Here is a 111,942-nt window from a genome sequence, read left to right as displayed (position 1 = left end):
GGTTGCGCCCCCCGCTTCGGCATGGCTGAACCCACCGGTAACATAAGCCCTGCCATTGGCGGCAACCTTCGTCCCCAAACGACCGGACAGCGCCCAGACATACTCGCCCCCTCGGGACGTAGCCTTATCGACGGAACCTTCCACACCGACAAACTGATTGGCGCCAATTTGCCAGTTATGGCCCACGGCAGTACCGATGCTCGCAGAATTAAAGCGATCCTGCCACACGTATCCGCCGCGAACTTCTGCATAGCTTTCACCAGCATGGGCCGACGCAGAATATACCATTGCAATAACTATAAGTGACAATGACAATAATTTATTGTGCATTTAATATAATCTCCACAAATTAAATCGAATTATAAATTCAAATTCTACCAAATAATAATTCTTTTGGTAAAAAACAATCCGTTTAAATGTTAATTATTTCGCAATTGTGCGGTCCACCGACCCCCCCCCCCATCGCGGCCCGTCATTGCACACGCTGGACATGGTTCGCGCCCTCTGCCAAGCGCCAAACCAATCATGAGCACGATCGCAAACTCGTTTCGCACCCAGCCCGACGATAGCGGGCACTTTGGCCAGTTCGGCGGCCGCTATGTCGCCGAAACGCTGATGCCGTTGATCCTCGATCTGGAAAAGCACTACCGCGCGGCAAAGGCCGATCCGGCGTTTCAGGCCGAATTCGACGACTTGCTGGAACACTACGTCGGTCGCCCTAGCCCGCTCTATTTCGCGGAACGGCTGACCGAGGCGCTGGGCGGCGGGCAGATCTGGTTCAAGCGCGAGGAACTGAATCACACCGGCGCGCACAAAATCAACAATTGCATCGGGCAAATCCTGCTCGCGATCCGCATGGGTAAAACCAGGATCATCGCGGAAACAGGCGCGGGCCAGCATGGGGTCGCCACCGCCACCGTCTGTGCCCGGTTCGGGTTGCCGTGCACCATTTTCATGGGCGCCACCGATGTCGCCCGGCAACAGCCGAATGTGTTCCGCATGAAGCTGCTGGGCGCGGAAGTGGTGCCGGTGGAAAGCGGGGCGGCCACGCTCAAGGATGCGATGAACGAAGCGCTGCGCCACTGGGTCGCCCATGTGGACGATACGTTTTACATTATCGGCACCGCTGCAGGACCGCACCCCTACCCCGAACTGGTCCGCGATTTTCAGAGCGTGATCGGCAAGGAAGCCCGCGCGCAATTGCTCTCCCGCACTGGCAAATTGCCGGACCTGTTGCTCGCCGCGGTCGGTGGCGGATCGAACGCAATCGGGCTGTTCCATCCGTTTCTGGACGATCCCGATGTAAAAATGATCGGAATCGAAGCGGCCGGACACGGTATCGAAAGCGGGCAGCACGCCGCCAGCCTGACGGGCGGCTCGCCCGGCGTGCTCCACGGTAACAAGACTTATCTGCTGCAGGACGCGGATGGCCAGATCACCGAAGCACACTCGATCAGCGCCGGTCTCGATTATCCCGGTATCGGGCCGGAGCATTCATGGCTGCACGAAAGCGGGCGGGTCGAATATCTGCCGGTCACCGACGACGAAGCGCTGGATGCCTTCCAGACATGTTGCCGTCTCGAAGGCATCATCCCTGCTCTGGAAAGCGCCCACGCACTCGCAGCTCTGCCCAAAGTGGCGAAAGACTTTCGCGAGGATCAGATCATCCTCGTCAACGTGTCGGGGCGTGGAGACAAGGATATCTTCACGGTGGCCGACGCGCTGGGAGTGAAGATTTGAAGCGCGGAGCGATCATCGCCACTGCCCAGCTGATGGTCGTGGTTCGCAAACGCCATTTTGGAATGCCACTATGAATCGCATCGCCGCCACTTTTGCCAAACCGCGCCCTGCGCTCGTCTGCTTCCTGACTGCGGGCGACGGGGACACCGCCGCCAATCTCGACGCGCTGGTCGCAGGCGGGGCCGATGTGGTCGAGCTGGGAATGCCGTTCACCGACCCTATGGCCGATGGCCCGGCGATTCAGAAAGCTAACCTCCGCAGCCTGGGTGCAGGGACAACAACGGCAGACGTACTTGCCAGTGCCAGCGCCTTTCGCCAGCGGCACCCGCATATACCACTGGTACTGATGGGTTACGCCAATCCGATGGTCCGGCGTGGGCCCGAATGGTTCGCCAGCGCCGCGAAGGAAGCAGGCGTCGATGGCGTGATCTGCGTCGATATTCCACCTGAAGAGGATGCCGCGCTCGGTCCAGCATTGCGCGAATCTGGCATTTCACCAATCCGTCTGGCCACGCCGACCACCGATGCCGCACGATTGCCAGCCGTTCTCGATGGGTCGAGCGGGTTTCTCTATTACGTCGCCGTTGCCGGTATCACCGGGATGCAGCAAGCCGCCATCGAATCGATCGAAGCCAATGTGACCCGCATCAAGCAATCGACTGATATCCCCATTGCGGTGGGTTTCGGCGTGAGAACGCCTGAGCAAGCTGCAGAGATCGCGAATGTTGCCGATGGCGTCGTGGTCGGTTCCGCACTGGTCGAACTGGTTGAAAAATATGGTGCAAACGCGCCGGAACACATCAGAACACTCACTGCATCGCTGGCCGATGCGATTCATGGCGCGCGGTAATCCGTCTTTCGGCGGAGCAAGTGTTGCGCTAGGTCCGCGATGACGAGAAATCAAAAAGGTCGAATGAAATGAGCTGGCTCACCCGCGTCCGCAACTCGCTGCCGTTCGTTGCCAAGCGCGAGACGCCTGACAATCTGTGGATCAAGTGCCCCAGTTGCCAGGAAATGCTTTTCGTCAAAGAATACGAAGAGAACCTGTCGGTATGCCCGCGTTGTGGCCATCATGGCCGGATCAATGCCGATACGCGGCTGGCGCAGCTGCTCGACGAAGGGTTCGAACTGCTCCCCCAGCCCGAAGTGCATGAAGATCCGCTCAAGTTCCGCGATACCAAGAAATATGCCGACCGCATCAAACAGGCACGCGCCAAGAATCCGCACCGCGATGCGTTCAGCGTCGGTTCGGGCTCCATCGATGGGCGCCCTGCCGTTGTCGGGGTTCAGGATTTCAGCTTCATGGGCGGCAGCATGGGCATGGCTGTAGGCGCTGCATTCTGCGCCGGTGCGGAGCAGGCGCTGGCTCGCGGTTGCGGCTATATCGTCTGCACCGCAGCTGGCGGCGCGCGGATGCAGGAAGGTATCCTGAGCCTGATGCAGATGCCCAAGGCGACGGTTATGACGCGTCGGCTGAGGGAAGCGGGCCTGCCCTATATCGTCGTGCTGACCGATCCCACTACCGGCGGCGTTACAGCCAGTTACGCCATGCTGGGCGACATTCATGTGGCCGAACCGGGCGCATTGATCGGGTTTGCCGGGCAACGCGTGATTCAGGACACCATTCGCGAGCAACTGCCCGAAGGGTTCCAGCGCGCCGAATATCTGCACAAACACGGGATGGTCGATATGGTCGTGCCGCGTGCTGAACTGAAAGAACGGCTGGCGACACTGCTCGATTACCTCCAGCCCGCGAAGGCCGCGTGACCCAGCCCCCTCTCCAGATCGGGAGGGGCTTGCGATGAAAGATTTTGCACGATCGGACGATCCGGCAGTTCGGGACCAACTGGACCGGCTGGCGAAACTATCGCTGCCACAGGGGCGACTGGGGCTGGAAACGATCCGCGCATTGCTGGCGCGGCTGGACAACCCGCAGGATCGCTTGCCGCCCGTGTTCCATGTGTCGGGCACCAATGGCAAAGGGTCCACCTGCACTTACTTGCGCTATATCCTCGAAGCAGAGGGATTGACGGTACATACCGCGACCAAACCGCATCTGGTGCGTTATAACGAACGCATCCGCATCGCAGGCAAGTTGATTTCCAATGCCGAACTGGCGGGATTATTGCGCGAAGTGCTGGATGCAGGTGAAGACCTCTCTCCCAGTTTTTTCGAAGTCACCACCGCTGCAACCTTCCTCGCCTTCGCCCGGCATCCTGCCGATGCCTGTATTGTTGAGGTGGGTCTGGGCGGGCGGTTCGATGCCACGAACGTGATCGAACATCCGGCTGTGTGCGGGATCGCAAGCCTCGGCCTCGACCATGAGGCGTTTCTGCTCTCCCCGGAAGAAGGCACTCCAACCGAACCTCTCGCACGAATCGCGTTCGAGAAAGCGGGTATTGCCCGCCCAGGAACGCCTCTGGTCACGCAGAGATACCCGGCCGCCGCCGCGCTTGCCGTGACGCAAACTGCCACCCGTGTGGGTGCGAGACTGAAAATGCGCGGGTACGAATGGGATGCCCGCACGAGCGAGGATGGGCTCGAATATTCTGACAAGGCGGGCGCCCTTTCCCTCCCCCTGCCCGCTCTTCCCGGCGCGCATCAGGCCGATAATGCTGCGCTCGCCATCGCTATGTTGCGCCATCAGGATAGCTTGGTTGTGAGCCATGCGGCAATGAAACAGGGGTTGCGCGCCGCAAAATGGCCCGCGCGCCTGCAGCGCCTGTCGCACGGCCCGCTCGCCGCGCTGGTGCCGGGGCACGACCTGTGGCTAGACGGGGGCCATAATCCCGATGCCGGCGCCGCTATCGCCCGCCATTTTCCCGGCCCGGTTCATCTGGTCATCGGGATGCTGGTGAACAAAGATCCAGAAGCAATCGTCAACCCGCTGGCAGACAGACTGGCCAGCCTGACCGTTGTGCCCATTCCTGGCAGCGAGGCGCATGATGCGACTGCCTTTGGTGCGGACGCCGTTGCGGCAGAGTCGGTTTCGGATGCGCTCACCGCAATCGGTTCGGACGGTGCGCCAGTTCTTATCGCCGGGTCACTCTACCTCGCGGGCGAAGTGCTCAGACTGAACGGAGAGCTGCCGGACTGATCGGGGTAATCGGCGCGACCGAAAGGCTGCGCCGACCGGGTCACCCCTACACCGCCGGATCGTTCCGCGCGTCGCCTTCCCCCACTTCTCCGGCGGTGCCCATCGCGGCATCGACCAGTCCGGTTCGCATCATCCACCAGAACAGCACGATCCCCGGCAGCGCCAAAACCGTGGTCAGCAGGTAGAAATCGACATAACCGAACGCCTCGATCAGCGATCCTGCGGTCGTGCCTGTCAGGAACCGCCCCACCGCGCTCGCCGCCGCGCTGATCAGCGCATACTGCGCCGCGGTAAAGCGAAGATCACACAGCGCCGAGAAATAGGCGACAACCACGACACCGCCATAGCCGCTGGCGAAGTTTTCAAATCCGATCGCCCCAGCCATGCCGATATTCGAATGCCCCGCAGCCGCGAGCAAAGCGAAGCTGAGGTTCGACACCGCCATCAGGATCAGTGCGATCAGCACGGACCGCTTGAGACCCAGTTTGGCGTAGATAATCCCGCCCACAAACACGCCGATGATCAGCGCCCAGAAGCCCACGCCGACATCGTACAGCGCGATTTCATCATTGCTGAACCCCAGATCGTCGAACAACAGGCGGAACGTCAGGTTCGCCAAGGTGTCGCCGATTTTGTGAACAAGGATAAATGCCAGCACCAGCCACGCGCCACTGCGCCGGAAAAATTCCGCAAACGGACCGGCGATCGACTGCCAGATTTCGTCTATCGATCGTTTCTGGGCCACGACTTTGCGCCGCTCCGGTTCGCCCAGAACCAGCGCAGTGATCATGGCAGGCAGCGCGAACACAGCGCACACCATATACGCTGCGCTCCACCCCATGCGGCTCGCCACAACCAGCGCGAGCGCGCCGGCCGCCGCGGCCCCGATACGCCAACCATATTGGCTCATCCCCGAACCCGTGCCGAGTTGATACGGTTTGAGCGTTTCGATGCGATATGCATCGATCACGATATCGAAGCTCGCCCCGGCGAGGCCCAGCAGAACCGCGCTGGTCGCTGTCCAGTATATGTCCCCTTGCGGATCGGACAGAGCGAGATTGATCACCGCCGCGATCACCAGCACCCCCGTGACACACATCCATGACACGCGCTGCCCCATTGCGCCGATGACCGGCAAACGGACGCCGTCTATAATCCACGCCCACAGCGGTTTGAGGTTATAAACGAAGAATGCCAGCGTGAACGCCGTGATGGTCGATTTCTCGATGCCATCCTGCGCCAGTCGCGTAGTCAGCGTGGAGGCCAGCAGCGCAAACGGAAAACCGGACGACACGCCCAGAAAGAACGCCGCCAGCGACTCTTTCTCCAGATATGGCCGCACCGAATCCCACAGGCTGCGCCGTTCGTCGGATATCGTTTCGGCCATTCCCTAGCGTCCTTCACGTTTAACAGGTTTCGTGCGACACTTAGACCAACGAGAGAGGATTAAGGAAGCGTCGCAATGGCACAGACCATCACCGCTCCGGGGAAAAAACCCACAGCTGGCCAGCTTGCATTGGCTCAGGCCGTCGCGCGTGGGGAACAGCGCAGTGAAATCGGCATCACTACGGTTCCGGCAGATGTTTACACCGACCCCGCGCATTTCGCGCGCGAGAAGGCAGCTTTGTTCGACCGACTACCACAGGTTATCGCACCGAGCGCTCTGCTGCCCGAATCGGGTATGGTCGTGCCGCACGATGCCACCGGCCGGCAACTGCTGCTCACGCGGGACAAAGCGGGGCAGATACATGTGTTCCACAATGTCTGTCGACACCGCGGAACCCGGCTGGTCGAAGGAACCGAGGCGCAGTGTGCCGCGCGGTTGGTGTGCCCATATCATGCGTGGACATATCGCCTCGATGGCGGGTTGATCGCCCTGCCCCGGCCGGAAACCTTTCCCGGCATGGACAAAAGCGAGTTCTCCCTCGTCGAACTACCCAGTTGCGAAACCGGTGGACTGATCTGGTTTTCGCCATTCGACAGCGCCGATTTCACCCATGCTCAGCAAGTGGGCGAAGACATGGCCGCGTTCGGGGCTCAGGATCATTTCCTGTTCCGCCGGAAAACGCATACCGTGCGCGGCAACTGGAAGCTCATCATGGATGCCTTCCTCGAAAGTTACCATGTGCTGCGTCTGCACGCGAAAACGATTGCGCCGTTTTTCAAAGATGGCGTGACCAGCGGCGATATGATCGGTCCCCATGCCCGCTCTGCTGTTGGCCGCGCGGAGGAACTGGATGGCGTGGATCTGACCGATATGGCGGCGGTGCGCCGGTTCGTGACGTTTGCGTACCAGCTATTGCCCGCCACCGTTATCATTCCAAGCCCCGACTATATCAATGTAATGGTCCTGATGCCGCAGTCACACGACTGCACGTTGGTGGAAGACTTCATGTTGATCCCCGAAGCGCCCGCGTCCGACAAGGCACGTGAGCATTGGGAACGCAGCTGGGCTTTGCTCGACGGAGGGGTATTTGCCAGCGAAGATTTTCGCGCAGCCGAGCTGGGGCAACAGGGGCTGGAGACCGGAGTGGTCAGTGAAATAACCCTCGGCACACTGGAAACCGGCATCCACCGCTTCCACCAGACGGTGAGCGAGGCGTTGCGCGCAGCCAATTGAAGGCCTAACGCGCGCGCCATGTCACAGTCGGACCGGCCTCAGGGCGAACGCATCGCAAAACTCCTCGCCCGCGCGGGTATCGCCAGTCGACGCGAGGTCGAACGTATGATCGATGCCGGTCGCGTCGCCATCGACGGTAAAGTGCTGGAAACCCCGGCCACGATCATTCCCAACCTCAAAGGGGTGACGGTCGATGGCAAGCCGGTGGGCCGCGCCGAACCGACCCGCGTATTCGCCTTTCACAAGCCCACCGGGCTGATTACCGCCGAATACGACCCAAAGGGCCGCCCCACTATCTACACCGCTTTGCGCAATGCTTTGCCGAAGGGTACACCGCGGCTGATGCCGATTGGGCGGCTCGACATGAATACCGAAGGTCTGCTGCTGCTGACCAACGACGGCGAACTGAAGCGCGCGCTGGAACTGCCGTCATCGAATGTACCGCGCACATATCGCGCCCGCGCTTTCGGTGATGTGACACAGGATCAACTGGAAGCGCTGATCGAAGGCGTCACTATCGACGGGATGCATTATGGCCGGATCGATGCCGATATGGAGCGGCGCACCGGCCGCAACCAGTGGATCGTGATGAGCATTACCGAAGGCAAAAACCGCGAGGTGCGCCGCGTGCTCGAACATCTCGGGCTGGAAGTGAACCGCCTGATCCGCGTCGGATATGGCCCCTTCGAACTGGGCGATATGCCACGCGGTACTGCGATGGAAATTCCGCAGCTTCAGGTCGAACGGTTACGCAAACAGTTGGGCCGCGAAAACAAATGAGGATCATTGCTGGCGAATGGCGCGGTCGCAAACTTGTCGCGCCCAAAGGGGAAGCGACACGGCCCACCGCCGATCGGACACGCGAAACACTGTTCAACATGCTCACCAGTCGGGTTGGCGATTTCGAAGGGTTGGCGGTGGCCGACCTTTTCGCTGGTTCCGGCGCGCTGGGGTTCGAAGCTCTTTCGCGCGGGGCCGCCTCGTGCCTGTTCGTCGAACAGGACGATGCCGCACTGAAAGCAATCCGTGCGAATATCGCATCGCTCGACGCCCGCCCCCGGTGTGAAGTGCGCGCCGGTTCGGTCATGGCGCTTGGCCCGGCCAAAAAGACATACGATCTTATCCTGCTCGACCCGCCCTATGATACCGGCGCGGGCGCAGTGGCGCTCGACCGGCTGCACCGGCTGGGCTGGATAGGCGAAGCGACATGGGTCGCTCTGGAAACCGGCGCGAAGGAAGACCCGGCGGTGAAATCTCTGGCGCTGAGCACGACCCGCAAAGTCGGGCGCGCCGCGCTGCATCTGCTGCACGGCGCGCCCTGAGCGATCAAGCGAGGTTAGTTGGCGTCAGGCGTTTCGCCGCTGTCGCTGGGCGATGCATCGAGCGCTTCCGCACGGGATTCGAACTGCTGCCAGGCAGCTTCCCGCTGGCTTTCGGGCACGGACATCAGCGCCGAACGACTATCGGGCGCAAGTCGCAGGAAAGCTTCCTTGCGATTATCGGCCAGAGTCCAGAAATAGGTCTGCTCATCCGCGCCAAGGCTGTCGTAAGCTGCGCGACCCTGAGGCGTCCACGCATCGTATGCAGCCTTCTGCTCGGCGGTCATCCCGCTGGCGTCGGCAGGCGCTTCGGCTGCGGGGGCATCCGCAGCGGCATCGACATCCTGCGCCAGAGCGGAGGCACTCGGAAGGGCAATAGCGGCGACCATCAGTGTTTTGACTATATTACGCATTATTAACTCCTAATCCTGCGTAACGAACACTCAGTCTTCACCCCACCCGTGAAGACCCATTCTGTTTGGCGTTTGATGGCAGAAACCTCAATCCGTAGGCTGATCGCCCCACCGCAGCCCTCAGTCGACCAGCCGGTTACCGTGGCATTTATGCGGTCAAACGAAAACGGCGCCTCCCTTATTGGGAAGCGCCGCCCTCTCCATCAGTCTCAAGCGACTGAAATGGATTCTACTTTTTCATTTCGCTAGCGGGTTTGCCCGGCCAGTGGTCGAGCGGCTTGGTCACACCCTTACCTCGTTTACCGGCTTCCCAGGCATTGATGCAGTTGTCCTGCTGGTTTTTGGAACAGACGGGCAAATCGCCACTGGGCGGACTGGCATCGGCGGGCGTGGCCTGCACCACTTCGCCGCTCACGAAACGCGGCGCGGCGGTGCTGGCCGTGGCAGCGGCGGTCGTGGCGGCAGCTGCGGTGCCGGATGCGACCGGCGGCGGGGCACCGTTCATCTGTGCGGTGATCGAAGTCCATGCGGCGGTCTGTTGCTCGGGCGTCATAACCAGAACTTTGCCGCGCTGATCGGGTGTCAGCACCCACCAACCATCTTGCTGTGTGGGGGTGAGCGTCCAGTAATAGACCTTATAGTTGTCCGGCCAGCTATCGTAATCTGTCTGCCGCTCGGCGGGCCAGCCATCGTAGGCCGCCTGCTGCGTGTCGGTCATAACAAAGACATCGCCGCTGGCGTCGGTGGCGACAACAGTTTCGTCCTGAGCAAAAGCTGCCGATGCGGGCATCGCCAGAGCAAGTGCTGCGGCGGTTGCAATCAATGTGCTCTTCATAGGTCAATTCTCCGCTTATTGCATTGCCCCCACTACGTTTTGCTGCATAAGCGGTTCCACAGCCCCCGGCTTGCGCCCGCCCGCGATGTTCCCTAGTTGTTCGCCGATTGATGACTGAGATAACCCCCCTCCCCAATGACGGCGAGATCACGCCGATTCCCTCCTATGCAGCGCGCCTGAACCCGCCCCAGAGGGAAGCCGTATTGACCACCGAAGGGCCGGTGCTGATGCTGGCCGGAGCGGGCACTGGCAAGACTGCGGCGCTCACCGCACGTCTTGCACACCTCGTCGCAACACGCCGGGCGTGGCCGAGCGAGATCCTGTGCGTCACCTTCACCAACAAGGCCGCGCGGGAGATGCGCGAACGTGTCGCAGGCCATATCGGCGAGGCGGTGGAGGGAATGCCCTGGCTCGGTACCTTCCATTCGATCGGCGCCAAGATGCTGCGCCGCCATGCCGAACTGGTCGGCCTGCAATCGAACTATACCATCATCGACACCGACGATCAGTTGCGCTTGCTGAAGGCGATGATCGTCGAACAGGGGCTGGATGAAAAGCGCTGGCCTGCCCGACAGTTCGCCGGGCTGCTCGACCGATGGAAGAATCGCGGGCTCAATCCAGACGATCTCGATGCGGTCGAAAACGAAGCCTATGCCAACGGACGTGGCCAGCATTTCTATCGTCTGTATCAGGATCGGCTGAAGGCTCTGAATGCGTGCGATTTTGGCGATCTGCTGCTGCACATGCTGAATATCCTGCGGCGGGAGCCGGAGGTGCTGGCCCATTATCAGCAGCGCTTCAAATATATCATGGTGGACGAATATCAGGACACCAATCAGGTTCAGTATCTGTGGCTGCGCCTGCTGGCCCAGCAGCGCAAGAATATCTGCGTGGTGGGGGATGACGATCAGTCGATCTATTCCTGGCGCGGTGCGGAAGTCGCCAATATCCTGCGATTTGAGAAGGATTTTCCGGGGGCGAAAGTCATCAAGCTGGAGCAGAACTATCGCTCCACCCCGCATATTCTCGCTGCGGCATCGGGGCTGATCCGTGAGAACAGCGAACGGCTCGGCAAAACATTGTGGACGGAAGTCGAGGCGGGAGAGAAAGTCCGTGTCGTCGGCGTCTGGGACGGCCCGGAAGAAGCCCGCCGCGTCGGTGAAGAGATCGAGCGTCTGGAGCGCGAAGGTCTGCCGCTGGATCGCGTGGCCATTCTGGTGCGCGCCCAGTACCAGACGCGCGAATTCGAAGACCGGTTCATACAAATCGGCCTTAACTATCGGATTGTCGGGGGTTTTCGTTTTTACGAACGCGCCGAAATTCGCGATGCGCTGGCCTATTTGCGCGTCATCGCTCAACCGCAGGACGATCTGGCATTCGAGCGAATCTATAACCAACCCAAGCGCGGGCTTGGTGCAAAGACGCTGGAACTGATGCATCGCCATGCGCGCAACACCGGCCTGCCGCTGGCCGCTGCGTCGCTGCAGTTGGCTGATAGCGACGAACTGCCCAAACGGGCCTCGGCCACCATTGCCGCGCTGATGGGGCAGTTCCTCCATTGGCGCGAATTGGCAGAGACTGTCACTCCATCCGAACTCCTACGCACCGTACTGGACGAAAGCGGGTACGACGCGATGCTGCAGGCAGACAAGACAGCAGAAAGCGCCGGAAGGGCAGAAAACCTCTCCGAACTGGCGCGCGCAATGGAAGAGTACGACACGCTGGGCGATTTTCTGGAACACGTCGCTCTGGTGATGGACAACGACCGCGCCGATGATGGCGAAAAGGTCACCATCATGACGATGCACGCTGCCAAAGGGCTGGAATTCGATCATGTATTCCTGCCCGGCTGGGAAGAAGGCGTTTTTCCCAGCCAGCGCTCGCTCGACGAAGGCGGTCTTGCCAGTCTGGAGGAAGAGCGCCGACTGGCATATGTCGCGATCACCCGCGCGCGGCGGCGCTGCACGATCTTTCACGCGGCCAACCGGCGCATTTATGGCCAGTGGACCAGCTCCATACCCAGCCGTTTCGTTGGGGAGCTGCCTGCCGACCATATAACCGAGGAATCGACGCTAACGGGCGGTGCCTCGCTGTGGCGCGCCGGGCTGAGCGAACATGACGATCCCTTTGCCCATGTTTCCAGCAACCGCCCGGATCGCTCGCACGCACGTGGCCCCGGCTGGCAACGGGCGCTGACCACCGGATACGATGCCGCGCCAAAGCGGGTGAAGGAAACCACCCGTTCGGTCGCCAGTTTCGCCGCCAAACCCCGCACCGATATCGCTGTCGGTCAGCGGGTGTTCCATGACAAGTTCGGATATGGGATTGTGACCGATCAGGATGGCAACAAGCTCGAAATCGAATTCGAGCAGGCCGGATCAAAGCGGGTGATCGACAGTTTTGTATCGCTTGCCTGAGGCACTTCTTCCTATGCCGACAGACACAACTGAGCCTACGTCAGATTAGCCCAGATCAGCACCGCCCCGCACCAGCCTCTGCGGGTTCGGAGTGCACAGACGGTTTCCTACATCGCACATATGCGCCATTGCAGGATGGAGTTCGGCTTTGTCACTGAATTCACAAGATTTTTTCACCGAATCCGCAAAGGGTTTTTCTGGTTCTGGGCAGTGTAACATGTGGTCCATGTCTCCGCCCAATGGACGGCAACATATGAGACGTGGCTATACGGGCGATTGCCGATTGGGAGTGCGGCCCTAGATAACGCGCAGGCGCTATCCCGACCTATGAGGTAAGGTCCACTCACCGCACCAACAGGGCATAGCCAACCCCCTCGACAGGGGCGCAACAGTGGTAACTCAGGTCGTTGCGCTCACGTCGAGAAAGCTTGGTCGCGGCCCATTCCATTCGCCAGCGGGGATCGGCGCATCGTCGTAATCGTCGCGCCCGCGCGAGCGACGTGGTTCGTTCCGCTCTCCGCGCGGTGAACGCTCCTGACGCGGCCGCTCCTGACGTTCATCCGCATCCTTTCGGCGGCTGCGCGTGCGGCGAGGCTGATCCTCAGCCGCATCATCGCTTTCAACCTCAGGCTCTTCCGTCTTCGCGGGTGCCGTCAGTTCGACGCGAACATCCTTCTTGCCGAAGATTGGAATCTTCGTGCCGGTCAGCTTCTCGACATTGTCGATCGCTTCACCGTCTTCTTCCGCCACGAAAGTGAATGCCCGCCCCTTCGCCCCGGCACGGCCAGTGCGACCGATACGGTGGACGTAATCGTCGGGGTGCCAGGGCGTGTCGTAATTGAACACATGGCTCACCCCTTTGATGTCGAGCCCGCGCGCCGCGACATCGCTGGCGACCAGAATATTGACCTCGCCCGCCTTAAACCGGGCGAGCTCTTTTTGGCGGCTGTTCTGATCGATATCGCCGTGGATTTCACCGCTGGCAAAACCTTCGCGCTGCAACGCCTTGTTCAGTTCGCGCACGGTCGTTTTGCGATTGGCGAAGATAATCGCGGTTTCCACCAGATCGTTACGCAGAAGCCAGGTCAGTGTTTCCCGCTTCTGCCGCGATTTCAGCGGGATCTTGAACGCGGTAATATCCTTGTTCGTCGTCGCCGCACGACTCACTTCGATCCGCTTGGGATTGTTGAGAAACGTCTTGGCCAGCTTCTCGATCGGCGGCGGCATCGTGGCGCTGAACAGCATCGTTTGCCGGGTTTCAGGCAACTTGGAGCAAATGAACTCGATATCGGGGATAAATCCCATATCGAGCATCCGGTCCGCTTCATCGATCACCAGAAGTTCGCAGCCGTTGAGCAAAATCTTGCCGCGCTCGAACAAGTCCATCAGGCGGCCCGGCGTGGCGATCAGCACATCGACACCTTCGTCAAGCGCCTTCAATTGATCGCCCATCTGAACCCCGCCAATCAGCAGGACCAGCTTGAGATCATGGTTCTTGCCATACTTCTCAAAATTTTCCGCAACCTGCGCGGCCAATTCTCGCGTTGGTGCCAGAATCAGCGAGCGCGGCATCAACGCGCGACGTCGCCCGTTTGCGAGGATGTCGATCATCGGCAGCACGAAACTGGCCGTTTTGCCGGTGCCGGTCTGCGCGATGCCGATGAGATCCTTCATCATCAGAACCGGCGGAATCGCTTGCGCCTGAATAGGGGTCGGCTCGGTATAACCGGCGTCTTCCACCGCTTTAAGCAATTCGGGCGAGAGGCCGAGGTCGGCAAACGTCATATGGTCAGTGTGTTTCCGGGTTGGCGGGCCTTGAGTGGCCCGGGGATGGAACTGCGACAGTCGCTATCCGTAAATCTCTGCGCCCTTGCGCATGCAAGGGCGGGAAAGTCAAGAAATTGTGGCGATGGTGTGGCGGATCAATTGCCCACTTCGACCAATCGACGCAGGCTGCTGATCGAACAATTGCTGCCTGCGCGGGAATGAATTTTGTCGCGGTTGACGCACATTTGCCCGTCCCGCGTCCGCTCCAGATAGAATCCGGCGTAGTAATCGCGCGCACTACAATTGCGTGCCAGTTGTGCGGTCACCAACGTCCGATCGCTCAGGAATAGTAACAGACGATCATCGCCACGCGGTTCGACTCCGACGATTCTGTTCACCGGAATGCAATTGCCCATCTTGCGTTCGACTAACCGCGGCGGCGGTGGCGGAATATCCATCCCATTAAAAGCGCTGGGCCGCACGGAATTTCCGCGCGGCGATATGCGGATGATAACCCGCTGTTCAATCCGCACCTGATCGAATGCAGGCGTTTGCGTGGGCGGCGCGAGCGGAAGCCATTCGCTCACTTCCGAACCGGCGGGCGGGCGATCTTCCGGCGGCGTCAGGTGCGAACGTTCCATCGATCCCTCAGGGAGAGTACTCGGGAATAGCAACGCAAGTGGCGCGACAAGGGCGAGCATGAGGTTCATGGCGAAGAGCGGGCAATGGCCCGAAAATGGACTCCCTGTGTCAATATGCCAACCGCTCTTACGGCCTTTGCTTGAATATCGGCTTAATTCCATTGTTGAAGAGCGCAAGTTCTGGCTCTTTACCGACCGCCTGTGCAATAGCACCAACAATGACTGAAACGACATTCTTCGAAGAAGCATCCGCCCTGCTCGGCCCGCGAGGCCTTACCCGCGACCCGGAACTGGTCGATGCTTGGCTGACCGATTGGCGTGGCCGCTTTAAAGGTAAGGCATGTGCTCTGGCCTCGCCAGCATCCGCCGAAGAAGTATCTGCATTGGTCAAATTATGTGCAAAGCACGATGTGCCAATTGTGCCACAAGGTGGAAACAGCGGGATGTGTGGCGGAGCTACGCCAGATGAAAGCGGCACTGCCGTGCTACTTTCGCTTCGGCGCATGGATGCCATTCGTGCAATCGATGCAGACGCCGGGCAAGCAGTATGTGAAGCCGGAGTTATCCTGCAAAAATTGCATGAGGCGGTGGAAGCCGGAGGGATGCGCTTTCCCCTCACCCTAGGAGGAAAAGGGTCGGCAACGATTGGCGGTCTAATTTCCACTAATGCCGGCGGTACTCAAGTTTTGCAGCACGGGTCGATGCGCGCGCAAGTCCTCGGTCTGGAAGCGGTTCTGGCCGATGGGCAGATATTCAATGCGATGACAGCATTGAAGAAAGACAACCGCGGGTTCGACCTGAAGCAGTTGCTCATCGGATCGGAGGGGACGCTTGGCATCGTTACCGCAGCAACTCTTCGCATCGTGCCTGCGATTGGCGAAAGACGTGTGATTTGGGCGGGGATGGATTCGCTGGAAACGGCAAGAGCGCTGCTATTGAAATGCCAGCATGGGGCAGGCCATGCACTCGAAGGATTCGAAGTGCTCGCTCAGTCGACCCTCGAAGATGTTCTCCGTCACCTCCCTGGATCGCGCGGACCGTTAGCTGGCAAACATGCATGGCATGCTCTCATCGAATTGGTGGCAGAACCTGGCGAAGCCGGGAAGATCGATCAACTGGCTGAAGGCATGATGGTCAGCTCATTCGAAAGCGGGCTGATAGAAGACGCGACCATCGCCGCCAACGAATCGCAGGCTGAAGCGTTCTGGTTGCTGCGCGATTCCATAGCGCCGGCGGAACGGGAAAAAGGCCCTGCCGTGCAACATGATATTTCCGTCCCGGTTGAGCGCATGCCAGCATTTGTAGCCGCGGCAGTGCCGCGAATTGAACAGGAATGGCCCGGCACAGAAGCGATTGCATTCGGGCATCTGGGCGACGGTAATGTTCATTTCCACGTTATCGCGCCTCACGGTATCGATCCGTCAGGATGGTACAAGACCGACGGCAAAGCGATCAGCGCGCAGGTCTATGAGATGGTCACCCAGTGGGATGGATCAATCAGTGCGGAGCATGGAATCGGGCAACTCAAGCGCGACGAACTTGGCCGCCTTGGCAACCCCGTTGCGCTGGATATCATGCGGAAGGTCAAGCAGGCGCTCGATCCCCAAGGGCTGCTCAACCCCGGCAAGCTCGTGCCGCTTGCACAGGGCGGTGCCACTCCCTAAAGCGACCGTCCACAGTGCCGCCTGGATGAATGGTCCGGCGCGGCCAACTTATTCCGATCCCCTTCTTTGGAGATGTCCGATGGCCACTGCGCCCGAAACCAACCTGCCTTTGTTTTACAATGACCTGATGCCGCTGAACAGCCGCGACCACGCCAAGTGGCGCGCCAAACAGATCGAATCGCTCAAGTGGCTTTCCGGTCAGCACGCCATCCCGCTGACGGTGGATGAGTTCGTGCAGACCCAGCGCGACTACCCCATCGTTTTCAGCTCGGGCGAAAACCCTGTTCCGCTTGCGCTGATGGGCCTCAACGAAGGTGTAAACGTATTTGTCGACGAAAACGGCAAAGTCACCGACCCCGTTTATATTCCGGCTTATGTCCGCCGTTACCCCTTTATGCTCGCCCGCCTTACCCCCGATGCAGAAGAACTCTCGCTTTGCTTCGATCCGACCGCAGGCGTCATCGGCGACTTCAAGGAAGGCGAAATTCTGTTCGACGATCAGGGTAAACCGGCCCCCACTGTGGAAGGTATCCTCAACTTCTGCGAACAGTTTGAACAGGCTGGCGCGCGCACTCAGGCTTTCATCGAAGAAATCAAGAAGCACGATCTGCTGATGGAAGGTGAAATTGCCATCACCGACAACTCCAAACCCGATCAGCCTTTTGTCTATCGCGGTTTCCAGATGATCAATGAGGAAAAGCTGCGCGAACTGAGTGGGGATGTTCTCAGCGAATGGACCAAGAACGGCCTCCTTCCGCTTCTGCATGCCCACCTGTTCTCGCTCGACCTTATGCGCGTGATCTTCGGCATGCAGATGGGCCAGGGCAAAGTGCCGCAGCCAACTGCGCTCAACCCGGCTGATACGCCAGCATCCTGATTTTCCTGTTTCCATTGCGCGGGCGCGGCCAAACGCCCTGCCCGCGCGATTGGATGAGGGTTGAACTGGCCCCGATCAGAGCCTATCTTCCCAATACCGGATCGCGCTTCCCTCATGGCCGGTCCGGCAGGTGCATCATGATGCACCTCCTCCCTGAACCTTGGCCACCTCGTGCATTAGCACGAGGTGGTTTTTTTATAAGCTGATGGCTTTATTCGGCGGCAAGCGGGATCGCAGAACCGCGCCCCACTTCGGCGATTTGCCCCGCCAGTTGACTCACCAGCCCCGCCACAAGTCGCGCGACCCCGTTCATACGAACGGACGGCTCGTTGAGATGCGAATCAAGGTAGCTGGAGCGGCAAATCTCGATCTGAATTGCGTGTATTCCCCGCGCTGGCAGAGCGTGACGATCAAGCACATAACCACCAGCATAGGGCCGGTTGTGTGCAACCAAACGGCCATGCTGGCCAAAATAGTCGAGCGCAGTCGCAACGATTTCAGGATCGCAACTTGCTCCAAACCTGTCGCCAACGACAAACTCGGCCGTCCGCTCACCGGGGTGGCGCGGTCGCAATGGCGGCATTGAATGGAGATCGATCAGCAGAGCCGCTCCCCAACGATCGCGAATCAAATCCAGCGAACGCCCGAGTGTCGCATGATAGGGTTGGTGGATATCAGCGATCCGCGAATCCAGTTCGGCGCGCTCAATCGGTCCGCTCCAGATTTCACCAATTCCGGCCAACCGACGTGGTACCAGCCCCAATCCGCTTCGCGAACGACGATTGGCAAGCGAATGCCGTGCCTCCTCTCTGGCTCCACCAGACACCATGCTCCAATCCATATCGTCTGTTGCCCGATTGAGATCGATCATCGCCCGTGGTGCGTGTGCCACTAGCAAAGCCGCTCCCGTCTGCTGCGCCACAGTCCGGCCAATGAGATCGACATAGCGATCTTCGAGACGCAGCGGCACCTGATCTCTGTGGCGCATTTTTGCCAGCAATTGCTCAGGATAATCGCGCCCGGCATGCGGCACCGCTATCAATACAGGCAAAGGGGTTTGCGCCATGTCCGTGAGCACGAATGCCGACTGTCCATCGCTTCCCGAAATATTACCCCCCGATTCGCCCGGGTGATCATGTTTGTCGCTCATTGACCACAGAATGCTCCGCGGCAGCGGGGATGTCAAAACTGGCCAGACCGCGACAAACGCATAAGATTTCTTAAGTGCTCTCCGCTATACGGACCGCATGACCGAACTGCGGAAAATCAAGATTCTCCTGGCTGAAGACGACGATGCGATGCGTACCTATCTGGTGCGCGCGCTGGAGAAAGCCGATTATGAAGTTCTCGCTGTGGACCGGGGAACGGCGGCGATACCCCACCTTCAAAATGGCGATTTCGACCTTCTTCTGTCTGACATTGTGATGCCGGAAATGGACGGGATCGAGCTTGCCCAGCGGTGCAATGAGATCGCCCCGCGGACAAAGGTGATGTTCATTACCGGATTTGCAGCAGTCACCTTGCGCGCGAGTCGCGAACAGCCGCAAGCAAAAGTGCTATCTAAACCGTTTCATCTCCGCGACCTTGTGATGGAAGTGGACCGCGTTTTCGCCGGGGAAGCGCAAGCGAGTCTTTGACCACTTGCACAGGCGCGCCGCACTCGCTACATGGCCGCCTCGCCGCGCAAGCGGTTGTCCGATAGTGCGGGCGTATAGCTCAGTGGTAGAGCACTATGTTGACATCGTAGGGGTCGCAAGTTCAATCCTTGCTACGCCCACCATCGGACCTTTCGCAAAAGGCGTCGCGCAAGCGGCGCCTTTCGTGTTTCCAGCCCCTGCCTTGCACCTGCGCGTCTAGCTGCTAAAGCGCGGCAAACTCTCATACGAACAGGATGAACATGGCCAAGATCAAGGTGAAGAACCCGGTCGTCGAAATCGACGGCGACGAGATGACCCGCATTATCTGGCAGTGGATTCGCGAACGGCTGATTCAGCCCTATCTCGATATCGACCTCCGGTATTACGATCTCTCGATCGAAAAGCGCGACGAAACCGACGATCAGATCACCGTCGACGCTGCCAATGCGATCAAGGAACATGGCGTCGGCGTGAAATGCGCCACCATCACCCCAGACGAAGCGCGCGTCGAAGAATTCAGCCTCAAGAAAATGTGGAAGAGCCCCAACGGCACGATCCGCAACATTCTGGGCGGCGTCGTCTTCCGCGAACCCATCGTGATCGACAATGTTCCGCGGCTGGTGCCGGGATGGACCGATCCGATCGTCGTGGGCCGCCACGCATTCGGCGATCAGTACAAGGCGACCGACACACTGATTCCCGGCAAGGGAAAGCTGCGCCTCGTTTTCGAAGGCGAAGATGGCAAGAACATCGATCTCGATGTGTTCGACTTCCCATCAAGCGGCGTCGCCATGGCGATGTACAACCTCGACGATTCGATCCGCGATTTCGCTCGCGCCAGCTTCAACTACGGCCTCGACCGTGGATGGCCTGTGTATCTTTCGACCAAGAACACGATCCTCAAGGCCTACGATGGCCGCTTCAAGGATCTGTTCCAGGATGTATTCGACACTGAATTTAAGCCTCAGTTCGAAAAGAAAGGCCTGACCTACGAGCACCGCCTGATCGACGACATGGTTGCGTCAGCACTGAAGTGGAACGGCAAGTTTATCTGGGCATGCAAGAACTACGATGGCGACGTGCAGTCGGACATCGTCGCTCAGGGCTTCGGCTCGCTCGGCCTGATGACTTCGGTTCTGATGGCACCCGACGGCAAAACCGTGGAAGCAGAAGCCGCCCACGGCACCGTCACCCGCCACTATCGCCAGCACCAGCAGGGCAAGGCGACCAGCACCAACCCGATCGCCAGCATTTTCGCCTGGACTCGCGGGTTGATGTATCGTGGCAAGTTCGACGACACCCCCGAAGTGGTGAAGTTCGCCGAAACGCTGGAGCAGGTCTGCATCAAGACAGTTGAGAGCGGTCAGATGACCAAAGACCTCGCGCTGCTGATCGGGCCGGGCCAGTCGTGGCTGACCACCGAACAATTCTTCGAAGCGATTGTGAATAACCTCGAAAAGGAAATGGCCAACTGGGCCTGATCTTTTTCTCCAATCGTCAACGCAATAGAAGGCCCCCGGATATCCGGGGGCCTTTTTCGTATCTGTGCAAGAAGAGTCTCACCGCGCTCCGGTCCGTGACAATCGATGCTTACGCCGATAGGTGAACCGAATGTCCGCCGAACTAAACACCCCCATGCTGTCCGACGCGCTGGTGATTCTCGGCGCGGCGGGAATCGTTATCCCCGTCTTCCATCGTTTTCGCATTACACCAGTGATCGGGTTCATTTTGATCGGCATTGCGGTCGGCCCGTTCGGGTTGGGCAAGCTGGTGTATGAATATTCCTGGCTGAACCATTTCACGATAACCGACCCCAAGGGCCTGGAGCCATTCGCAGAATTCGGCATCATCCTGCTACTGTTCACAATCGGGCTGGAACTGTCGTTCAAGCGGCTATGGACCATGCGGAAACTCGTTTTCGGTCTCGGTGCGCTGGAGCTGACGATAACGGGCAGCCTGCTGGCTATCTTCCTGATGATGCTCGGGCAATTTTGGACCGGCGCACTCGGCCTCGGGCTGGCTCTGGCGCTCAGTTCGACGGCAATCGTTCTCCCCATTTCCGGCACAACCAGCCCGGTGGGGCGCGCAGCGCTGTCGATGTTGCTGTTCGAAGATATTGCGATTGTGCCCATCATTTTCATGCTCGGCGCAATGGCACCCTATGCAGGGGAAGCGGGCTGGAGCGGCCTTCTGGGAACACTATGGAAAGGCGGCCTTGTCGTGGTGGCCCTCCTCGTCCTCGGCCGGATCGCCCTGCCCCGACTATTCGCTCAGGCGGCTCGCACCAAAAGCCCCGAACTGTTTCTGGCCGCCAGTTTGCTGGTGGTTATCGGCGCCAGCCTCGCCACCGCCGTTACCGGGCTTTCTCCGATCGTGGGGGCGCTAATCGCCGGCCTGCTCATCGCGGAAACTGAATACAGCAGCGAAGTCGAAGAAATAATGGAGCCGTTCAAAGGGCTCGCGCTCGGGATATTCCTCATCACCGTTGGGATGAGCATCGACCTGACCACCATCTGGAACAACTTGTGGACGTTGGCGCTGGCTGTCGTTGGCGTGCTCACGTTCAAGGCCTGCGTCACCGGAGTTCTGCTACGTGTGATGGGTGCCCGGCGCAGTACTGCTGCCGAAACCGGCGTTTTGATGGCGAGCCCCAGCGAAACCACGCTGATCGTGCTCAGCGCAGCCAGTGCCGCTCTGCTGATTCAGCCCGGAACTGCACAATTCTGGCAAATCGTCACTGCCATAGGCCTCACCATTACGCCCCTTTTGGCCCGTTTGGGTCGCATCATTGGGAGGCAAGTCGATCCTGTGCCGGAAATGGCGGTCAAGGATCGCGGCGTTCCGCGGGTGATTATTGTCGGCATCGGCCGTGTGGGACGCCTCGTCGCGGACATGCTCGACATGCACGGCAAACCCTATGTAGCGATCGATTCCGATGCCGATCTGATCGCACGGGCGAAACGGAAGGGTTACCACGCGACGTTCGGCGATGCATCGCATGGCCATGCTCTGGAACGGCTCGGCATCGATCACGCGCTGGCCATCATTCTGACAATGGATGAGCCTGTGCTGGCCCATCGCCTGACTGCGAAGCTGCGTAAATCGCACCCGGACTTGACCATTATATCGCGCGCACGCGATCTGACACACGCCACAGATCTTTATCGGGCAGGTGCGACCCATGCGGTGCCGGAAACACTGGAAAGTTCGCTTCAACTGTCGGAGGCTTTGCTAGTCGATCTGGGTGTTGCGATGGGGCCCGTGATTGCCTCGATTCACGAAAAGCGCGACGAATTCCGCAGCCAGATTCAGCGCGAGGCTCAGTTGGAGCACAAGCCTAAACTGCGAACTTCGGTAGCAGAATCGGGATAGATCGCGCCACTCGCTCGTTATTCCCTTGAACCGAAAGGAGATAACGATGAGCGACGCCAAGCAGAACCCAAAGGCAGCCCCCAACCAAAAGCCGCAAAATCAGGTTGACGAGAACCACGGCGCCATCAATGGCCCGCAACGCACAGGTCACAACACCCGTACTACCGACACGCCGCGAGGCAGCGAAGTGGAAACCCGCAATTCAAGCAATCGACGCGGCTGACTTCCGCTCATTGTCGAGAAGCGCTGGATTCATCAGTCCGCTCACGCCGGGGAGGTTTCCCCGGCCAATATGCGGCGCACGGCAGTCAGCGCTTCTTCTGCTTTGCTGGCATCCGGGCCGCCGCCCTGGGCCATATCAGGACGGCCTCCGCCACCTTTGCCGCCAAGCGCTTCCACACCGGCGCGCACCAGATCGACGGCACTGAAGCGATCGGTCAGGTCATCGGTAACGGCCACTGCAAAAGCAGCCTTTCCGTCGTTAATCGCGCAAATCGCTGCCACGCCTGAGCCCATGCGTTTCTTCGCTTCGTCGAGCAGGCCACGCAGCTCTTTGGCCTCCAGTCCATCGATCGCCTGACCGCTGAATTTCACCCCACCTACATCTTCGTCGATCGGGCCAGAACTGGTGCCCCCGCCGCCAAGGGCCAGCGCCTTTTTGGCATCGGCAAGTTCCCGTTCGAGCTGTTTCCGCTCAGAAACCAACGCAGCAACGCGATCAACCACTTCATCTACGGATGTTTTGAGCGCCCCGGCAACCGACTTCAAGGCATCCTCGCGCCCGACCAGCCATTGCCGCGCAGCTTCGCCTGTCAACGCTTCTATCCGGCGCACACCGGAACTGACCGCCGTTTCGGAAACAATGCGAAACAGACCGATATCGCCGGTGGCGCGAACATGTGTGCCACCGCAAAGCTCGACCGAGTAATTGCGCCCTTCGGAATCGTTGCGCCCCATCGAAAGCACGCGCACCTCGTCGCCGTACTTCTCTCCGAACAGAGCCATTGCCCCGGCGGCGATTGCGTCATCCGGCGTCATCAATCGGGTAACCACCGGATCGTTTGCCCGAATTTCAGCGTTCACCTCGGCCTCAATGGCGGCGATATCTTCATCGCTGAGCGCCTTGGGATGCGAAAAATCGAACCGCAGCCGGTCTTCTGCCACCAGCGATCCCTTCTGGGTCACATGATCGCCAAGCCGATTGCGGAGCGCCGCATGGACCAGATGGGTCGCTGAATGATTGGCACGGATGCGATCCCGCCGTTCGACATCGACCGACAATCGCACCGTATCACCGACCTTAATCGAACCGGCTTCCACCTTGCCTTCATGCGCATGAAGGCGGCCAAGCGGCTTGGCCGTATCGGTTACCGCAATCATCAGCCCTTCCGGCGTGGAAATCGACCCGGCATCGCCGGCCTGACCACCGCTCTCCCCGTAAAACGGCGTCTGATTGACCAGCACGATTACCGAATCGCCTGCGTCGGCACTTGGGACTTCCGCACCGTCTTTCACCAGCGCGACAACGCATCCTTCGCCTTCGGTAGAGGAATACCCGGTGAATTCCGTGCTGCCTTCACGATCGGCGATATCGAACCAGACCTCACTATCGGCAGCCTGCCCGCTACCCTTCCATGCCGCACGCGCGGCAGCCTTCTGCCGGGCCATCGCGGCATCGAACCCTTCGCGATCAACCGCAATCCCACGACTGCGGAGCGCATCTTCGGTCAGGTCGTAAGGGAAACCATAAGTATCGTAGAGCTTGAATGCGGTTTCACCGTCAAGGCTATCCCCTTCACCCATCGCACCGGTCGCTTCATCCAGCAGACCGAGTCCCTTTTCCAAAGTGCGGCGGAACTGGGCTTCTTCGCGCTCCAGCGTTTCTTCGATCAATGGCTGAGCACGTCCAAGTTCTGGATATGCCTGCCCCATCTCAGTGATCAGGGCGGGAACGAGGCGATGCATCAACGGCTCTTTCGCACCGAGCAGGTGGGCATGGCGCATCGCCCGGCGCATGATCCGCCGCAGCACATATCCGCGCCCTTCGTTCGATGGCAGAACCCCATCAGCCAATAGGAAACTGGTTGACCGCAAGTGATCGGCAATAACGCGGTGGCTAGCGGTGTGATCGCCTTCCGCTTTCACACCGGTCAGGCTCTCGCTCGCACCGATCAGTTCCTTGAACGTATCGGTATCGTAATTGTCGTGAACGCCCTGCAAAACCGCAGCGATCCGCTCCAGCCCCATACCGGTGTCGATGCTGGGCTTAGGCAGATCAGCGACGATTTCGCCTCCCGCCTGCTCATATTGCATGAACACCAAATTCCAGATTTCCACGAAGCGATCACCATCTTCATCGGGGCTGCCCGGAGGGCCACCGAAGATGTGATCGCCGTGATCGTAGAACACCTCGGAACAGGGGCCACATGGGCCATCGTCGCCCATTGCCCAGAAATTGTCTTTCGTGGGAATGCGGATAATCCGCTCTTCCGGAAGGCCGCTGATCTTCCGCCACAGGTCGAACGCCTCGTCATCGGTGTGATAGACCGTGGCGGTCAGCTTTTCGGCCGGAATACCCCATTCTTTGGTCAACAAAGTCCAGGCATGCGTAATCGCCTGTTCCTTGAAATAGTCGCCAAAACTGAAATTGCCGAGCATTTCAAAGAACGTGTGATGGCGGGCGGTATAGCCCACGTTATCCAGATCGTTGTGTTTCCCACCGGCGCGCACGCACTTCTGGCTGCTGGTCGCAGTCGGTTCAGGCGGCGTTTCCAGCCCGGTGAACACGTTTTTAAACGGTACCATCCCGGCGTTGACGAACATCAGCGTCGGATCGTTATAAGGCACCAGCGGTGCGCTCGGCACTTCGCGGTGCCCGGCACCGGTAAAATAATCGAGGAAGCTGCGGCGGATTTCGTTGGTCGACGTCATGACATGGGCAGTTAGTTGCTGCGCGCGCAAGCGACAAGCGTATTCGCGTGTCTTTTGTGAACGACAGCAGCGATCAGTGCATGGCCGAAACAATCCACGCGGCACCGGGGAATGCCACAACCTTGCCCGACCGATGGTCGTGCAGATAACCGCGGAGTCGATCGATGAATGCCGCCTTTTCTGTTTCGCCGAGTTCCGCCATGACCCGCGCCGCCGGGCCGATGGTTGACAGATACTCCAGTGCATCCTCCACCGGATCATCGCCGTACCCAGCGATATAGGCATAATCGAACGGTTCGAATTCGATTTCGCGCCACCCTGCCGCATTCAGGATCGCATGGACATGATCCTTATCGGCAAAAGCGAATGGACCCGGTCCGCCGGGCGGTGGCGGCTGCTTGCCACCCGGTTGCAACGAAGCAATTCCGTTCGCCCACGGATTTTCGGCGGGCGAACGGAAGCAGGAGAAAAACAGCCCGGCATTATCTGCCGATATCGCATGAAGATGAGTGAAAGCAGCCACCGGATCCGGGAAAAACATTACCCCGTGGCGGGATATGAGGCGATCGGGCCGGAAGCTGTCTTTGCACCACACCGCGGCATCGCCGTGCTCGAAGGTGACATTGCCCAGATGCGCGCCGCGTACGCGGGCAACCGACAGCAAATCTTCGCTGATATCGATCCCGATCACCTGCGACTGCGGATGCCCACGCGCAATGGCGAGGGAAAGTTCGCCCGCACCACATCCGATATCGAGCACATGGAACAATCCATTGCCGCTTGCCCGACCCAGAAGGCGTTCGGTCAAACCGGAAAAACTGCGATCAGTACGTCGCCATTCATTGGCCCATTTGCGACCAACTCCACCCTTCCATTCGGACGCATCTGTCATTGCCTGGCTCCAAATAACAGGTTCGGTTCCGCAGATGGTTCGGTAAACCAACACGGGCCTTTCTCCGTCATATAAAAACAATCTTCCTGTCGCACACCGAATCTGCCGGGATAATAAATGCCAGGCTCGTTCGAAAAGCACATACCGATGTCGAGCTTCGTAGCTTCACCGTGAACGAGATTGACCGGTTCGTGGCCATCCATCCCGATTCCGTGCCCCGTTCGATGCGACAGGCCCGGCAATCGATAGCGCGGCCCCAGCCCCTTGCTTTCATAGAGCGCCCGCACCGCATCATCGACCGATCCGGCTGACTGCCCGAGTTGGGCAGCAGCGAATGCTGTGTTTTGCCCTTCACGGACGAGATGCCAGGTTGCCATAGCGGCCGGGTCCGGTTCACCGGAAAAAACCGTGCGGGAAATATCCGACTGATAATCTTCGACCGAACAACCACAGTCGAAGAGCACTGTCGATCCGGGGCGAACGATTTGCGGCTTGCCGGTCCCGTGAGGATAGGCAGATGCCTCGTCGATCAAAACCATCGAAAATTCAGGCGTCCCGCCCAGCGCACGGGTAGCGGCATCCATCAGAGCGGAAATCTCCCGATTGGTCATGCCCTCCCGGATTTGCGGTACTGTCCACTCATAGGCCGCTTTGGTCACCTCGGACGCGACGTGCATCAACGCGATTTCGGGGGCTGTTTTCCGCATCCGGCATCCGCGAACCACGGCATCGGCTGACACGATCCGCGCATCCGGCATAGCATGGGCCAACCCGTCGCTGGCGAAGAAGCGGACAGTTTCCTCGATCCCGATCCGTGATTGGCGCAACCCTCTCGCCGCCAGCTCGCGGGCAAACAATGCGGTTGGACTCTCGTCTTCTTGCCAGACATGGATATCCGCATCGATTTCCAGCGATTCCGCAACCGAAGGTCGTTCGAAAAACGGGGTAATCATAAACGGCATACCAGTTGCCGGGATCACGGCGGCCGTCAGGCGTTCAGACCGCCCCCAGCGGACACCGGTGAAATAGACCATGCTCGATCCGGGTTCGAGAACGATTGCGGCGATATCATTTGCCGCCATTAACCCACGCGCCCGATCGAGCCTTGCGGCCCGCTCGTCACGCCCGATAGCTACGGCATTTCCGGTGATCGAAGTAAGCGCCGATGTATCGATTTGTGCTGCGCGAGCAATGGCGGGAAGCCTAAGGCCCGCTGCGCCAACGAGGAACGCGCTTGTCCCCAAGACTTTGCGCCGACTGATCTGCATATTTGCCCCTCGCTACCAAAGCTCACAATGCCTGCCACGACACATGCACATTTGCAGGCGCGGACGGAAGGGTTGCTGTCTGGCAGGAGCGAATTTTCAGCCAAGCCTCAACCAGGCCATTGCAGAATAGTATAACGAGTATTTCCAACGAAAAACCGGTGCAGGTTCCTCCGGCGAAGGAGGAAACGCTCGCACCGGTTTCCCGGGTATGTCGGGCGCGCGACGGGGGGATATGGCGCGCCCGATTGAGGATCAGTCTTCGTCGTCCGCGTCCGGACCCGTCATCATCTCCTCGGCGACAGCGTCGGTCCGGCCGCGGATCGCGGCTTCCAACTTGTCGCAAACTTCCGGATTCTCTTTCAGATACTTCTTTGCGTTTTCACGGCCTTGTCCAATGCGGATCGAGTCATAGCTGAACCAGGAGCCCGATTTTTCGACCAGACCGGCCTTCACGCCCAGATCGAGAATTTCACCGATTTTCGAAATACCTTCGCCATACATGATGTCGAATTCGACCTGTTTGAACGGCGGCGCCACCTTGTTCTTGACCACCTTCACGCGGGTCGCATTGCCGATGATATCGTCCCGATCCTTGATCTGGCCGGTACGGCGAATATCAAGGCGCACAGAGGCGTAGAACTTCAGCGCATTACCGCCCGTGGTTGTTTCCGGGTTACCGTACATCACACCGATCTTCATGCGGAGCTGGTTGATGAAGATCACCATGCATTTCGAACGGTTGATGGAACCGGTCAGTTTACGCAGGCTCTGGCTCATCAAGCGAGCCTGAAGGCCGACGTGGCTATCCCCCATCTCCCCTTCGATTTCAGCCCGCGGGACCAGCGCGGCGACCGAATCGACCACCAGCACATCGATCGCGTTGGAGCGTACCAGCGTATCGGTGATTTCGAGCGCCTGCTCCCCGGTATCGGGCTGCGAGACGATCAGTTCATCGATATCGACACCCAGTTTCCTGGCATATACGGGGTCGAGAGCATGTTCGGCATCGACGAACGCAGCCGTTCCACCCGCCTTCTGCGCTTCTGCAATCACGTGCAGCGCCAGCGTGGTCTTGCCCGAACTTTCAGGGCCATAGACTTCGATCACGCGGCCTTTCGGCAGGCCGCCGACGCCCAGTGCAATATCAAGTCCCAGCGAGCCGGTCGAAATCGTTTCGACCTGCATCGCTTCCTTCTGCCCGAGCTTCATCGCCGAGCCTTTACCGAACGCGCGATCAATCTGCGCGAGGGCGGCATCGAGTGCCTTTTGACGGTCCGTATCCACGCCTTTGCCTTCCACAAGTTTCAGGTTCGCTGCCGCCATGACACATGCCTCCGTCGTTTGCCTAGGGCCGTGGCCCGCTCATCAACTGTAGGATTATGTATCTGGTTTGTTCCATAAGAACAAGAGCGGAACAAATTTTTTGTTAGAAATAAATTATTCCATTATATTCATGTACTTGCACTCAATTTCGAGCGCGAACCGTCCACTTTCGTTCAACCTGCCCTCCGCCCGGAACAGCAAATTCGTAGATCTGCCGCCCGTCCTTCACCCGCACTTTCGCACCACGAACAACCGTCCACTCGCCCGCCCCGCCCAGGTCGAGCCGCACTTTCACAGCATCGCGATTGGCATTGGTGAACACGGCAAGCATCTGACTGGTCTCGCCTTTATTGTCGGCCTTCGATTTGCTGACTGCACATTGCATCCGAATCTGGCCGCTCTCTCCAAGAGAGAAAGCGACTTCCTCCCCCTTCGCATAGTCGCGCAAGCTGTCTTCCCCGAGAAGCAGAGTGCCCTCCCCCGTAGGTTCGAACACGGTAATCCCGCCCATCGGCATCGGCACGCCAAGTCCGTTCTTCTCTTCGTTGTCTGCTTCAACCCGCATTTCCAGCTGCACAGAATCGCCAGTGGTATCGTCGGGCGTGCAATCCCCGTGATAGATCACATCGGCTTTCACCGAATCCCGCTGCAGGAAAGCAATCTGTTTCATACCCTTGGCGGAAACAGTCACCGGTTCGGGCACACGATAAAGTTTTAGATCGCCCAGCTCTTCCTGTTGAGCGACCATCGCCGCACCGGAAGCCAGCTCGGCCTTGGCCCGGCGCATACCTGTCACCATGATCGTGTCCGCTGCCATTGCCATCGGCGCTGGCGGTGGTGGAGGGGGCGGCGGTGGAGCAAGGTAATCTACAGGCGTCCCTTCCGCGGTGCTGCCGAGTGGATAGCACATGAGCTGGAGAGGCTTACCCCGCGGCGGATCGGCTAGCCGGCGATAATCGCTCTTCACACTGAGCGTACCGGCTACCGCCATCAACTCGGCATCGGGGAAAGACTGGCCATTGTCATTGAGCAAAGTGAGCCAACTGGTCAGCGCCAGCGTGGCTTTCCCTCCCGCCGCATTGTCGCGCAACGTGGCAACATAGTGCGCCTGCCAGTCGAAACCCCAAGCAAGATAGGTCAGCGTAACGGTATATGTTCCACCCTGCGGCGAGTGCGTATCGATGCTGAACACCGGATTGGGCGAAAGACCCGTGGGCACTTTATCGAACGTCAGCTTCTCCGGCAGGCCGGAACAGCGCACCGCTTCGTATCCAGTGGCGGTTTGCAGCACCAGTCCGCCATCGGCACGGGTGCGGACCACCGCATCCTGCGATACTTCCTTGCCCGTGGCGGGATTGGTGCGGGTGATCGTCACCCGGTTGCCCAGCGAACCATCCACCAGCGCGGCGGGGCTAAGCAGGTCTGCGTTGCGGTTTTTCTCTATCGTCCCGCCGGGCAGGCCGGTGACGATGGCGCTGACAGCAACCATCCCTTCGGCCACGCCATCGAAGCGCACCGTCGATTCGCCCGCTGGAAGAGTAACGGTGCGCGTCTCGCTCACCATCGCAAAGCCCCGCGGCCAGTTGCGGTTCATCGCCTGATCCGCCCCGCGCTGCGGATCGCGATAGACAGTCACCGCCAGATGCTGCGGCGAAGAAGCTTCCACCGCCGGGCGCGCGGGTTGCGCCACGGCTGGCGATGCCGCCAACGCCAGCGCCAGTGCCGAAGGTATCAGGAAGCGCATAGCCGCCCGCCCGCTTAGTATCGCGCCTCATACGTCACGCGCACCACGCGTTTGCCATTGGCGGGCACCGTTACATGATATGTGCGGCGGTCGGCGTTGACCTGTTCGCCCGCGACATCTTCGCTCACCACGCGATAGTCGCGGCTCCACCACCCGCGATCCAGCCCCGCCTGCGTCAGATCGACATCGACCGGCACCGATTTGGCGTTGGTGAAGGTGTAGCGCATGGTCGTGCGCCAGTAATCGACTGCCCGTTGGCTTTCGACCTCCGTCACAATCTGCCCATCCTTGATCACGCGATAGCGGCTGGACTTTTCCCATTCGGCGGCGGGAATTTTCTCGCGCTTCTCCACTTCGGCCTGCACCAGCACGTCGAACGCATCGCCGGTCTTCAGCGTCAGGTCGCTGCCCATCGGCGTGTGGCCAATCGTGTTTTCACCGATGAATTGCGGCGTCCCCTGCCGGTCGCGCTGGTAAAACCGCACCGTCCCGGCGGGCAGAGCGTCGCCCAGCCCCTGATCGCGAGATGACGAGAACGCGATAGCGCTATCGACGTTTACTGCGGAATCCTCGTTACTCAGCCAACCGATTGTGCGGGCATATACCTTGCGCGCAGCAACACCCTGCACATCGAGGAAGCTGACCTGTTTGGTCTGGGCATTGGCAATCGTGGTGCGCGCCGGCAGCGGATAGAGATAGAAATCGCCAAGCTGTTCGCGGTCGGCGGTTTCGGTGCCGGGGCTCATGCGAGTGGTTGCGGTGCGCACGGGGCGCCGCTGATAGGATGGTTGTCCCGAACCCGGCGAACCGGCAACCAGCACGGTATCTGCATTGTGGAACGTGGTCCCGGTCTGGTTGGTCAGCGTGACCCAACCCTGCATATCGATAGTGCCTTTGCCTTCGTCATACAGCGCGACGTAGTCCGCCGACCAGCCAAGGCCGCCAGTGAGATAGCGGATCGATGCCGGACGACGTCCACTGCGATTGCTGTCCACTGTAACCGAGAGGGTCGGGCGTGCGCGCAAGTTTGGTGGCACCCGGTCGAACACGGCGCGTACAGGCAGGCCATCGTCACGCAGTACCTCGATCCGGTCCCCGATCTGCACCACCACGCCGCCCGCCGTGCTCAGCACTTTGGCCCGCTCGCGGGTTTCAGCGCCAGTCGCCGGATTGGTACGGATCAGGGTAATGGTCTGCCCGATAGCCTTTTCCATCATCTTGCCAGGGGTGAGCAGGTCGAAATCGAAGTTCTGTTCAATAATCCCCGCGCCGTCAGCTGCGAAGCTGAGCGTTTCCGGGCGAATACGGGCGGAAACGTCGGGAAATTCGATCCGGCTGCGCCCTCTGGCGATTTCGAGCTGGCGCACATCCTGCACCAGCGCCTGATCGTTGTTATAAATCGTCACCGCCAGATCGCCTTGCGCGCTGGGGGCATCGGGCGTGTCCTGCGCCAGCGCGGCCGTAGCCAGCGCGCCGAACGCTGGGGCCGCAAGAATAGTGGAATAGCGCATGAGTCTTCCCCCAAGACTGGTGAATGAGCGACATCGTTGCCGCAGCGACATTGCGGCACGGTGAATGTCGAGGTCAACCCGCTTCGGGAATGGCGGCCAGTTTGGAAAACGACCGCAAAGCGCGCCTCACTTCGCCGCGTATTTCGCCAGCAGGCCTGCCACAGTGTCCGAAATCTGCTGCACACTGAATGGTTTGGGCATGAAATGCATCGCTTCGATATCGATTTCGCTGCGAAGCTGCTCTTCGGCATAGCCTGACATGAACAGGATCGGCAGCCGGGGTTTCACCTTGCGGACCTGCCGTGCCATCGCCGGACCATCCATTCCCGGCATGACCACGTCGGACACGATCAGATCGAATTCGCCTCCGTTGGCGACAGCGGCCAGCCCTTCTTCGCCATCGGCGCAAGGGGTGACTGTGTAGCCCGCCCGCGACAACGCGCGTTCGGCCACGGCGCGGACCATGTCTTCATCCTCGACCAGCAGGATACGCCCCCCGCCCGACCAGTTCGCCGCCGGTTCGGCCGGTTTCGATTTCTCGGTCGCGGGTGCTTCGCCCCGGTGGACCGGGAAATAGATGCTGAACCGCGCGCCTTCGGGATGGCCGATCGCCGGAAAATTATCGGCAAAAATGAAACCACCCGATTGCTTCACAATGCCATAGACAGTGGACAGGCCCAGCCCGGTGCCCTTGCCCAGCTCCTTAGTCGTGAAGAACGGTTCGAATATCTTGGTGAGGTTTTCGGGCGGAATGCCGCCGCCGGTATCCTGCACCACCAGTACGGTATAGTCGGCCTCCGGCAATATCTCGCTGGCTACCTTGCGGACATCCTGCGCGGTGACACGGCGAGTGGAAATCGACACTTTGCCGCTGTCACCATGCGCCAGCATCGCATCGCGCGCATTGACCACGAGGTTGACGATCACCTGCTCCAGCTGCTGCGGGTCGGCGCGCACCGGGCCAAGATCGCGGTCGTGATGAACCGACAGCTCGATCTTTTCGCCCAGCAACCGCTTCAGCAACATGCCCACTTCGCTGATGACATCGGGCAGTTGCAGAACTTCGGGCCGCAAAGTCTGCTGGCGGCTGAATGCCAGCAATTGCCGGGTCAGCGCAGCCGCACGGTTGGAGTTGGCGCGGATCTGCTGGATATCGTCATAGTCGCTGTCACCGGGCGTATGGCGCAGCAGCATCAGGTCGCAAGTGCCGATAACAGCGGTCAGCACGTTGTTGAAATCGTGCGCGACCCCGCCCGCGAGCTGACCAACGGCCTGCATCTTGGTAGCCTGCGCCACTTGTCGTTTGAGCCGGTTTTCCTCCGTCGAATCGACCAGGCTGAGCAGAACCGCCACTTCGCCCAGCCCGCGTACACCGGCAATGCCGAGCGACACCGGATCGTCGGGCATATCGCGCAGGCGGATCGCCATATCGCCGCTGGTCGCAGGCCCTTTGCCAAAACGGCGGACGGCATCCGACAGCGCCGTCTTGTCTTCGCGCACGACAAGGTCGGAAGGGTATTGCGGCAAGCTGCCTTCCTCGATCCCACCTGCCCGGCGAAATGCGCGGTTGGCGAACAGAAAGCGTCCATCGCGGTCTGTCACCGCCAGCCCCAGCGGCAATGCGCCAAGCAGCGATTCGAGCTGCGGGGTCGCCTGCTGCGCGCTGGCATCGCCGCTTCCCATGCCCACTGTACTGTCGATCAGCAGCATCAGCGACGCGCACTCGTCCGGCCCCGGAGCGCGGGCCGATTGCGGATCACCCAGCGGCACATGGATCAGCGTCTGCGGATTACCCCGCCGCCCTTCGCGCGCGAAGAAAATGTGGTCCTGATCGTCGGTTCGCAGCAGACGCGCGAAATCCTGCCCGGCCAGCGTTGCGGTGGCATCGCCGGTCGCCCGCTCCGCAAAGCCGGGGGCACAGGCGCTGACCGTGCCATCGGTCGCGACCAGCGCGGCTTCGATTCCGGCGCGCGACAGCAAGCGGCCAAGTTGCCCGGTAATCCGCGCGGCCATCTCGCCGGTCGGATCTTCTTCGGTGATCGCCACAAAGCGCCAGACGAGGTAATCCTCCCCCCGCCCGGCCCGTTCGGCCCAAATATTCCACGCGTGGCTGCCGTCATCCGACACGATACCGCGCGCCGTGCTCTTCCCGTCGCGCCATGCCTCGCGCGCGGTACGGGTGAGCGCCTCCAGACCTTTGCGATCGAGCGGCAACCCCGGCGGTGCACTCTGATTGCCGAACCAGCTTTCATATGTCGCGTTGGCGCAGACCAATCGGTTGGCCCGGTCGGCAATCGCAACAGCCGCTCCGTCGCGCTCCAGCGCAGCCACTGTCACCGACCAGTCGGGCGGCTCCAACTCGCTTCTTTCCGCAGAGGGGCGCATCCGATCCAGCACGATCGCCACCCCAAGCAAAGCCGCAACTCCGCCAAAGAACGCGAGAGCAACAACGCCCTGCCCCGTTATCAGCCACAGCAATAGCGCGCTGAGCACCAGAGCACCTGCGATCCCGCCGAGCAGGACCGGCGGACGCATATCCGCGCTTGCGCCTCGCGGCAGAGTAAAGCGTGGCCCGCCGTTCATTTGCCCGCTTTCAGCCTTTCATCCAGCCGCGCTTCCATTTTCCGCAGCCGCGCCTTGCGGCGATTGGCGACGATGAAGCGCCAGACGAAGTTCGTCACGAAATAGCCGACCGATGAGAACACCACCGCCATCACGATAAAACCGACCGCCGCCGCCCCGGCCAGTTCGAAAAACCCGGTGAACCATGCCCACGGCCCACTGGCCATCGTCGATTGCGAAGCGTTAACCGTGACCGCATCGATTTTAAGCATGAAACGCCCGACCTTGGTGGCCAGCACGGCCCAGAACGGGAAAGTCAGCGGGTTGGTTATAAAAGTGACCAACGCCGCCAGCGGCACATTGGCCCGCGTCGGCAAAGCCAGAAACGCCGCCAGAAATATTTGCCCGACTGGCACAATAAAGCCGGCAAAAAGCCCCAGCGCCACCCCACGCGGCACCGATCGGCGGGTGAAGCGCCACAATTCGGGGCTCAGGAAACGATGCGCGATCGGGGCGAGATACTTGTTCTTCGCCATGCCTTCGCGTGTCGGCATGTTCCTGCTGGCCCAGCGGGAGAAGGGATTGGACATTGCTGGTGCAGATACACCTTTTGCAGGTCGGTTAAAGAGGTTGCCCGACGAACCTTTGCAATTGTCGGCTCAATCGCGGCTTCGGAGGAAGGTTCCAGCGGGGATAGGCCGCAATTCCATCTCCCCTTCGGTGTCAGCCACGATCGCGCAACAGACGGGCCTTGTCGCGTTTCCAGTCACGCTCCTTGATCGTCTGTCGTTTGTCCTGCGCCTGCTTGCCCTTGGCCAGCGCCAGTTCGACTTTCGCCCGGCCTTTACTGTTGAAATAGATGCTCAGCGGGACCAGCGTCATCCCCTTGCGCTCCACCGCGCCGGTCATCTTAGCGATTTCGCGTTCGTGCAGCAGCAGTTTACGCGGGCGCTTGGGCTCGTGGTTGAAGCGGTTGCCGTGGCTGAATTCGGGCACGTTGGCGTTAACCAGCCATACCTCGCCCCCACGAATTTCGGCATAGCTTTCGGCAATCGTCGCTTCGCCTGCGCGCAGGCTCTTCACTTCGGTGCCGGTCAGCATCAGCCCCGCTTCGAAAGTGTCTTCGATAAAGTAATCGAACCGCGCGCGCCGGTTTTCAGCGACGGTTTTGGTTTTATCGAACGGAGTAGGTTTAGGACGGGCCATGAGGGGAGCGCATCTAGGCGTTCCCCTGCATAATGCCAAGTCACCCCAGTCGCGATGCCGCCGATCAGGCCGCTTCGACCAGCCCCGCATGTACCAGTGCGGCATCGACCGCCGCCCTGGCCGCATCGTTGCATTCCACCATCGGCAGGCGAATATCGGGCAGCAGCCAGCTATGCACCCGGCTGAGGGCGTATTTCACCGGGCCGGGGCTGGCATCTTCGAACATGGCATAATGCAACGGATAGAGCCGGTCGTTCAGCTCGCGCGCCTTCACCAGATCGTTGTCCGCGCAGGCCTGCTGGAATTCGGCACACAGCGCGGGCGCGACATTGGCGGTGACAGAAATACAGCCAACCGAACCAGCGGCATTGGCGGGCAATGCCAGTTCGTCATCCCCCGATAACTGACAGAAATGCTTGCCAATTCCCATCCGATGATCGGTCACCCGCGACAGGTCGCCGCTGGCATCCTTGATACCGATGATTCGTTCGGGATAGCGCTTGGCCAGTTCGCACACCGTTTCCGGCATGATATCGGTCACCGTGCGCCCCGGAACATTGTAAAGAATGATCGGCAAATCGTTGTTTTCCGCCAGATAGCTGAAATGGGCGATAATTCCCTGCTGACTGGGGCGGTTGTAATATGGGGCCACACAAAGCGCTGCGGAAGCCCCCGCCTTCTTGGAAAAGCTCATATGCAGCAACGCGTTCTGCGTGTCGTTGCTGCCGCACCCGGCGATTACCGGCACCCGGCCCGCTGCCTGTTCGACGCAGACTTCGATCACGCGATGATGTTCGGCGTTCGACAGGGTCGATGCCTCGCCCGTGGTGCCGCACGGGACCAGCGCACTGCTGCCGGATTCGATTTGCCAGTCCACGAGTTTGCGAAAAGCCGCCTCGTCGAACGATCCGTCGCGAAAAGGAGTCACAAGGGCGGGTATCGATCCGGAAAACATTGCGGTTGAGCCTTTAGTCTGTTCATATCGGGCGCTGTGCAGGCCGGAAACGGCTGGCACATTCCCACGGGGGGAAATTCATTCAGCGCCTGATAAGGAGCCGTTGGCCATAATGTCCAGCATGGTCGCTATTCGAACGATTGTTTTAAGTTCCGTCGCCACTGTCGCGCTCACCGCGTCGGCACCGTTGGCGGCGCAGGTTACACCGGTGCAGGCCGGGCGTACGCAACTGGTTGCCATGCAACCCACGCAGGCCTCTGCTGCCGTCGCACGTTGGCAGCAGCTGATGAGCAACGACCGGCTCGCATTCGCCGACTATGCCGGGTTCCTGCTCGCCTACCCCGATTACCCGCGCAGTCATATTATCCGCGGGCAAGCTGAAGATGCGCTGGACCGCGATCCTTCCACTCCGGCACAGATCGTGGCGTTTTTCGACCGTTTCCCTCCGCTCAGCAATCCGGCCCGCGCGCGATATGCGCTGGCGCTGGCAGCGGTGAACCGACCCGAAGCGGCGGAGGCGGCACGGCTGGCATGGCGCGGCGGCACGATGAGTTCGCCATCTGAGGCATACCTTGTCGGCATGTTCGGCAGCCGCTTTACGCAGGACGATCAGGATGCGCGGATGGATGCTCTGCTGTGGCAGGGCGATACCACTGCCGCCGCGCGACAGATCGCGCTGGTCAGCCCGGCAAACCGAGCGTTGTTCATGGCGCGCCTATCGCTGGTGCAAGGTGTCGATCCATCAGCAAATGGCCTGCCCGTTCCTGCCGACGCGACGAGCGATGCAGGCTATGTGTATAACCTTGCACGCTTCTACCGAAAGACGAGCCAGGGATATGCCGAGCAACAGATGCTCGCCAACCGGCCCGCCTCCACGCGCCCGGCGTTCGACCCGGAAGATATGATCGGCGAAATGCTGATCTCTGCGCGGGGGGCGGATTCACGCACTGCCGCGCAGATCGCCAGCAAGACCGACGATCTGTTCGAACCCAACGCCGATATTTCGTCGATGAGCTATCGCCTGCGCGATGACTACACCTCGCTGATGTGGCTTGGCGGGACAAAAGCGCTGTGGTCGCTGGGCGACGGGCGCCTGGCCGCGCCGATGTTCTATCGCTATGGCAATTCGGCGCGCACCCCGCAGACCCGGTCCAAGGGGTTCTTCTGGGCGGGTAATGCGCTGGCCAAGGCAGGCGACAGGGCCGGGGCGGAACGTTATTTCGAAATGGCGGCCGAATATCCGGAATATTTCTATGGCCAGCTGGCTCTGGGCCATCTGAATCGCCCGCTGCCCGATTTTGCAGCGAACACTCCGCCACCGGTCACCCCCGCACAGCGCGCCGTTTTCGCGCAGGAACCGCTGGCGCAGGCGATCGCCCATACCGCCCGCAATGGCATCGACTGGCGCACCGAGCGCTATTTCTTCATCGCGATTGCAGAGAAAGCCGAGACGCCGGAGCAGATGGCGCTGGTGGCCGATTTCGCGCAGCAGATCCGCTTGCCCGAACTGTCGGTCGTGGTCGGTCGCGTCGCACCGGAAAAAGGGCTGACTCAGTTCACCGGCGCCGGGTTCCCCACCGTATCCAACCCGCCGGGCACCGACTTCACGATGGTGCACGCCATCGCCCGGCAGGAAAGCGAATTCGATGAAACCCGCACCAGCCACGCGGGCGCGCGTGGGCTGATGCAGTTGATGCCGGGCACCGCGCGCGAACAGGCGGGTAAGCTGGGCATGGCCTATATGAGCGCCAACCTCACCGGCGATCCGCAATACAACATCCAGCTGGGCGATGGCTATTTCGCCCGGATGATGGACTATTACGGCGGCAGCTATCCACTGGCAGTCGCTGCCTACAACGCCGGTCCGGGCAATGTGAACAAATGGCTGCGGGCCAATGGCGATCCGCGCAACGGCAATATCGACTGGCTGCAATGGATCGAAAGTATCCCGATTTTCGAAACCAAGAACTATGTCCAGCGCGTGCTGGAAAACGCCGTGGTGTACGAAGCGATGCATCCTGATCGGATCCGCTATGGCCAGCCCAAGTCGATCTATCGCTTCATCGGCGCCCGTCGTCCCTGATCGGGCACGAGGGGGCAACACGATATGGCGGGGCAGCAGCGACCAACCAATCCGATCAGTCCGGCGGGCTATGCCGCGATGAAGGCGCGGTACGACCACCTGCTGGGCACCGAACGTCCGCAGATCGTGGAGATCGTCAGCTGGGCGGCGGGCAACGGTGATCGTTCGGAAAACGGCGACTATATCTATGGCCGCAAGCGGATGCGCGAAATCGACCGCGAGCTGGCTCACCTCGCCCGGCGGATGAAATCGGCCCGCGTGATCGATCCCGCTCAGCAACCGGATCAGAGCCGGGTGTTCTTCGGTGCAACGGTCGAGATCGCTGACGAAGACGATGCGCGAATGGAACTGACGCTGGTCGGAGATGACGAGCAGGATGCCGGCGCGGGGCGGATCGGCTGGTCCAGCCCGCTGGCACGCGCTCTTCGGGGTGCGGCGATTGGCGATCTGCGGACCGTGCGCCTGCCCGGCGGGGTGAAGGAATGGGAAGTCGTGGCGATCCGCTATGCATAAGGTCGCCACCTCCATCCTCGCTATCGCAGCCACCGTTGCACTGGCCAGCCCGCTGGCGGCGCGCGACAGTCTGGGGATGTTCGGCGGCTGGGGCGCGTTCCGCGATCCCGCCGCTCCGCGTTGCTATGCCATTGCGAAGGCCCGCGACAGTACCAGCCAGCGCGATTACCAGCCTTATGCGACAGTCGCCACCTGGCCCAAACGCGGTATTCGCGGACAGGTCCACTTTCGCCTGTCGCGCAAGCTGGCCGCCGAACCGCAACTGGCGCTGCGCGTTGGCAGCAAACGCTTCGCCCTGACCGGCGGCGGCGCGGCGGCTTGGGCGACGGATAAAGCAGGCGATGCCGCTATCGTGGCTGCCATGCGATCCGCCACCACGATGACGATAGCCGCCCGCGATGCCCGCGGCCGCCGCTTCGCCAACACCTATGATCTCGATGGCGCGGCCACCGCGATGGATTCCGCCACAGTCGGTTGCGCCAAGCTCGGTCGATAGACCAGCTCGGCAGCCATCCTCATTATGCTCCGTTCACTAAAAAGGGCGGAGCCTTTCGGCCCCGCCCTGAGTTGTTTCGCTGTACTAAAGCTTAGAAGCGATAGCCCATCGTTGCCATGACCTGATGACGGTCGGTATCGATGTCGAAACGGCTGGAATCCGGCGTATCGCCATTGAAGTCCAGTTCGCCCTTGCTGTAGTTCGAGTAACGGTATTCCGCACCGATATAGGCGTTCGGGCTCAGCGCGTATTCAACACCCGCACCCAGACGATAGCCGTCGGTGTCGAGACGCTGGTTCAGGCTGGTCGTGCCATCAGTCCCTTCGATACCGAAGCGGGCGTTGGTGTAGCCACCCTTCACGTAGATCATAGTGTTGGGCGACGTGACGTAGCCGAGACGCGCACCGACGTAGATGTCGCGGTCCGCGCTCACACGGCCCAGATTGAAGGTGTTGGGAACGCCGTTGTTGTTGTCCCACTTGGCCGAGCTGTCACCGATCGATGCTTCGGCACCCAGACGCAGATCGCCGCCAACATCGGCATCGTAGCCGACAACAGCGCCATAGGCGACACCGTCGATCGACTGCTTGAGATCGCGGGTGTCGTCGACATCTTCGGTGCTGCCCGAGCGGACGTGGTCGTAACCCACCTCGCCACCGACCCGCAGGCCGGTGAACGGCGCGGCGTCCTGCGCCAAAGCCGGGGTGGCAACTGCCACCAGCGATCCGGTGGCGACGATAGCAAGAATCTTACGCATAAATACTCCATTCTCTTCATCCGGGCCGAGCGAGATGCCCTGCACCCTGGACCTGCCTAACGGAGCAGATTGCGGTCTGGTTTCATGAACCTAATACAACAAGATTTTTGTTGTTTTTCAGCAACATTGACCTCGACGAACCGACGAAATCGAACGACGAATGTCGGGAACCAAGCGCCCAAATCGGTGTTCGCGCGTTGCGCGTGCGTAACAGATAATGTCAAAATACCGATATATTCGTACCAGTTAGCGGGAAGCTTTGCGTTGCCGCTCACCCGGCCCTATATCCGCCACGCAATGTCCCACACTCCGCTCATGACCATTCCCGGGCAATCCGATCCGGTTCCCGTTGCCCGCGACATTACTCCGCGGGCCGATGGCCGTATCGACCTGATCGGTTTGCCCAAGAAACGCATCGCGGAACTGTTCGCAGATGCCGGACTGGATTCGAAGCAGGCGAAGCTGCGTGCCAAGCAGGTGTTCCACTGGCTCTACCACCGCGGTGTGACCGATTTTGCCGCGATGACCGATATCGCCAAAACGATGCGCCCCTGGCTGGCCGAACGGTTCGTGATCGGGCGGCCCGAAGTGGTGGAGGCGCAGCATTCGACCGATGGCACCCGCAAATGGTTGCTGCAAACCGCCGACGGGCACGAATTCGAAATGGTCTTCATCCCCGATGCGGATCGCGGCACGTTGTGCGTGTCGAGCCAGGTGGGCTGCACGCTCAACTGCCGGTTCTGCCACACCGGCACGATGAAACTGGTCCGCAACCTGACACCGGGCGAAATCGTGGGGCAAGTCATGCTCGCCCGCGATGCACTGGGTGAATGGCCCAAGGGGGCGATGGATTTCGCGGAGGAAGAGAGCGAGGCCGAATACCGCGCCGACGGTCGCCTGCTCACCAACATCGTGATGATGGGCATGGGCGAGCCGCTGTATAATTTCGACAATGTGCGCGACGCGCTGCGGCTGGTGATGGATGGCGAAGGGCTGGCGCTGTCGAAACGGCGCATCACGCTGTCGACCAGCGGGGTCGTGCCGATGATGGACCGGTGCGGCGAAGAAATCGGCGTCAATCTGGCGGTCAGCCTGCATGCGGTGACCAAGGACATCCGCGACGAAATCGTGCCGATCAACAAGAAATACGGGCTGGAGGAACTGCTTTCCGCCTGCGCCGCCTATCCCGGCGCCAGCAACGCCCGGCGGATCACGTTCGAATATGTCATGCTGAAGGACAAGAACGACAGCGACGACGACGCGCGCGAACTCGTCCGCCTGATCAAGCAGTACAATCTTCCGGCGAAGGTCAACCTGATCCCGTTCAACCCGTGGCCCGGTGCGCCGTATGAATGCTCCACCCCCGAACGGGTGCGGGCGTTTTCCAACATCGTGTTCGAAGCGGGCATCAGCGCCCCCGTCCGCACTCCGCGCGGCCGGGATATTGACGCCGCCTGCGGCCAGCTCAAAACCGCTGCCCAGAAAAAGAGCCGCGCCGAACGCGACCGCGAGGCGGCTGCGGCGGCTGCGGCAACAGCGGAAGAAACCGCCGGGTAATGATCGCCACCCGCGTTGACGCCCTCTGCATCGGGCAGCCGGTGCCGTTTCGCGGGGAAGAACGCAGCGCCATCGGTAAAGCGCCAGTGAGTGGGCCGGTCCATGTCGGGCGCGAAGGGCTGGCGGGTGATGCACAGGCTGATCGGCGCCATCATGGCGGACCGGACATGGCGCTGCACCATTTCCCGCTCGATCATCATGCCTTCTGGCGTGAGGAAATCGGGGATCACCCATTGCTCGATCTGCCCGGCGCTTTCGGCACCAATATCGCCACCCACGGCCTGACCGAAGAGGCGGTCAATCTGGGTGCGCGTTATCGACTGGGCAGCGCGCTGATCGAGGTGTCACGCCCGCGCCAGCCCTGTTGGAAGATCGAACACCGTTTCGGCCATAAGAAAATGCTCAGGCACATCCTCAATACACGGCGGTGTGGCTGGTATTACCGGGTAATCGAAGAAGGCACCGTCCAAGCGGGCGACATGCTGGAGCAGGTCACTCACGGGCGCGAGGAATGGCCGGTGGACCGCGTGTTCGAAGCGATCTGGGGCATCAGCGAGCCGATGGATCGGGCGCAGCTTCATACGCTGACACAGGTGCAGGAACTGGCACCGGCGCTGCGCGATTCCATTCGCCGCAAACTGGAAAACGCCCCTCCCCGTTAGCCGGCATTTTACCGCACGACAAACACAGCTCGTCGGCAAATCATCCAGAAAACAAAACGTTCATGTGACGTTGTGGACCCAATCGGCAGGTTGAGCGTCGATCCGATGAACACCATTCAGGGAAAGGAAGCATCCCATGAAAAAGACCCTTCTCGTTATCGCCGCTGCGGGCCTGACCATTCCTATGGCAACCCCGGCCGTCGCCGATCCGCCGTCGTGGGCCCCCGCGCATGGCTATCGCGAAAAGCAGCGTGACCGCTACGAACGCCGCGAAGCGCGCAAGTACTATCGCACCGACAACGGCATCCGTTACTGGCGCGGGGATGATGGCCGGTATTACTGCAAGAGGTCCAACGGCACGACCGGGCTGATCGTCGGCGCAGCGGTCGGCGCGCTGGCTGGCCGCGCGGTCGATACCCGTGGCGATCGCACCACCGGCACAGTCGTCGGCGCAGCGGTTGGTGCGCTCCTGGGCAAGGAAATCGATAGCGGGAAGGCTCGCTGCCGCTGATTGCAGCTGAGCCCTCTCCATCGGGGGCGCGTCGGGAGTAATCCCGGCGCGCCTTTTTTGTGAAACATTGAACGGCGCGACCCCAATGGCGGAGTGTCCATGATACAAGCTGGCCCGATACAGACCGGATTGGGATTTCCTAACGCACTCCGGTTGTGCTCTATACTGAGCCGCCATGAATAATCCGAACACCCTCCCGCTCACCGCTATCGCACACGGCGTTTTCAGGATGGTTGCGGGGGTGGGTTTTTCTTCTTCAGGACAGTGTAACATGCGGTCCATGTCTTCAGCTTCGGGGCGCGAAGTCTGAACATGCGGACGGTTGTCATCACCGGCGGGGCGAAGCGAATCGGGGCCGAACTGGCTCGGCGGTTCGGGGCCGATGGCTGGCATGTCGTGATTCATTATGGCCAGTCGCGCGATGCGGCGGAGGCATTGGCCGCCAGCCTGCCCTCGGCGGAAACCGTCTCATGCGACCTGCGCGATGGCGATGCCTCGGTGGCGATGGTGGAACAGCTCGCCGCGCGGCTCAACGACTGGCGGGTGCTGGTCAATTCTGCGGCGGTGTTCGATCCCGATGCCGTGCGGCAGCTCGACCCGCAGGTCGCTGAAGAAACGATGCACGTCAACGCGCTGACCCCAGCGCGGATGGCGCAGGCGTTCCTCAGCCATGCACGGGCCAGCGGCGGACGGCGGGTGATCCAGTTCACCGATCAGAAGCTGGCCAATATCAACCCCGACTTCTTCAGCTATACGATGAGCAAAGCCGCCGTTGCCGCCGCCGTCAGGATGCTGGCGATGGGTGCGGGCACTGCGGAAGATCGCATCTATGCCCTCGCCCCCGGCGCGATCCTCGCCAGTCACGACCAGACCGAGGAAGAGATCGAGGTATCGCACCGGCTCAATCTGCTGAAACGCAAGACCGGGGCGGACGAGATCGCTGACGCCTGCCTGTGGCTGGCCGAAGGCTGGCTGGCGAGCGGAGAGACGCTCTACGTCGACAGCGGGCAACACCTGCTGCGCCAGCAGCGCGACGTGATCTACCTCGCCCGCGAAGGGGTGCGGCCCTGATGCCCCCCACTGCCCGCCACACTCGGCGCCACGCAGTATCGACACGGCTGTGGCACTGGCTCAACGTGGTCTGCGTGGTGATCCTGTTTATGAGCGGGCTGAACATCTCCAATGCCCACCCCCGCCTCTATTGGGGGCAAGCCGGGTTCACCGCGCGCGAGGCGTGGCTGCACTTGCCGACATTCCCCGGCTGGGCGACGATCCCCGGCTACTACAGCTTGTCGGGCGCGCGGGACTGGCACCTGCTGATGGCATGGCCGTTCGCCTTCGGTCTGCTGGCGATGTGGGTCGCCATGCTGACCAACCGCCACTTCGTGCGCGATATCGCCACCCGGCTGAGCGACTGGCGCTGGAGCGCGATTCGCGCCGATATCGTCGCCCACCTGCGGTTCGACTTCGACCACGGCGAAGGCAAGTACAACTTCCTGCAAAAGCTGGCCTATGGCGTGGTGCTGGGCATCCTGCTGCCGGGCATGATCCTGACCGGGCTGGCTATCAGTCCGGGGATCGAACCGAGCTTCGGATGGTTCGCCCAGCTTGTCGGCGGGCGGCAGTCGGCGCGATCGGTCCACTTCCTGTTCGCGTGGGGCATCGTGCTGTTCGCGGTGGTCCACATCGCACTGGTGATCGCCTCCGGTCCGATCCGGCAATTGCGCGACATGGTAACCGGGGGGCGCGCATTGTGAAACGGCGCAGCGTCATCGCCGGACTGGGGGCATTGTTCGCCACCGGCTGTTCGAAAGTGGCCGATAGTTCAGCGGGGCAGGCGCTGTTCAAGGTGTCGAACGAGTGGCACCGCAAGGCGCAGCGCGCGCTGACGGGCCGCAAGGCAATGGCGCCGGAATTCAGCCGCGCACAGATTTCCCCCTATTTCCGGGGCAACGGCTCGCTCACAGTGGGTACGCCCGGCTATGCCGCCGCGCTGGAAAGCGGGTTTGCCGACTGGCGGCTGCTGGTCACCGGGCTGGTCGAACATCCGCTCAGCCTCAGCATGGACAACATCCGCCGCCTGCCGCAACGCACCCAGATCACCCGCCACGATTGCGTCGAAGGGTGGAGCGCGATTGGCGAATGGACAGGACCGCAGCTCTCGATGCTGCTGGAGGCAGCGAAACTGAAGCCGGAGGCGCGGTTCATCGTGTTCCATTGTGCCGACCGTTTGCGGGGGCAGCCTTACTACGAAAGCATCGATCTCGACGATGCGTTTCACCCACAAACGATCGTCGCCCACGCCCTGAACGGTGCGCCCCTGCCCGAACGCAACGGCGCCCCGCTGCGGATGCGAATCGAACGACAATTGGGATACAAGCACGCCAAATACCTGACCCTGATCGAAGCGGTCGCATCGCTTGAGCAAATCCGTGGTGGACAAGGCGGATACTGGGAAGATGTCGCGGGTTATCAGTGGTACGCCGGGGCATGATCCCCTACCCGGCCGCAAAGCACATAAACGGAAGACGGTGTTGCAATGAGTTTGAGTGAACGGATTTTCGACCGCGTGATCGGCAACGCGGTACGCCTCGGCGTGTTCGAGGTGGTCCATGCCGATGGCACAGTGGCGCGTTTCGGCACGCCAACGGCGGGCTTCCCCGACATCCGTGTGCGATTTGCCGATGACAAAGTCGCGCGTGACATCCTGCGCGATCCCGGCCTTGGTGCGGGCGAAACTTTCATGGATGGTCGCCTGATTATCGAACAGGGCGACATCATGGGCCTGATTACCCTGCTCAGCGCCAATTCCCCGTGGGATCATGGCCGCGCCATCGCCCCTCCCGGCGTGAAGCACCGCGTGGCCAATACGCTGGGCGCAGCTTACGAAGCGGTCAACCGGCAGGCCAGCGCGCGGCGCAACATCAGCCACCATTACGACATCGGCAACGATCTCTACCGCCTGATGCTGGATACCGAATACATGCAGTATTCGTGCGGCTACTGGCCCAGCACCGACATCACGCTGGAGCAGGCACAAGTGGCGAAGCTGGCGCATATCGCAGCCAAGCTGAAGCTGGAGCCAGGCAACCACGTGCTCGATATCGGATGTGGCTGGGGCGGAATGGCGATCTTCCTGGCGCAACATGCCGATGTGACAGTGACCGGCATCACGCTCAGCAAGGAACAGCTCGCCCTCGCCCGCGAAAATGCAGAGAAAGCGGGCGTGTCCGACCGGGTCAGTTTCGAACTGATCGATTATCGCGACATGGCAGCGCGCGGCGACCGGTTCGATCGGATCGTGTCCGTCGGCATGTTCGAACACGTCGGCGTGCCGCAGTTCGAAACCTTCTTCCGCGCCTGTGCCACGCTGCTCAAGGTAGAGGGCGTCATGCTGCTGCACACCATCGGGCGGCTCGGCGGGCCGGGCAAGACCGATGCGTTTACCCGCAAGTACATCTTCCCCGGCGGCTATATCCCCGCGCTGAGCGAAACGCTGGAGCGAAGCGAGAAAGTCCGCCTGATCGCCAGCGATATCGAAACCCTGCGCCTGCATTATGCGTGGACGCTGCGCGCATGGTACGATCGCTGCGTTGCCAATCGCGAGACGATAGAGGCCGCCTATGGCGCGCCCTTTTTCCGCATGTGGACATTCTATCTTGCCGGAGCGACGGCGGCGTTCGAAAGCGGCGGCATGTGCAATTACCAGATCCAGTACATCCGCGATCGCCACGCCCTGCCCGTCACCCGTGACTATCTCAGCGGCGAAGAGGCGCGGCTGCTAGCGAAGTGAGCGTCAGCACCGGTGGCCAGCCCGCCGCGCTGACCCGCCGGTCGATCTTCGCGCAGGCCTGGCCGATCATTCTGGGCCAGGCATCGATTCCGCTGGTCGGGATTGTCGATACGTTCGTGATCGGGCGTACCGGCGATGCCGTCGCGCTGGCCGGGGTGGCGCTCGGTTCGGTAATCGTCACGTTCGTGTTCTGGGCTTTCGGGTTCCTGCGCATGGGAATGACCGGCCTCACCGCGCAGGCACACGGCACCGGCGATACACAGGAAACCAACGCTCTGCTGGTGCGCGGGCTGGCGATGGGGGCGGCGATCGGGCTGGCTCTGTTCGCATTGCAATGGCCGCTCACCACCGGGGCATTTGCCCTGCTCGCTGGTGGGGAGGAACTGACCGGGGCGGCCCATGGCTATGTCTCGGTGCGGTTCTTCGGCGCCCCGGCGGCGCTGGGTTTCTACGCTTTGCTGGGCTGGCTGTTCGGTCTGGGCCGCACCCGTGCGGCGCTGGCGCTGCAACTGGTGATGAACGTCGCCAACGTCGCACTCGATATCGGGTTCGTGTGGGGTCTTGGCTGGGGCGCGCGCGGCGTCGCGGCGGGCACGGCGATGGCCGAATGGATCGCGCTGGTCAGCGGGATTGCCATCGCCGTGCGAGTGGGCGGCTGGCCTGCATTCCTCCGCCTGCGCCAGTATTCGCACCTGTTTGCCCGTGCAGAGTTGCGTCGCCTGATCAGCGTGAATCTGGATATCATGATCCGTACGCTGGCGCTGCTGTTCCTGTTTGCATGGTTTGCCAACGGCGGTGCGCGGCTGGGCACGGTGCAACTGGCCGCCAATGCCGTGCTCAACCAGTTTGTAGCGGTGAGCGCCTATGTGCTCGACGCATTTGCCTTCACGGCGGAGGCGCGGGTCGGGGCCGCCGTTGGCAAGGGCCGCCGCGACGAAGTGATGCGCGCTATCCGTCTGACAGGCGAATTCTCGCTTGGCGCAGGCGTGTTGCTGGCCGCCGCTATCCTGTTTGCGGGCGGCATGGTTATCGATGGCATGACCCCCAACGGCGCAGTGCGCGCCGCCGCCTACCCTTATCTGCCCTATGTCGCGTTGATCCCGTTGCTGGGGATGCCCGCATGGCTGCTGGATGGGGTCTATGTCGGGGCCACGTGGTCGCGCCCATTCCGCAATGCCGCCCTTGTGACGGTGGCAATGTACATCGCGACCGACCTCGCCCTGCGCCCATATGCAGCCCACGGGCTGTGGCTGGCGATGCTGCTCAGCTACTTATATCGTGCGGCAACATTGGGGGCATTGCTGCCTGCACGCCTGCGAACCATTGCGCCACGGGCGTCTGCCGCCTAGTGGCCCTCCGCGAGTCCCATTCCAACCTTCTCCAATCGGAGCCTTTACCCATGTCCGACATCAAGCGCGTCGTCCTTGCCTATTCCGGTGGTCTCGATACCAGCGTGATCGCCAAATGGCTGGAGACCGAGCGAGGATGCGAAGTGGTGACCTTCACCGCCGACCTTGGACAGGGCGAAGAACTCGAACCCGCCCGGCAGAAAGCCCGCGCGATGGGCATCCCCGATCAGCACATCTATATCGAAGATCTGCGCGAAGAATTCGTGCGCGATTTCGTGTTCCCGATGATGCGCGCCAATGCCCGTTACGAAGGGGACTATCTCCTTGGCACCAGCATCGCCCGCCCGCTGATTTCCAAGCGTCTGGTCGAAATCGCCCACGAAACCGGGGCCGATGCGATTGCCCACGGCGCGACCGGCAAGGGCAACGATCAGGTCCGTTTCGAATTGTCGGCCTATGCGCTCGACCCGGATATCAAGGTAATCGCCCCCTGGCGCGAATGGGATCTGACCAGCCGCACCGCGCTGATCGCATGGGCCGAAGCGCACCAGATTCAGGTGCCGAAGGACAAGCGCGGCGAAAGCCCGTTCAGCACCGATGCCAACCTGCTGCACACCTCCAGCGAAGGCAAAGTGTTGGAAGATCCGTGGGAAGAAACCCCGGATTATGTCTATTCGCGCACCGATCACCCGGAAAACGCGCCGGACACGCCTGAATACATCACTATCGATTTCGCGAAGGGTGACGGTGTCGCACTGAACGGCGAAGCGATGAGCCCGGCGACTTTGCTCACCGCGCTTAACGAACTGGGCCGCAAGCACGGCATCGGTCGGCTCGATCTGGTCGAAAACCGGTTCGTCGGGATGAAGAGCCGCGGCATGTACGAAACGCCGGGCGGCACGATTTACGCCGTGGCCCATCGCGGCATCGAACAGATCACGCTCGATCGCGGCGCAGCCCACCTGAAAGACGAACTGATGCCCAAATATGCCGAACTGGTTTATAACGGTTTCTGGTTCGCACCCGAACGTGAAATGCTGCAGGCTGCCATCGATCACAGTCAGGCACGCGTGAACGGAACTGTCCGCCTGAAACTGTACAAGGGCATGGCGCAGGTCGTCGGTCGCAAGAGTGCGGATTCTCTCTATTCCGAAGCGCACGTGACTTTTGAAGACGATGCCGGTGCATATGACCAGCACGATGCGGAAGGCTTCATCAAGCTGAACGCTCTGCGTCTGAAGCTGCTGGCCAAGCGGGACCATCGCTAAGCTGTTGCGACGAGGCGGGGATTCCCTCTCCGCCTCAGCGAAATTCCTGCGCGTTTGATGGTCACACCCATCGCGACCGCGCAAGATGCGATCAACGTTTGAGTTATCCACTCGCGTCCACAGCGAAATCTGTGGACGGTGGATAACTACGGCTTGCAAAGCTTGAAAAGCGGCGCGGTGCGGCGCAGTCTCAACCTTGTCGAAAGGGCAGAAACCTTCCGAGATTGATGGACTAACTGCCGGAAAATTCGAAAGAATTTCAGCTCAATCGATATGGCGGCATCTGTCCGCGCGGTCTGCGAGATCGGCCATGCAGCAGGCTTCGGCTCAATGCAAGGCAGGTTGCCTGAACGGATCGCGAAGCAACGTCGCCATGACCGCTACCAGAGCGGTCTGCCGAGGAAGCGCGAGGAGGCTTCGGCCCATCCGCGCAGCCGATTGAGGCAGATCGAACAACGGAAACGGTCTCGGAACCGATAGCTTTAACGGTGCAGACCTTCGGGCCTGCAATACGGGGAGCGGTCGGAACCGGATGCCGGTGCGAGCGCCGGTGACAGAGCCAACAAGGCTTCGGCCCGATGGCGAAAGCACTGGGTGCCAAGTGGTTCCTCGCGGACCCCACGCGCCGGTGAGAGTGGGGTCGACCTTCGGGTCGGCCCCATTTCTCTGTGGGCTTGAGAAGGGGCGAACCCACGTCCCCCCTTGCTTCAGTATCCGCGGGCAGGATCGAAAATTGGGGCCAATGGCTCCCCGGCGCGATACCGGTTGCAGTTGGCGAGGAAGCGTTCAGCAGAGCGCGCGAACATCTTGTCCTGAGCGCGCCCTGAAAGGTGCATCGTCACCTGTGCATTGGGCAGCGTCCACAGCGGACTTTCAGGCGGCAGCGGTTCGGGCGTTGTCACATCAAGCAAAGCCCCGCCAATCCGCCGCCCCTCCAGCGCCGCGATCAACGCAGGCTGATCGACGACCGTGCCGCGCGCGATATTCACCAGCACCGCGCTGTCCTTCATCGCCGCCAGTTCCGCTGCACCGATCATCCCATCGGTTTCCGGCGTTGCGGGGACCGCCAGGATAACCCAGTCGAATTCGCCCAGCTTGCCGCGCCATTCGTCCGGCCCCAGTGCGCCATCGGCGGCAGAGCGGCGCACTGGCACGACTTCGACATCGAACGCTTCCAGCCGGGTTCTGATGAGAGATCCGATTGCCCCCAGCCCCAGCAGCAAGGCGCGGCTACCAGCCAGCTCCATCTTGCCCGGCGAATCGAGCAGCCATTCGCGCCGATCCTGAGCGCGGACAACGTCACGATAGCCCTTGGCATGGGTCAACATCAGCATGACGACATATTCCGCGATGGTCAGCGCGCCGATTCCCGCCCCGTTGGTAATCGTCACCTTGCGTTCAGCCAGCAAATCAAGCGGAAGGAAATCCAGCCCGGCATAGACCGAGTTAAGCCATTTCAGACCGGTCGCCGCGCGTACCGTTTCCGCCATCGCCACGTGGTCGTACATATCGAACCATCCGATTTCGGCTTGCGGAGCGACCTCCAGCGCTTTCTCCTTACTGGCGAACCACCGCGGCTCGACCCAGTCGGGCAATTGCGGTTCGATCAGCGGGCGAATAATGGCAGGCAAGGCGGCAACGGTCATGCGGTTCTCTCCCTTGCGTCCTCTGGCCCCTTCTAACGGAGGGTATCAGTCGGACATCGCTTCGTGCAACGCGGCGCGCAAACCGGTGGGCATGCTCGGCGTCGTCATATCGTCGAGCAGCCAGCGACCATCTTCGCGCACCATAACAAGGTTCTGTTCGACCGAAGTGCCCCATCCGGCGCGCACGCGCATACGGATCGTGGCGTGATCGCCATTCTGCTTCACCGAAAGGGGTTTAACCTTAAAACCCTGCTGATCCCAGTCCTGACATTCGCAGAACCAGCCAAAATCGCTCAACTCGGTCACGTCTCCCGCTTCGTTCTTCGCCATCCACGCGGCGATAATCCGCGTCAGATCGGCGGAGAACACCGGCAGTTCCCAATCGGCGGCCGTGACATTCCCATTCCCGCGATACCCATCGTAGAGCGCGAGAGCAGCCTGCACCGCAGGGCGCTTGTCCGCTGTCATGGCCGCAGTCGGCAGAGCAGCCAGCGACAGCGACGCAGCGATTATCAGTGCGCGGATCATGCCAATTTCCACTCCCACCCTAACGGATCGCCATCCATCACCTCCACCCCCTTCCCGGCGAGCTCGTCGCGGATCGCATCGGAGGTGGCGAAATCCTTGTCTGCCCGTGCAGCCTTACGGCGAACGAGTTCGTCCTCGATCTCTGCCTCGGTGATGGTTGCATCTTTGGGACGGATGCGGAGGTCGGCACGCGTCAGGCCGAACAGGTTGAGGCCTAGCACTGCATCCATTTCAGCGATCACCGCCCGTTTGGCAGCCAGATCGACTTTCTTCACCGCCAGCGCATCTTCAAGCGCCGTCAGAGCCACGGCAGTGTTGAGATCGTCCGACATGGCAGCATCGAATTTTTCGAGCATCGGAACGAATTTGGGATGCAGGCGATCGCGCGAAAGCGGGGCCGTATCCGCACCTTCGGCACCTTGCTGCCTGAGGTCCCCGCCTTCGCGAGGACTCGCCACTTCGCTGAGCTTTTCAGCAGCCATCAGCATACGTTTCAGCCGGGTCAGAGCCGCGCCCAGCCCTTCCCACGAAAACTCCAGCTCGCTGCGATAATGCGCCTGCAGGCACATCAGGCGATAGGCGAGCGGATGATATCCTTTGTCGATCAGCAACTGGAGCCGCAGGAATTCCCCGCTCGACTTGCTCATCTTGCCGCTGCGTTCGACGAGGAAGTTGTTGTGCATCCAGATCTTGGCGCCCGAATTGGTCGCCGTGGAAAGGCTGCCACAACCGCAGAATGCCTGATTTTGGGCGATCTCGTTGGCATGGTGGATTTCGCGGTGATCGATCCCGCCAGTGTGAATATCGAACGGGAAGCCCAGCAACTTCCCACTCATCACAGAGCATTCGAGATGCCAGCCCGGCGCGCCACGACCCCACGGGCTATCCCATTCCATCTGCCGCTTTTCACCCGGCGGAGTCTTGCGCCAGATCGCGAAGTCGGCGGCGTTCCGCTTGCCATCGACCGCTTCGATGCGGCCTTCGCCTTCCTCGGTAACGGCACGCGCCAGCCGGCCATAGTCCGCCACTGTCGAGACATCGAAATAGAGCCCGCTGTCGAGTTCATAGCAGTGTTCTGCTGCAATGCTCTCGGCAAACTCGATCATCGCATCGATATAGTCGGTGGCGATCGACCAGTGCGCCGGCTGCCGGATGTTGAGCGCTTTGATATCCGCCCAATAGGCCTCTGTGTAGTGCTTCGCGATGTCCCAGATCGACTGAGCGCGCTGCGCGGCGGCCTTTTCCAGCTTATCCTCACCCGCATCGGCATCGTCGGTCAGATGGCCGACATCGGTGATGTTGATAACGTGGGTGAGCTTGTACCCCTTCCAGCTCAGTGTGCGACCGAGCACGTCGGCAAACACATAGGCGCGCATATTGCCGATATGAGGATAGTTATAGACCGTCGGACCGCAGGAATACACGCGCGCTTCGCCCGGATGCACGGGCACGAACGGTTCAAGGCTGCGGGTCAGGCTGTTGAAAAGCGTGAGTTCGGTCATACCGTCGGCTTTGACGATGCACACGAGCGCGGTCAATCGTTTCGCAGTCCCTAACGCGCGTGCAGATTGCGACCGGGCTGGCTCAATCCCATCCTTCCCAGCGGACAACTTCGTCAAGCGGTGCGCGCTTCACATCGAACCGATTGACTGGTGCATCGGGATCGCGATGGCCGATCGCCATGCCGCAGAAGAATGTGTGATCCGCCGGAATGTCGACACATTCGCGGACCTGCGGCGAATAAGCGGCCCACGCTTCCTGCGGGCATGAATCGAGCCCTTCTTCGCGCAGCAACAGCATTACGCTTTGCATCCACATGCCAATATCGGCCCACTGCGGCGACCCCATGTATTTGGGGGTGTGGATCAGCATGAGAACCGGCGCACCGAATGCACGGAAATTGCTGGCGAACCATGCCAGACGTTGCGCCTTGTCCTCCCGCGCAACGCCCAGCGCGCTATACATGTCCTCCCCCACGCCGAAGCGGCGCGCCTCGTATGCGCCCTCCAGTTCGGGCGGGTAGATATTGTATTCTGGCTGCAGTGCGGCGCGGCCCTTGGGAAATTCCAGTGCCACACGGTCGAACAGCCGCTGCATCGGTTCGCCGCTCAGTACGATGGCGTTCCACGGTTGCACATTCCCGCCGCTGGGCGCGCGCTGCGCCTTCTCCAGAATGCGAGCGAGTGTTTCGCGATCAACCGGCTGATCGGTGAAGGCGCGGATCGAACGGCGCGTGGCGATGGCTTGGGTGGGGGTCATTGGTAACTCTCCGACAAAGTCCCGCTATCGCTCACCGCATGAACCATACGAAGGAGATCGGGCAATCAATCGACTTCGAACAGATCCGCCAGTTGCTCGATAATCGTGCCGCCGAGTTGTTCGACATCCATAATCGTCACCGCGCGTTTGTAATACCGCGTAACATCGTGACCGATGCCGATCGCGACAAGCTGCACCGGAGACTGTTTCTCGATCCAGTCGATCACCTTACGCAAGTGCTGTTCGAGATAGCCCGCGCTGTTCACGCTCAGCGTGCTGTCATCCACCGGGGCGCCGTCGGAAATCACGATCAGGATGCGGCGATCTTCGGGGCGCGCCAGCAGGCGGTCGTGCGCCCATAACAGAGCTTCGCCGTCGATGTTTTCCTTCAACAGCCCTTCGCGCATCATCAGGCCAAGATTGCGCCGGGCGCGGCGCCAGGGTTCGTCGGCCTTCTTGTAAACGATATGGCGCAAGTCGTTGAGGCGGCCCGGTTGCGGCGGCTTGCCATCGGCCAGCCACGCTTCGCGCGATTGCCCGCCCTTCCACGCGCGGGTGGTGAAGCCAAGCACTTCCGTTTTAACCCCGCACCGCTCCAGAGTGCGGCCAAGGATATCGGCGCTGATCGCGGCGATGGAAATCGGCCGCCCGCGCATCGAGCCGGAATTGTCGATCAGCAGGGTGACCACCGTATCCTTGAATTCCTGTTCGCGCTCAATCTTGTAGCTGAGCGAATGTCCGGGGCTGATCACCACTCGGGACAGCCGCGCGGCATCGAGCATCCCCTCTTCCTGATCGAAGTCCCACGCGCGGTTCTGTTGCGCCATCAGGCGGCGCTGAAGCCGATTGGCCAGACGCGTGACCACGCCTTGCAGGCCGGTCAGCTGGCTATCGAGATAGGCGCGCAGACGATCCAGTTCATCGGCATCGCACAGCTCGATCGCTTCGACCACTTCGTCGAACTTCTCGGTATAAGCCTTGTAGTTGAAATCATCGGGCAGGTCGGTCCACGGGCGGTTCGGACGCACGGGCATCATGCCCTCCTCGCCCTCGTCGTCCGGGTCGCCTTCGGTCATTTCCTGATCGGAGGTGGTTTCGGTCTGATCTTCCCCGTCCGAATCGCCCTCGCTCGGCTCACCAGCGACTTCGGCGGTTTGCGGATCGCCCTCGCCTTCGTTCTGTTCGTCGCCGTCTTCTTCGGGAGTTTCCCCCTCTTCCTCGTCGCCACCATCGTCCGCGTCGGATGGTTCATCGAGGTCGTCGGGCACCACGAGATCGAGGTGGCGCAACATATCAAGCGCAAGCCCCTGAAATGCGGCCTGATCGTCAAGCGAAAGAGCCAGCGATTCAAAGTCTGTGCCCGCACGGCTCTCGATGAATTCGCGAACCATTTCCACCCCGGCACGGGCGCGGTCGGGCACGGGTTCGCCGGTCAGCTTTTCCCGCAACATTAGCCCAAGCGCCGATTGCACCGGCACGTCATCAGCCGACTGCGCGCGGGAAATAGGATCGGATGCGGTGCGTAGATCTGTCGCAGAGGCAAGATTGCCGCGCATCCCGGCAAAATTGTTCGCACCGAGAGCCTCGTAACGAACCTGCTCTATCGCGTCGTAACAGGCACGCGCGGTCGGCTCGCTCGGCGCGTTCTTCGCGTGGAGCGCTTCGTTATGATGGCGCAGCCTGAGCGCAAAGCTGTCGGCAAAGCCGCGCGCTTCCCGCGCCTGATCGGGCGGCAGTGTGCGGCCCGGCAAGGGAACGCGGAAATTCTTGCCACTGGCACTGGGCGAATCCGCGCTCCACGCAACCTCAACCTCCGGTTCGTGCGCGATGGCGCGCGCTGTGCCGGTCAGCGCCTGCTTGAAACGGTCGAGAGGAGTCTGGTCGGCCAACGCGCGTCTGAAACTTACAGAATGCTCTGCCCGGTCTTCGCCCAATCAGCAAGGAAACCTTCGATGCCCTTGTCGGTCAGGACATGGTTGGCCAGCGCTTTGATAACCTTGGGCGGCATCGTCGCAACATCGGCCCCGATCCGCGCGCTTTCCAGCACGTGGGTCGCATGGCGAACGCTGGCGACAAGAATTTCGGTGTCGAACAGATAGTTATCGTAAATCAGGCGGATATCGCGGATCAGATCCATCCCGTCGAACCCGTTATCGTCATGCCGCCCGACGAACGGAGACACGAACGTCGCCCCCGCCTTCGCCGCGAGCAGCGCCTGATTGGCGGAGAAGCACAGAGTGACGTTCACCATCGTGCCATCGCCCGTCAGCGCTTTGCAGGTTTTCAGCCCGTCAATCGTCAGCGGCACTTTGATGCAGACATTGTCAGCGATTTTGCGGAGGATTTCGGCCTCTTTCATCATCGTTTCGTGATCGAGCGCGACCACTTCCGCGCTGACCGGGCCATCGGTGATGCCGCAAATTTCCTTCGTCACTTCCATGAAATCGCGGCCCGATTTGGCGATCAGGCTGGGATTGGTGGTGACACCATCGAGCAGGCCGGTTTCGGCCAGTTCCCTGATATCGTCGATTTCGGCGGTGTCGGCGAAGAACTTCATGTGAAAGTGGCCCTTAAGCTGGATATGATTCTCACATCTGCCTTAGCGACCGCATCACAGCACGGCTAGGGTCAGCGCTATTGCCATTCATCGTTCTGGTCACAGAAAAAGTATGTTTCCTTGCCCCGGCGAACGACCCACGTTGCAAGGGTATCGACAACGGTTGCGACCCCTGATCCATCCGGTCCGCTATACCGTTCGCGGCGTGGCTTTTCGACAAGGTACAGACTGCCATCGGGCTTTACCGGGAAACCAAGGCTGGCGAGGCGGCGCACGACGACGGATACGGGATCGCTGAACCTTATTGCCGTACCGCTGTATTTGAAGGGGTAGCCTTGCATACTGCCTTGCCTCAATCCCACAACATTCAGGCCATTCCAGCGCCCTTCGAAGTCGTATTCGAATGGCTCGTTCTGCACCCGTTCATTCCGGATGATACGAATTCCGGCCGGTTTGCTGATGCCGGGTATGCGGGTGGGATATGCCCGCCAGGCACCGTTCTTGCCAGTGGCTCTGACGGAATTGACAAATGGCCTGAATGCCAAGGGGCCCCACTCGCAACGCTTTGGATTTTTGAAGTCCAGCCACGTCAATTTGGGTTTAGCCCCTGCTGCAACGACACTATCTGGCGCAGCGGATGAGCTTGAAGCATAGCGACGGTTCGAAACAAGGCTTGCCGCCAGAGCAGTCGCCTGCTGGTTTGCTTGTGCCGGGCTGCTGACCCCATCGCGAATTTCGGACAGGAATTCCAAGGCGTCGCTCCGTAATTCCGAATCATTGCCCGCAAGTTGGTAAGCGGCCTGACCATACATATAGGCCTTGTCGCCCGTACCGATGGCTTTGCCGGCAGCCAGAAAGCCTTCCGGGGTGCCATGCATCCCGGCCTGCACATAGTATTCAGCAATCTGATCGGTGCATTTCGACTGAGAGAGAAAGTTCATGATCTTCGAAGGGCCCTTCGGCTCCTCGTAACCGCATGAGAACGCCAGTGCATAATACTCGGCGCCCGTCAGCGATTGCCCCTTCTTCTCACGCCCGCGCAAAGTCTTACGCATCTTGGTTATGGAAGAATGCTGTTTCAGAACCGGGCCGACAATCTCCCCGGATGGTCGCGCCTGCGCCGTCGTTGGCCCGATCATGACCATCCCCGCTGCCACTGCCACTGGCAGGGCTTTCCAAATCCGCATAGTTCGGTCCCCCATTTAATCTCCTGTACGGGGACAGCATGCAAATTAATCGGCGGATGTCAAAGTCGTGCGCCGACCCCGAATACACCCATAATCAGCGGATCGTTGGTGCTGCGCGGGTTGGCGCGAATATCGGCCTCTTCGATTCCCATCTGCTGCCAGATCACATCGTTGACCTTTGTGGAAAACCTGTTGGCAACCTGGGGAATATCCACCCCGGTCAGAGCGGCGAGCGCCTGCCCGACGATTGGATCCTGCGCCACACGCAGGCCATCGCCCACTTCGGGCAGCATCGCATCGATCAGGCGGTTGCCCATTTCGGCTTGCAGGTAACTTGTCGCCGCGGTCGGTCCGCCACGCACCAGATCGACCGCGTTTTCGAACCCGATTACCCGGATCGTGTCGGCCACGACCGGTGCCGCCCGTTGCGCCCCGCGATAGGCAATCGGCGCCAGAGCATTGGCCAGCCTGTCCTTGAATAACCCGGAGGTGAGAATGCGGGCCAGCACCCCGCCGCGCGCACCGAGCATATCTTCGAACCCCACTTGCGCGATCTGCTGGTCCCAGAAACCGCCGGGGGCGGCCATGCGGTCGAACGCGCGTTCGCTGGAGAGGAACAGCAGCCGGGCAATCGCATCGGTGAAGCTGTATCCGCCATATGTCGCGCAGCCGGGCAGCGCCAGCAGGCCCGCCGCGCCAATTCCGGCCAGGAATGTACGCCGTCCAACCGGGGAAATCGGGCTGATGGCAATCGAACTGGTCATAGATGCTCTCCTGATCCTTGCCGCTCCACCCCGGCAACGCCCATATGTATGGGCAGATATGAACCGCGCCCGACTCCTGATGCTGAATGCCGCACTTGGCCCGCTCGACTATCGCGTGCCCGATGGCATGGTGGTCGTGCCGGGTTCGGTCGTGCTGGCTCCACTCGGCCCGCGTCAGGTCATCGGAGTCGTGTGGGAGGAAGAACGCCTGCCCTCACAACGGGTTCCGGACGCGCGCCTGCGCCCGCTGGTGGAGGTTTTGCCGGTCCCGCCGCTGCGCGCCGAACTGCGGCGGCTGATCGAATGGACGGCGGATTACTACTGCGCCTCTCTGGCGTCGGTCGCACGTATGGTGCTGTCGAGCGGCGGCGCGCTCAAAGGCCCGGCGACGATGACGGAATATCGCCTGTCGGGCGGCATGCCCGAACGGATGACGCCCCAGCGCGAAAGGGCAATGGCCGCGCTTGAGGGTGAGCAGGCGACTATCCGCGAGCTGGCGGGCCTGTCCGATGTCAGCGAAGGTGTGTTGCGCGGGCTGGTCAATCAAGGTGTGCTGGAGCCGGTAGCGGTCGATTGCGACCGCCCCTACCCTCCGGCAAGTGCCGACTTTGCCGAGCCAGTGCTGAACGATGCTCAGCAGGACGTGGCGGATCGCTTTGTCGCAGCGGTGGAGGAGCATCGCTTTGCCCCCTTCCTGCTCGATGGCGTGACCGGGTCGGGCAAGACCGAAACCTATTTCGAAGCGATTGCAGCCGCGATCCGTGCCGGGCGGCAAACGCTGGTGCTGCTGCCCGAAATCGCGCTGACCGAAGCATTCCTGCGCCGGTTCGAAGACCGTTTCGGCGCCGCGCCGGTGTTGTGGCACAGCTCACTCAAATCGACCGAGCGACGGCGCGGATGGCGGGCCATCGCCAGCGGAGAGGCGCAAGTGGTGGTCGGCGCGCGATCCGCATTGTTCCTGCCTTACGCACAACTGGGCCTGATCGTGGTGGACGAAGCGCACGAAACCAGTTTCAAACAGGATGAAGGAGTGCGTTACAACGCGCGCGACGTCGCGGTAATGCGCGCCCGGTTCGAACGGATTCCTGTCATCCTCGCCAGCGCCACCCCGGCGCTCGAAAGCCTGCAAATGGCGGCGGCGGGGACATATGAAAAACTCGATCTGGAAAGCCGTTATGGCGGGGCAACGCTGCCTGCGATCACGACGATCAACCTGACCGAAGAGCCGCCCGAACGCGGCCGCTGGCTCGCCCCTCCGCTGGTGGAGGCGATGCAGGCGCGAATGGCGCGGGGAGAACAGTCGCTGCTGTTCCTCAACCGCCGGGGCTTTGCCCCACTGACCCTGTGTCGCAATTGCGGCCATCGGTTTCAGTGTCCCAACTGCTCCGCCTGGCTGGTGGAACACCGGTTATCGCATCGGCTCGCCTGCCATCACTGCGGCCACGAAACGACACCGCCCGACGCCTGCCCTGAATGCGGTGAGAAAGATTGCCTCGTCGCATGTGGCCCCGGCGTGGAACGGATCGCAGACGAAGTCGCGGCAACCTTGCCTGAGGCACGGGTAGCGGTGGCGACCAGCGACACGCTCAATACTCCCGAAAAGGCCGCCGCCTTCGTCGCGGCGGCGGAAAGTGGCGCGATCGACGTGATCGTTGGCACGCAGCTGGTGACCAAAGGGTTCCACTTCCCCGAACTGACGCTGGTGGGCGTGGTCGATGCCGATCTGGGCCTTGAAGGCGGCGATTTGCGCGCGGCAGAGCGGACTTATCAGCAAGTCGCTCAGGTGGCAGGCCGTGCAGGGCGCGGGGCGAAACCGGGCGAAGTGCTGATTCAGACGCGCCATCCCGATGCCCCGGTGATCGCCGCACTTGCTGCCGGTGATCGCGATGCATTCTACGAAGCCGAGACCGAGGCCCGCCGCTATGCCGGTGCGCCGCCATTCGGCCGGTGGGCCGCGATCATCGTATCGAGTGAGGACGAGGCCGAAGCGCGCGAGGCCGCCAACCGCATCGGCGCCACTCGCCCCAACCTGCTCGATGTCGCGATCCTCGGTCCCGCGCCCGCGCCGCTATCGCTGCTGCGGGGGCGATACCGTTATCGCCTGCTCATCAACGCCCGCCGCACCGCTCAGGTGCAGGACGTGATCCGCGACTGGTTGGGTGCGCTGACCTTCCCCTCAGGCGTGCGGGTCGGCGTGGATATCGATCCCTACAGTTTCGTGTGAGGCAGGCGGAAGCGGGGGAAGCGCAAGTCCCCTCATCTCGTCACCTCATTCATCACACCCCGCATCGAACGTGGTGCGCGCATCTTCCACCGCAGCGCGATTGGCCATCGCCCAATCCCCCAGTGCCTGCACCGGTTCGCGCAGCGACTGGCCCAGCGCAGTCAGCGCATAATCGACACGCGGCGGAATGCTGGGCGTTACCGTTCGGTTGACCAGCCCGTCGCGCTCCAGCCCGCGCAGGGTGCGAGTCAGCATACGCTGCGAAATGCCGTCTATCGCCCGGCGCAATTCATTGAACCGCAGGGAACCACCATCGAGGTTCATCACCACCCGCATCGACCATTTGTCTCCCACCCGGCTGAGTACGTCGTTCACCGCCCGGCAGGCGGTATGATCGGCCTGCCGACCCGCAGGGGCGGTAACATCGGGGGAACTAGCGGACGAAAAGGTGCCTTCTTGCGCGAGGGCAGTCATGGTTTCCATATGGCCTCCTGGTAACCGACAGTAACTGGAAAGACCTCTCATGCAAATCCTCCGAATCGACAGCGCATCCACTGGCGCAAATTCGATCAGCCGCCAGGTGACCCAGGCGCTGACCGATCATTTCACCGCGAAATATCCCAACGCCACACTGGTTACGCGCGATCTGGTGGCCGATCCGCTGCCGCATATCGACGATGCGCGAACCGGCGCGATCCGCCAGCCGGAAGACACGCACACCCCGGCAATGAAAAGCGTGTTCGCGGAAGAACGCGCGGTGCTCGACGAATTTCTCGCGTCCGATATCGTGATCGTCGGCGCGCCGATGTACAATTTCACGATCCCCAGCCAGCTCAAATCATGGATCGACCGTCTTGGTGTGCCTCGCCTCACCTTCCGCTATGGCGAAAACGGTGTCGAAGGGCTGGCCGGTGGCCGCAAAGTCGTGATCGCGTCCAGCCGTGGCGGCTCCTACGAACTGGGCGGCACTGCCGAACATCAGGAAACCCTGCTGCGCGATTTCTTCGGCTTTATCGGCGTCACCGACCTCCATTTCGTGACAGTCAACAACGCCGGTTTCGGCCCGGAAGCGGTGGAACAAGGCCTCGCGTCCGCGAAAGAGCAGATTGCTGAGTTGTAAGCGTTTGCGCTGGACTTCTCCTCGATTGCCTCCAACTCTGCCTGGCAATCGAGGAGATTAAACCATGCTGACCGTCCACCACCTGCGGATATCGCAGTCAGAGCGTATCGTCTGGCTGTGCGAAGAGCTTGGGCTCGACTACAAGCTGAAGATCTATATCCGCAGGTCGGACAACAATTTTGCCCCGCCGGAATACAAGGCGCTGCACCCGATGGGCATTGCTCCGGTCATTACCGATGGCGATCTGGTTCTGGGTGAAAGCGGGGCGATCTGCGAATATATCGACCGCAAATATGGCGGGGCGAAGTTATCGCCGGGGCCGGACAGCGCCGATTTCGCCGGGCATCTGTTCTGGTTCCACTTCGCCAACGCCACTTTCATGACCAACGGCATGATGGCGCTGGTCGCGGCACAAATGGGCGGGCCAACGCCCGAATTCGTGAGCGATCGAGTGGCCAAGGCATGGGCGCTGGCGGAGGCACGGCTGGGCGAGGCGGAATTCTTTGGCGGGTCGCAGCTGACCACCGCTGACATTATGATGGGCTTCAACCTCACCACTTCGCGGATGTTCGGGGACACCTCTCTCGATGGGTATCCCAATATCAAGGCTTACCTTCAGCGCATCGCACAGCGTCCGGCATATCAACGGGCGATGGCCAGATGCGAACCGGGTATGACGCCCAAGATCGACTGAAAAAGCGCATCCGGCGGCCGGGCCGTGACAGCGCGCAACGCACCGCCGCCTGGCCGTTTATGGGTGCCTATGCCTGAGACGCCTGCGCTTCCTGCATCGCCATCCGCCGCCGGACCCACCACGGGCGCACGATATGGCCTGCGCGCACGGCCTTCGCCGCCAGCCATATTCCGACCGCGCTCGCCAGTATCAGCGCGATCACCGATGCCTCCGCTCCGAATGCGCCGCCGGAAATCAGGGCCGGGCCGGCCGGATGCGCTTCGACAATTCCATCGACGGCATGGCCGGATACTGGCACATCCCACACCAGCCCCTGCGTCACGTTCCAGCCGAAATGCAGCCCGATGGGCAGCCACAGCGAACGCGACAGCATGTAGGCCGCGCCCAGCATCACCCCTGCCTCCACCGCGATCGCCAGAGAGCTGAACCAGGTGGCATTGTCGTTTGCGATATGGGCAAACCCGAACAGGGCAGATGTGGCGGCCAGCGCGAACCAGCTTCCGCCCAGATCCTCCAGATAGCGGAACAGGATGCCGCGAAACGCGATCTCCTCGATAACCGCCGCCTGAATGCCCGCCACGAAAACAATCTCCAGCCACGATTGCGCGGTACCCAAGCCCGAAACCGTGTAGCCGCCCAGCAATGCGATCAGCCCGACAATCACGGTCATCAACACCGCCGCGCCACCGGTGCCGATGGAAAGCCAGCGCCAGGGTGTGAGGCCGGAAAAGCTGAGATAGTCGCGCCGCTCGGTCCCGATGCGCGGCACGACCAGCTTGTATATCGCAATGGCAATGGCGGACCCGAACAACGCATTAAACGCCATCATGCCGGATTCGGACAATGGCAGATCGATGATAGTGAAAAGATACGTCAGCCCGCCGAACACGATCGCGAACGCTACCATGCTGACCAGCAATGCGATAAGCGGGAAATCGATCACCTGCCGCCATAGTGGCGCGCGGCGGGGGAGGAAGTCGGGATCAAACGATGTTGTCATACTTCCGTATCGCCAGCGTTCCCCGACATGGCAAGTTAGGAAAGCAGACGGATACAAAGCCGATGGCTTCAGCCGGCTTTCCTACATCGTCCGTCACAGGCACAAAGCAGGCGCCTTTTCAGGCCCGCTCTTTCTGATTGTCGAACAATATCCCCGCCGGTGCCGCCCGCTCAAAAAACCGTTTCCGAACGGTGTGCAGAGCGGGCAGCTCCATCTTTACCGGAAGCCGACTTTTTTGCGCCAGGACAGTGTAACATGTGTAACACTTGTTCAGTCTCAATCTGCGATAGCTGAACGACGCGCCAATCAGTCGCCAGCCTCTTCGCGCCGGAGCAGTTCCCGCTTGATGTCGAGGCCATAAGCATAACCGCCCAGATCGCCCCCGGTGCGGATCACCCGGTGGCACGGAATCAGCACGGCCACGTTGTTACGGGCATTGGCACTGCCCGCTGCTCTCACGGCCTTGGGATTTCCCGCTGCCGCCGCGATCTGGGCATATGTCCGGGTTTCTCCGGCCGGTATCTCGCGCAGTGCCTTCCAGCAGGCCTCCTGAAAAGCGGTGCCCTTCACATCGAGCGGGATATGCGCGAAGCCGTTGGCAGGCGCTTCCACCGAAGCCACCACCTGCGCCAGCAGGGCCGCAAACGCCTCCCCACCCTCCACCAGATCGGCTTTGGGGAAGCGGGCGCGCAGTGCCTCCTCCCCTTCGTCGAACGACAGGCGGCACACGCCCTTGTCAGTGGCAGCGACCAGCATACTACCCAGCGTGGTATCGACCACCGCCCAGTGGATCGTCGCCCCCTTGCCTCCATTGGCCCATGCGCTCGCGGTCATGCCCAGCCTGCCTTTCGTCTCATCGTAGAACCGTGACGGAGCGGAATAGCCCGCCGCATAGATCGCATCGGTCACTGTGCCTTCATCGCTCAGCGCTGCCCGCGCCCGCTCTTCGCGCAAGGCACGGGCATAGGCGGCGGGGGACAGGCCGGTGTGACGGGTGAACACCCGTTGAAAATGGGTGGGGGAATAGCCCGCCGCCTCTGCCAGTTCAGCCAGCGCAGGTGGTTCCTCTGCCGCCTTGATCGCAGCAATGGCAGCCAGCACCGCGCGTTCGTCCCGCGCCACGTCTTTGGGACTGCACCGCTTGCAGGCACGCAGCCCTGCCGCCTCCGCTTCGGATGGCGTCGCGAAGAACTGCACGTTCTCTCGCCGGGGATGGCGCGCCGCGCACGAAGGGCGGCAGTAAATACCGGTGCTCAGCACGCCGGTCACGAACTGCCCGTCGAACGCCCGGTCGCGCCGCAGCACGGCGGCCCATGCCTCGTCGTCGGTCAGGGGGCGTTCGGTCATCGCCGGAGTGGTGGCATATCGCGTCATTGCTGGCCAGATAGCGCATCCCACAGCGGCGCACATCCCGGCGCTTGCGGTCAAAGCCCCGCCCGGCGTAGAGAACGCAGCCGAATGGGACGTTTACTAGCCTTGCTCGCCGCGCTGTGCGCCTTTGCCATCGTGCCCGCCCCAGCGCAGGCCGAACCGGCCGACATCGCCGCCGCTGCCCGCGGAGTGGTCCGGGTGGTCATCATGGCCACCGATGGGGATCAGGTCTATCCGATCAGCCACGGCACCGGCTTCGCAGTGACGCCGACGCGGATTGTCACCAACGCCCATGTCGTGCGGCAGGCGCAGATGGACGATACACTGCGTATCGCCGTGGTTCCGCCCGATGGAGACGGGGCCTCCTACGCCCGCATCGTGACCGTTGCCGCGGCCAAGGATCTGGCGCTGGTCGAAATCACCGATGGACTGCGCCTGCCCCCGCTGACCATCGCCGGCAACCCGGCAAGCGACGGAGACGAAGTAGCTGCCGTCGGCTTTCCGATGAATGTGGACCGGGCGCAAGGGCTCGACATCGGGGACATCTTCAAGCCGCAGCAACCGGTGAAAAGCCGGGGCTTCATCTCCGGCAGCCGCCCTACCCGCGATTTCGACACCGTGCTGCACACCGCACCGATCGCCCGCGGCAACTCCGGCGGGCCGCTGCTCGATTCGTGCGGACGTGTGCTGGGGGTCAACAGCTTCGGTGCCGAATCGGATGGCGCCGATGCGGAGTTCTACTTCGCTGTATCCGACCGCGAACTGCTGCCGTTCCTGCGTGATAACGGTATCTCGCCTGCGGTGAATGCCATGCCATGCCGCTCTATGGCACAGCTCGACGCGGCCGAGCGGGAGCGCATGGCGGCCGAACAGGCCACTGCCCGTGCACAACTGGCCGCCCGTGCAGAGGCCGACCGCACCGCCCGCGAACGCGCTCAACTGGAGGCGCAGCTTTCGGTGATGAGCGAGCGGGAGAACGCTATGGCGCTGGCGATGGTACTGCTGCTGATCGCATGCGGTGCCGGAATTGCCGCATATGCCGCACGCAATCGCGACGATGGTGGCAAGCGGATGCGAATCTATGGCGCAGTGGCAGCCGCTGCAACGGTAACCGCACTGGCCATCTGGTTCACCCGCCCCGGCCTTGACGCGATCGACCGCAAAGTGACCGAAGCGATGAATGCGCGTGGTGACGCCGACGATTCGGGTGGCGAGGCTGAAAACGCCGCTGCCGCGAAAAACGGCGGCGGTCAGGAACTTGTCTGCACGATAGAGCCGGGGCGCAGCCGCATCGTCAGCCAGCCACCGGAAGACATGGCCTTCGCGTGGAGCGAGAGCGGATGCGTCAACCATCGCACGCAGTATGGCTTCGCAGACGGGAAATGGAGCCGCCTGTTCGTGCCGAACGACGAAGATTCGGTCTCGGTCAATTCCTACGACCCGGATTCGCGCACTTTCCGTACCGACCGCTATCCCCTGTCTCAATCGGCAATGGCAGCGGCGCGGGCGGCGCGCGGCAAATATACCGCGCCTGCCTGTGGCGCGGCCAGCGCGGCCAGCAGACTGGGCGAAATGCAGTCGGGCGTAGTCTCTTTACTGACGAGTCAGCCAAACGAACGCCTTGTCTATTCGTGCAAACCGAAAGCAGGGGGATAGGCCTGGCCAATTCGTCTATCCGCCATTCCGAGTGCGTCATCGGATAGCGTGCAAAACTGCTTGCGCTATCCACACCCATAAAGATCAATGCGTCAGTCAGGTTGCATCCCGGCAAACCCGATGATAGGGGCGCGCCAGCTAAGCCGGGGCAGCATAACAGTCGCCCACCCAACGGCGCGGCTGTTAAACATTCCTTTCCGACCCTTAGAGGACGACGACGAGTGGAAACTTCCGCCGGTATTCAGGCTAGCCTGCCAGGGCGCTACGCTTCGGCTTTGTTCGACCTTGCGAGCGAGGCGGGCACGGTATCTGCCGTCGAATCGGATCTCGATACGCTCAGCGCCGCGCTGACCGAATCGGTCGAACTCCGCGCGCTGACGACCAATCCCGAACTCAGCCGCCGCCAGCAGGGTGCCGCTATCGAAGGCGTCGCCAAAGTGCTCGGCCTGTCCGATCTGACCGGGAAATTCCTCGGTGTGCTGGCGAACAACCGCCGCCTCGCTTCCCTGCCCGCGATGATCGGAGCGTTTCGCTCGATCGCCGCCGCGCAGCGTGGCGAAGTGAACGCGGAAGTGACCAGCGCTCACACTCTGACCGACGCACAGATCGATCAGCTCAAACAGAAGCTGACCGCGCGCGAAGGTCGTACCGTCAAGATTTCGACCAGTGTAGATCCCGACTTGCTCGGCGGCCTCGTGGTCACCATCGGTTCTCAGCGAATCGATGGCTCGCTTCGTACCCGTCTCAACTCACTTGCACAGGCCATGAAAGGCTAATCATGGAAATCCGCGCCGCAGAAATCTCCAAGGTCATTAAAGACCAGATCGCCAACTTCGGCACCGATGCAGAAGTCTCGGAAGTCGGCAGCGTGCTGTCCGTCGGTGACGGCATCGCCCGCATTCATGGTCTGGACAAGGTTCAGGCCGGTGAAATGGTCGAATTCGCCAACGGGGTGCAGGGCATGGCCCTCAACCTCGAAGCCGACAACGTCGGCGTCGTGATTTTCGGCTCCGACGCCGAAATCAAGGAAGGCGACAGCGTCAAGCGCACCGGCACCATCGTGGACGTGCCCGTGGGCAAGGGTCTGCTGGGCCGCGTGGTCGATGCTCTGGGCAACCCGATCGATGGCAAGGGCCCGATCGAAGCGACCGAACGTAGCCGCGTCGAAGTGAAGGCCCCGGGCATCATCCCGCGTCAGTCGGTGAACGAACCGGTTCAAACTGGCCTCAAGGCCATCGATGCCCTCGTTCCTGTCGGCCGTGGCCAGCGCGAACTGATCATCGGTGACCGTCAGACCGGCAAGACCGCTGTCGCCATCGACACCTTCATCAACCAGAAGGAAGTCAACGCGGGCGACGACGAAGGCAAGAAGCTGTACTGCATCTATGTCGCCGTCGGTCAGAAGCGTTCGACCGTGGCGCAGATCGTCCGCCAGCTCGAAGAAAACGGCGCGATGGAATATTCGATCGTGGTCGCCGCAACCGCTTCGGAGCCTGCCCCGCTGCAATATCTCGCACCCTACACCGGTTGTGCGATGGGCGAATTCTTCCGCGACAACGGTATGCACGCCGTGATCGTTTACGACGACCTTTCGAAGCAGGCCGTGGCTTACCGCCAGATGTCGCTTCTGCTCCGTCGCCCGCCGGGCCGCGAAGCCTATCCGGGTGACGTGTTCTACCTGCACAGCCGTCTGCTCGAACGCGCCGCGAAGATGAGTGATGCCAACGGCGGCGGTTCGCTGACCGCTCTGCCGATCATCGAAACGCAGGCAGGCGACGTGTCGGCCTACATTCCGACCAACGTGATTTCGATCACCGACGGCCAGATCTTCCTCGAAACCAACCTGTTCTTCCAGGGTATCCGCCCTGCGATTAACGTCGGCCTGTCGGTCAGCCGCGTTGGCGGTGCCGCACAGACCAAGGCGATGAAGACCGTATCCGGCTCGATCAAGCTGGAACTGGCGCAATACCGTGAAATGGCGGCGTTCGCTCAGTTCGGTTCGGACCTCGACCCGGCAACGCAGCGCCTGCTCAACCGCGGTGCCCGCCTGACCGAACTTCTCAAGCAGAAGCAGTTCAGCCCGATGCCGTTCGAAGAACAGACGGTTTCGATCTTCGCCGGCACCAACGGTTACCTCGACAGCGTCGAAACCAACCGCGTGACCGAATACGAAGGCGAAATGCTGGCATACATGCGCGCGCAGCACGCGGACGTTCTTGCCGAAATTCGTGAAAGCAAGAAGTTCGACGGCGGCACCAAGGACAAGACTGTCGCCGCGCTCGATGCTTTCGCCAAGCAATTCGCCTGAGCCTGAAGAGACTAGCTAGGGAGCCATCATGGCCTCGCTGAAGGAACTCAAAGGCCGGATCAACTCGGTCAAGTCGACCCAGAAGATCACCAAGGCCAAGCAGATGGTCGCGGCGGCGAAACTGCGTAAAGCGCAGTCCGCTGCCGAGGCCGCGCGCCCTTATGCCGAACGGCTGGGCAAGGTCATGGCTTCAATCGCTGGCAAGGTTTCGGGCGACGGTGCCCCCAAACTGCTCGCTGGGACCGGTTCGGATCAGCGGCACCTGCTGGTGCTCGTCAACACCGACAAGGGCCTGTGCGGCGGTCTCAACGCCAATCTGGTGAAAGCCGCCAAGCTAAAGGCGAAGGAACTGCTGGCAGAGGGCAAGCAGGTCCAATTCTACCTCGTCGGTCGGAAAGGGCGCGCGCCGATCAAGCGCGATTATGCCAATTCGATCGCCGAATGGTACGATACCAGCGAAGTGCGCACCCCCGGCTTCCCCGAAGCCGAAGCGATCGCAGCGCAATTGCTCGATATGTTCGAGAATGGCCAGTTCGATGTCGCGCACCTCGTGTTCCCGGTGTTCCAGTCCGCGCTCGCGCAGGAACCCACGATACATCAGTTGATCCCCGTCCCTGCACCCGAAACCACTTCGGAAAGCGGCGCGGTTGTCGAATATGAACCGGATGAGGAAGAAATCCTCAAGGAACTGCTGCCGCGCTATGTCCGCACGCAGTTGTTCGGCGCGCTGCTCGAACGCGAAGCCAGTGAGCAGGGTGCATCGATGACCGCGATGGACAATGCCACGCGCAACGCAGGCGACCTGATCAACAAACTGACGATCCAGTACAACCGCAGCCGTCAGGCCGCGATTACCACCGAACTGATTGAAATCATTGCTGGCGCGGAAGCGCTCTAAGACCATAGGCAAGGAAGCAACAATGGCCACCGCACCCGTGCTCAACCAGACCACCAAAGGCACCATCAGCCAGGTCATCGGCGCTGTCGTCGACGTCCAGTTCGATGGCGAACTGCCCGCAATTCTCACCGCGCTGGAAACCAAGAACGGCGAAAACACGCTCGTTCTCGAAGTTGCCCAGCATCTCGGTGAAAACACCGTCCGCACAATCGCGATGGATGCGACCGAAGGCCTCACCCGTGGGCAGGAAGTCATCAGCACCGGCGCGCAGATTTCGGTTCCGGTCGGCCCCAAGACTCTCGGCCGTATCATGAACGTCGTCGGCGAAGCGATCGACGAACGCGGTCCGATCGGCGCGGAACAGACCGCCCCGATCCACGCGGAAGCCCCGCTGTTCATCGACCAGTCGACCGAAGCCAGCATTCTCGTCACCGGCATCAAGGTGATCGACCTGCTCGCTCCTTATGCGAAGGGCGGCAAGATCGGCCTGTTCGGTGGCGCTGGCGTCGGCAAGACGGTGCTTATTCAGGAACTCATCAACAACATCGCGAAGGGTCACGGCGGCGTGTCGGTCTTCGCCGGTGTGGGTGAACGTACCCGAGAAGGTAACGACCTCTACCACGAATTCCTCGACGCAGGCGTTATCGCCAAGGATGCCGATGGCAACCCGACCAGCGATGGTTCGAAGGTGGCGCTCGTGTTCGGTCAGATGAACGAACCGCCGGGGGCACGCGCCCGCGTCGCTCTCTCAGGTCTGACCATGGCCGAGTACTTCCGCGATCAGGAAGGGCAAGACGTGCTGTTCTTCGTCGACAACATTTTCCGCTTCACGCAGGCGGGCTCGGAAGTGTCGGCGCTTCTTGGCCGTATTCCGTCGGCTGTGGGCTATCAGCCGACGCTGGCAACCGACATGGGCAACCTGCAGGAACGCATCACCTCCACTACCAAGGGATCGATCACCTCGGTGCAGGCGATTTACGTCCCGGCGGACGACCTTACCGACCCGGCTCCGGCAACCTCGTTCGCTCACCTTGATGCGACGACCACGCTCAGCCGTGCGATTTCGGAACTCGGCATCTATCCGGCGGTGGACCCGCTCGATTCGACCAGCCGCGTTCTCGAACCGCGCGTCGTGGGTACCGAACACTACGAAACGGCTCGCCGCGTTCAGGAAATTCTGCAGAAGTACAAGAGCTTGCAGGACATCATCGCCATTCTTGGGATGGACGAACTGAGCGAAGAAGATAAGCTGACTGTCGCCCGTGCGCGCAAGATTCAGCGCTTCCTGTCTCAGCCGTTCCACGTGGCCGAAGTGTTCACCAACATTCCGGGCAAGTTCGTCCAGCTCGAAGACACGGTGAAGTCGTTCAAGGCCGTGGTCGACGGTGAGTACGACCACCTGCCGGAAGCAGCTTTCTACATGGTCGGCGGCATCGACGAAGCCGTTGAAAAGGCCAAGAAGCTGGCTGAAGAAGCCTAATCCTCCCTGCCCCTTCCCGCATCGTGTGGGAGGGGGCGGCAGGAGAGGGTCTGTTGGGCCGCCCTCTTCCCGGTTTAAAACAGAGGCCCTCCCCCAAGCCCTCCTGCGCCACGCTGGAGGGAAGTTTAGAGGCCCTCCGACAAGTGGAGGGGAACATGCCGATGCTTCACTTCGAACTCGTCACACCGGCCAAGCTGGTCCGTTCGGAAGATGTCTATATGGTCGTCGTGCCCGGTGCGGAAGGCGATTTCGGTGTGCTCGAAGGCCATGCGCCGCTCATGTCGACCGTGCGCGACGGCGCAGTGAAGATCTATGCCACCGATGGCGCGACACCGGTGGAAATTCAGGTCCGCGGCGGATTCGCTGAAGTCGGTGAAAATGGTCTGACCGTGCTGGCAGAACACGTCGAAGACTGATTGCACTGATTGCATCGCCAGTAGATTGCGCTGGCTTCAGGATAGCGCGAGGGGCCACGTCCTCACACCTGCATACAGGTCTCGCCATTGGGCCGACCGTCCGGCCCGATCACCCGGCCGCAATATACGAGCGTACGGTTCCCACCCGATGGCCCTGAGTCCACACGGATGAGGCACGTGCTCTTCCCGACATGATCCGGGCTGCAATTGTCCCAGCCATGTCGGGTTGAGCCAATTGACGCGTAAATGCGCGTCCACCCTCCATAAGTATCGGGTTTCAGGGCATAGATCTTACCCCACCCGTACGGCGTCATTCTTACACAACCCATAATTGGACGTTGCCGGTCCTCAACCCGCCCGGCATAACTTCTGCCAATTCGGCGGGGGCGGCAATGGATATCAATCGATTGAGCGACAGCGACAGAGCACGCGGCGCGATTGCGTTTCGCCTCGTTGTCACCGCGCTCATCCTTTCGCCAAGTCTGTTCGCGCTGCTGACATTTCCGCCGCCCGATAAACCAAGCGTCATGTTCGGACTGGCGATACCGGTCACCGTAGCCGAACTGGCGATCGTATTTCTGGCGATGGCTGCTGGGTATTCAGCAACCGCAGCCTGGCCCCGTCTGGCCTTCACCACGCGACTGGGCGCCGCGGTCTGGCTGGTATCGGGACTGGTGGTTGCCACTGTCGTTGCAGAACAGCCCGTTCTGGCGCTCTGCCTGTTCCTCATATCGGTGCTTCACGCCATGCTTGCACTCGGCCTGTCGGATCGGCTGAACTCTATCTGGCAAGGCAGGGGCGATTGTCTGCTGATGGCCGCCGCTGTCGGGGCAGCTCTCTATTGCGTTACAGCTTACGGCCTCCTCCTGTCGGTTCGTCACGATCCGGATTATGACTGGATCACCATCGGCGCGGGGGTTTCCAATGTTCGGCAACTGGCATTCTACGGCCTCACCGCTGCCTGTGGAGGTCTGGCATTCGCGATCCACCTGCCAGACACGCGCGCACGCGCTACGACATCTGCAATCTTCGCGGCAGTCGCGATTATCGGGATAGCGATGGTGTTCTGGTGCGGTAGCCGTGCGGGCACAATCGGGCTGCTGCTGTCTATCGTACTGCTGGTGCTCGTAACATCCTCTGGCCGTCGTTTGCGATCCATGGCCATCGCATCGGGGGCGGTGGCCGGAGGAGCGCTGCTTTCCATGATCTGGGTTCCACCGCACCCACAGTGGGGCATCATGCGAATCTTCGGGCGCATGGCCGATATCGATCAGGGCCTAGAACACTATTCGTCCAGCAGGTGGACAATCTGGCAAGACACACTCAGCCATATTCTGGACAAGCCGCTGTTCGGTCATGGAATGGGAATGTTCAAAGCGGACATTGGCGATCTGGCTGGTGGCATTGCCCAACCGCATAATTTCGTACTGCAGTTTCTGTATCAATGGGGAATAGTTGGGACGGGTGCCGTACTCCTGATGATCTGGCCCGCGATACGGCGGATGGTCCCGTCAATCGCCAGTCGCCGCACTGAAGCCATCGCGGCTCTTTCCCTAATCGTCGGGCAGGTTGGCATGGCCATGATGGATGGTAACCTGTTTTACACCTACCCCACCAGCATAGTCGTGCTGGCGCTCGTGGTGCTTGCCGCCGATCGGGCGCCACAGCAGTCCGAAGCAAATTCCGCTGTCATTGCAAACCACACCCAATCAGCCTGACGCACAATCGGTTCGTTCCGTATGGTGAAAATAAGCTAAACCATTCTTCGCAGGTCACCATTAGCCTTCGGCGCCGAATATGTGCGCGACGCAAGGGGGCAGATGGAGATTGAAGTATGGCTTACCCCTATAACAGCACCGTGGCAGAGGCGATCAAGCGCGCCGGTTTACCCAAATCGCACCGCGTGCACTGGTCCGACAACCGCAAAGCCGATGTCGTGCGCGCCGTTCGCGAAGAGGTTATCAGCTTCGATGAAGCTAGCGAACGTTACTTGCTAAGCCGCACCGAATTTCGCGAATGGGAAGAACGGTTTGGCGAAGCAGCCAAAGCGACGGAAACCCGCGAAACGGCAGACGCCTGATCCGCGCGCGCTATCCGGCTTAGTATGTCGGGGCGTGAAAATCGGGTGGCTTATTCGCGACCCACTGTACGAATTTCATCAGCGCCGGGTTATCGAGCAGGCTTGCCCGATCATCCCCCATCCGGGCGAGCTGGGCGTTGGTGAAATTCGCATGGATGGCCTGATGGCAAATCGGGTGAAGGGGGAATGTCACCCGTCCTTTCTTCGCCTTGGGCACAGGATGATGCCATTCGATATGGGTGCCCAACGGTCTTTCACATAACCAGCACGCCGAGGGAGGCGGTGCGTCGGTCAACCGCCCTTCTCCCGCTGTGCCGCTTTCTTCTTCTTCATCGCATCATGGAACCGGTCGGCCCAACCGGGTTTGACGAGCTGTTCCGCACGGACGAGACGCAACTCACCATCGCCAACATCGCGGGTGACCGCACTGCCTGCCGCAACGATGGCATCGGCGCCGATCCGAACGGGTGCGACCAATGCTGAGTTGCTGCCGATGAATGCACGCGGACCGATCACAGTCTTGTGCTTGAAATACCCGTCATAGTTGCAGGTGATCGTGCCAGCACCGATATTGGCACCCGGCCCCACTTCGGCGTCACCCAGATATGTCAGGTGGTTGGCCTTCGCCCCTTCGCCCAGAACGGCCTTCTTCATTTCGACGAAGTTGCCAACCTTGGCGCCCTTCTCCATCACCGCACCGGGACGCAGACGCGCGTACGGGCCCACTTCGCACCCTTCGCCAACCGTCGCGCCTTCCAGATGGCTGAATGCCCGGATTCGAGCGCCATCTGCAACGGTAACCCCGGGCGCGAACACAACGTTTTGTTCCACCGTCACATCGCGGCCCAGTTCAGTATCCCAACTGAAAAACACGGTTTCCGGCGCGCGTAGCGATGCGCCGTTATCCATCGCTTCGGTTCGTTTGAAATCCTGCCATTGCGCCTCCGCAGCGGCGAGTTCGGCGCGGCTGTTGATGCCGCGCACTTCCGCTTCGTCGGTTTCGACATATGCGCTCTTGCGACCATCGGCAGCGGCGGTCATCACGACATCGGGCAGATAGTATTCACCTGCTGCGTTGTCGTTGCCGATACGGGACAGCAGCGACCAAAGGTCTTCGGCGCGGACTGCCATCATGCCGGAATTGCACAAGTCGCAGGCGCGCTCTTCCGCTGACGCATCTTTGAATTCCACCATTCTGGCTACAGTGCCGCCCTCGCCCGCAATGACCCGGCCATAGGCACCCGGATCGGTCGCACGGAACGCAAGCACGACGCTGGCAGGGGCATCCTCTGCGTGGAGCCGTTCAAGCATCGTACGCATCGTCGCAGGGCGAACGAACGGCACGTCGCCATACAGCATGATGACATCGCCAGAGAACCCTGACAACGCAGCCTGCGCCTGCTGCACCGCATGGCCCGTGCCAAGCTGAGGTTCCTGCAAGGCGGTAGTCGCACGGCCTGCAACGGCCGCTTCGATCTGTTCGCGACCGTGGCCGACAATCACCACTGTCTTGCTCGGCCCCAGTTCATCGACCGATGCCATCAGGTGATGCAGCATGGACCGCCCGGCAATGGGATGCAGCACTTTGTGCAGATCGCTTTTCATGCGGGTGCCCTTGCCGGCGGCGAGGATTACGGCAGCGAATTCGGTCATGATCTCTCCAGTTGCACCGGCGCTTTGCCACCAAATTCTTGCGGTTGAAAGAACACTCGCCTACCCGAACGGGCACATGGCCGATTTTCCGTTCGATATCGTCGCCTTCGACCTCGATGGCACCCTGCTGGAAACCCACCGCGATCTCGGTACTGCGGTCAACCATGCTTTGACGCTGGGCGGCTTTGTCACGGTGCCCATCGGCACCGCATCCGATCTCATCGGCGGTGGAGCAAAAATCATGCTTGCTCGCGCGATAGACGCGCAGGGCGGCATAGAAGAAGACCGGTTTCGCCAACTCTATAAGGCGATGCTTGCCTATTACGGCGAACACTACGCCGATCACACGCAGCCCTATCCCGGCGCAATCGAAGCGCTCGACGTGCTTGCCGCCAAAGGGGTGCGCCTTGCCGTGGTGACCAACAAGTTCGAAAGCTTCGCCAGGGGCATTCTCGGTGCGCTCGATCTGAGCGGCCGGTTCGATTGCGTGATCGGTGGCGATACGCTTGGCAAAGGTAAATCGAAGCCCGCCCCCGATCCGCTGTGGGCCGCACAGGAACAATGCGGCGGCGGGCGGATGGCATTTGTAGGCGACAGCTCCTACGACACCGGAGCGGCCCGCGCGGCAGATGTGCCGGTAATCGCGGCCGCCTATGGCTATTGCGACAAACCGGCGCACGAACTCGATGCGGACGCCGTGATCGATTCGTTCGCAGGCTTAATTCCCGCGCTTGAAACGCTCTGACGCTACGGCATGGCGAATGGCCGCCGCGCCGGTTGCAACCGCGCGCGGAAAGTGCCACTCCCGCGCCACGTTTCCCTTTACGTAAAGCAAATTGGAGAGCCGCATGAGCATTTCGTTCAAAGACAAAGTCGCAATCGTCACGGGTGCAGGCGGCGGTCTGGGCCGCGAATACGCCCTCGAACTCGCACGGCGCGGTGCCAGAGTTGTCGTCAATGATCTTGGCGGCTCACGCGATGGCACCGGCCATTCCGACATGGCGCTGCAAGTCGTCGAAGAAATCGAGAAGGCAGGCGGCGAAGCAGTCAGCAATGGCGCCAGCGTGACCGAATACGACCAGATGGAAAAGATGGTTGCCGACGCCAAGCAGAAGTGGGGCGGTGTTCACATCCTGATCAACAACGCGGGTGTTCTGCGCGACAAGACTTTCGCCAAGATGGAACCGGAAGATTTTGAATTCGTGGTCAAAGTTCACCTGCTCGGCTCGGCTTATGCCAGCAAGGCATGTTGGGAAACAATGCGCGAACAGTCCTACGGTCGTATCCTGATGACGGCATCGTCCACCGGTCTGTTCGGAAACTTCGGTCAGGCGAACTATGGCGCGGCCAAGCTTGGCCTTGTCGGTCTGGCCAAGACTCTTCAGCTTGAAGGTGCGAAGTACAACATCAAGGTCAATTCGCTGGCCCCGGTCGCCGGTACACGCATGACCGAAGACCTCTTCCCCGAAGAAGCATTCAAGCTGTTCGATCCGGTGAACGTGGTCCCTGCCGCGCTCTATCTCGTCAGTGAAGATGCACCCAGCAACGCTATCGTCGGTGCAGGTGCGGGTGGCTATCACTCAGCATGGGTGGAAATGAACGAAGCTGTCTGGCTGCCTGAAGGGGAGCGCACGGTGGAAGGTTTCGCCGCAAACTGGGCGAAGATCAGCGAAGAAAGCAACCTCCACGCGCCGCAATCGGGCGCGGAACAGTCAGGCGCGATCCTGCAGGCGATGCAGAAAGTCACCGGCACCGGTCCTTCCGGCACGCGCGGCTGATCCCTGAACAATCAGCCTTCAATCCCTGTCATGAATAGAGAGAGGGACACGTCGGTCTATACGACAGAGTGTCCCTCTCAATTCAATTCCAACCGCCAACCATGACTCACCGCGATGGAGCCGTCACCCCGTATCTGCGATCGGGAGACCAGCGCATGGGGTGACCAGCGTGCGATCAATCATCCACCGCCTTCACCAGTCGCCGCTCCATCGGGGCGAGTACGCCGCTGAGTTCGTGGCCACGCTTGAGCACTTGTCCGTGTTCTCCGAACAGGGTCCACATGCCTTGCCGATTACGCAACGCCGGGCGTTTTTCGATCCGGGCCTGCGGCCGTTCAGCGGTGCGCCGGAATGCTGCAAAGGTGGCGCAATCCTTCGTGAAATCCATCGCATAGTCGCGCCATTCGCCAGCGGCGACCATGCGGCCATACAGATCGAGGATCTTCTGTAGTTCCTCGCGCGCAAAACCGATCTGATCGGGTACACGACCCGGAAACCGAACGACTGTACCTGACTGTGCCCCGCCCGGTCCCGGGTTCATCAGTGACCGGTTCCGCTACGCTTGGGATGAACACCGTCGCTTTGCGCATCGCGTAGCGCGGCAACTTCGGCGCGCAAAGCGGCGAGTTCGGCTTCCAGCTTTTCAATACCGTCGCGATTGGGTTCGCATGGATCGTCGCACGGTGTCCCATAGGGAATAAATTCCCGCAGCCACTGATCTGCCGGCACGAGCGTGGAACGCGCCTTCAGCCCGATCATCGTTGCCCCTTCGGGTACATCGTCCGTCACGACAGCATTCGCACCCACACGAGCACGTTCGCCCACTGTGATAGGGCCGATGATCTGTGCGCCCGATCCGATTATGACATTGTCGCACAATGTCGGGTGGCGTTTGCCCTTCTTACCATTGGTCGGATTGGTTCCGCCAAGCGTGACACACTGGTAGATCGTGACATTATCCCCGATCCGAGCTGTTTCGCCGATGACGGTGAAGCCGTGATCGATAAAGAAATTCCGGCCGATGGTCGCGCCCGGATGAATATCGATCGCAGTCAGAAAGCGACTGAAATGGTTGACCATACGGGCCAGCAGAAACAGCTTCGCGTCATAAAGCCAATGCGCCACTCGATGCAGCCCCAGCGCCCAGACACCGGGATAGAGCAGAATTTCCCACCGCGAATGCGGCGCGGGATCACGCGCGTGGATCGAGTCCAGATAGCTGGTCAGCCTGTCGAACATCGGTGAATCCTCCCACCAAACCGCCGCAATGGCAAGTTGCAGCTATATCAGCCGCGGTTGATCCGCCCCTTGCACCGCCTCCAAAGCGTCGCGCCATACCGACAATGTGGCCGGTACTTTACGTTCGAGGCTCAGGCGGTCGATCGTCGCCACCAGAACCTCAATACCGGCGAAGCTGCGTTCAAGCCGGGGCACGAGATAAGTAGGAGCCCCTTCGCCCAGCGCAAGACCGCGCGCCTCGGCATGGGCCCACAACAGCTCCTCGACCATCATATCGTCCGGCACACCAATCTGCAGGTGGAGCGCGGCCCCCATCCGACTTCGTAAATCCGGCAGAGCGATCTCCCATGGATCGCTGTCGCTCACCAGCAGCAATGGTGTGCCGCTTTCCTGCGCACGGTTCCAGCGATGGAATACCTCGGTTTCATCGCACGTATCGACACCATCGATCACATCGCCGCCCTGTCCCGCGAACCAGCGCGCCAGCAAGCTCTTGCCCGAACGCGGCGGACCAACGAGCACGGCGGTGCGGAATGGCCAGTCTTGCGGGTGGGTCAGCGCATCGGCCACGGCGCGATTGGCATTGCCAATCACGATGCGGACCGGATCATCGGCCCGCCGCACCGACAGCGGCAGGGCGATCTGGCTCATCAGCGACTGATCGCGAGCGCATTGCCGCCCTGGCGGACAGTGAACCCGCGCGCCTTCAGCGCAGCAGCCAGTTCGGACAGGCTGCCACCATAACTGACGCTCATCACCGATGTCCCGCCGATTGCAAGGCTGGAGGTGGCCGCACCGCGCACACCCGGCGTTGCCCGAACGGCAGCGATGGTTGCATCGACAGCACCGGCATTGGGCGTAGCGAACTGGACCACGAAGCTGGACACGATCGCTGGCGTTTGCACCGGCAACGTTTCTCCTCCGGTCGGCTCGCCCGCCTGCGCTGCCTGAGCCGCAGCGGCCTCTGCCGCGGCGCGGGCACGCGCCTGTGCCTCCGCATTGCGCCCCAGATTGATGAGCTGCTGCACCGCCGGATCGAGCTGAGGCGTTCCGAGGTTCAGAGTCGGATCGGGTTTGATCTGCCCGTCAGCCAGCGCCTTCTCGTATATCGTGTTGAACCGTCGCACCGCCTTGTTGAGCATCGCCTGCAGTTCTGCCGGGTTCCTGGCCGACATCGTAAAGCTATCGAGATACGTATTGTCCGGGCCATAGCGCGCGGTGAAGGTGCCATCGACCGGCCCGCCCGGCCAGCGATAGCGTAAATCCGCGACCGCCATCAGCACGTCGCTCGCGCCGAACTGATCGAGGATATTGCGCCACCATGTCCGGCTGCGTCGTGTCGTCTGACCGAATGTGACCAGCAGCGAATCGCCATTGGCGCCCGATGGGCGCACATAATCCACCCGACTGCCACCCGGCTGATATTCGGCCCATGCTCGCTGCCACGGGTTACGCACCTCGTACACCGTTTCGGTGCCTGCACTGATAGTGACGGGAATCAACAGCATCGGCGCCGAACGCGCCGCCTGCCCGCCCCGGCCCAGAATCGCACCGGCGCGCGCGCGGTCGAAACTGACACCCAGCGTGGCGATATAGCGTTTCGGCCCCAGTTCTTCCCGCTCGATCACGACGGCAGAGACGAGCGATTCGAGCTGCCCTTGCGAAATCGCCGGGCCTTTCAGTTTCTTCCACGCATCCTGAATCGCCTGTTTCCAACCCTTTTCACGGGCGGCGTAGGCGTTGTCGGCCGTCACATCGACTTCGATGCCACCCACGTCGATGTCGGTGGAAGAGGCGATAGCGGCGATGCCCCGATCACCCGAAACCTGCGCGATCAGCGCCCGTCCGGCGAGAATCGCCAATGCCAGCGCGACAATCGCGAAAATGGCCGTCAGGGCCGTGTGGCGCGTCATGCGCGGAAGGGTCATTTGTATGGCCATGCGGAAAAGTTGGGGCCTTTTGCCTAAACGGGCATGGAAATCCAAGCGCGAATGCGTAAGGCGGTTGCTATGTCCACTGATGGTTCGCCCCCCAAGTCCTATACTTACGAATCCGCTGGCGTCTCGATTGACGCTGGTAACGCGCTGGTCAAGGCGATCGGTCCGCTGGTGAAAGCCACCGCGCGGCCTGGTGCCACCAGCGAACTGGGCGGATTCGGCGGTTTCTTCGATCCCAAGGCCGCCGGATACACCGATCCGCTGCTTGTCGCGGCGAATGACGGGGTCGGCACCAAGCTGAAACTAGCCATCGATTACGACCGGCATGATTCGGTTGGCATCGATCTGGTCGCGATGTGCGTGAACGATCTGATCGTGCAGGGCGCGGAACCGCTATTCTTCCTCGACTATTTCGCGACGGGTAAGCTGGAAACCGGCATTGCCGAACGCGTTGTGGCCGGGATTGCCGAAGGTTGCCGCATTGCCGGATGCGCGCTGATCGGTGGCGAAACAGCCGAAATGCCGGGTATGTACGCTGCGGGGGATTATGACCTTGCCGGTTTCTGCGTTGGTGCAGTGGAGCGTGGGGAACAATTGACCGGAGAGAAAGTGGCCCCCGGCCATATCCTGCTTGGTCTTGCGAGTTCGGGGGTTCACTCCAACGGATATTCACTCGTCCGGCGGTTGGCGGCGGACAAGGGCTGGCGTCTGGACCGGCCTGCCTTGTTCGATCCCGAACGTCTGCTGATCGATGCACTGATCGAACCCACGCGGATTTATGTGAAAAGCTTGCTGCCGACGATTCGCGCCGGAAGAATCGACGCACTGGCCCACATCACCGGTGGCGGTCTGCTGGAAAATATCCCGCGCGTACTGCCCGAAGGGGCGCACGGCGTGATCGATGCCGATGCATGGGAACAGCCTGCGCTGATGGCCTTCCTGCAGGCGCAGGGAAATATCGAACCGGGCGAAATGGCGCGCACGTTCAACTGCGGCATCGGTATGGTGCTTGCCGTGCAGCCTGACGAAGCGGGCAATGTCGCCGCCGCTCTGGAGTCGGAAGGCGAGCAGGTCGCACGAATTGGCGAAGTCGTGGAGGGGCAGCGCGGCTGCTCTGTGCGCGGTTCGGCAGGCACATGGGCTGGCCGGGAAGACTGGGACGCGCAGCATCTGGCATAAGCGGCATCAGGCAAAACGGCGGACGGGCGGGATATCTTCACGCCGGGGCTTGAGCGTTGATGGCATCTGCTGCCAAATGCACAGCGCGCCGACAGTCGCCCCACATCAAGCAGGAAGCTCCACGCGATGAAGAAAGCCCGTGTCGCGGTACTGATATCCGGCAGCGGGACCAATATGGCCGCCCTGCTCTATGCCAGTCGCCTTCCCGGCGCTGCTTACGAAATCATCGCGGTTGGCAGCAACGATCCCGCTGCCAAGGGGCTCGCGCTTGCGGCGGCCGAAGGAATCCCGACATTCGCCATTGCACACAAAGGCATGAAGCGCGCCGATCATGACATGGCGATGGATGCCAGACTACGCGAAAGCGGTGCTGAATATGTCGCGCTGGCCGGATACATGCGAATCCTGACGCCCGAATTCGTGAACCGCTGGGCAGGCCGGATGCTCAACATCCACCCCTCCCTGCTACCCAAATACACCGGTTTGGACACCCACGCCCGCGCCATCGCGGCCGGCGATGCCAAGGGCGGGGTTTCGGTTCATCTGGTGACGGAAGAACTCGATGCGGGCGAAATTCTCGGCCAGATCGAAGTCGCTATCATACCCGGCGATACCGCAGATAGACTGGCGGCGAGAGTGCTGATCGCGGAGCATCAGCTCTATTCTCGCGTGCTAAGCGACTATGTTTCGCGCCCGTTCGATCTGGAATGGCTGGTCGGGCAAGTCCGCGAACGGGCAATGATGATGCCGCAGGCGGAAGAAACGATCAGCCATGGAATGCCCTGTTTCGGCATCGTCAAAGGTAAGAAATTCGCGTGGGTCAGCATGGATCATCACGGTGATGGCAAGACCGCGCTCCTCACCAAGATCAGCGGTGTGGATGAGCAGGCTATGCTGATCGAACGCGATCCTGAACGGTTTTATCGCCCAGCCTATTTCGGAGATGGCTGGATCGGCATCCGGCTCGATCTGGGTGATACGGACTGGGACGATGTCGCTGAATGGATCGCCCGAAGCTGGCGCGCTGTCGCGCCGAAGAAACTGACCGCACTGATGGATGCTGCAGACCAGTTTTAACCACTGAGGGAAGGATACCCGATGGCTGACACAACTCACACACTCCGCGGTCAATGCCAGTGCGGCGGAGTGCAGGTTGAAGTGACATCGATCAAGCAAACCGTGGAGGCCTGCCATTGTTCGATGTGCCGTCGGCTCAATGGCGGCGGTCCGTTATTCTCGCTGGCCGGTGCCAAGCCGGACGATCTGAAGGTGACCGGCGCCGATCACGTATCGATCTATCATTCCTCCGAATGGGCGGAACGGGCATTTTGCGACACTTGCGGTGCAACGCTGTGGTATCACCTTCTGCCCGGCGAGGGGCATTTCAGCCTGTCCGCCGGTCTGTTCGATCTGCCCTCCGGCTATGCTCTGAACGAACAGATTTTCATCGATGAAAAACCCACGTGGTACGATCTGGCTCAGGATACCCCGAAGAAAACCGGCGCGGAGGTCTTTGCCGAAGCGAAAGAGGCCGGTTTCACCTTCGATTGAACCAGCGGTACGCGCTTACCGCCTGATCCAGCTTTTCGCCTCTTCCAGCTCGGCGACCGGGAACACAGCGACCTCTGCCCCCATCAGCGGAGCGAACAACTTGGTTGCGGACGTCATCCAGCCAATATCGGTGACCAGCGCAATACGGGAAAAATCGCCCCAGTGCGCGATGCCGAACCGCGTATCGTCCCACGCTGCATCGGCGGCATAAGTGGCATATTCTTCGCCCAGCACGATCAGGAACTTGAGCTTGTCGTGCTCTTTCAGTTTCGCTTCGACCAGCGGAACCAGAGTGTCGCGATAGTCCTGCGCGGTGATGATCCCGACCGCCTTCAGCGCAACAACATCGCGCGGCAAACCGTCGATCACATCGAATCGGCCAGGATCGTCGTCCACGGCGTTGGCCCATTCTTTGGCTTTCGCCATCTTGTCAGTCGGGAACCGCCGAACCTTGGCGCCCACGAAATGATCGACGAGTGCAGGCACAACACTCAGAATGGGCGAATCGCCAACGATGGCCACTTTTTTCACCACCCGATGATGATCGCGCACAAATTTCAGGTGTTTCTCCAGCGCGGCCAGACTGTCCCAGTGCGGCAGATGGCTGGCATCGATCACCAGATTGGGCACGATATCGGTACGATTGATATGACCGTCGATTGCAGCGCGCAAAGCGTCGAAGTCGGCTGCGCTGAGCGCACCTTCGGGTTTCAATACGGCAACCGCTGGCTGGGACAGGTCGATATCGATCATGATCGTACTCCTCCTACTATTACGCCCCCAAAACCCAGTTCAGCCTACCCCTTCCACTCGCGCCGCTCTTCCGCCTGGCGGAGCACTTCGTAGGCCACCTGAAACGCCTGAAACTGTTGCGCTGCGTCGGCATCGCCGGGCTTCACATCAGGGTGCACTTCCTTAGCCTTGGCACGCCACGCCCTTTTCACCGCATCAAAATCGGCGTCCGCTTCCAGCTCCAGCAATTCCAGCGCCCGCATTTCATCGGCAGTGCGCGATCCATCGCCACTTCCGGCCCAGCCATAGTGCGACGCTTCGGCATAGCCGGCGTTATCGCGTTCCTCATTCGCTGCCCGTTCGGCCGCCTCTTCCTTCGAAAGCCCTTCGAAGTAATCCCATTTCTGGTTGTATTCGGCGGCATGGCGCTGGCAAAAATACCAGCGATCCGGGCTGTTGGGCGATTTGGGCGCCGGGCAATTGCCCGGCTCTTCACATCCGTGCCGGTCGCACAGGCGCACGGTCGTAGCTTCACGCGAAGAGCCATAGCCGCGCCAGCGTGGGAAGCCCCAATCATTCGATCGGCGCGCCTTTACCATCGGAGATCGTTCACTTTCACTAGCCCCACCTAAGCCTTCACTCCCCCCAATGGAAGGTGGAATGGGCAATTTGCTCACGTCATGTTGCAATGCACAATACAGCGCATTACATTGCCAGCGCTATGTTCAGGATGAGCCCGCAAGTCAAAATAGCCGCAGTTGCATCGGCTCTCGCGCTTGCTGCGCTGGCGATTTCTGCGCCTGTGATCGAGCGCGGATCGCAAAACGGCGGGAATTCGCTGTACCCGGCGATGGCTGAATTGCCGACACCGAATCTGCCGACTTTCTCCATTCCGCCGTACTGAGAGCGGCTTGCGCCCCGCCCTTTCCGGGCGAGGCACAACCTTCATTTCATCTATTCGACCACCACCGTCACATCACGGCGGTTCTGTGCCCATGCGCTTTCGTTGGAGCCGAGCGCCACGGGGCGTTCCTTGCCATAGCTGATCGTCGTGATGCGGTTCGCCGCAACGCCCAGCGAAACGAGGTAGTTCTTGGCCGCATTCGCACGACGTTCGCCCAGCGCAAGGTTATATTCGCGCGTACCGCGTTCGTCGGTATTGCCTTCGACGCGAACGTTGATGTTAGGATAACGCATCAAATACTGCGCCTGCGTCTGCAGGGCTGCAGCCGAGGCGCTGTCGATGTTGTAGCGGTCAGTGTCGAAGTAGATCACGTTTTTGCCGTTCACCGCCTCTTCGAAGTGCGCCTGCGTGCCCAGCACCGGGCCAGTCGGCGCGGTCGGCGTTGGGGTAGCCGTCACGTTCGGTTCCGGTTCCGGCGGCAACGATGCCGGCGGCTCTTTCTTACAGGCAGCCAGCAACGCTGTACCCGCCATCAGAGTGGCGATGACAATACGACGATCCATCTTGCGTCTCCTTCTCTATGAAACCTCAGGCAGCGATCGCCGCCCCCTTATCATGGAACAATGCATTTAGGGCAGGATCGGTCCCCATGCCGGGTCCGAAGCGTCCACCGGGGTCGGCAAACGGCGTTCGTTGCGGCCTGTCAGGTCCACCTGCCACAGCGAGCTGCGGCCCGAATTGCGTTCGGTGCGGAAGAACTGAATCACGCGGCCATTGGGGGACCATGTCGGTGCTTCATCTTGCCATCCGCTGGTCAATGTTCGCACACCACCGCCTTGCGTGTTCATCACCGCGACGTTGAAATTACCGGCGATCCGCGTGAACGCGATCAGATCGCCGCGCGGGCTCCATTCCGGGGTGGCGCAGCGTCCGCCGGAAAAGCTGATGCGGCGCTGGTTCGAACCATCGGCATTCATCACATAGCATTGCTGATTGCCGGAACGGTCGCTTTCAAAAACGATCTTGGTTCCATCGGGCGAATAGGAGCCTCCGATATCGATGCCCGGTGCGTTGGTCAGGCGCACGCTCGGCCCGCCTTGCGCCGATACGCGATAGATATCGGTGTTTCCGCCAATCGCCATCGAATAGAGGATCCACTTGCCATCCGGGCTCCAGCGCGGGGCAAAAGTGGGGTTGCTGCTCTGCGTCACCAGATGCTGGCGCCCGGTGCCGATGTCGTAAACGTAAAGCCGCGGGTTGCCATCGACATAGCTGAGATAGAGCAACTGCCGGTAATCGGGCGAATACCGCGGGGTCAGCGCAGTGGCCCGACCGTTGGTAATGAAACGGTGATTGGCACCATCCGAATCCATGATCGCCAGACGTTTGACCCGGTGATCTTTCGGCCCGGTTTCCGCGATATAAGCTATGCGGCTGTCGAAGAACGGGCTTTCGCCAGACAGACGCGAATAGACAAGATCGGAACATTTGTGCGCCGCCCGGCGCCAGTCTGCCGGGGGCACGACCCAGCCACCGCGGGTCAGTTCCTTCTGCAACTGCACGTCGTAGAGGTAACAACCAACAATCAGCTTGCCGTCCCCACGCGCGCGGACATACCCTTCAACCAGCATTTCCGCGCTGCGGTTCGACCATGTCGGCCAGCTGGGCGCGGTGATTTCGGGATAGCTGGGTTGCGGCAAGGAATTCGGCCCAACCGGTTTGAACAGACCGTTGAATTTCAGATCGTTGTACACGACTTGCGCCAGGCTCTTGCCCAATGCCGCGGTGCCGCCACTGCTCGCCTGTGTCGGCACATCGCGATCGGTAGCGAAACCGGGGATCGCGATGCCCAGATCCTGCCACTCACTTTCGTCGGTAACAGTGAACGACAGCCCGCCATCGTCCCGCGCGGTTTCAACCGTCTCTACGGCGCCCCCTTCCGGCGCGGGCGAGGAAAGATCGCGGTCGGAAGGCTTTGGCGTTTCCTGTGCAGCCAGCGGCGCGGTCGCCAGCGCGAGAGTGGCGGTGAACAGCAATAAGATCGGTTTCATCGCGATAGGTTCCTGTCGAATTTGGCGCCGTTGATGGTCTTCCACGCGTTATAGTATTCAGGTGGAAGATCGAACGGCGCGGCCAGTTCCACGGCACGGATTGCCCGTTCCGCGTGAAGCTGGGATTGCGGCTTGTTGGAATCGGTGATGCCCGACTGGCTGACGACGCGCGGCTTGCTCGCCAAAGAGCCATCGGGGTTAAGGCGAAACGATAATACCGTTACCAGCAGATCGGCATCGGCCCCTTGCGGCGCGTTCCAGTGCGGTTTGATCTGGCGGATAATCGCCTGAACGATCGACGCCTTGGCACTGGCGCCGATCTTGCTGGCGGGAATGCGGGTTTCATTCGTGCTGGTGCTCGACCCTGCGCCGGACAGGAAATCCGAACCGATACGGCTGCCGCCCGACTTTTTGGGCGTCTCGGACGGCTTGGCCGGAGCGGGCTTGGCTGCCGGTTTCGCCGGAGCAGGTTTTGTCGCTGCCTTTGGTGTCGGTTTGGGCTTGACCGCGGGTTTGGGCACCGGTTTCGGCTTAGGTGCGCTGGTCGCCACCGGCTTGGGCGGTTGCGGTACGGGCTCGCTCACCGGTGCGGGGATCGGTTCCGGCGCGGGGGCTGGCTCCGGCGACAGCTCGGGAGCGATGGCAGCGCGGCTTTCCGGCACGGGATCGGGGGCAGTCGCTTCCAGCCCAACGTCCGTCGCGAGATTGACCGTCATCCGTTCCGGCTCGGGCGCGGCGGTCCGCTGATCCGGCTGCAACAGCAGCACAGCGGCAAGCACCACATGCAGCCCCAGCGCGATGCCGAGGCCGATGCGTTCCTCACGCCGAAGATGCGCGATTGCCATCATTCGCCCAAAGCTATGGAGCCGTGACTGAACTGTTGGTGACCAGCGAGATCGAATTGAAACCGGCCCGGTTCAATTCGCCCATCACCGCCATCACACGGCCATAGTCCAGGCTCTTGTCAGCGCGCAGCGTAATCAGCGGCGGTTTCCCGCCGTTCTGCGGCAAGGCGGCCAGCGCTTGCGGGAATCCACCCACCGGCACCGGTGAATCGTCGATAAAGATATACCCTTCCTGATCGACGGAGATCGTAATCTGGTCGGGTTCCTGATCGACAGCATTGGCTCGGCTGTCTGGCAGATCGACTGGCACGCCTGCAGTCATCAGCGGGGCCGTGACCATGAAAATGATCAGCAGCACCAGCATCACGTCTACCAGCGGGGTAACGTTGATTTCCGCCATCGGCGTGCGGGCGCGGTTGCCCCCGCGCGCACCGGCGCGATGCAGACCCATTGCCATCAGAGCGTTTCCAGCTGGCGGCTGAGCCCGGCGTGGAACTTGTCTGCGAAACGCTGAAGCTTCGCTTCGAACGCATTCACCGAATGGCTGAAACGGTTGTAGGCGATCACTGCCGGAATGGCGGCAAACAGGCCAATGGCAGTGGCGAACAACGCCTCCGAAATGCCCGGCGCGACCACCGCGAGCGAGGAATTGGCCTGACTGCCGATCTGGAAAAAGCTGTTCATGATCCCCCAGACAGTGCCGAAGAGACCCACGAACGGAGCGACCGAACCAACGGTTGCCAGGAAGTTCAGGCGGTTTGCCAGCTCGTCAGCCTCCGTGGCGACCTGCCCGCCCATTGCACCGGCCAGTCGCTGACGCAGCCCTTCGCGATCTTTCACCCCGCCCTTGGTCGAGCGCCGCCATTCGCCCATCGCCGCGCCCACGACGCGGGCAGCGGGATTATCGCGCGCGCCCTTTTGATTCATCATGTGGTCGAAATCATCGGCTTCCCACACTTCGCGTTCGAACTTCTCGCTTTTGCGGCGGGCGGCCGCGATGCGAAGCGAGAAGCTGACAATGATCGTCCAGGTCCAGATGCTCGCCAGAACCAGTCCGGCAATCACCGCCTTTACGATAATATCGGCGTCCATGAACAGTTGAACCGGGTCCAGCCGGGTGGGCGGTGTCACCGCGCCCAGTGCGAGGAATATGGTGTTGGTCATTGATGTCCTTCAGCAAAACGATCGAATGCCGCGCGCCATTCGGCAGGCTGGCGGCGCGGACGCCCCTCTGGGCTGATAAATCCCACACGCACGGTCTGTTCCGCGACAAGTTGTTCCCCGCGCATCGCGCGCTGCACGATCCGCACGCTGGCCGCCCCCATTTCGGTGCAGCGGCTCTCGATCACGATATCGTCGTCCAGCTTCGCCGGGGCGGCATAGCGGATATGCAGATCGGCCACGGCAAAGGCCCCCTCGCCCGCCTCCACCGCAGCGCGCTGATCGATGCCCAGCATCCGCACCAGATCGCTCCGCGCCCGCTCAAACCAGCGCAAGTAATTGGCATGATAGACAATTCCCGAAAGATCGGTGTCTTCGTAATAAGCGCGCACCGCGAACAGGTGCGTGTCGCCACGAAAAATGCCGCCAGGAGGGGTTGGTAAATCGCTCATCGCGACCAGCGTCTAGCGGAGGGGTGAGTCGCGGGGCAAGCGGCAATAACGACGAATGGAACAGTCCAGACGATGAACCGGGCAAATTGATTAATTCCGCCCGCGCCGCTTCTCACTCTTTCCGATCAGGCTCAGAACGATCAGGCGATCATCCGCCCCAGCGGCTGCCCGCCGAACAGGTGAACGTGCAGGTGCGGCACTTCCTGCCCGCCATGCGCGCCGACGTTGGCCAGCAGGCGATATCCCGGTTCGACCAGCCCGTGCTCGCGCGCGATGTGGCCCACCGCGCGGACGAACCCGGCAATTTCCTCCGCCGATGCGCGCGCAGAAAAATCGTCCCAGCTCACGTACTTGCCTTTGGGAATTACGAGAATGTGCAGCTTCGCCTGCGGATTGATATCGGGAAAGGCATAAGCCCATTCGTCTTCGTAAATTCGGGTGGAGGGGATTTCTCCGCGCAGGATTTTGGCGAAAATATTGTCGTCGTCATACGGCTGTGTCGGATCGATCGGCATCGGATTATCCCTCTTGCTGGGCGCGACTGGCCTTCTCGTCGAGGCCCGATGTTCCTTCGCGGCGGTCGAGTTCGGCCAGCACATCGGCCAGCGGCACCCCCTTTTCCGCGAGCAGGACGATAAGGTGGAACAGAATATCAGCCGCTTCGCCGGTCAGTTCCTCATCCGAACCCGACAGCGCGGCGATCACGGTTTCCACCGCCTCTTCCCCCAGCTTGCGCGCAATCACCGGCAAGCCACGCGCATGAAGCTGCGCGACATAGCTCTTACCTGAATCGGCAGAGGCGATCCGCTGGCGGATCGTGGTTTCGAGGCGGGTTAGCGTATCCATCGCCGCCGCTCATGGCGGGGCGTGGGGGGCGCGGTCAAGCGATCAGTCGCGGTCGCGGCGTTTCTTCGCAGCTTGCCGCCCGACGATCAGGCCGATCACGCCCATCGCGAACAACGTCATGCTGCCCGGCTCCGGCACGGCAGCACCAGCCGCGAATGCAGGCGTTGCGGTCGCAAGAAGAACGATGGCAGGAATGTAACGCATGGCAATGCTTAACGCGTTGGAAACCATGATTCGGCAAGCGGAAATTTGCTGCCGTCCCGCAGTGGGACTGGCGGCGGCGACGGGCGGTTATGCCCGCGCGGGCAATCCCGCCGCGCGCAAGGCGTCGTGCGCCTCTGCAATGGTGTGCGTGCCGAAGTGGAAAATGCTCGCCGCCAGCACCGCGCTGGCGTGGCCTTCGGTCACCCCTTGCACCAGATGATCGAGCGTGCCCACACCGCCACTGGCGACCACAGGCACTGACACCGCATCGGCAATCGTGCGGGTCAGCGCCAGATCGTATCCCGCCTGCGTCCCGTCGCCATCCATCGATGTGACCAGCAATTCGCCTGCGCCGAGTTCGGCCAGCCGCATGGCGTGTTCGACCGCGTCGATCCCGGTGGCCTTGCGACCGCCGTGAGTGAATATCTCCCAGCGACCATCGGCCACGCGCCGCGCATCGACGCTGGCGACCACGCATTGCGCGCCCATCCGGGCAGCGATTTCGCCCACCAGTTCAGGGCGAGCGACCGCGGCGGAGTTCACCGCCACTTTGTCCGCTCCTGCCAGCAACAGCGCACGAGCATCGTCCACGCTCCGCACCCCGCCACCGACCGTCAGCGGCATGAAACACACCTCCGCCGTGCGCCGCACGATATCGAGCAGCGTGCCGCGCCCTTCGTGACTGGCGGAAATGTCGAGGAAACACAGTTCGTCCGCCCCCGCCGCATCGTAAGCGCGCGCCTGTTCGACCGGATCGCCTGCATCTTTCAGATCGACGAAGTTGACGCCCTTCACCACACGGCCATTGGCCACGTCGAGACAGGGGATCACACGAACACGAACGGTCACCCCCGTGCCCCCATCGCAATCGCCGCCGCCAGATCGAGTATCCCCTCGTACAGCGCGCGGCCAGTGATGACGCCCTCAATCCCGTCCTTCGCATGGAGCGAGAGGATATGGATGTCGTCCAGCCCCTTGACCCCACCGCTGGCGATCACCGGGATATCGACGCTGCGCGCCAGCTCCACCGTCGCATCGATATTGCAGCCTTTCAGCAACCCGTCGCGCCCGATATCGGTGAACAGCAACGATGCGACCCCTGCATCTTCGAACCGCCGAGCCAGATCGACCACGGGAACGTCCGACACTTCGGCCCAGCCTTCGGTGGCGACCATCCCGTCACGCGCATCGACCGCCACGACGATGCCGCCGGGAAATTCGCGCGCCATGTCCTTCACGAACTGCGGATCTTTCAACGCGGCAGAGCCCATTACCAGCCGGGCAACACCAAGGCCGAACCAACCCTCCACCGCTTCGCGAGTGCGGATGCCGCCGCCCAGTTGCACGTGGCCGGGAAATTCTGCGAGGATCGCTTCCACCGCCGCGCGATTTTCCGTCCGCCCGGCGAACGAGCCATCCAGATCGACCACATGCAAATGCTGCGACCCGGCGGCAGCGAACAGCATCGCCTGCGACGCGGGGTTATCGCCATAGACAGTGGCGCGGGCCATATCGCCCTCTGCCAGCCGGACGACTTCGCCGTTCTTCAGGTCGATGGCGGGGAATACGATCATGGGGCGGTGCTCTTTCCACTAAAGGCAGACTGGTGACGCACGCCTGCGTCAGCATAGGGCACAGGCCGCCAGAGGGCGATCAGGGCTGCCATGCAAGAAACCTTTCCAGCAAGGCCAGCCCATAAGTCTGGCTCTTTTCCGGGTGAAACTGAACGCCCAGCACATTGTCGCGCGCAACCGCAGCCACCAGCCCGCCACCGTGGTCGGTCATCGCGGCGATATGGTGCCCGTCGTCGGGCTGGAAATGATACGAATGCAGGAAATACGCCTCCCCCGCTTCGATCAGTTCGGCCCCGTCGTGATGCGGCATCGGGCGCACATCGTTCCAGCCCATGTGTGGCACCTTGATCGCCGGATCGGTCCGCTCGATCGGGAGCACCTCGCCTGCGATCCAGCCGAGACCCGCCGTGGTGCCATGTTCGCGCCCCTGCGTGGCGAGCAATTGCATCCCCACGCAGATGCCCAGAAACGGCACACCGTCTTTCAGCACCCGCTGTTCGAGCGCATCGACGAGACCGGGGATCGCCTTCAACCCATCGGCACAAGCTTTGAAAGAGCCCACCCCCGGCAGGACAATCCGCCGCGCGCCCGCCACGATGTCCGGATCCGCCGTGACGTGCACATGCGCCGCGCCCGCCGCCAGCAGCGCGTTGTGCACTGAATGGAGGTTACCCGCGCCATAATCGATCAGAGCCAGTGCTTCAGACATATTGGCTTTCCGCAGCCCCATCCGGGGCCGCGATCCTCGCCAGACGGGCAGCAAAGCTGCCCCCGCTGCGGGCGGCCAGTCGGCCTTGCGGATGCGGTGCATCCGGTAAGCGCGCATTAGCCACCAAGCTGCCCCTTGGTGCTGGGGATCGCGCCATTTTTGCGCGGATCGAGTTCCACCGCCGCGCGCATTGCACGGGCGAAACCTTTATAGATCGCTTCGCAAATGTGATGGTTGTTGGTGCCGTAGATCAGTTCAACATGCAGCGTAATTCCACAGGCTTGCGACACTGAATGAAACCAGTGTTCGATCAGCTCGGTATCCCATTCGCCCAGCTTTTCCTGACTGAACCCAGCGCGCCACACCAGATAGGGGCGCCCGGAAATATCCAGCGCCACCCGCGCCAGCGTTTCGTCCATCGGGGAATAGACCTGCCCATAGCGCCCGATGCCGCCCATATCGCCCAGCGCCTGTGCCAGCGCCTGCCCAAGTGCAATCGCGCTGTCTTCGGTGGTGTGATGCTGATCGACATGCAGATCGCCATTTACATGCATCGTCACATCGATCAGCGAATGGCGGCTGAATTGTTCGACCATATGATCGAGAAAGCCGATTCCCGTGGCCACGTCATAGCGGCCGCTGCCATCGAGGTTAACCTCGACGCGGATCGCGGTTTCGCTGGTGTTTCGCTCAATCTTGCCGGTACGCATGGGCAGCCGCCTATACGCACGGTTGGGTATGGTGCAAGCATTCACGCTTGACCATGCGCTTCAGTGCAGCCACCTAAGCCGCAAGATGAGTGAAGAAACACCCGATAGCCTGATCCCCTACGACGAAATCGTGCAGGAGGCGCTGCGCGCCGTCGTCGGTCGCGTCCTTGGCGAAATTGAAAACACCGGCGGTACGCTGCCGGGCGAACATCATTTCTATATCACCTTCAAGACAGGTGCGCCGGGCGTCACCATTCCGCCGCATCTGCGCGAACGGTTCCCCGATGAGATGACAATCGTGCTCCAGAACAAGTTCTGGGATCTGAAAGTCGATGAGGATGGCTTCACCGTCGGCCTCAGCTTCAACCAGATCCCGGCCAAGCTGGATGTGCCGTTTTCCGCCATCACCGCCTTCGTCGATCCGGCGGTCGATTTCGGACTGCAGTTTCAGGCCAGCCCCGAGGAACTCGATAGCGAAAGCCACGACGACGCCGAAAACGATGTCGCGGAACGCAAGCCCCACCCCGCCGTTACCGAAAGCGACGGTGGTTCGAATGTCGTGACTGTCGATTTCGGCAAGAAGAAGTAGCGGACACCGCCACCCATCGTCCGCACAGCATAGGGGGATTGCGATGTTCGGCCGCAAAAAACGCAACAAGCGCAAGGCTGCGGGCAGTCACGTAACCGATCGCGGTGCCGTGGTGGTCGATAACACCGTAACTGCCGCCACCGGCAACGATAGCGATGTTGCCGGCCCGTCTCCTAATCCGGCGACCAATCTGCTGATCCACGATGTGCTGTTGCGGGCAGGAACGCGAATCATGCGTAACTCGCTGGAAAAGGGTCTCCTTTCCAACCGCTATGGCCGCGAAAGCGCGAAAGAGATGATCGACAACCGATCGGCCAAGGCAGCGATGACGACATTTCTTGTCTCGCGCCTTGCCACCCGATCACTCCCCGGTGCGGCAATTGTTGGCACCGGCTTGCTGGCCAAAACGCTGTTCGACCGCAGCCAGAGCCGCCGTAAGGCCAAACGCAAGGGCGACCGGCAACTCCGCAGGCAACAGCGCGACAAGACATCGGACTGACGCTGCAACTCGTTGGGCAAAGCGTAAAAGGTGGAGTAGCGCGAGGGTGAGGAGTTAGGGAAGCTCATCACACGCTGTGGCTGCACGGACGTATGCAGATACGAGCGAAGCGAGCGCAGAACAGTGCGGATACCCTCACTACCGATGCCCTCTCCCCCTCGTCATTGCGAGGAGCCGTCAGGCGACGCGGCAATCCATGTACCGCCCTTGCACCATGCACCAACCGTCCCTGCAGATGGTAACGTCGCGCCTTGGATTGCTTCGCTACGCTCGCACTGACGAGCAGGTGAGGAGTTAGGGAAGCTCATCACACGCTGTGGCTCCACGGACGTATGCAGATACGAGCGAAGCGAGCGCAGAACAGTGCGGATACCCTCACTACCGATGCCCTCTCCCCCTCGTCATTGCGAGGAGCCGTCAGGCGACGCGGCAATCCATGTACCGCCCTTGCACCATGCACCAACCGGCCCGACAGATGACAACGTCGCGCCATGGATTGCTTCGCTTCGCTCGCAATGACGGGATGGTGGGCGCGATCGTAGCATCAACCACCCACTCCGTCGCAATGGATGCAATCCACCGTCCAGATTCTATTTCCCCGGCACCGATCTCCCCATCTTCCACGCCAGCAACGCCAACAACCCGCACACGCACTCTTGATTTCCGCCCCCACGATGCGGCAACAGCGCGCATGCCCGATTCCGTCCATAGCTCCGCCACGCTCGCCCGACGCGGGCTGCTATTCATCCTCTCCTCCCCCAGCGGCGCGGGGAAGACGACGATTTCACGCATGTTGCTGGAAGCGGATGACGAGATCAGACTGTCGGTTTCCGCCACCACCCGCCCGCCGCGTCCGGGAGAGGTCGATGGGGTCCACTACCACTTCGTATCCGATGCCGATTTCGACCGGATGGTGGAGGAAGACGATTTCTACGAATGGGCGCCGGTATTCGGCCACCGATACGGCACCCCTAAAGGACATATTCGCAACGCGTTGAAAGAAGGGCAGGATTTCCTGTTCGATATCGACTGGCAAGGCACCCAGCAGCTTTACCAGAAGGATCAGCAGGACGTGGTCCGCGTGTTCATCCTGCCGCCCAGTATCGACGAATTGCGCCGCCGCCTCGAATCGCGCGCGACCGATGCGGCCGACGTAATCGACAGCCGCATGGAACGCGCCCGCGCCGAAATAAGCCACTGGGACGCCTACGATTACGTGGTTATCAACGACGACGTGCAGGCCTGCTTTGCCAAAGTCAGCCAGATCCTCGCCGCCGAACGCATGAAGCGCCAGCGCCAGACCGGCCTGATCCCCTTCGTGCGCGAATTGATGAGTTAGGGCTAGGTGGGAACGCAACAAAATACACTCTTTAGAAAAGAATGTATTTAAATATTAGTCATTAGCAAAATCAGGTTCAGATCTCACAATTCCGGCGCCTCAAGATGCCGAACTACAATTGTTCACACGTCAGATAAATATTTGCCTCCATCGATATCAAAAATCGATCGCAGGCGACTACTCTTAGACAAGTTCACGATTCCACCAGACCCTGATTTCCAATGACTTAACCGAATATTGGAAATGTCTGTTTGTTCAGCTTCTTTCCCAATTTCGATCCGTTCGCCAAAGCAGTTGCGAACCCGACATTGCTGTCCTGCGAAAATGGCTTTCCCGCTAAAATAGCATCCTTCAAAATTGGAAAGAACGCCCTTATCCACCAAATCAGCTTGTGAATTACTATTTTCAAAACCAACATTCTGAAAAGTGTTGAAACGACTAGGATTGTTAATTTTTATTCCATAACCGTTACAGTTCTGAGAGGCACCACCAATCATAATTGTCTGATCGGCCCTAACCAATTCTATCCCTGTATATACTCCATTGATCTCACAATTAATAAATGAGCAATTTGATGTGTGGCCAGTGGATATGCGATTGCGGCGACCTTCATCGGCATAAACTCCCCATTTGGGCACGTGGGTCATGGAATTGTAGTTATATGAAATGAAGCACTCCAGAAATACAGCTGTCACCACACAACGTAGGTGCAACGCTTTTGAGTCAGGCGCACCCGCCTCTCGAAGATTTATGCGAGTGAAGTGCGATCTGGCTATCCCCTGCATCTTCAGAATATCGGTCGTTCCGGCGTTACCCTCCAGAGTTAGATCTTCAAGGTTGAACTGATCCACAAAAGGTTGCTTCGAGACCGGAGCAGGGAAAGCGTCGGCAAGAAAAGCCACGCCCTCATGCCTGGCTCGCAGCACCGTTTCCCGCATTCCCGCTCCCCTTATCGTAAGGTTGGATTGGGCGAGGTTTCCGAGTGCGTCGGTCAGAATAATTCCCTTCGGCAAAGTCAACATGCCGCCGCCCGACTGCTTCAGGAAACTGAGTGCTTCCATAAGTGCGGCAGTATTGTTCGTCTGCCCATCCCCGACAACACCGAACCAACTCGCCTTCACGTCGCTCTCAATATAGCGAACCCAAGCTCCCTGATGTTCCTTAAGCGTGGACCGAACATAGATTGCCTGCACACGGTCCGACGACACAATCCGGTCAGCAATCTCCAGTGTCCACCGAAACAGGCCCTCTCTCCCAGGTTCTGCTAAATAAACCAGTTGATGCGTTTGCGGATCTATTGCTGATATTGCCTTCCTGCTTCCAACCATCGGAACCGCTGGAAGCGGTCGAACTTCTGTGGCCGCAGAGCGGGAAGAAGTCGCTGTCATCGCGGCGACTCCCGCGCCTGCGATACCTCGTGAGATAAATGTTCTGCGCGTATTCATCCGCGCTGCTCCTTTGTCGAATTCACCTTTGATCCCTCAACGCCGATTCGTACGGACCGTCCGAGTGTCAGAAAAAATGCGGTAATTCACTCCTTTGAACTTCGCGTGAAGCATCCGATCTGGACTGAAACAGGAAAGCTCACCCCTCCGGCGGTTGCCACAGTTCCAGCTTCACCCCCGCCGGGTCCATCAACCACGCGAAGCTGCCATATTCGCCATCCTGCCGGTCGAGGATCGACTCCCCTTCCCTTTCGATCCGCACCACCATGCCATCGAGATCGTCGACCATCAGGTTGATCATAAACAGATGATCGCTGGGGGCCATGTAGTCGCTGTCAGCGGGGAACAGGCTCCACTGCTGGAAACCGCCCGCTGTATCGGTGAACATCGCGCTGCCCCAGTCGGTCAGATCGAATCCGAGCACACGAGCATACCATGCGCGAACCGCGTCAGGGTCTGCCGTTTTGTAGAAAACACCGCCGATTCCAAAGACCTTGGCCATGCCAGCCTCCTGCGTGGTTGGGTCAGGCAGGATAGCATGGCGCGTGGAAAGTGCGATGTCTGGAATATGCCGCACCCCGGAGAGCGACATGGGTCGTTCGCAAGTGTTATCACGCCGGTTTTCCGTATCTGGGCCGTGTGGATTGTGGGCCAGATCAGGCCGCGGATTGCTTCGCTACGCTGGCAATGACGCGATATGGAGAACTCGGCCTGCCGCGGGATTCAACTCGAAACAAACCAGCCCTCTCCGCCCTTGTCATTGCGAAGGGCGCAGCGAGGCGACGATCCGGCGGCCAGTCTTTCCTACACCGGGCGCGCCTGACACACGGGCGGGATGACCCTGCTTGCCCCCCACCCCGGAAACGACCCGTTCGAAAGTCACAGAACAGCGCTAACCGGCAAAAAACAAAGTCCACACTCGCCATCGGAAAATGGCGCGCAACTATCCGTATCGACAGGCAAACCTGCCGAAAGTCACAGTTTTCAAAACTCTCAGGAGCGTCACGCGCCCGTGTGGCTTTCAGCGCCGGAAGCGCCGATCAGTGGCCCGACGGATCGACGAAGTTGCCGGCACCGACATTGGCGTTGACCACGCCGCCATCGATCGGGATCGTCGTGCCGATCACGTAATCGCCCGCCCGGCTGAGCAGGTAGATCGCACCGGCCGCCATGTCCTCGGCCACGCCCACCCGCTTGCACGGGATGCCTTTGGACACGGTATCCTCGTTGTCCCGCGCGGCGCGGTTCATCGCGCTGGGGAAGGCGCCCGGACCGATGCCGTTGACCACGATATTGTCGCGCACCAGCCGCGCCGCCATCCGCTTGGTCAGATGGATCAGCCCGGCTTTCGACGCCTGATAGGGGTAGGTTTCCCACGGGTTGAGCTTCATCCCGTCGATGCTGGCGATCATCAGCACTTTCGCGGGGCGTTCCGGCGTGGCTGCTGCCTTGAGCAGAGGGTAGAGCTTCTGCGTCAGGAAGAACGGCGTCTTGAGGTTGAGGTCGACCGTGCGGTGCCAGCCGGCTTCGCTGAAGCTCTCGAACTCTTCGCCCCAGGCAGCGCCCGCGTTGTTCACGAGGATGTCGAGCTTGTCTTCACGACTGGCCAGTTCGTCGGCCAGCGCCTTGATCCCGTCCATCCCGCTGAGATCGCCGACCAGACCGATGACCTTGTCACCCAGCTCGGCGCTGGTTTCGTCGACCTGCTCCTTCTTGCGGGCGACAATGTAAACCCGGTCGCACCCGGCCGCGAGCAGCCCTTCGACGATCATCTTGCCGATGCCGCGGCTGCCGCCAGTGACCAGCGCTACACGGCCATCGAGGCCGAACATCTCGTTGAGGTTCATCATTGTCTCTCTCCAAATCTCACTATCGCAGGCAGTGCTCTGGCCGCGCAGGGTCAACAGACGGGATCGCGGCGATCAGTATCCGCTCATCTCCGCCACGCGTCCCGCGTGGTAGTACAAATCGCCCATAAACTCAGCCAGCGCACGGTCGCGCTTCATGTAGAGGCCGATGTCGTATTCGTCGGTCATGCCGATACCGCCGTGCATCTGCACCCCTTCCTTCACGGCAAGACCGGCTGCCTTGCCCGCCTTCGCCTTGGCGACGGAGGCCATCAGGCTGGCATTCTCCGCCCCGGCATCGAGCAGTTGCTGCGCCTTGATAACCGCCGCGCGGGCAATCTCAACTTCGGAATAGAGGTGCGCGGCACGGTGCTGCAGCGCCTGAAACTCACCGATCAGTTTGCCGAACTGCTTGCGCTGTTTCAGGTAATCGACCGTCATATCCATCGATCCGCGAGCCACGCCGACGCCTTCGGCAGCGGCACCCACGCGGCCCGCATCGAGCACCCGGTTGAGCACTGCGCGCCCGCCATCGACTTCGCCTATCACAGCATCGCCATCCAGCTCCACGTTCTCGAACGTGATGTGGCTGGCCATCGAGCTATCCACCAGCCGCACCGAATTGTGCCCCACCCCGGCGGCATCCTTCGGCACAGCAAACAGCGTGACCCCTTCGGCATCGGTTTCTCCACCCGAAGTGCGCGCGGCGACCACGATCATGTCGGCACTGGCACCCTGAACGACAAAGTCCTTCCTGCCGTTGAGACGGAAGCCATTGCCCGACTTCTCTGCCTTGCATGCAATCCGATCGGGGTTGTGCTTTGCCCCTTCGTCGATCGCCACGGCGAACACGCTGTCGCCCGCCAGCAAGCCGGGGAGATAGCGCGCTCTGAGATCGTCACTCCCCTGCCCCAGCGCGGTCGCCGCCATCACAGAGCTGGTGAGGAACGGCGACGGAGTCAGATTGCGGCCAATCTCCTCCAGCACGATGCCCGCCTCGACATGGCCCATGCCCAGCCCGCCATCGGCCTCAGGCACCAGAATGCCGGTGAAGCCCATTTCGGCCATCTGTTTCCACAGCGCATGGCCGAAGCCATCCTTGCAGCCCTTGTCGCGCCAGTGGCGCAGTTGCTTGGCGATGGCGCCCTCTTCACCCATAAACTGGGCTGCGGTGTCGGCGAGCATCGCCTGATCGTCGTCATGATACAGCGGCATGTCTTACTCCCTCTCCCCCTTTGGGGAGGGAGCCGGGGACTGGTTCGATCCGTTCCCGGCCCGTGTTGTACTTCGCACAAGGGGCACAGCGGCCCCATCTCCAAACCTTGGCCCCGAAGGGAAAGGCGGCTGCTAGGCTCCCGGCAGTTCGAGAATTCGCTTGGCGATGACGTTGAGCATCACTTCGCTGGTGCCGCCTTCGATCGAATTGGCCTTGGTCCGCAACCACGCGCGGGGTTTGGCCCCTTCGCTCGATTCGGAGCTGTCCCATTCGAGTGCGGCGGAACCACCTGCCGCCATGATGAGTTCGTGCCGCCGCTTGTTCAGCTCGGTCCCGGCGTACTTCATCATGTTCGGCTGCGCGGGATGCGCTTTGCCAACCTTAATCTCGTCGAGGAACTTCTCGCCCATCGCGGCATAGGCCAGCGCATCGACATCGAACATCGCCAGTTCGGCGCGCAGCACCGGATCGAGCGGCGCGCCCGCCGCACGGGTCAGTGTGGCGCCGATTGCGGCGGTACGGTCGCCGCCATCGGCACCCGAGATCATCTCGCGTTCGTGGCCCAGCAGGTACTTCGCCACATCCCACCCGCGGTTCACTTCGCCCACCTGTGCGGGAATGCCATCGCCATATTGCTTGGGCACCTTCACATCGTCGAAGAACGTCTCGCAGAACGGGCTGTTACCGCTGATCAGCAGGATCGGCTTGGTCGAAACGCCGGGCGTTTCCATGTCGAACAGCATGAAGGTGATGCCGCGATACTTGTCGTTCTTGTCGGTGCGGACGAGGCAGAAAATCCAGTCCGCCTTGTCGGCATAACTGGTCCAGATCTTCTGGCCATTGACGATCCAGTGATCGCCCTTGTCTTCACCGAAAGTCTGCAGCGACACGAGGTCCGATCCGCTGCCCGGTTCGGAATAGCCCTGACACCAGCGGATTTCGCCACGAGCAATCTCGTTCAGATACTTGAGCTTCTGCTCTTCGGTTCCGAACTGAAGCAGTGCCGGGCCGAGCATCCAGATGCCGAAGCTGGAGAGCGGCGAACGGGCGTTGATGCGCGCCATCTCCTCGCGCAGCACCTTGGCCTCTGCCGGGGACAGGCCAGCCCCGCCATACTCCCTGGGCCAAGCAGGCACGGTATAGCCCTTGTCACGGCAGGCTTCGAACCACGCCTTCTGCGCGTCGTTCTTGAAAGTGGCCTTGCGCCCACCCCAATAGACATCGGCATCGTCACGCACGGGTTCGCGCATTTCCGGCGGGCAGTTTGCATCCAGCCAGACGCGGGTTTCCGACCGGAACTGGTCGAGATCAGACATCGCTCTCTCCTCGTCTTACCGGCAGACCGTAGGATCGAAACCGGGGCCATCGCAAGAACTGAATTTGCACCATACCGCATTTCCCGCCTTGCCGTAGCGTCAAGCGATCAGGCGTTGACGAAACGCGGCAGGTGTCTAACGTACCGGTTATACGAAAGACCCCCGCAGAGGGGTACAGGAGAGCGATGCCAACCCTCGATTCCATCCCGCAGCGAGTCGCGCTGTCGTGACACCGCAAGCCGAAAAGCTGTCCACCCGCCTCGTACTCGCCAACGGGTTCGGTTCGGTCGCCTATGGAGTGAAGGACAACGGGTTCTCCACCTTCCTGCTGATCTTCTACAGTCAGGTGGTCGGGCTCGATGCGAAGCTGGTCAGTCTGGCGCTGATGTTCGCGCTGATCGCAGATGCATTCGTCGATCCGCTGATCGGCCATCTGTCGGACCGCACCTACACCCGTTGGGGACGGCGCCACCCGTGGCTCTACATCGCACCTTGGCCCTTGGCCTTTGCGTGGATGCTGCTGTGGTCACCACCCGACGATCATACGCATATCTTCGCTTATCTGGTGGTCGTGGCCATTCTGGTCCGAACGCTGGTATCGGCCTGCGAAGTGCCCTCGCAATCACTGGTAGCCGAACTGACGAGCGATTACGACGAGCGCACGCGCATCACCCGCTATCGCTACCTCTTCGCGTGGGCTGGCGGATTGTTCGTGTTCTTCCTTGCCAACACGGTGTTCCTGCGGGCCGATGCCAACCACGAATTCGGTCAGCTCAATCCGCAAGGATACTGGATGTTCGGTCTGGCGGGCGCGGGGATCATGGTATTCTCGGTAATCCTGTCGGCGCTGGGTCAGCACAAGCGCGTAGCGCATTTGCCTGCTACCCGCCCGGCCCCAAGCTCGCCTCTGAATGCATTGAAGGAAATCGGCGAATCTTTGCGCCATCCGGCGGCACTGATCCTGCTGGCCGCCGCCATGATCGCGATTTCCAGTAGCCAGATGACTCTGGCGATTGCCAACTTCCTCTACCTCTATGTCTGGCAGCTCAACGAGACGTTCTTCGCGATTCTCCCGTTCGTGCTGCTGGTAACGGTGCTGACCGCATTCACCACGGTGCAACCGCTGCACACCCGCTTCGGAAAACGCGCCACCGCCGTGGGAGCGGGTATCGTTTCTACTGCGGTGTGGGTCACGCCCTATATCCTGCGCTTCACGGGCGTGTGGCCAACCGAAGGTACGCCATCTTCCAGCATCCTGTTGCTGGGTTTCACGCTTGTCGCGAACTCGGCTGCGGTGATCGTGATGGTATCGGCCCAGTCGATGCTGGCCGATGTCGTTGAAGCATCGCAGCAACAGACCGGGCGACGCACCGAAGGGGTGTTCGCATCGGGATGGATGTTCGTACAGAAATGCGGAACCGCGCTTGGGATCGGTGCGACGGGTCTCCTGCTCGATTTCGCCGGGCTGCAATCGCATGCCGTGCCCGGCCAGGTCGGAGAATCGGTGATCGACCGTCTGACCATCGCCTATGCCGTTCTGGTGGCGCTCGCGGCAGCGGCATCGTCGTTCATCTTCAGTCGCTTCCCGATTACCCGCGCCGATCACGAAGCCCGCCTCAGCGCGCTGAAAACAGCGTCCTCCATCGACCCTGACGCGGAGGCAGGCCACCCCTGATAATGACCGGAAAAACCCGAATTTGACGTAACGCCTTGGCGCGCCCTGCTGGCTCTGCCACGGTCCTGAATTGAAACCGACTCGCTAAGGGCGAGCACCGAGAAGAGGAATAGCGGATATGGATTTCGACCCTACCGAACGGCAGCAACACTGGCGCGATCGGGTACGCCACTTCATCGAAAACCATGTCCGCCCACGTATGGGTGATTACGACCAGCAGGACGCCGAAGGCGAACGCTGGAAAGTGATCGATGTCATCGAAGAGGAAAAGGCCCGCGCCAAGGCGCAGGGGATCTGGAACCTGTTCATGCCGCCGCAGTGCGGCCGCGCCCACGTCGACGACACCTTCGAATTCGAAGGGCCGGGCCTGACCAACCTTGAATACGCGCTGTGTGCCGAAGAGATGGGGCGCATCGGTTGGGCCAGCGAAGTGTTCAACTGTTCCGCCCCCGATACCGGGAACATGGAGGTGCTTCACCGCTATGGCACCCGCGAACAGAAGAACCAATGGCTCAAGCCATTGATGAACGGCGAAATCCGTTCCGCCTTCCTGATGACCGAACCGCAAGTGGCATCGTCCGACGCGACCAACATCGAATGTTCGATTAAGCGCGATGGCGACGAGTATGTCATCAACGGGCGCAAGTGGTGGTCTTCGGGCGCAGGCGATCCGCGGTGCAAGATCGCCATCGTCATGGGCAAGACCGATTTCGAAGCAAAGCGCCACCAGCAGCAATCGATGGTGCTGATGCCGATGGACGCCGAAGGGGTTGAGATCGTCCGCCACCTGCCGGTGTTCGGCTATGACGATGCGCCGCATGGCCACATGGAAATCAAGCTCACCAACGTCCGCATCCCGGTCAGCAATATGTTGCTGGGCGAAGGGCGCGGGTTCGAAATCGCTCAGGGTCGCCTTGGGCCGGGCCGCATCCACCACTGTATGCGGACAATCGGCGTTGCCGAGGAAGCGCTGGCCAAGATGGCGCGCCGCCTGCAAAGCCGCGAAACTTTTGGTAAGCCGATCTATCAGCATTCGGTGTGGGAAGAACGTGTTGCCCGCGCGCGGATCGATATCGAAATGACCCGCCTGCTGTGCCTGAAGGCAGCCGATATGATGGACAAAGTCGGCAACAAGGCCGCCGCGCAGGAAATCGCCATGATCAAGGTGCAGGCGCCGACAATGGCCCTCAAGATCATCGACGATGCGATTCAGGCACATGGCGGTGGCGGTGTGTCCGACGATTTCGGGCTGGCCAAAGCATACGCCCATCAGCGCACACTGCGACTTGCCGATGGCCCGGACGAAGTTCACGCCCGCGCTATCGCCCGGATGGAATTCGCCCGCCATGCACCCGGCATGGGTAAAGACGATTCGTTCAGCTCGGGCGATCTCGGAGTCACGCGATGAAAGCCGCCGTCCTCGTCCAGCCCGGACAGCCGCTGGCGATAGAAGAGCTTTCTATCGCCAAGCCTGGCCCCCACGAAGTGCTGATCCGCACATCGGCCTGCGGCCTGTGCCATTCGGACCTGCACTTTATCGAAGGCACCTACCCCCATCCCCTGCCCGCTGTGCCGGGGCACGAGGCGGCGGGCGTGGTCGAAGCGGTGGGCAGCGAAGTCCGCACACTGAAACCGGGCGATCATGTCGTGTCGTGTCTGTCGGCGTTTTGCGGGCATTGTGAGTTCTGCGTGACAGGCCGCATGGCGCTGTGTCTTGGCGGGGACACCCGGCGTGGACCGGGAGAGGCTCCGCGCCTCACCCGCACCGGATCGGGCGAAACAATCAATCAAATGCTCAACTTGTCTGCCTTTGCCGAACAAATGCTGATCCACGAACACGCCTGTGTGCGGATCGACCCGGAAATGCCGCTCGACCGCGCCGCAGTGATCGGATGCGCGGTGACTACGGGTGCCGGTGCGGTGTTCAACGCCTGCAAGCTGGTGCCGGGTGAAACGGTGGCGGTGATCGGCTGCGGCGGTGTTGGGCTTGCTGCCGTCAACGCTGCCAAGATCGCCGGTGCCGGCCGCGTGATTGCCTGCGATCCGATGCCTGAGAAGCGGAAGCTGGCCGAAGTGCTTGGCGCGACCGATACCATCGATGCACTTGCCGAAGATGCTGCCGCGCAAGTTGTGGAAATGACCGGGGGCGGTGTCGATCACGCAATCGAAGCTGTCGGGCGGCAAACCTCTGCCGATCTGGCGGTCAAAGTGCTCCGCCGCGGGGGCACGGCCACAATCCTCGGAATGATGCCGCTTGATTGCAAGGTCGGCCTTGGTGCGATGGATCTGCTCAGCGGGAAGAAACTGCAAGGCGCGATCATGGGTATGAACCGTTTTCCGGTGGACCTGCCGCGTCTGGTGGATTTCTACATGCGCGGCCTGCTCGATCTCGACACGATCATTGCCGAACGCATTCCGCTTAGCGCTGTGAACGACGGATTCGAAAAGATGAAAAAGGGCGACAGCGCACGCAGCGTGATCGTGTTCGATCAATGAGCCAACCACCTGCAATTGACGCAGAAACTGCCTTTACCGGCACGGTAGAGCCGGAAGCCGCCGACCGTCTGGACGAAGCGAAACTGACTGCCTGGATGGAAGCCAACGTTGCCGGGTTTTCAGGCCCGTTGACGCAGGCTAAGTTCAAGGGGGGCCAGTCGAACCCGACCTACAAGCTATCCAGCCCGAGCGGTAATTACGTCCTGCGGCGTAAGCCATTTGGGAAACTGCTGCCTAGCGCCCATGCAGTAGATCGCGAATTTCGCGTCCAGTCAGGGCTGCATAAGGTCGGCTTCCCGGTCGCGCGGCAATACGGTCTGTGTACCGATGACGATGTCGTGGGATCGTGGTTCTATGTCATGGACATGGTCGAGGGTCGCACGATCTGGGACGGCGCCATGCCCGGCGCGGCCCCCGAAGAGCGTCGTGCGACCTACTTCGCGATGATCGATACGCTGGCCGCCCTGCACAAGGTCGATCTGGCCGAAGCGGGCCTTGAAGATTACGGGAAGCCGGGCAACTATTTTGGGCGGCAAGTCGATCGCTGGACCAAGCAGTATCGCCTCTCCGAAACCGACGAGTTGCCCGAGATGGAGAAGCTCATCGCATACCTTCCCGCCACTCTGCCCCGGCAAACGCGAACCAGTGTGGTTCACGGCGATTACCGTATCGACAACATGATCTTCGCACCTGACCGCGCCGAGGTGCTCGCTGTGCTCGATTGGGAGCTATCGACGCTGGGCGATCCATTGGCCGATTTCACCTATGTTTGCATGGCGTGGGTCACCGAAAACGAAGGTCGCTCCGGCGTGATGGATCTGGATCGCGCCGCACTTGGCATCCCGGAGCTGGACGAAATAGTCGAACGGTATTGTGCGGCGACAGATCGCAACGATGTGCCCGACATGAATTGGTATTTTGCCTACAACTTCTTCCGGTTGGCGGGTATCCTGCAAGGTATCAAGAAGCGGGTGATCGACGGCACTGCCAGTTCCGCCCATGCCAAGGCCATGTCGGAACGGGTATTGCCACTCGCTCAGTCCGCGTGGGCTTTCGCGCAGAGAGCAGGTGCCAGCTAACCAGTCGGTGCAGGGGTTGGCCATAAGGCCACCCCTGCCTCCTGTCGCTCAGAAGATCGTGGACCAGCGCACCGCCATACCCGCGTCATCGGCTAAAGTGGCAACATGGCCAGGGTCTTTGCGGTAGAACAGGCTGGCGCTGGCACTGCCACCCCATAGTGGGCCGCTCCACGCGATCTCCCCATCGATCTCACGTCCATAGGGAGACAAAGCCAATGTGCGGTTGCCGTAGGACACACCCAAAGTATTGTAATCATACGCAACTGGCAGTCTGAGAGTGAGCCCGCCGCTCTCTACCCGCAAGGGTTGCGATAGACGCAGCCCCACGCGATCCTGCCGGGCAAACACCCCATCCCTTTGAAGATCGAGCGACCATGCGCGACTGACCATATGCGATCCCGCGACGACCAGCCCGCTCCGATCCGCCCGCGTCCAGCCCTGTCGCAACCCACCACCTAGCCGCCAGCCTTCAGCGAAGCGCCATCCGGCTTCGGCATCGATGAACAGAGTACGCGCACCGCCACCTCCAAACGCATCGGCCAGATATGCGCCGAGCACCGTGCGCTCCTCTCCTTGCCAGGTCAGTGCCAGCGTAGTGTCGATTGCGCCGAACCGACGATCGGCGCCAAACGACAGGCTCTGTGTGCGATAGCGTTCGCGCTGGCGGCTCAGGATATTCGCTGCGTAGCGGACATCTCCGAGCCACGCCTCCCCACTGTCACCGCTAGCGGTGAAGCCCCACTGGCCCAACTTATGGCGCACTGCAAACGACACCTCAGTCGAATGAGCGAACCCGCTGTCACCACGCGCATTTCCGGCGATCAGGAATGCCGGCTGTTCCTGCCCCTGCAACTGCGCCACCAGACCATCGGATGACTCCTGAAATGCAAAGCCGATCTGCGTATCCGGAGCGATCCGCATAGCAGCCCGCGCAGCCAATACGCGTGCCTGCTGCGCCTCCTCTCGCGTAAGCCGCAACGGTGCAACCCAACCCGCCGTAGCGCGGGCACCGCCTGCCACCGAAAAGGCCAGCGAGACCCCTTTGGCCTGCACACCATGGCGGCGGGAACCGCTTTCCAGGGCACCGGTCAATCGTGGGGCGATATGCGCCACCTGCATTCGAGCGCCAAGGTCAACGTTATACGCTCTGCTATATCCATCGAGCACAATGGCACGCAGCGAGGCACCTGCCAGTGCGTCGCCCATCGCGGCCGATGCAATCGCTGTATCATCGCCCAATGGCATCGCGGTCGCCTCACCCGCCATCGCCGTGCGCCCTTGCGGAGCGAACGCCGCCGCAATGTTGAGCGTACCGTTCCCATATGTCGCATCGACACCGGTCGCGCCGAGATCGGTCGCTGAATCGAGCAGGATACGTACCATCTCTGACCCTGTCAGGTTCGGAAATGCCTGCTTCAGCAGAGCCACTGCTCCCGCTATTTGCGGCGCTGAAAAGCTCGTTCCCGCCTCCAGCAAGACATATTGCCCACTGGCGTCAGTCTGGACGTGGATTTCGCCATCCTTGTATTCGCAACAGATGCCTTCGCCCAACGCAGTGAGATAATAGGCAGCATCGTTGCCGGCCCGGTTGCTGAAATCGGAAATCCGGCCCTGTTTATCGACCGACCCCGCGATAATGACATTTGCTCCGCCCGCAGCGCGCACTCCGCTGGCAAAACCGTTGGGATTATTGGGATCGATTGTCGGGTCGCTGCCATCGCCCTCGTTTCCGGCAGATACGATAATGACTACGCCTGCTGCACTGGCATTCCGGATTGCCTGCGTCAGCGTGGCGCTCGGCCCATCGCCGCTGCCAAGGCTAAGATTGATGACGGTGGCTCCGGCAGAAACAGCCCGATTGATACCGCTCGCAATCGAACGATCGTCGAACGTGCAGCCACTTGCCGGGTCGCTGGCATTGGCTGAGGCGCAACTGCCCGGATCGTCGGCCCGAAAAGTGAGGATTGTAGAATCGAACGCAATGCCCATTACACCGGAATTGTTGCGCGCCGCGGCGGCAACCAGCGTGACCTGCGTTCCATGGCCATCGACATCCTCTATCGTCCCATTGCCCGCTACGTCCGCGCTTGCTGGGTCGATGCGTCCTGCGAATTCCGGGCTGTCGGTATCGATGCCGCTATCGACTACGGCTAGCTTCACACCCTCTCCAGTCGCGCCCTGTTCCCATGCGGTGATCGCATTATGATAGTCAGGCCCATCCGACCGGCGATATTCGGCCGTATCGAAATTGGTCGGCGGGGGAGTGGGAGCAGGGGTTGGAGTGGGTGTCGGAGACGGCGTCGGGCTTGGTGGCGGCGCGGGAGCCGGGGTGGAAATAGGCTCACCGCCCGAACCGCCGCCACATGCGCTTAGGATCGCCAGAACTCCCAAAGCCACGCCCAATCGCAACCCGCTCACGATCTTGCGAGATATATCTCGCTGCGTCCGATTGCGACCCGGCATAGCAACTCCCCTTGTAATCAACTGAGTCGAAAGACTTTACTTGCTCATGCTAAAGAGATGATGAACGCTTGTCTGCGCCTGTTTGAGGTATCGGGCCGTCGTCAGTTAGCTTGCGACTGCGCGAACCCATCGCTAGCGCAGGCGATGCTACGTCCATTTGATCTCGAATATTCAGGAACCACCTCATGTCAGAAGAGCTTGCCGCCACCATCGATGCCGCCTGGGAAAACCGTGAAGAGGTAACCCCCGGCAGCCGAGAAGTTGGCGATGCTGTGGCCGAGGCTCTCAAATTGCTCGACAATGGTGAGGCACGTGTTGCTGAGCCGGATGGTAATGGTGGCTGGACAGTGAATCAGTGGCTTAAGAAAGCGGTTTTGCTCAGCTTCCGCCTGCACGATAACCGGGTGATGGAAGGCGGCAGCGCAGGCAATCCCGCATTCGACAAGGTGCCCAGCAAGTTTTCCGGTTGGGGTGACAACCGTTTCCGCGAAGCCGGCTTCCGCGTAGTGCCCGGTGCGGTAGTGCGCCGCGGCAGCTATATCGCACCGGGCGCAGTGCTGATGCCCAGCTTCGTCAACATCGGTGCCTATGTCGACGAAGGGGCGATGATCGACACCTGGGCTACCGTCGGATCGTGTGCACAAATCGGCAGAAACGTACACATTTCAGGCGGTGCCGGAATTGGTGGCGTTCTCGAACCATTGCAGGCCGACCCGGTGATTATCGGCGATGGCGCTTTTATCGGCGCCCGCAGCGAAGTTGCGGAAGGGGTGCGGGTTGGTGAAGGAGCCGTACTTTCGATGGGCGTCTATCTTGGCGCTTCGACCAAGATCGTCGATCGCGCAACTGGCGAAGTGCATCTCGGTCAGGTCCCGCCCTATGCGGTTGTCGTGCCGGGAACGATGCCCGGCAAACCACTCCCGGATGGCACGCCCGGCCCGAACCTTTATTGCGCGGTGATCGTAAAGACGGTGGATGCCCAAACCCGGTCCAAGACAGGGATTAACGAACTGCTGCGCGACTGACGCGCCTTGCCTCCACTGCTTCCGCCGGAACATTCGCCAATCCAAACCGTAAGTTGGCAGATGAATTTTCCGCAAGCGGAGCAGTGAGAGATGGAAAAACACAACGAGCAGGTCATCGAGACAGAAACTGAGGCAAGCGCCGGTTCGAAAGAAGGCGTTGTCCGCTGGATTCTGGGCATCAGCCTTGCCCTTGCCATTGGCCTCCTGACAATCATCTGGGTTTCAGGAGCACTTTCGCAACCAGAGGATTCCTCGTCAGCAGCGACTGGACCGAATACAAACGAACGTGCTCAACAAGGCCAATAGAAATGCGTTATAGTATCGCTTGAATGCGGCGATTTCTGACCAATTTATGTGCCCTGCAATCTACGCACTCTACCTTATCCCGCAGAGGCAAAATAACGATAGAGAGCCGCTACTATCCGAGGAGCATGCACAATGAAGGCGCAATCCAAAGCACAGCAGGAGGCCGCCGGAGCCGCCTTGTCTGCCAAAAAAGGCGACAGCAAGGTGTCCGATCTTAAGGGTGCGTCAAAACAGATGTATGAATCGATGACGGAAGCACAGCTGGAAGAACTCGCGGGAACGAGCCGCGAGGGCTTACCAGAAAAGAAAAGCTAGTTTTCTGCGCTGCGAAGGGGCGTAGTGCCCCCTACGCATCCTAGGCCGTAGACTCATTAGCTGCGATCCATAACCGTGCTGAGAAGAGCTTGATGGCGGCGAGGAAGTTATCGGCGCGTTTGTCGTAGCGTGTCGCCAATCCTCTGGCGTGTTTGAGTTTTCCGAAGAAGCGCTCGATCAGGTTGCGATAGCGGTAGAGGAAGGCGCTGAAGGCGAAGCCCTTTCGTCGATTACGCTTTGCCGGGATGTTGGCGAAGCCGCCGTTGCTTTCGATCCGTGCGCGGATAGCATCGCTGTCATAGGCCTTGTCAGCCAGGAAAGTGCTGCCGGGTGGTACGACATCAAGCAGCGCTACAGCCTCGCGGCAATCGCTGGCTTGTCCTTCCGACAGATGCAGGCCGACCGGTAAACCCCGGCCATCAACCAGCGCATGGATCTTGGTAGTCAGGCCGCCCCGGGAACGTCCCATGCAGCGATTGGGGTCCCCCTTTTTAGGGTCGCACCATGCTGGTGGACCCGGATCGAGGAACTGTCGATCATGACCAGTTCGCCATCGAAAGCGGCGCTGACGGAGGACAGAAGCCGGTCCCATACGCCAGCTTTGCGCCAACGCACGAAACGGTTGTAGCACGTCGTGTATGGCCCATAGCGCTCCGGGATATCCGCCCAGGGGCTGCCTGTGCGAAACCGCCACAATATCCCATTGATCACCCGACGATCATCAACACGCGGAACACCGCGCACCTTGTTCGGCAACAACGGCTCGATCACCGACCACTCGAAATCCGTAAGCTCAAATCTGCGACGGCTCATCCAAGGATCCTTCAAATGCCTTGAAT

At 60.9% G+C, this 111,942-nt stretch carries 111 protein-coding genes and 1 tRNA gene (1 of these 112 only partly in view); 54 read left to right on the top strand and 58 right to left on the bottom strand.

Annotated features, from left to right (window positions below):
- Positions 1-288 carry the 5' portion of a hypothetical protein gene (locus tag D6858_RS10405; protein WP_120109921.1) on the bottom strand. Its footprint begins 120 nt before the window's first position, so only the first 288 of its 408 coding nucleotides appear in the window; it begins with the start codon at positions 286-288; its stop codon lies off the left edge, out of view.
- Between the two features lie 237 nt (positions 289-525).
- On the opposite strand from D6858_RS10405, the gene trpB reads away from it, so the two are divergent.
- From trpB to D6858_RS10385, 4 genes are all read left to right on the top strand, one after another.
- Positions 526-1,740, top strand: coding sequence for a tryptophan synthase subunit beta (trpB, locus tag D6858_RS10400; protein WP_120109919.1), 1,215 nt, complete (start codon positions 526-528; stop codon positions 1,738-1,740).
- 70 nt (positions 1,741-1,810) lie between these two features.
- Positions 1,811-2,590, top strand: a complete 780-nt coding sequence (trpA, locus tag D6858_RS10395; RefSeq protein WP_120109917.1) for a tryptophan synthase subunit alpha — start codon at positions 1,811-1,813, stop codon at positions 2,588-2,590.
- 68 nt (positions 2,591-2,658) lie between these two features.
- Complete coding sequence (gene accD, locus D6858_RS10390) at positions 2,659-3,507, top strand: acetyl-CoA carboxylase, carboxyltransferase subunit beta (protein ID WP_120109915.1); 849 nt, start codon at positions 2,659-2,661, stop codon at positions 3,505-3,507.
- Between the two features lie 34 nt (positions 3,508-3,541).
- A complete protein-coding gene (locus tag D6858_RS10385) occupies positions 3,542-4,837 on the top strand; it encodes a bifunctional folylpolyglutamate synthase/dihydrofolate synthase (RefSeq protein ID WP_120109913.1) in 1,296 nt (431 codons plus the stop codon).
- A 46-nt stretch (positions 4,838-4,883) separates the two neighbouring features.
- Here the strand turns inward: D6858_RS10385 and D6858_RS10380 are convergent, their stop codons facing one another.
- Entirely contained in the window at positions 4,884-6,224 is a 1,341-nt protein-coding gene (locus tag D6858_RS10380; RefSeq protein ID WP_120109911.1) for an AmpG family muropeptide MFS transporter, read from the bottom strand.
- A 75-nt stretch (positions 6,225-6,299) separates the two neighbouring features.
- Between D6858_RS10380 and D6858_RS10375 the strand changes: the two genes are divergently transcribed.
- From D6858_RS10375 to rsmD, 3 genes are read left to right on the top strand one after another with little or no spacing between them, the layout of a single operon-like run.
- Positions 6,300-7,457, top strand: coding sequence for an aromatic ring-hydroxylating oxygenase subunit alpha (locus D6858_RS10375; RefSeq protein ID WP_120109909.1), 1,158 nt, complete (start codon positions 6,300-6,302; stop codon positions 7,455-7,457).
- Positions 7,458-7,475: 18 nt separating this feature from the next.
- The gene (locus tag D6858_RS10370) at positions 7,476-8,237 is read left to right on the top strand and encodes a pseudouridine synthase (protein WP_120109907.1); all 762 of its coding nucleotides are present in this window, start codon (positions 7,476-7,478) and stop codon (positions 8,235-8,237) included.
- Positions 8,234-8,779 (top strand): 16S rRNA (guanine(966)-N(2))-methyltransferase RsmD, encoded by a 546-nt coding sequence (gene rsmD, locus D6858_RS10365; RefSeq protein ID WP_120109905.1) that lies wholly within the window; start codon positions 8,234-8,236, stop codon positions 8,777-8,779. Before D6858_RS10370 ends, rsmD begins: the two co-directional genes overlap by 4 nt.
- A 14-nt stretch (positions 8,780-8,793) precedes the next feature.
- Here rsmD and D6858_RS10360 read toward each other — a convergent pair whose 3' ends face one another.
- Both D6858_RS10360 and D6858_RS10355 read right to left on the bottom strand, forming a co-directional pair.
- Positions 8,794-9,189 (bottom strand): hypothetical protein, encoded by a 396-nt coding sequence (locus D6858_RS10360; protein ID WP_133305276.1) that lies wholly within the window; start codon positions 9,187-9,189, stop codon positions 8,794-8,796.
- A gap of 229 nt (positions 9,190-9,418) precedes the next feature.
- Entirely contained in the window at positions 9,419-10,024 is a 606-nt protein-coding gene (locus D6858_RS10355) for a hypothetical protein (protein ID WP_120109901.1), read from the bottom strand.
- Between the two features lie 110 nt (positions 10,025-10,134).
- On the opposite strand from D6858_RS10355, the gene D6858_RS10350 reads away from it, so the two are divergent.
- Entirely contained in the window at positions 10,135-12,441 is a 2,307-nt protein-coding gene (locus D6858_RS10350) for an ATP-dependent helicase (RefSeq protein WP_120109899.1), read from the top strand.
- Positions 12,442-12,840: 399 nt separating this feature from the next.
- Here the strand turns inward: D6858_RS10350 and D6858_RS10345 are convergent, their stop codons facing one another.
- Both D6858_RS10345 and D6858_RS10340 read right to left on the bottom strand, forming a co-directional pair.
- Positions 12,841-14,226 (bottom strand): DEAD/DEAH box helicase, encoded by a 1,386-nt coding sequence (locus D6858_RS10345; RefSeq protein WP_120109897.1) that lies wholly within the window; start codon positions 14,224-14,226, stop codon positions 12,841-12,843.
- Positions 14,227-14,363: 137 nt separating this feature from the next.
- Positions 14,364-14,849 carry a hypothetical protein gene (locus tag D6858_RS10340; RefSeq protein ID WP_120109895.1) on the bottom strand — a complete coding sequence of 162 codons (486 nt, stop codon included), beginning with the start codon at positions 14,847-14,849 and terminating at the stop codon, positions 14,364-14,366.
- A gap of 218 nt (positions 14,850-15,067) precedes the next feature.
- On the opposite strand from D6858_RS10340, the gene D6858_RS10335 reads away from it, so the two are divergent.
- Both D6858_RS10335 and D6858_RS10330 read left to right on the top strand, forming a co-directional pair.
- Positions 15,068-16,513, top strand: coding sequence for an FAD-binding oxidoreductase (locus tag D6858_RS10335; RefSeq protein ID WP_120109892.1), 1,446 nt, complete (start codon positions 15,068-15,070; stop codon positions 16,511-16,513).
- Positions 16,514-16,592: 79 nt separating this feature from the next.
- On the top strand, positions 16,593-17,390 hold the full coding sequence (locus D6858_RS10330) for a SapC family protein (protein ID WP_120109890.1): 798 nt from the start codon (positions 16,593-16,595) through the stop codon (positions 17,388-17,390).
- A gap of 211 nt (positions 17,391-17,601) precedes the next feature.
- Here the strand turns inward: D6858_RS10330 and D6858_RS10325 are convergent, their stop codons facing one another.
- Entirely contained in the window at positions 17,602-18,540 is a 939-nt protein-coding gene (locus D6858_RS10325) for an N-formylglutamate amidohydrolase (RefSeq protein WP_120109888.1), read from the bottom strand.
- Positions 18,541-18,637: 97 nt separating this feature from the next.
- Here D6858_RS10325 and cpdR point away from each other — a divergent pair, with 97 nt between their 5' ends.
- From cpdR to D6858_RS15840, 5 genes are all read left to right on the top strand, one after another.
- Complete coding sequence (cpdR, locus tag D6858_RS10320) at positions 18,638-19,027, top strand: cell cycle two-component system response regulator CpdR (RefSeq protein ID WP_102154209.1); 390 nt, start codon at positions 18,638-18,640, stop codon at positions 19,025-19,027.
- A 68-nt stretch (positions 19,028-19,095) separates the two neighbouring features.
- A tRNA-Val gene (locus D6858_RS10315) sits at positions 19,096-19,170 on the top strand.
- A 117-nt stretch (positions 19,171-19,287) separates the two neighbouring features.
- A complete protein-coding gene (locus tag D6858_RS10310; RefSeq protein WP_120110684.1) occupies positions 19,288-20,508 on the top strand; it encodes an NADP-dependent isocitrate dehydrogenase in 1,221 nt (406 codons plus the stop codon).
- Positions 20,509-20,638: 130 nt separating this feature from the next.
- A complete protein-coding gene (locus D6858_RS10305; protein ID WP_120109886.1) occupies positions 20,639-22,399 on the top strand; it encodes a cation:proton antiporter domain-containing protein in 1,761 nt (586 codons plus the stop codon).
- Between the two features lie 46 nt (positions 22,400-22,445).
- Positions 22,446-22,622 carry a hypothetical protein gene (locus D6858_RS15840; RefSeq protein WP_165859685.1) on the top strand — a complete coding sequence of 59 codons (177 nt, stop codon included), beginning with the start codon at positions 22,446-22,448 and terminating at the stop codon, positions 22,620-22,622.
- A gap of 41 nt (positions 22,623-22,663) precedes the next feature.
- Here D6858_RS15840 and alaS read toward each other — a convergent pair whose 3' ends face one another.
- From alaS to dapA, 10 genes are all read right to left on the bottom strand, one after another.
- Positions 22,664-25,330: an alanine--tRNA ligase gene (gene alaS, locus D6858_RS10300; RefSeq protein ID WP_120109884.1), complete on the bottom strand. Its 2,667-nt coding sequence runs from the start codon at positions 25,328-25,330 to the stop codon at positions 22,664-22,666.
- A gap of 73 nt (positions 25,331-25,403) precedes the next feature.
- Complete coding sequence (locus D6858_RS10295; protein WP_120109882.1) at positions 25,404-26,222, bottom strand: class I SAM-dependent methyltransferase; 819 nt, start codon at positions 26,220-26,222, stop codon at positions 25,404-25,406.
- Positions 26,219-27,490, bottom strand: coding sequence for a M24 family metallopeptidase (locus tag D6858_RS10290; protein ID WP_120109880.1), 1,272 nt, complete (start codon positions 27,488-27,490; stop codon positions 26,219-26,221). Before D6858_RS10290 ends, D6858_RS10295 begins: the two co-directional genes overlap by 4 nt.
- A 252-nt stretch (positions 27,491-27,742) precedes the next feature.
- Entirely contained in the window at positions 27,743-28,813 is a 1,071-nt protein-coding gene (recA, locus tag D6858_RS10285; RefSeq protein ID WP_120109878.1) for a recombinase RecA, read from the bottom strand.
- A 142-nt stretch (positions 28,814-28,955) separates the two neighbouring features.
- Positions 28,956-30,557: a DUF4139 domain-containing protein gene (locus D6858_RS15635; RefSeq protein WP_133305275.1), complete on the bottom strand. Its 1,602-nt coding sequence runs from the start codon at positions 30,555-30,557 to the stop codon at positions 28,956-28,958.
- Positions 30,558-30,571: 14 nt separating this feature from the next.
- Complete coding sequence (locus tag D6858_RS10270; protein ID WP_120109872.1) at positions 30,572-32,068, bottom strand: DUF4139 domain-containing protein; 1,497 nt, start codon at positions 32,066-32,068, stop codon at positions 30,572-30,574.
- 126 nt (positions 32,069-32,194) lie between these two features.
- Entirely contained in the window at positions 32,195-34,603 is a 2,409-nt protein-coding gene (locus tag D6858_RS10265) for a hybrid sensor histidine kinase/response regulator (protein WP_120109869.1), read from the bottom strand.
- A gap of 44 nt (positions 34,604-34,647) precedes the next feature.
- Positions 34,648-35,220: a DUF2062 domain-containing protein gene (locus tag D6858_RS10260; RefSeq protein ID WP_225081608.1), complete on the bottom strand. Its 573-nt coding sequence runs from the start codon at positions 35,218-35,220 to the stop codon at positions 34,648-34,650.
- 133 nt (positions 35,221-35,353) lie between these two features.
- On the bottom strand, positions 35,354-35,836 hold the full coding sequence (gene smpB, locus D6858_RS10255; RefSeq protein ID WP_102154218.1) for an SsrA-binding protein SmpB: 483 nt from the start codon (positions 35,834-35,836) through the stop codon (positions 35,354-35,356).
- Between the two features lie 64 nt (positions 35,837-35,900).
- The gene (gene dapA, locus D6858_RS10250; RefSeq protein ID WP_120109864.1) at positions 35,901-36,791 is read right to left on the bottom strand and encodes a 4-hydroxy-tetrahydrodipicolinate synthase; all 891 of its coding nucleotides are present in this window, start codon (positions 36,789-36,791) and stop codon (positions 35,901-35,903) included.
- A 112-nt stretch (positions 36,792-36,903) separates the two neighbouring features.
- Here dapA and D6858_RS10245 point away from each other — a divergent pair, with 112 nt between their 5' ends.
- From D6858_RS10245 to D6858_RS10235, 3 genes are read left to right on the top strand one after another with little or no spacing between them, the layout of a single operon-like run.
- A complete protein-coding gene (locus tag D6858_RS10245) occupies positions 36,904-38,874 on the top strand; it encodes a lytic transglycosylase domain-containing protein (RefSeq protein ID WP_120109861.1) in 1,971 nt (656 codons plus the stop codon).
- A gap of 24 nt (positions 38,875-38,898) precedes the next feature.
- Entirely contained in the window at positions 38,899-39,387 is a 489-nt protein-coding gene (locus tag D6858_RS10240) for a GreA/GreB family elongation factor (protein ID WP_120109858.1), read from the top strand.
- Positions 39,380-39,883: a hypothetical protein gene (locus D6858_RS10235; RefSeq protein WP_120109855.1), complete on the top strand. Its 504-nt coding sequence runs from the start codon at positions 39,380-39,382 to the stop codon at positions 39,881-39,883. Before D6858_RS10240 ends, D6858_RS10235 begins: the two co-directional genes overlap by 8 nt.
- 91 nt (positions 39,884-39,974) lie before the next feature.
- Here D6858_RS10235 and D6858_RS10230 read toward each other — a convergent pair whose 3' ends face one another.
- Positions 39,975-40,640 (bottom strand): outer membrane protein, encoded by a 666-nt coding sequence (locus D6858_RS10230; RefSeq protein ID WP_120110682.1) that lies wholly within the window; start codon positions 40,638-40,640, stop codon positions 39,975-39,977.
- A gap of 297 nt (positions 40,641-40,937) precedes the next feature.
- Here D6858_RS10230 and rlmN point away from each other — a divergent pair, with 297 nt between their 5' ends.
- From rlmN to D6858_RS10185, 9 genes are all read left to right on the top strand, one after another.
- The gene (gene rlmN / locus D6858_RS10225) at positions 40,938-42,197 is read left to right on the top strand and encodes a dual-specificity RNA methyltransferase RlmN (RefSeq protein WP_120109852.1); all 1,260 of its coding nucleotides are present in this window, start codon (positions 40,938-40,940) and stop codon (positions 42,195-42,197) included.
- The gene (locus tag D6858_RS10220; RefSeq protein ID WP_120109850.1) at positions 42,197-42,859 is read left to right on the top strand and encodes an MOSC domain-containing protein; all 663 of its coding nucleotides are present in this window, start codon (positions 42,197-42,199) and stop codon (positions 42,857-42,859) included. Before rlmN ends, D6858_RS10220 begins: the two co-directional genes overlap by 1 nt.
- Positions 42,860-42,995: 136 nt before the next feature.
- On the top strand, positions 42,996-43,370 hold the full coding sequence (locus tag D6858_RS10215; RefSeq protein WP_120109848.1) for a glycine zipper 2TM domain-containing protein: 375 nt from the start codon (positions 42,996-42,998) through the stop codon (positions 43,368-43,370).
- Positions 43,371-43,682: 312 nt separating this feature from the next.
- Positions 43,683-44,441, top strand: a complete 759-nt coding sequence (locus D6858_RS10210; protein WP_120109846.1) for an SDR family oxidoreductase — start codon at positions 43,683-43,685, stop codon at positions 44,439-44,441.
- A complete protein-coding gene (locus D6858_RS16130; RefSeq protein WP_120109844.1) occupies positions 44,441-45,127 on the top strand; it encodes a cytochrome b/b6 domain-containing protein in 687 nt (228 codons plus the stop codon). The genes D6858_RS10210 and D6858_RS16130 overlap by 1 nt, the downstream gene beginning before the upstream one ends.
- Complete coding sequence (locus D6858_RS10200; protein ID WP_240623811.1) at positions 45,124-45,864, top strand: molybdopterin-dependent oxidoreductase; 741 nt, start codon at positions 45,124-45,126, stop codon at positions 45,862-45,864. Before D6858_RS16130 ends, D6858_RS10200 begins: the two co-directional genes overlap by 4 nt.
- 51 nt (positions 45,865-45,915) lie before the next feature.
- Positions 45,916-47,163 (top strand): SAM-dependent methyltransferase, encoded by a 1,248-nt coding sequence (locus tag D6858_RS10195; protein WP_120110679.1) that lies wholly within the window; start codon positions 45,916-45,918, stop codon positions 47,161-47,163.
- Entirely contained in the window at positions 47,160-48,512 is a 1,353-nt protein-coding gene (locus tag D6858_RS10190) for an MATE family efflux transporter (protein ID WP_240623810.1), read from the top strand. Before D6858_RS10195 ends, D6858_RS10190 begins: the two co-directional genes overlap by 4 nt.
- Before the next feature lie 50 nt (positions 48,513-48,562).
- Complete coding sequence (locus D6858_RS10185) at positions 48,563-49,780, top strand: argininosuccinate synthase (protein WP_120109839.1); 1,218 nt, start codon at positions 48,563-48,565, stop codon at positions 49,778-49,780.
- Positions 49,781-50,487: 707 nt separating this feature from the next.
- Here the strand turns inward: D6858_RS10185 and D6858_RS10180 are convergent.
- The 8 genes from D6858_RS10180 to D6858_RS10145 form a co-directional block, all read right to left on the bottom strand.
- Complete coding sequence (locus D6858_RS10180) at positions 50,488-51,426, bottom strand: NAD(P)-dependent oxidoreductase (RefSeq protein ID WP_120109836.1); 939 nt, start codon at positions 51,424-51,426, stop codon at positions 50,488-50,490.
- Positions 51,427-51,471: 45 nt separating this feature from the next.
- Positions 51,472-51,954, bottom strand: a complete 483-nt coding sequence (locus tag D6858_RS10175) for a DUF3828 domain-containing protein (protein ID WP_120109834.1) — start codon at positions 51,952-51,954, stop codon at positions 51,472-51,474.
- On the bottom strand, positions 51,951-53,456 hold the full coding sequence (gene cysS / locus D6858_RS10170) for a cysteine--tRNA ligase (protein ID WP_120110673.1): 1,506 nt from the start codon (positions 53,454-53,456) through the stop codon (positions 51,951-51,953). Before cysS ends, D6858_RS10175 begins: the two co-directional genes overlap by 4 nt.
- 82 nt (positions 53,457-53,538) lie before the next feature.
- Positions 53,539-54,213 (bottom strand): nitroreductase, encoded by a 675-nt coding sequence (locus tag D6858_RS10165; protein ID WP_120109832.1) that lies wholly within the window; start codon positions 54,211-54,213, stop codon positions 53,539-53,541.
- A 65-nt stretch (positions 54,214-54,278) separates the two neighbouring features.
- Complete coding sequence (gene cobT, locus D6858_RS10160; protein ID WP_120109830.1) at positions 54,279-56,102, bottom strand: cobaltochelatase subunit CobT; 1,824 nt, start codon at positions 56,100-56,102, stop codon at positions 54,279-54,281.
- 14 nt (positions 56,103-56,116) lie between these two features.
- Positions 56,117-56,770: a fructose-6-phosphate aldolase gene (gene fsa, locus D6858_RS10155; RefSeq protein WP_120109827.1), complete on the bottom strand. Its 654-nt coding sequence runs from the start codon at positions 56,768-56,770 to the stop codon at positions 56,117-56,119.
- Positions 56,771-56,847: 77 nt separating this feature from the next.
- Positions 56,848-57,972 carry a hypothetical protein gene (locus tag D6858_RS10150; protein ID WP_165859684.1) on the bottom strand — a complete coding sequence of 375 codons (1,125 nt, stop codon included), beginning with the start codon at positions 57,970-57,972 and terminating at the stop codon, positions 56,848-56,850.
- Between the two features lie 44 nt (positions 57,973-58,016).
- Complete coding sequence (locus D6858_RS10145; protein WP_120109823.1) at positions 58,017-58,721, bottom strand: DUF4197 domain-containing protein; 705 nt, start codon at positions 58,719-58,721, stop codon at positions 58,017-58,019.
- A gap of 58 nt (positions 58,722-58,779) precedes the next feature.
- On the opposite strand from D6858_RS10145, the gene D6858_RS10140 reads away from it, so the two are divergent.
- The gene (locus tag D6858_RS10140) at positions 58,780-60,945 is read left to right on the top strand and encodes a primosomal protein N' (RefSeq protein ID WP_120110671.1); all 2,166 of its coding nucleotides are present in this window, start codon (positions 58,780-58,782) and stop codon (positions 60,943-60,945) included.
- A gap of 45 nt (positions 60,946-60,990) precedes the next feature.
- Here the strand turns inward: D6858_RS10140 and D6858_RS10135 are convergent, their stop codons facing one another.
- Positions 60,991-61,428, bottom strand: coding sequence for a winged helix-turn-helix transcriptional regulator (locus D6858_RS10135; protein ID WP_225081623.1), 438 nt, complete (start codon positions 61,426-61,428; stop codon positions 60,991-60,993).
- A 40-nt stretch (positions 61,429-61,468) separates the two neighbouring features.
- Here D6858_RS10135 and D6858_RS10130 point away from each other — a divergent pair, with 40 nt between their 5' ends.
- Complete coding sequence (locus D6858_RS10130) at positions 61,469-62,065, top strand: FMN-dependent NADH-azoreductase (RefSeq protein ID WP_120109820.1); 597 nt, start codon at positions 61,469-61,471, stop codon at positions 62,063-62,065.
- Positions 62,066-62,129: 64 nt separating this feature from the next.
- Complete coding sequence (locus D6858_RS10125; protein WP_120109817.1) at positions 62,130-62,759, top strand: glutathione S-transferase family protein; 630 nt, start codon at positions 62,130-62,132, stop codon at positions 62,757-62,759.
- Positions 62,760-62,826: 67 nt separating this feature from the next.
- Here the strand turns inward: D6858_RS10125 and D6858_RS10120 are convergent, their stop codons facing one another.
- Both D6858_RS10120 and D6858_RS10115 read right to left on the bottom strand, forming a co-directional pair.
- Positions 62,827-63,759, bottom strand: coding sequence for a CPBP family intramembrane glutamic endopeptidase (locus D6858_RS10120; protein WP_120109815.1), 933 nt, complete (start codon positions 63,757-63,759; stop codon positions 62,827-62,829).
- A 306-nt stretch (positions 63,760-64,065) separates the two neighbouring features.
- The gene (locus D6858_RS10115) at positions 64,066-65,106 is read right to left on the bottom strand and encodes a bifunctional transcriptional activator/DNA repair enzyme AdaA (RefSeq protein WP_120110666.1); all 1,041 of its coding nucleotides are present in this window, start codon (positions 65,104-65,106) and stop codon (positions 64,066-64,068) included.
- A 111-nt stretch (positions 65,107-65,217) separates the two neighbouring features.
- On the opposite strand from D6858_RS10115, the gene D6858_RS10110 reads away from it, so the two are divergent.
- From D6858_RS10110 to D6858_RS10075, 8 genes are all read left to right on the top strand, one after another.
- Positions 65,218-66,786 (top strand): trypsin-like peptidase domain-containing protein, encoded by a 1,569-nt coding sequence (locus D6858_RS10110; protein ID WP_120109813.1) that lies wholly within the window; start codon positions 65,218-65,220, stop codon positions 66,784-66,786.
- A 221-nt stretch (positions 66,787-67,007) separates the two neighbouring features.
- Positions 67,008-67,562, top strand: coding sequence for a F0F1 ATP synthase subunit delta (locus D6858_RS10105; protein WP_120109810.1), 555 nt, complete (start codon positions 67,008-67,010; stop codon positions 67,560-67,562).
- Positions 67,563-67,564: 2 nt separating this feature from the next.
- Positions 67,565-69,094 (top strand): F0F1 ATP synthase subunit alpha, encoded by a 1,530-nt coding sequence (gene atpA / locus D6858_RS10100; RefSeq protein ID WP_120109807.1) that lies wholly within the window; start codon positions 67,565-67,567, stop codon positions 69,092-69,094.
- 28 nt (positions 69,095-69,122) lie between these two features.
- Positions 69,123-69,992 carry a F0F1 ATP synthase subunit gamma gene (locus D6858_RS10095; protein ID WP_120109804.1) on the top strand — a complete coding sequence of 290 codons (870 nt, stop codon included), beginning with the start codon at positions 69,123-69,125 and terminating at the stop codon, positions 69,990-69,992.
- Positions 69,993-70,014: 22 nt separating this feature from the next.
- Positions 70,015-71,472, top strand: coding sequence for a F0F1 ATP synthase subunit beta (atpD, locus tag D6858_RS10090; protein ID WP_120110664.1), 1,458 nt, complete (start codon positions 70,015-70,017; stop codon positions 71,470-71,472).
- 161 nt (positions 71,473-71,633) lie between these two features.
- Entirely contained in the window at positions 71,634-71,888 is a 255-nt protein-coding gene (locus D6858_RS10085) for an ATP synthase F1 subunit epsilon (protein WP_120110662.1), read from the top strand.
- Positions 71,889-72,280: 392 nt separating this feature from the next.
- Positions 72,281-73,606 (top strand): O-antigen ligase family protein, encoded by a 1,326-nt coding sequence (locus D6858_RS10080; protein WP_120109802.1) that lies wholly within the window; start codon positions 72,281-72,283, stop codon positions 73,604-73,606.
- Between the two features lie 116 nt (positions 73,607-73,722).
- On the top strand, positions 73,723-73,968 hold the full coding sequence (locus D6858_RS10075; protein WP_120109800.1) for a DUF1153 domain-containing protein: 246 nt from the start codon (positions 73,723-73,725) through the stop codon (positions 73,966-73,968).
- 19 nt (positions 73,969-73,987) lie between these two features.
- Here D6858_RS10075 and D6858_RS16270 read toward each other — a convergent pair whose 3' ends face one another.
- Together D6858_RS16270 and glmU are read right to left on the bottom strand one after the other, a co-directional pair.
- A complete protein-coding gene (locus tag D6858_RS16270; RefSeq protein ID WP_318286438.1) occupies positions 73,988-74,161 on the bottom strand; it encodes a hypothetical protein in 174 nt (57 codons plus the stop codon).
- 98 nt (positions 74,162-74,259) lie between these two features.
- Positions 74,260-75,621, bottom strand: a complete 1,362-nt coding sequence (gene glmU / locus D6858_RS10065; RefSeq protein ID WP_120109796.1) for a bifunctional UDP-N-acetylglucosamine diphosphorylase/glucosamine-1-phosphate N-acetyltransferase GlmU — start codon at positions 75,619-75,621, stop codon at positions 74,260-74,262.
- A 76-nt stretch (positions 75,622-75,697) separates the two neighbouring features.
- On the opposite strand from glmU, the gene D6858_RS10060 reads away from it, so the two are divergent.
- Both D6858_RS10060 and D6858_RS10055 read left to right on the top strand, forming a co-directional pair.
- Complete coding sequence (locus D6858_RS10060; RefSeq protein ID WP_120110659.1) at positions 75,698-76,366, top strand: HAD-IA family hydrolase; 669 nt, start codon at positions 75,698-75,700, stop codon at positions 76,364-76,366.
- A gap of 103 nt (positions 76,367-76,469) precedes the next feature.
- The gene (locus tag D6858_RS10055; protein WP_120109794.1) at positions 76,470-77,399 is read left to right on the top strand and encodes an SDR family NAD(P)-dependent oxidoreductase; all 930 of its coding nucleotides are present in this window, start codon (positions 76,470-76,472) and stop codon (positions 77,397-77,399) included.
- A 175-nt stretch (positions 77,400-77,574) separates the two neighbouring features.
- Here the strand turns inward: D6858_RS10055 and D6858_RS10050 are convergent, their stop codons facing one another.
- Genes D6858_RS10050 through D6858_RS10035 form a run of 4 tightly spaced genes read right to left on the bottom strand, consistent with a single transcriptional unit; the run spans position 77,575 to position 80,566 of the window.
- A complete protein-coding gene (locus tag D6858_RS10050) occupies positions 77,575-77,940 on the bottom strand; it encodes a DUF2794 domain-containing protein (RefSeq protein ID WP_120109791.1) in 366 nt (121 codons plus the stop codon).
- On the bottom strand, positions 77,940-78,638 hold the full coding sequence (epsC, locus tag D6858_RS10045) for a serine O-acetyltransferase EpsC (RefSeq protein ID WP_120109788.1): 699 nt from the start codon (positions 78,636-78,638) through the stop codon (positions 77,940-77,942). Before epsC ends, D6858_RS10050 begins: the two co-directional genes overlap by 1 nt.
- 42 nt (positions 78,639-78,680) lie before the next feature.
- On the bottom strand, positions 78,681-79,289 hold the full coding sequence (locus D6858_RS10040; protein WP_120109786.1) for a P-loop NTPase family protein: 609 nt from the start codon (positions 79,287-79,289) through the stop codon (positions 78,681-78,683).
- Positions 79,289-80,566: a heavy-metal-associated domain-containing protein gene (locus D6858_RS10035; RefSeq protein ID WP_120109784.1), complete on the bottom strand. Its 1,278-nt coding sequence runs from the start codon at positions 80,564-80,566 to the stop codon at positions 79,289-79,291. Before D6858_RS10035 ends, D6858_RS10040 begins: the two co-directional genes overlap by 1 nt.
- Before the next feature lie 81 nt (positions 80,567-80,647).
- Between D6858_RS10035 and purM the strand changes: the two genes are divergently transcribed.
- The 3 genes from purM (at position 80,648) to D6858_RS10020 (ending at position 83,305) form a co-directional block, all read left to right on the top strand.
- Positions 80,648-81,754 carry a phosphoribosylformylglycinamidine cyclo-ligase gene (purM, locus tag D6858_RS10030; protein WP_120110656.1) on the top strand — a complete coding sequence of 369 codons (1,107 nt, stop codon included), beginning with the start codon at positions 80,648-80,650 and terminating at the stop codon, positions 81,752-81,754.
- 126 nt (positions 81,755-81,880) lie between these two features.
- Positions 81,881-82,831, top strand: coding sequence for a phosphoribosylglycinamide formyltransferase (gene purN / locus D6858_RS10025; RefSeq protein ID WP_120109781.1), 951 nt, complete (start codon positions 81,881-81,883; stop codon positions 82,829-82,831).
- Between the two features lie 21 nt (positions 82,832-82,852).
- A complete protein-coding gene (locus D6858_RS10020; RefSeq protein ID WP_120109779.1) occupies positions 82,853-83,305 on the top strand; it encodes a GFA family protein in 453 nt (150 codons plus the stop codon).
- A gap of 15 nt (positions 83,306-83,320) precedes the next feature.
- Here the strand turns inward: D6858_RS10020 and D6858_RS10015 are convergent, their stop codons facing one another.
- Both D6858_RS10015 and D6858_RS10010 read right to left on the bottom strand, forming a co-directional pair.
- Entirely contained in the window at positions 83,321-84,058 is a 738-nt protein-coding gene (locus D6858_RS10015; RefSeq protein WP_120109777.1) for a SpoIIAA family protein, read from the bottom strand.
- Positions 84,059-84,102: 44 nt separating this feature from the next.
- A complete protein-coding gene (locus D6858_RS10010; protein ID WP_102154263.1) occupies positions 84,103-84,636 on the bottom strand; it encodes a J domain-containing protein in 534 nt (177 codons plus the stop codon).
- Between the two features lie 122 nt (positions 84,637-84,758).
- Here D6858_RS10010 and D6858_RS10005 point away from each other — a divergent pair, with 122 nt between their 5' ends.
- Complete coding sequence (locus D6858_RS10005) at positions 84,759-84,941, top strand: hypothetical protein (protein WP_165859683.1); 183 nt, start codon at positions 84,759-84,761, stop codon at positions 84,939-84,941.
- Between the two features lie 50 nt (positions 84,942-84,991).
- Here the strand turns inward: D6858_RS10005 and pal are convergent, their stop codons facing one another.
- From pal to hisB, 14 genes are all read right to left on the bottom strand, one after another.
- A complete protein-coding gene (pal, locus tag D6858_RS10000) occupies positions 84,992-85,504 on the bottom strand; it encodes a peptidoglycan-associated lipoprotein Pal (RefSeq protein WP_102154265.1) in 513 nt (170 codons plus the stop codon).
- 66 nt (positions 85,505-85,570) lie between these two features.
- The gene (gene tolB / locus D6858_RS09995) at positions 85,571-86,992 is read right to left on the bottom strand and encodes a Tol-Pal system beta propeller repeat protein TolB (RefSeq protein WP_120109773.1); all 1,422 of its coding nucleotides are present in this window, start codon (positions 86,990-86,992) and stop codon (positions 85,571-85,573) included.
- Positions 86,989-87,840: an energy transducer TonB gene (locus tag D6858_RS09990; RefSeq protein ID WP_338067292.1), complete on the bottom strand. Its 852-nt coding sequence runs from the start codon at positions 87,838-87,840 to the stop codon at positions 86,989-86,991. Before D6858_RS09990 ends, tolB begins: the two co-directional genes overlap by 4 nt.
- A 10-nt stretch (positions 87,841-87,850) precedes the next feature.
- A complete protein-coding gene (locus D6858_RS09985; protein WP_120109770.1) occupies positions 87,851-88,294 on the bottom strand; it encodes an ExbD/TolR family protein in 444 nt (147 codons plus the stop codon).
- Positions 88,294-89,001, bottom strand: a complete 708-nt coding sequence (gene tolQ / locus D6858_RS09980) for a protein TolQ (RefSeq protein ID WP_120109768.1) — start codon at positions 88,999-89,001, stop codon at positions 88,294-88,296. The genes D6858_RS09985 and tolQ overlap by 1 nt, the downstream gene beginning before the upstream one ends.
- Complete coding sequence (locus D6858_RS09975; RefSeq protein ID WP_120109765.1) at positions 88,998-89,450, bottom strand: YbgC/FadM family acyl-CoA thioesterase; 453 nt, start codon at positions 89,448-89,450, stop codon at positions 88,998-89,000. The genes tolQ and D6858_RS09975 overlap by 4 nt, the downstream gene beginning before the upstream one ends.
- 140 nt (positions 89,451-89,590) lie before the next feature.
- Positions 89,591-89,965: a histidine triad nucleotide-binding protein gene (locus D6858_RS09970; RefSeq protein ID WP_120109763.1), complete on the bottom strand. Its 375-nt coding sequence runs from the start codon at positions 89,963-89,965 to the stop codon at positions 89,591-89,593.
- Between the two features lie 4 nt (positions 89,966-89,969).
- Complete coding sequence (locus tag D6858_RS09965; protein WP_120109760.1) at positions 89,970-90,296, bottom strand: phosphoribosyl-ATP diphosphatase; 327 nt, start codon at positions 90,294-90,296, stop codon at positions 89,970-89,972.
- Between the two features lie 42 nt (positions 90,297-90,338).
- Positions 90,339-90,500 (bottom strand): PEP-CTERM sorting domain-containing protein, encoded by a 162-nt coding sequence (locus tag D6858_RS09960; protein WP_120110651.1) that lies wholly within the window; start codon positions 90,498-90,500, stop codon positions 90,339-90,341.
- A gap of 87 nt (positions 90,501-90,587) precedes the next feature.
- Complete coding sequence (hisF, locus tag D6858_RS09955) at positions 90,588-91,349, bottom strand: imidazole glycerol phosphate synthase subunit HisF (protein ID WP_120109757.1); 762 nt, start codon at positions 91,347-91,349, stop codon at positions 90,588-90,590.
- Positions 91,346-92,074, bottom strand: coding sequence for a 1-(5-phosphoribosyl)-5-[(5-phosphoribosylamino)methylideneamino]imidazole-4-carboxamide isomerase (hisA, locus tag D6858_RS09950; RefSeq protein ID WP_120109754.1), 729 nt, complete (start codon positions 92,072-92,074; stop codon positions 91,346-91,348). Before hisA ends, hisF begins: the two co-directional genes overlap by 4 nt.
- Positions 92,075-92,153: 79 nt before the next feature.
- Positions 92,154-92,783 carry an imidazole glycerol phosphate synthase subunit HisH gene (gene hisH / locus D6858_RS09945; protein ID WP_120110648.1) on the bottom strand — a complete coding sequence of 210 codons (630 nt, stop codon included), beginning with the start codon at positions 92,781-92,783 and terminating at the stop codon, positions 92,154-92,156.
- Positions 92,776-92,907 (bottom strand): hypothetical protein, encoded by a 132-nt coding sequence (locus D6858_RS16220; RefSeq protein ID WP_276308688.1) that lies wholly within the window; start codon positions 92,905-92,907, stop codon positions 92,776-92,778. Before D6858_RS16220 ends, hisH begins: the two co-directional genes overlap by 8 nt.
- Positions 92,900-93,493 (bottom strand): imidazoleglycerol-phosphate dehydratase HisB, encoded by a 594-nt coding sequence (gene hisB / locus D6858_RS09940; RefSeq protein ID WP_120109751.1) that lies wholly within the window; start codon positions 93,491-93,493, stop codon positions 92,900-92,902. The genes D6858_RS16220 and hisB overlap by 8 nt, the downstream gene beginning before the upstream one ends.
- Positions 93,494-93,578: 85 nt before the next feature.
- Between hisB and D6858_RS09935 the strand changes: the two genes are divergently transcribed.
- The 3 genes from D6858_RS09935 to gmk all read left to right on the top strand — a co-directional run bounded on the left by D6858_RS09935 (position 93,579) and on the right by gmk (position 95,920).
- On the top strand, positions 93,579-94,082 hold the full coding sequence (locus D6858_RS09935) for an SspB family protein (protein WP_120110645.1): 504 nt from the start codon (positions 93,579-93,581) through the stop codon (positions 94,080-94,082).
- A 43-nt stretch (positions 94,083-94,125) separates the two neighbouring features.
- Complete coding sequence (locus D6858_RS09930; RefSeq protein WP_120109748.1) at positions 94,126-94,581, top strand: hypothetical protein; 456 nt, start codon at positions 94,126-94,128, stop codon at positions 94,579-94,581.
- Positions 94,582-95,272: 691 nt separating this feature from the next.
- Entirely contained in the window at positions 95,273-95,920 is a 648-nt protein-coding gene (gmk, locus tag D6858_RS09925) for a guanylate kinase (protein WP_120109745.1), read from the top strand.
- 122 nt (positions 95,921-96,042) lie between these two features.
- Here gmk and D6858_RS09920 read toward each other — a convergent pair whose 3' ends face one another.
- From D6858_RS09920 to D6858_RS09900, 5 genes are all read right to left on the bottom strand, one after another.
- Complete coding sequence (locus D6858_RS09920; RefSeq protein ID WP_120109742.1) at positions 96,043-97,365, bottom strand: glycoside hydrolase family protein; 1,323 nt, start codon at positions 97,363-97,365, stop codon at positions 96,043-96,045.
- A gap of 139 nt (positions 97,366-97,504) precedes the next feature.
- A complete protein-coding gene (locus D6858_RS09915; RefSeq protein WP_120109739.1) occupies positions 97,505-97,867 on the bottom strand; it encodes a VOC family protein in 363 nt (120 codons plus the stop codon).
- 538 nt (positions 97,868-98,405) lie between these two features.
- Positions 98,406-99,212: an SDR family oxidoreductase gene (locus D6858_RS09910; protein WP_120110643.1), complete on the bottom strand. Its 807-nt coding sequence runs from the start codon at positions 99,210-99,212 to the stop codon at positions 98,406-98,408.
- A 75-nt stretch (positions 99,213-99,287) separates the two neighbouring features.
- Positions 99,288-100,427, bottom strand: a complete 1,140-nt coding sequence (locus D6858_RS09905; RefSeq protein WP_120109737.1) for an acyl-CoA dehydrogenase family protein — start codon at positions 100,425-100,427, stop codon at positions 99,288-99,290.
- Positions 100,428-100,559: 132 nt separating this feature from the next.
- Positions 100,560-101,744: an acyl-CoA dehydrogenase family protein gene (locus D6858_RS09900; RefSeq protein ID WP_120109734.1), complete on the bottom strand. Its 1,185-nt coding sequence runs from the start codon at positions 101,742-101,744 to the stop codon at positions 100,560-100,562.
- Positions 101,745-101,970: 226 nt separating this feature from the next.
- On the opposite strand from D6858_RS09900, the gene D6858_RS09895 reads away from it, so the two are divergent.
- From D6858_RS09895 to D6858_RS09880, 4 genes are all read left to right on the top strand, one after another.
- Positions 101,971-103,419, top strand: coding sequence for an MFS transporter (locus D6858_RS09895; protein WP_120109731.1), 1,449 nt, complete (start codon positions 101,971-101,973; stop codon positions 103,417-103,419).
- A 118-nt stretch (positions 103,420-103,537) separates the two neighbouring features.
- Entirely contained in the window at positions 103,538-104,827 is a 1,290-nt protein-coding gene (locus D6858_RS09890) for an acyl-CoA dehydrogenase family protein (protein ID WP_120109728.1), read from the top strand.
- The gene (locus tag D6858_RS09885) at positions 104,824-105,915 is read left to right on the top strand and encodes a Zn-dependent alcohol dehydrogenase (RefSeq protein WP_120109725.1); all 1,092 of its coding nucleotides are present in this window, start codon (positions 104,824-104,826) and stop codon (positions 105,913-105,915) included. Before D6858_RS09890 ends, D6858_RS09885 begins: the two co-directional genes overlap by 4 nt.
- On the top strand, positions 105,912-106,994 hold the full coding sequence (locus tag D6858_RS09880; RefSeq protein WP_120109723.1) for a phosphotransferase family protein: 1,083 nt from the start codon (positions 105,912-105,914) through the stop codon (positions 106,992-106,994). Before D6858_RS09885 ends, D6858_RS09880 begins: the two co-directional genes overlap by 4 nt.
- 48 nt (positions 106,995-107,042) lie before the next feature.
- On the opposite strand, the gene D6858_RS09875 is transcribed toward D6858_RS09880, so the two are convergent.
- Positions 107,043-109,457 carry a S8 family peptidase gene (locus D6858_RS09875; RefSeq protein ID WP_120109721.1) on the bottom strand — a complete coding sequence of 805 codons (2,415 nt, stop codon included), beginning with the start codon at positions 109,455-109,457 and terminating at the stop codon, positions 107,043-107,045.
- 185 nt (positions 109,458-109,642) lie between these two features.
- Here D6858_RS09875 and dapD point away from each other — a divergent pair, with 185 nt between their 5' ends.
- The 3 genes from dapD (at position 109,643) to D6858_RS09860 (ending at position 111,103) form a co-directional block, all read left to right on the top strand.
- Positions 109,643-110,482 carry a 2,3,4,5-tetrahydropyridine-2,6-dicarboxylate N-succinyltransferase gene (gene dapD / locus D6858_RS09870; protein ID WP_120109719.1) on the top strand — a complete coding sequence of 280 codons (840 nt, stop codon included), beginning with the start codon at positions 109,643-109,645 and terminating at the stop codon, positions 110,480-110,482.
- A gap of 90 nt (positions 110,483-110,572) precedes the next feature.
- Positions 110,573-110,788: a hypothetical protein gene (locus D6858_RS09865; protein ID WP_120109716.1), complete on the top strand. Its 216-nt coding sequence runs from the start codon at positions 110,573-110,575 to the stop codon at positions 110,786-110,788.
- Positions 110,789-110,920: 132 nt separating this feature from the next.
- Positions 110,921-111,103, top strand: coding sequence for a DUF3008 family protein (locus D6858_RS09860; RefSeq protein WP_120109714.1), 183 nt, complete (start codon positions 110,921-110,923; stop codon positions 111,101-111,103).
- A gap of 40 nt (positions 111,104-111,143) precedes the next feature.
- Here the strand turns inward: D6858_RS09860 and D6858_RS09855 are convergent.
- Positions 111,144-111,916, bottom strand: a protein-coding gene (locus tag D6858_RS09855) for an IS5 family transposase (RefSeq protein WP_120106682.1) whose coding sequence is annotated in 2 segments (ribosomal slippage) — positions 111,144-111,598 and positions 111,598-111,916 — 774 coding nt in all. Because the reading frame shifts where the segments join, the coding sequence is not laid out codon by codon here.
- Positions 111,917-111,942: the final 26 nt, after the last annotated feature.

The organism is Tsuneonella suprasediminis, assembly GCF_003605755.1.
GTDB lineage: Bacteria > Pseudomonadota > Alphaproteobacteria > Sphingomonadales > Sphingomonadaceae > Tsuneonella > Tsuneonella suprasediminis.
This window is presented reverse-complemented; position numbering and strand designations above follow the sequence as displayed.

What these genes read in the sequence shown, in the direction of transcription:
- D6858_RS10095 (WP_120109804.1), top strand. Translation starts at nt 69,123, where the DNA reads ATGGCCTCGCTGAAGGAACTCAAAGGCCGGATCAACTCGGTCAAGTCG.
- D6858_RS10135 (WP_225081623.1), bottom strand. Translation starts at nt 61,428, where the DNA reads ATGGAAACCATGACTGCCCTCGCGCAAGAAGGCACCTTTTCGTCCGCT.
- D6858_RS09905 (WP_120109737.1), bottom strand. Translation starts at nt 100,427, where the DNA reads ATGCCGCTGTATCATGACGACGATCAGGCGATGCTCGCCGACACCGCA.
- D6858_RS10310 (WP_120110684.1), top strand. Translation starts at nt 19,288, where the DNA reads ATGGCCAAGATCAAGGTGAAGAACCCGGTCGTCGAAATCGACGGCGAC.
- fsa (WP_120109827.1), bottom strand. Translation starts at nt 56,770, where the DNA reads ATGAAGTTCTTCGCCGACACCGCCGAAATCGACGATATCAGGGAACTG.
- D6858_RS09930 (WP_120109748.1), top strand. Translation starts at nt 94,126, where the DNA reads ATGTTCGGCCGCAAAAAACGCAACAAGCGCAAGGCTGCGGGCAGTCAC.
- D6858_RS10005 (WP_165859683.1), top strand. Translation starts at nt 84,759, where the DNA reads ATGTTCAGGATGAGCCCGCAAGTCAAAATAGCCGCAGTTGCATCGGCT.
- hisB (WP_120109751.1), bottom strand. Translation starts at nt 93,493, where the DNA reads ATGCGTACCGGCAAGATTGAGCGAAACACCAGCGAAACCGCGATCCGC.
- D6858_RS10295 (WP_120109882.1), bottom strand. Translation starts at nt 26,222, where the DNA reads ATGACAGATGCGTCCGAATGGAAGGGTGGAGTTGGTCGCAAATGGGCC.
- D6858_RS10240 (WP_120109858.1), top strand. Translation starts at nt 38,899, where the DNA reads ATGGCGGGGCAGCAGCGACCAACCAATCCGATCAGTCCGGCGGGCTAT.
- glmU (WP_120109796.1), bottom strand. Translation starts at nt 75,621, where the DNA reads ATGACCGAATTCGCTGCCGTAATCCTCGCCGCCGGCAAGGGCACCCGC.
- D6858_RS09970 (WP_120109763.1), bottom strand. Translation starts at nt 89,965, where the DNA reads ATGCCGATCGATCCGACACAGCCGTATGACGACGACAATATTTTCGCC.
- D6858_RS10325 (WP_120109888.1), bottom strand. Translation starts at nt 18,540, where the DNA reads ATGAGCGACAAACATGATCACCCGGGCGAATCGGGGGGTAATATTTCG.
- atpA (WP_120109807.1), top strand. Translation starts at nt 67,565, where the DNA reads ATGGAAATCCGCGCCGCAGAAATCTCCAAGGTCATTAAAGACCAGATC.
- D6858_RS10370 (WP_120109907.1), top strand. Translation starts at nt 7,476, where the DNA reads ATGTCACAGTCGGACCGGCCTCAGGGCGAACGCATCGCAAAACTCCTC.
- D6858_RS10115 (WP_120110666.1), bottom strand. Translation starts at nt 65,106, where the DNA reads ATGACCGAACGCCCCCTGACCGACGACGAGGCATGGGCCGCCGTGCTG.
- pal (WP_102154265.1), bottom strand. Translation starts at nt 85,504, where the DNA reads ATGGATCGTCGTATTGTCATCGCCACTCTGATGGCGGGTACAGCGTTG.
- recA (WP_120109878.1), bottom strand. Translation starts at nt 28,813, where the DNA reads ATGGCGGCAGCGAACCTGAAACTTGTGGAAGGCAAAGGCGTGGATACG.
- trpA (WP_120109917.1), top strand. Translation starts at nt 1,811, where the DNA reads ATGAATCGCATCGCCGCCACTTTTGCCAAACCGCGCCCTGCGCTCGTC.
- D6858_RS10235 (WP_120109855.1), top strand. Translation starts at nt 39,380, where the DNA reads ATGCATAAGGTCGCCACCTCCATCCTCGCTATCGCAGCCACCGTTGCA.
- D6858_RS09920 (WP_120109742.1), bottom strand. Translation starts at nt 97,365, where the DNA reads ATGAATACGCGCAGAACATTTATCTCACGAGGTATCGCAGGCGCGGGA.
- D6858_RS10040 (WP_120109786.1), bottom strand. Translation starts at nt 79,289, where the DNA reads ATGAGCCAGATCGCCCTGCCGCTGTCGGTGCGGCGGGCCGATGATCCG.
- D6858_RS10125 (WP_120109817.1), top strand. Translation starts at nt 62,130, where the DNA reads ATGCTGACCGTCCACCACCTGCGGATATCGCAGTCAGAGCGTATCGTC.
- D6858_RS10020 (WP_120109779.1), top strand. Translation starts at nt 82,853, where the DNA reads ATGGCTGACACAACTCACACACTCCGCGGTCAATGCCAGTGCGGCGGA.
- D6858_RS10010 (WP_102154263.1), bottom strand. Translation starts at nt 84,636, where the DNA reads ATGGTAAAGGCGCGCCGATCGAATGATTGGGGCTTCCCACGCTGGCGC.
- atpD (WP_120110664.1), top strand. Translation starts at nt 70,015, where the DNA reads ATGGCCACCGCACCCGTGCTCAACCAGACCACCAAAGGCACCATCAGC.
- hisA (WP_120109754.1), bottom strand. Translation starts at nt 92,074, where the DNA reads ATGATCGTATTCCCCGCCATCGACCTGAAGAACGGCGAAGTCGTCCGG.
- purM (WP_120110656.1), top strand. Translation starts at nt 80,648, where the DNA reads ATGTCCACTGATGGTTCGCCCCCCAAGTCCTATACTTACGAATCCGCT.
- hisH (WP_120110648.1), bottom strand. Translation starts at nt 92,783, where the DNA reads ATGTCTGAAGCACTGGCTCTGATCGATTATGGCGCGGGTAACCTCCAT.
- cpdR (WP_102154209.1), top strand. Translation starts at nt 18,638, where the DNA reads ATGACCGAACTGCGGAAAATCAAGATTCTCCTGGCTGAAGACGACGAT.
- D6858_RS10185 (WP_120109839.1), top strand. Translation starts at nt 48,563, where the DNA reads ATGTCCGACATCAAGCGCGTCGTCCTTGCCTATTCCGGTGGTCTCGAT.
- accD (WP_120109915.1), top strand. Translation starts at nt 2,659, where the DNA reads ATGAGCTGGCTCACCCGCGTCCGCAACTCGCTGCCGTTCGTTGCCAAG.
- D6858_RS10335 (WP_120109892.1), top strand. Translation starts at nt 15,068, where the DNA reads ATGACTGAAACGACATTCTTCGAAGAAGCATCCGCCCTGCTCGGCCCG.
- D6858_RS10385 (WP_120109913.1), top strand. Translation starts at nt 3,542, where the DNA reads ATGAAAGATTTTGCACGATCGGACGATCCGGCAGTTCGGGACCAACTG.
- D6858_RS10150 (WP_165859684.1), bottom strand. Translation starts at nt 57,972, where the DNA reads ATGGGGGACCGAACTATGCGGATTTGGAAAGCCCTGCCAGTGGCAGTG.
- dapD (WP_120109719.1), top strand. Translation starts at nt 109,643, where the DNA reads ATGTCAGAAGAGCTTGCCGCCACCATCGATGCCGCCTGGGAAAACCGT.
- alaS (WP_120109884.1), bottom strand. Translation starts at nt 25,330, where the DNA reads ATGACGTCGACCAACGAAATCCGCCGCAGCTTCCTCGATTATTTTACC.
- rlmN (WP_120109852.1), top strand. Translation starts at nt 40,938, where the DNA reads ATGTCCCACACTCCGCTCATGACCATTCCCGGGCAATCCGATCCGGTT.
- D6858_RS10245 (WP_120109861.1), top strand. Translation starts at nt 36,904, where the DNA reads ATGTCCAGCATGGTCGCTATTCGAACGATTGTTTTAAGTTCCGTCGCC.
- D6858_RS09880 (WP_120109723.1), top strand. Translation starts at nt 105,912, where the DNA reads ATGAGCCAACCACCTGCAATTGACGCAGAAACTGCCTTTACCGGCACG.
- D6858_RS10085 (WP_120110662.1), top strand. Translation starts at nt 71,634, where the DNA reads ATGCTTCACTTCGAACTCGTCACACCGGCCAAGCTGGTCCGTTCGGAA.
- D6858_RS10330 (WP_120109890.1), top strand. Translation starts at nt 16,593, where the DNA reads ATGGCCACTGCGCCCGAAACCAACCTGCCTTTGTTTTACAATGACCTG.
- D6858_RS09885 (WP_120109725.1), top strand. Translation starts at nt 104,824, where the DNA reads ATGAAAGCCGCCGTCCTCGTCCAGCCCGGACAGCCGCTGGCGATAGAA.
- D6858_RS09900 (WP_120109734.1), bottom strand. Translation starts at nt 101,744, where the DNA reads ATGTCTGATCTCGACCAGTTCCGGTCGGAAACCCGCGTCTGGCTGGAT.
- D6858_RS10340 (WP_120109895.1), bottom strand. Translation starts at nt 14,849, where the DNA reads ATGGAACGTTCGCACCTGACGCCGCCGGAAGATCGCCCGCCCGCCGGT.
- D6858_RS09965 (WP_120109760.1), bottom strand. Translation starts at nt 90,296, where the DNA reads ATGGATACGCTAACCCGCCTCGAAACCACGATCCGCCAGCGGATCGCC.
- smpB (WP_102154218.1), bottom strand. Translation starts at nt 35,836, where the DNA reads ATGGCCCGTCCTAAACCTACTCCGTTCGATAAAACCAAAACCGTCGCT.
- D6858_RS10290 (WP_120109880.1), bottom strand. Translation starts at nt 27,490, where the DNA reads ATGCAGATCAGTCGGCGCAAAGTCTTGGGGACAAGCGCGTTCCTCGTT.
- D6858_RS10345 (WP_120109897.1), bottom strand. Translation starts at nt 14,226, where the DNA reads ATGACGTTTGCCGACCTCGGCCTCTCGCCCGAATTGCTTAAAGCGGTG.
- D6858_RS10140 (WP_120110671.1), top strand. Translation starts at nt 58,780, where the DNA reads ATGAACCGCGCCCGACTCCTGATGCTGAATGCCGCACTTGGCCCGCTC.
- D6858_RS10230 (WP_120110682.1), bottom strand. Translation starts at nt 40,640, where the DNA reads ATGCGTAAGATTCTTGCTATCGTCGCCACCGGATCGCTGGTGGCAGTT.
- D6858_RS10355 (WP_120109901.1), bottom strand. Translation starts at nt 10,024, where the DNA reads ATGAAGAGCACATTGATTGCAACCGCCGCAGCACTTGCTCTGGCGATG.
- D6858_RS10075 (WP_120109800.1), top strand. Translation starts at nt 73,723, where the DNA reads ATGGCTTACCCCTATAACAGCACCGTGGCAGAGGCGATCAAGCGCGCC.
- D6858_RS10220 (WP_120109850.1), top strand. Translation starts at nt 42,197, where the DNA reads ATGATCGCCACCCGCGTTGACGCCCTCTGCATCGGGCAGCCGGTGCCG.
- D6858_RS09910 (WP_120110643.1), bottom strand. Translation starts at nt 99,212, where the DNA reads ATGAACCTCAACGAGATGTTCGGCCTCGATGGCCGTGTAGCGCTGGTC.
- purN (WP_120109781.1), top strand. Translation starts at nt 81,881, where the DNA reads ATGAAGAAAGCCCGTGTCGCGGTACTGATATCCGGCAGCGGGACCAAT.
- D6858_RS10035 (WP_120109784.1), bottom strand. Translation starts at nt 80,566, where the DNA reads ATGACCCTTCCGCGCATGACGCGCCACACGGCCCTGACGGCCATTTTC.
- D6858_RS10260 (WP_225081608.1), bottom strand. Translation starts at nt 35,220, where the DNA reads ATGTCCAATCCCTTCTCCCGCTGGGCCAGCAGGAACATGCCGACACGC.
- D6858_RS10130 (WP_120109820.1), top strand. Translation starts at nt 61,469, where the DNA reads ATGCAAATCCTCCGAATCGACAGCGCATCCACTGGCGCAAATTCGATC.
- D6858_RS09975 (WP_120109765.1), bottom strand. Translation starts at nt 89,450, where the DNA reads ATGAGCGATTTACCAACCCCTCCTGGCGGCATTTTTCGTGGCGACACG.
- D6858_RS09865 (WP_120109716.1), top strand. Translation starts at nt 110,573, where the DNA reads ATGGAAAAACACAACGAGCAGGTCATCGAGACAGAAACTGAGGCAAGC.
- D6858_RS10265 (WP_120109869.1), bottom strand. Translation starts at nt 34,603, where the DNA reads ATGCGTCCGCCGGTCCTGCTCGGCGGGATCGCAGGTGCTCTGGTGCTC.
- D6858_RS10145 (WP_120109823.1), bottom strand. Translation starts at nt 58,721, where the DNA reads ATGACCAGTTCGATTGCCATCAGCCCGATTTCCCCGGTTGGACGGCGT.
- D6858_RS10180 (WP_120109836.1), bottom strand. Translation starts at nt 51,426, where the DNA reads ATGACCGTTGCCGCCTTGCCTGCCATTATTCGCCCGCTGATCGAACCG.
- gmk (WP_120109745.1), top strand. Translation starts at nt 95,273, where the DNA reads ATGCCCGATTCCGTCCATAGCTCCGCCACGCTCGCCCGACGCGGGCTG.
- D6858_RS10110 (WP_120109813.1), top strand. Translation starts at nt 65,218, where the DNA reads ATGGGACGTTTACTAGCCTTGCTCGCCGCGCTGTGCGCCTTTGCCATC.
- D6858_RS15840 (WP_165859685.1), top strand. Translation starts at nt 22,446, where the DNA reads ATGAGCGACGCCAAGCAGAACCCAAAGGCAGCCCCCAACCAAAAGCCG.
- D6858_RS09990 (WP_338067292.1), bottom strand. Translation starts at nt 87,840, where the DNA reads ATGATGGCAATCGCGCATCTTCGGCGTGAGGAACGCATCGGCCTCGGC.
- D6858_RS10165 (WP_120109832.1), bottom strand. Translation starts at nt 54,213, where the DNA reads ATGACCCCCACCCAAGCCATCGCCACGCGCCGTTCGATCCGCGCCTTC.
- D6858_RS09890 (WP_120109728.1), top strand. Translation starts at nt 103,538, where the DNA reads ATGGATTTCGACCCTACCGAACGGCAGCAACACTGGCGCGATCGGGTA.
- D6858_RS10015 (WP_120109777.1), bottom strand. Translation starts at nt 84,058, where the DNA reads ATGATCGATATCGACCTGTCCCAGCCAGCGGTTGCCGTATTGAAACCC.
- D6858_RS10360 (WP_133305276.1), bottom strand. Translation starts at nt 9,189, where the DNA reads ATGCGTAATATAGTCAAAACACTGATGGTCGCCGCTATTGCCCTTCCG.
- D6858_RS10175 (WP_120109834.1), bottom strand. Translation starts at nt 51,954, where the DNA reads ATGATCCGCGCACTGATAATCGCTGCGTCGCTGTCGCTGGCTGCTCTG.
- D6858_RS09875 (WP_120109721.1), bottom strand. Translation starts at nt 109,457, where the DNA reads ATGCCGGGTCGCAATCGGACGCAGCGAGATATATCTCGCAAGATCGTG.
- D6858_RS16130 (WP_120109844.1), top strand. Translation starts at nt 44,441, where the DNA reads ATGCCCCCCACTGCCCGCCACACTCGGCGCCACGCAGTATCGACACGG.
- cysS (WP_120110673.1), bottom strand. Translation starts at nt 53,456, where the DNA reads ATGACCGAACTCACGCTTTTCAACAGCCTGACCCGCAGCCTTGAACCG.
- D6858_RS09860 (WP_120109714.1), top strand. Translation starts at nt 110,921, where the DNA reads ATGAAGGCGCAATCCAAAGCACAGCAGGAGGCCGCCGGAGCCGCCTTG.
- D6858_RS09935 (WP_120110645.1), top strand. Translation starts at nt 93,579, where the DNA reads ATGAGTGAAGAAACACCCGATAGCCTGATCCCCTACGACGAAATCGTG.
- D6858_RS10060 (WP_120110659.1), top strand. Translation starts at nt 75,698, where the DNA reads ATGGCCGATTTTCCGTTCGATATCGTCGCCTTCGACCTCGATGGCACC.
- D6858_RS15635 (WP_133305275.1), bottom strand. Translation starts at nt 30,557, where the DNA reads ATGCGCTTCCTGATACCTTCGGCACTGGCGCTGGCGTTGGCGGCATCG.
- tolB (WP_120109773.1), bottom strand. Translation starts at nt 86,992, where the DNA reads ATGAAACCGATCTTATTGCTGTTCACCGCCACTCTCGCGCTGGCGACC.
- D6858_RS09985 (WP_120109770.1), bottom strand. Translation starts at nt 88,294, where the DNA reads ATGGCAATGGGTCTGCATCGCGCCGGTGCGCGCGGGGGCAACCGCGCC.
- D6858_RS10350 (WP_120109899.1), top strand. Translation starts at nt 10,135, where the DNA reads ATGACTGAGATAACCCCCCTCCCCAATGACGGCGAGATCACGCCGATT.
- D6858_RS10050 (WP_120109791.1), bottom strand. Translation starts at nt 77,940, where the DNA reads ATGAACCCGGGACCGGGCGGGGCACAGTCAGGTACAGTCGTTCGGTTT.
- D6858_RS10215 (WP_120109848.1), top strand. Translation starts at nt 42,996, where the DNA reads ATGAAAAAGACCCTTCTCGTTATCGCCGCTGCGGGCCTGACCATTCCT.
- rsmD (WP_120109905.1), top strand. Translation starts at nt 8,234, where the DNA reads ATGAGGATCATTGCTGGCGAATGGCGCGGTCGCAAACTTGTCGCGCCC.
- tolQ (WP_120109768.1), bottom strand. Translation starts at nt 89,001, where the DNA reads ATGACCAACACCATATTCCTCGCACTGGGCGCGGTGACACCGCCCACC.
- D6858_RS10120 (WP_120109815.1), bottom strand. Translation starts at nt 63,759, where the DNA reads ATGACAACATCGTTTGATCCCGACTTCCTCCCCCGCCGCGCGCCACTA.
- D6858_RS09960 (WP_120110651.1), bottom strand. Translation starts at nt 90,500, where the DNA reads ATGCGTTACATTCCTGCCATCGTTCTTCTTGCGACCGCAACGCCTGCA.
- D6858_RS10270 (WP_120109872.1), bottom strand. Translation starts at nt 32,068, where the DNA reads ATGCGCTATTCCACTATTCTTGCGGCCCCAGCGTTCGGCGCGCTGGCT.
- trpB (WP_120109919.1), top strand. Translation starts at nt 526, where the DNA reads ATGAGCACGATCGCAAACTCGTTTCGCACCCAGCCCGACGATAGCGGG.
- D6858_RS10380 (WP_120109911.1), bottom strand. Translation starts at nt 6,224, where the DNA reads ATGGCCGAAACGATATCCGACGAACGGCGCAGCCTGTGGGATTCGGTG.
- D6858_RS10210 (WP_120109846.1), top strand. Translation starts at nt 43,683, where the DNA reads ATGCGGACGGTTGTCATCACCGGCGGGGCGAAGCGAATCGGGGCCGAA.
- D6858_RS10305 (WP_120109886.1), top strand. Translation starts at nt 20,639, where the DNA reads ATGTCCGCCGAACTAAACACCCCCATGCTGTCCGACGCGCTGGTGATT.
- dapA (WP_120109864.1), bottom strand. Translation starts at nt 36,791, where the DNA reads ATGTTTTCCGGATCGATACCCGCCCTTGTGACTCCTTTTCGCGACGGA.
- epsC (WP_120109788.1), bottom strand. Translation starts at nt 78,638, where the DNA reads ATGTTCGACAGGCTGACCAGCTATCTGGACTCGATCCACGCGCGTGAT.
- D6858_RS10055 (WP_120109794.1), top strand. Translation starts at nt 76,470, where the DNA reads ATGAGCATTTCGTTCAAAGACAAAGTCGCAATCGTCACGGGTGCAGGC.
- D6858_RS10375 (WP_120109909.1), top strand. Translation starts at nt 6,300, where the DNA reads ATGGCACAGACCATCACCGCTCCGGGGAAAAAACCCACAGCTGGCCAG.
- D6858_RS10080 (WP_120109802.1), top strand. Translation starts at nt 72,281, where the DNA reads ATGGATATCAATCGATTGAGCGACAGCGACAGAGCACGCGGCGCGATT.
- D6858_RS09915 (WP_120109739.1), bottom strand. Translation starts at nt 97,867, where the DNA reads ATGGCCAAGGTCTTTGGAATCGGCGGTGTTTTCTACAAAACGGCAGAC.